Below are 112,732 nucleotides of genomic sequence, written 5' to 3'. Positions count from 1 at the left end.
AATGAAAAATTTAGTTGCTATAGTTTTAAAAGATAGTAAAGATCTTTTTGTAATGGAAAAATTTAGAGCTTTTAAATTAGTTTCGCTTTTGATAAATGTTGATAAAGAACAATATAGAATTTTATTAGCAAGCAATAATTAAAACAAGAATTATAAATTTTCTTGTTTTAAAGCCTCTGCTTGATAATAAGCGATTAATGGCTCAATGATTTCATCAAAAAGTCCACCTTCTAAAATCGCATCAAGTCTATATAAAGTAAGATTTATTCTATGATCACTAATTCTATTTTGAGGGAAATTATAAGTGCGTATGCGTTCGCTTCTATCGCCACTTCCAACTTGTGATTTTCTTGCTTGACTTTCTTTAGCTAAGCGTTCTTGTTCTTGCATTTCAAAAAGTCTTGCCTTTAAGACTTTCATGGCACTTTCTTTGTTTTTATGTTGGCTTTTACCATCTTGATTTACTACAACTATACCTGTTGGAATGTGAGTGATTCTTACAGCACTATCTGTGGTATTTACGCTTTGACCACCATGACCGCTACTACGCATTACATCGATTTTTAAATCATTTGGATTGATTTGAATTTCAACATCATCAACTTCAGGCATAATAGCCACTGTAATAGCTGAAGTATGAACTCTACCTTGAGATTCTGTTTCAGGTACTCTTTGAACCCTATGTGTGCCACCTTCGTATTTTAGCCTTGAATAAGCTCCATTTCCTTTGATAAGAATGATGATTTCTTTAAATCCACCTACGCTACCTTCACTTGAGCTGACTATTTCGTATTTATAATCACGATTTTCAGCATAGCGTATATAAGCTTTTACTAAATCCCCAACAAATAAAGAAGCTTCATCGCCACCTGTGCCTGCACGAATTTCTAAAAAGATATTCTTATCATCGTTTGGATCTTTAGGTAATAAAAGAATTTTTAATTTTTCTTCAAGTTGTGGCTTTAAAACTTCGAGATTTTTAAGTTCTTCTTTTGCAAGTTCACCTAGTTCAGGATCAGATAAAAGAAGTTTATTTTCTTCTATATCATCTAAGGTTTTGAGATATTCTTTTGCTTTTTCTACTATGGGTTCTAAATTTTTTTGCTCTTTAGATAGAGCTGTCATTTTAGAAATATCATTAGAGATATTAACATCACTAAGAAGAGTATTTAACTCATCAAAGCGTGCTAAAAAAGGTTTGAGTTTATCAGCTAACATTAATTATGCTAATTTGTTTACCAATAATGCTAATCTGCTAACACGGCGTGATGCAGTTTGTTTTTTCAAAAATCCGCGACTTACCATAGCGTGAATGCTTTTATTAGCTACTTTTAATGCATTTTGTGCAGCTTCTTTATCGTTATTTGCCGCTGCTTCACGAACCGCTTTTGTAATGTTTTTTAATCTTGTTCTATAAAATCTATTTCTTTCAGTTCTTTTGATAGTTTGTCTTGCTCTTTTTTCAGCAGATTTATGGTTTGCCATAATTTTCCTTTTTTATATAAATTAAATTGCTAATTATACAAAATTAAAATTAAATTTTAATTAATTTAAGTATTTTTAAAGTATTAATTTTAATACCTAATATCATTTATTTTTAAAAAATCGCGCAGTTTTTCATACTCGCCATTTTCCAAATAACGATATTTACCAGCTTTTAACATACCAAGATCTAATGCTCCAAATGCCACTCTTTTAAGATCCATCACTTCTAAATCAAAATGTCCAAAAAAGCGTCTTAGCTCCCTATTTTTACCTTCATTAATGATTACTTTTAGTTTCGTATAGCCTCCGCTTGAACCAAAAATTTCAAAGCCTAAAAATGGAGCAAAACTCATTGAGGTTATTTTAGTTTTGGCGTGAGCCCCTTTTTTTTCATTTTGAATTTCTAAGCCATTTTGCATAGCTTCGATGACATTTTTATCTATATTACCTTTTACTTTTAAGTAATATTCTCTTTCTAAATCACTATGCATAAGTGCATCTGCTATTACAGGTGAATCAGTTAGTAAAAGTAATCCCTCGCTTGCAAAGTCAAGTCTTCCTACGCTAAGCCAAGTGCTAAATTGTTTTGGTAAAGTATGATAGATGGTTTTTCTGCCTCTATCATCTTTTTTACTAACTATTTCGCCTTTTTGTTTGTGATAAATGATGACTGAAAATTGTGTTTTTTTATGGAGTTTTTTACCATTGATAAAAACTTTATCCTCAGCATTTACACTATCATTTAGCAAGGCTGTTTTTTTATTGATTTTTACTAAGCCTTGCTTGATTAGCTCATCAGCCTCACGGCGAGAATATTTGCTATTGTGTGAGATGAATTTATTAATTCTCATAATTTTACTTTACATCACAAAAATAGTTGGTACTATGGTTGGATATTTTTTGATTTTTCTAAAAATATGCTTTCTTAGTACTTGTCTAATTTGAGCTTCTAAAACTTTTGGATTATCTAAAATTTCATCTTTTACATTTGGGAAAAATTGACTTAAAACATCACTCATTTCTTTTGAGAATGCTCCATCTTGTTTATCAGCTACCAAGCCATAACTAAATACTCTTGGTTTATTAATTAGTGTTTTACTTGCTTTATCAAGCTGGGCGATGATGACAACTATACCGCTATCTGCTAGTTTTTGTCTATCAATTACCACATCATCTGCGATTTGTTTGTTGATTTGATTATCCACAAAGACTTTTCCTGTTTTAACTGTTTTTACACGTTTGATGTATTTTTGACAAAGCTCTACTTGATCCCCATCACTCATTAAGTAGATGTTTCTTTCAGGTATACCACATTTTAGAGCAGTTTCTTTATGTTTATTGATATGATTATACTCTCCATGCACTGGTAAGAAAAATTTAGGTTTTACTAAAGTTAGCATGAGTTTTTGTTCTTCTATACTAGCATGTCCGCTTACATGAATTTCACTAAATTCTTGATAAGCTACTTTAGCTCCTGCTTTTAAAAGAAAATCAAGTACAGCAGAAACATTTGCTTCATTACCTGGTATTGCTTTAGCTGAAATGATAACTTGATCGCTAGGTTTGATTTTGATAAATTTATGCTCATCAGTTGCCATTCTATATAAAGCACTCATGGTCTCGCCTTGACTTCCTGTAGTGACAATTAGTACTTCGTTGTCTTTGTATTTGCTTACTTCATCAGCGTCAATGAAAATTTTCCTATCAAGTTTGATATAGCCAAGTTCCATAGTAGTATAGAGATTTCTTTCCATAGAACGCCCTATAACACACACTTTTCTGCCGTATTTTAAACCATAACTAATAGCTTGATATACGCGGTGGATATTAGAGCTAAAGGTGCTCATGATTACCCTGCCTTTAGTTTTGGCAAAAATTTGATCAAAAGTAGGTCCTACAGAGCTTTCGCTTTTTGTATAGCCTTCTTTATATGAGTTTGTACTATCACTTAAAAGACAAAGCACACCTTCTTCGCCATATTGAGCTAAACGACTTAAATCCGTTGGATAACCATCAATTGGTGTTTGATCTATTTTAAAATCGCCAGTGTGTATGATGGTTCCTGCTTTAGTTTTAATAGCCAAAGCACAAGCATCGATGATAGAGTGGGTTATGTGAATCCATTCTAAATTAAATTCACCTATTTCATAAATTTGTCTTTTTGTTATAGGTCTAAACCATTTACGCTCAGCCTTTAAACCATGTTCTTCAAATTTATTTGAAATCATACCTAGTGCTAAAGGTGTTGCGTAGATAGGAAATTGAAATTCTTTGAAAAAATACGGTACAGCACCGATATGATCTTCATGAGCATGAGTGATGATGATAGCGCGAATTTTGTTTTTAATCTTTCTTACATAGTCAAAATCAGGTATGATAATATCTACTCCATGCATGGTTCCATCTGGAAAACTCATACCTATATCAACGATAATTGCATCGTTGTTGGTTTCAAAAACAGTGATATTTCCACCGATTTCCCCAAGCCCACCCAAAGGTGTAATACGAATTTTATGTTCGCTTGAGTTGTTGTGTTTTAAAGGGTGAAGTCTTAGCTCGTGCATGATTTTATTAGCTTCTATGCTTTTAGCAAGTTCTATTTGCCATTCTTCATTACCGCTTAATTTAGATGGTAAATTTCTATTTTTTTTCTTTTTCTTTTTTTCTTCGCTAGCTTCAGTTTGAGCATTTTCTACTTTTGTTTCATTTTTAATTTCACTATTTTGCTCTTGATTTTGTGAATCTTTTTTTCTTTTGTTTCTAAATTTATTAAATCTTTTAGTTTTATTTTGTTCTTGAGTTTTGTTTTCTTCGCTCATAGTCATCCTTTAAATAGTCATAAATTTTAAGGTATGAATCAACGCTAATTTCATGAGCTCTTGAGGTAGAAGAGATGTTTAGTGCTTCAAATGCTTTTAGAATTTTTTCTTTTTTATTTTTAAAATTAGATAAGAGTTGTTTTCTAGGATTTTGAAAACAAGCTCTAAGAAATTCTTTAAAAGCTTCTATATTTTCACATTTTTGCTGATAATGAGTAGTTTTTATTAACTTCATTACAGCTGAAGTAACTTTTGGTGGAGGATTAAAGCTTTGTGGTTGTATATCAAAAAGCATTTGTCTTTGGCATATTAATGCACAAAGCACCCCTAAGGCCGAAAAATTACTTTCTTTTTCATTCGCACAAAATTTCTGTGCCACTTCTTTTTGCACCATTACTATAAGCCCAAGGCAATTTTGATCTTCTAGGGCTTTTAAAATCAAATTTGTAGCAATATAATATGGTAAATTTGCTACTAAAAAGTACTCTTTATCGCTTAAACTTCCTTGATCAAAAGCATCACTTGCATTTTGATGAATAAGCTCAAAATTTCCACCTTCAATCTCATTTTGAAATTTTTTATTTAAAATAGGAATCAAATCTTTATCAATCTCATAAGCTCTAATATGAGCTTGTGGAATTTTCAAAAGTTCTTGCGTTAAATCACCTAAGCCAGGCCCAATCTCAACTATATTTTTAGTATCTTTGGGTATGGCTTGGATGATTTTATCTACCACGCTTTTATCACATAAAAAATTTTGCCCAAAATGTTTTTTTGCTTTTATCATAAATTTATTTTATCTAAAAAATATTAATTATAGCATTATTTTAAGCGCTAATTAGATAAAATTTGAATTATTTTTTATAAAGGTTAATTTTTGAAAAATCTTATAGTGTGTGCAGGAGGAAATGAGGATTTTAAATTTGCACAAAGTATAGGCATAGGTTTAGTTAATTCTGCTTTTTATCTAGGTAAAATTTTAAGTCAAGTAAAAACAGATAGAGTGATTTTTATAGGTACATGTGGAATTTACCAAGAAGGAAAAATTTTAGACATTTATGAAAGTTCTAATGCTGCAAATTTAGAATACGCAGATTTATTTGATAGTTTTTATACACCTATAGCAAATGAGATTAGATTAAATGTTTCACATGAAACTATGATTAATTCTTCAAATTATATTTGCAAAGATGAAAATATTGCCCAAGAATTTTTTAAAAAAGGCGTACATATAGAAAATATGGAAGCATACGCTGTGCTTTCTTGTGCAAAAATGCAAGGAATAGAAGGAATTTGTTATTTATGTGCTACAAATTTTTGTAATGAATTTGCACATGAAGATTTTTTTAAAAATCATCAAGAAGCAAAAGAATTATTAAAAGATTTTTTATTAGATAAGAAACTTATATAGGAAAAAAATTGAGTGAATTAAAAAATATATTAGATTTTACTAAAGAAGAATTAGAAAATTTAGTCCAGCCAAAATTTAGAGCAAAGCAAATTTTTGAATGGTTATATAAAAAATATGCAGACGATTTTTTACAAATGTCATCTTTACCAAAAGACTTTAGAGTGTATTTACAAGAAAATTTTCATTTTTCACCTTTAAAATGTGTGAAAGATGAAAAAAGCAAAGATGGTAGTATAAAATATCTTTTTGAGCTTTTAGATGGTAAAAAAATAGAAGCTGTTTTGCTACCTATGAAAGAAGAGCTTGTAGATGAAAATGGAAAAATCATCAAACATGCAAGATATACTATTTGTGTTTCCTCTCAAGTGGGGTGTAAAAGTGGGTGCAGTTTTTGTCTGACTGCTAAAGGCGGTTTGAAAAGAAATTTGACTGCAGGAGAAATAGTAGGACAAATTTTATGGATTAAAAAACATAACAACATACCTTATGAAAGAAGGGTTAATATAGTCTATATGGGTATGGGAGAGCCTTTGGATAATCTTAAAAATGTTTCTAAGGCAGTTAAAATTTTAGCTGATAATGATGCTTTAGCGATAAGCCCTAGAAGACAAACTATAAGCACAAGTGGTTTAGCAAAGCAAATTAAAGAGCTTGGAGAAATGAATTTAGGTGTGCTTTTGGCTATTTCGCTCCATGCTGTAAATGATGAGCTTAGAAGTGAATTAATGCCTATTAATAAAGCTTATAATATAGCAAGCATTATGGAAGCGGTGAGAAATTTTCCTATAGATCAGCGTAAAAGAGTAATGTTTGAATACCTTTTAATTGATGGTATAAATGATAAAATAGAACATGCAAAAGAACTAGTCAAGCTCTTAAATGGTATAAAAGCCAAAGTGAATTTAATACTTTTTAATCCACACGAAGGAAGTTTATATAAAAGACCAAGTGTTGAAAATGCGGTTAAATTTCAAGATTATTTAAGTGCAAAAGGTGTTACTTGTACGATAAGAGAAAGCAAGGGACTTGATATTTCAGCTGCATGCGGACAGCTTAAAGAAAGGCAGAGTAAACAATGACTTTTTTAGATATAGTCCAACTTATTTTTATAAGCATAGTAGTGATCATAGGACTTGGTGGGATTATTTATGTATTAAAAAATGAAGGGAAAAATAATGATAGATAAAAAACAATTGTTAGAAAATCAATTATTTCAAAATAGATATATAAAGCCAAATATTTCTTGGTATTTTTCTCATTTAAATGGTAAAAGAGGAATTGCTAGAATTTTTAAAGTTCCTTATGCTGCTTTGATGAAAAAATTTTATTTGAAAAAATACTTCGAAAAGAGGGTTTTAGAAGGTAAGGTGGATATTCCTTATTTAGAATTAGTTTTAACTACAAGATGTACTTTGCGTTGTGAATCATGTAATAATTTGATGTAGTATTTTTCACCATCAAATCAATATACCTGTACTTTAGAGGGCATTATGGAATCATTAGATCTACTTTTATCTAAAGTAGATTCTATTGCAAGAGTTAGAATTATAGGCGGAGAACCCCTGTTGTTTAAAGATTTACCACAATTGATTGATTATTTAGATGCTCAAAAGAAAATACTAACTTTTTCTTTAGTTACTAATGCAACTATTGATTTTAAAGATGAATTGATGAAAAAGTTAAAAAAATCTAATAAGGTTAGAAAAATTACAATTTCAGACTACAAAAGATCGCCAAATTTAAAAATTCCACTAAAACAAGAAAGCATTCTAAGAAAATTAAAAGAAAATAAAATTCCATTTTCTATGAACTCTAGTGGCGAAAATTCTACTTGGAGTGATCCTGAAAAAATTTATAAACGCGGTAGAAGTAAAGAAGATATAATCAAAAATTATCGTAATTGTCAAATGCCATGTGTAAGTTTGATGACATCTGAGGGCTTAGAAAATAAACAATTAGCACCTAAAGGAGCTATTTTTGTTTGTCCTATATCAAGCTCCTTGTCACGCTTAAAAGGACTTGAAGAATTTAATGGTGATTTTTTAAATTTAGAGGATTCTAAAGAAAGATTTTTTGAATTTTATTCTCAAGATTTTTATAAATCTTGTGATTATTGTAGAGATTATGGTAAACCAGCTAAGCAAATTGCAGTTGCAATCCAAACTGATAAGGTTTTAAAATTAGAAAAAGATTAAGGTAGATTTTTCAAAAATTCACCTTTTATATCTTTTTGAGATTGTATCAAAAATTTTTGATTTTTATATGTAAATTCTAAGCTAAAAGAGTGTAAAAGCAGTCTTTTAGCGCCTGTAATTTGAGCTCTTTTTATATCACTCATTTTTCCATCTAATATTTGCTCTATTTGTGTTTTTTCTAAACCATATAAAGGTTCACCTAAAATTTTATGTTTCACATGAAACAAATGTAATCTTATTTGATGTTGTCTGCCTGTTAGAGGTTTAGCTAAAACTAAACTAGCATCTAAATTTTCAAAATATTCTAAAGTATAAAATTGTGTTAAAGCTTCTTTGCCATTTTCACAAATATGCATCCTAGTTTTTACTGTATCATAGTCTTTAGCTAAATCCATGCTTTTATCTACTATAAATTCTTTTTCAGTTTTTCCTTTTGCTAGAGCAAGATAACTTTTTTGCACTAATCTTTTTTCAAACATAGTTTTTAACTCAATTTGTGCATTTTTATGTTTTGCTATGAGTAAAAGTCCGCTTGTTTCTTTATCTAGTCTATGAGCCACGCAAGCTTTTTCACCCCATAAATGCCAAATTTCATCACAAAGACTATAAGCACAATTGCGCCCATTAGGATGAGTTAGCACTCCACTTGGTTTTTCTACGATGGCAAAATCTTCATTTTCAAAAACTATTTCTAATCCTTTGGGGTTGTTTTCATATACGATTAATTCTACTAAACCATTTAAAAATTTATTTTTTTCTTCTACCAAATTTCCATCACAAAATAATCTTTTTTTATCAATGAGTTTTTGTGCTTCACGCATAGAAATTTTTAACTCTTCCATAAGTAGTCTAAATGCCTTTTTTCCATTATTTGCTAGTTTCTTTTTTATATATGCCATTTAATAACTTTCTTAGGTAATTTATAATAAAATTCAAGCTATTTTTTCATAAAAAATTATATAAAAAAAGGTCTTGAAAATGGTTGAAAGATATAGTAGAGAAATCATGGCTAAAAAATGGGACATGCAAGCAAAATATGATACATGGCTAAAAGTAGAATTAGCTGCTGTGAAAGCATGGAATAAACTTGGTCTTATTAAAGACGATGATTGTGAAAAAATTATAAAAAATGCAAAATTTGATATAGCAAGAATAGATGAAATAGAAAAAACTACCAAACATGATGTTATCGCTTTTTTAACTAGTGTAAGTGAAAGCTTAGGCGAGGAAAGTCGTTTTGTACATTATGCAATGACAAGTTCAGATTGTATTGATACCGCAGTTGCTTTGCAGATTAAAGATAGTTTAGAACTAATCTTGCAAGATTTAGATCAAGTTTTAGCAGCGATTAAAACAAGAGCATATGAGCATAAAAATACCTTAATGGTAGGAAGGAGTCATGGAATTCATGGAGAGCCTATAACTTTTGGTTTAGTTTTGGCTATTTGGTATGATTCGCTAGTTCATGCAAAAGATTTAATTATTCATGCAAAAGAAGTGATTAGCTATGGAAAAATCAGTGGTGCTATGGGAAATTTTGCTCATGCTCCACTTGAATTTGAAGAAGAAGTTTGTAAAAATTTAGATCTTAAACCAGCACCAGTTTCAAACCAAGTTATACAAAGAGATCGTTACGCACAAGTTATCTCGGCTTTAGCTATTTTAGCTTCAAGTTGTGAGCAAATTGCTGTTGCTATCCGCCATTTTCAAAGAACAGAAGTATATGAAGCTGAAGAATATTTTTCTCAAGGACAAAAAGGAAGTTCAGCTATGCCTCATAAAAGAAATCCTGTTTTGAGTGAAAATATTACTGGTCTTTGCAGGATGATAAGAGCTTATGTAACACCTGCTTTAGAAAATGTAGCATTATGGCATGAAAGAGATATATCACATTCTAGTGTAGAAAGATTTGTATTACCTGATGCTTTTATCACGACTGATTTTATGCTTTCAAGATTATGCGGTGTGGTAGAAAAGCTTTTGGTATATCCAGAAAATATGATGAAAAATTTAAATTTAACTGGAGGGCTTGTATTTTCTCAAAGAGTATTGCTTGAACTTCCATTTAAAGGTATAAGCAGAGAAGAAGCTTACAAGATTGTTCAAAGAAATGCTATGAAAGTTTGGGCTGATTTACAAAATGGTAAGCCTGCTTTAAATGAAAAAGGCGAGAGTTTGTTTTTATTAGCTTTATTAGCTGATGAGGATTTGAAAAATTCTTTAAGTGAAGCAGATATTAGAAATTGCTTTGATTATAACTACTATACTAAAAATGTAGATAAAATTTTTGAAAGAACTTTTAAATAATAAACTAGGGGTTGTGAGTGAAAGTATTAAAAAGAAATGGAAGAACTGAAGAGTTAGATGTTTCTAAGATTAAAAAATATACTACCGACGCGGTGGCAAATTTAGAAAATGTAAGTCAAAGTGAGCTTGAAGTAGATGCAAAAATTCAATTTCGTGATGGTATAACAACAGAAGAAATCCAACAAACTCTTATAAAAACAGCAGTAGATAAAATAGATATTGATAGACCTAATTGGACCTTTGTTGCCGCAAGATTATTTTTGTATGATTTATATAAAAAAGTAAGTGGTTATAATGGGTATAAGCATTTAAGAGAATACCTTGAAAAAGGCGAAAAAGAAGGTAGGATTTTAATCGGCCTAAAAGAAAAATATGATTTAGATGATCTTAATGCTTATATCAAGCCAGAGCGTGATTTGCAATTTACTTATCTTGGTATAAAAACTTTGTATGATAGGTATTTGATTAAAGATTCTAAAGGTATGCCTATAGAATTACCACAACAAATGTTTATGGCTATTGCGATGTTTTTAGCACAAAATGAATTAGATTCTCAAACTTGGGCTAAAAAATTTTATGATTTGATCTCAACTTTTGAAGTAATGCTTGCAACTCCAACCCTTTCAAATGCAAGAACTACAAGACACCAATTAAGCTCATGTTATATAGGAAGCACACCTGATAATATAGAAGGGATTTTTGATTCCTATCAAGAAATGGCACTCTTATCTAAATTTGGCGGTGGCATAGGCTGGGATTGGTCTAAGGTGCGTGCTATGGGTGGAAGTATAGATGGGCATAAAAACGCAGCAGGCGGGATCATACCATTTTTAAAAATCACTAATGACATAGCCGTTGCTGTTGATCAACTTGGTACTAGAAAAGGGGCGATTGCTGTATATATCGAACCTTGGCATATGGATATTAATGACTTTTTAGATTTGCGTAAAAATTCTGGCGAAGAAAGAAGAAGAGCGCATGAACTTTTCCCTGCTTTGTGGACTAATGATTTGTTCATGAAAAGAGTAAGGGCAAATGGTAAATGGACGCTTTTTGATCCTGCTGATACAGCAAGTTTATGCGATTTATACGGTGAAGAATTTGAAAAAAAATACGAAGAATTTGAAAAAGATGAAAGCATAGCTAAAGAAATTATAGATGCAAAAGAGCTTTGGAAAAAAATACTTTTATCTTATTTTGAAACAGGTATGCCATTTTTATGTTTTAAAGATAGTGCAAACAAAACAAATCCAAATTCCCACGCAGGAATTATAAGAAGTTCAAATTTATGTACAGAAATTTTTCAAAATACAGATCCAAACTATTATCAAATTAAAATCGTATTTGATGATAAAACAGAGCTTCATTTAGACGAGGATGAAGAGCTTACAATAGATGGAGGGTATAAAAAACTTGCTAAGAAAGTTTCTACTTTAGATAGTATCAATGGTAAAAAAGTTTACATAGTAGAAAAATATAAAAACGAAGGAAAAACAGCAGTTTGCAATCTAGCAAGTATAAACTTAAGTAAAATCAACACTAAAGAAGATATCCAAAGAATAGTACCAACAGCGATAAGAATGCTTGATAATGTGATTGATTTGAATTTTTATCCCCATGTAAAGGTTAAAAATACCAACTTAAAATCACGCGCTATAGGACTTGGTGTAATGGGTGAAGCGCAAATGTTGGCTGAAGCTCAAATTTATTGGGGTTCTAATGAGCATTTTGAAAAAATTGATCGTATTATGGAGATGATTAGCTATGAGGCTATTTTAGCTAGCTCAAATTTAGCCTTAGAAAAAGGAAGCTATCCTGACTTTGAAGGATCAAACTGGAGTAAAGGTATAGTGCCAATTGATGTAGCAAATGAAAATGCTAAAAAACTTACCGCAAGTGAAGGTTTGTTTGATCAAAGCGAGTGTGATTGGGAAAAATTAAGAGAAAAACTAAAAAGAGATGGCATAAGAAATGGTTATTTAATGGCTATAGCGCCAACTTCTTCTATCTCGATTTTAGTGGGTACTACTCAAACAATTGAGCCTGTATATAAAAGAAAATGGTTTGAGCAAAACTTAAGTGGTATGATACCAACTGTGGTGCCAAATTTAAGCGCTAATACTTGGCAGTATTATACTCCTGCTTATGAGCTTGATCAAAAAATCTTAGTAAAAGCAGCAGCGATTCGTGGTAAATGGATTGATCAAGGTCAATCATTAAATATCTTTGTTTCTTTAGATAAAGCAAGCGGTGGATATTTAAATGAAATTTATCAACTTGCTTGGGAATTAGGTGTTAAATCAACTTACTATCTAAGAAGCGAAAGTCCTGATAGTCAAAAAGTAAATGATGATGTGGTTGATAGAACTATAGAATGTGAAGGTTGTCAATAAAAATGGAGAAACAAAATGTATGCAAAAAACTCACTACCGGAGCTTACGCTTAGGGGTATAATACTAGGAAGTATTTTAACGATTATTTTTACTGCCTCAAATGTATATTTGGGGCTTAAAGTTGGTCTTACTTTTTCTACTTCTATTCCTGCTGTTGTAATTGCAATGGCTGTTTTAAAAATCTTTAAAGATTCTAATATTTTAGAAAATAATATGGTTCAAACTCAAGTTTCAGCTGCAGGTACGCTCTCGGCTGTGATTTTTGTTATACCGGGCCTTTTTATATGTGGGTATTGGTTTGAATTTCCACTTTGGCTTACCTTTATGCTCTGTCTTTGCGGAGGTGGATTAGGCGTGCTTTTTACTATACCTTTGCGTAGAGCTATGGTAGTAGAGAGTAAATTGGCTTATCCTGAAGGAAGGGCTGCTGCTGAAATTTTAAAAGTGGCTAATAAAGATCAAGCTGATAAAAAAGGAAAGGTAGGCTTAAAAGAAATCACAGTTGGTGTAGTATTAGCTTCTATTGTAAGCCTTTTTTCAAGCGGCTTTAAACTACTTTCAAGTGGAAGTAGTTTTGCATTTATTTGGCAAAAAATGACTTTTGGATTTTCTATGGGCTATTCAGTGGCACTTTTGGGTGCTGGATACTTAGTAGGTATAGCCGGAGGTGTTGCATTGCTTGTGGGTATGGTGCTTGCTTGGATGGTTTTTGTGCCATATTTTTCTGCTAAAGAAAGTTTTGATGTAAGCTTAAGTGCACTTGATATAGCTAATCAAATTTGGGCTCAAAAAGTACGCTTAATAGGTACAGGAGCTATTGCCATAGCAGCATTATGGACTTTAATAGAACTTGCAAAGCCTGTATATGATGGTATGAAAAATATGCTTAAAAAAACCTCATTAAACCTCTCACAAGATCCTAAAGATATGGATTTATCTTTAAAAGCTATACTAGGTTTATTTGTGCTTATGTGTATAGGTTTGTTTATTTCATTTTATGCTTTTGTGGCTGATTCAAATTTAGCAAGTGGCTATCAAATTCTTTTTGCTTTGGTAGGAACTTTAGTAGCTATTTTTATAGGCTTTTTTGTAGCTTCTGCTTGTGGATATATGGCAGGTTTAGTGGGTTCATCATCTTCTCCTATTTCAGGTATAGGACTAATTGGGATTATGATTTCTTCTTTGATTATTTTACTTTTGGGTTATCAAGTAGATTTATTTAGTGATCCTTTGATGTCTAAATTTGCTATTGCTTTTGCTATATTTACTACCAGTGTTATTTTGGCAACTGCTGCTATTTCTAATGATAATTTACAAGATTTAAAAACTGGTTATTTAGTAGGTGCAACTCCTTGGAAACAACAAGTTTCTTTGATTATAGGTTGTGTGTTTGGAGCTTTAGCTATAGCTCCTGTTTTAAATTTGTTATACCAAGCTTATGGTTTTGTGGGTGCAATGCCAAGAGAAGGAATGGATGAGGCAAATGCACTTGCTGCACCACAAGCAAATTTAATGAGCACTATAGCTCAAGGTATTTTTAACGCCAACATTGATTGGAGTTATATTATAGCAGGAGCTTTTGTGGGTGTTGGTATAATCATTGTAGATCGTTTATTAAGAAAGAAAAATATGTCTTTACCACCTTTAGCTGTGGGTATAGGTATATATTTACCACCTGCTGTTAATATGCCTTTGTTTGTAGGTGGATTATTGGCATATTTAATTAAAAAGCGTTTGGATCAAAGATATGCTAAAAATGCTCATAAAAAAGAACTTATTCAAGAGCATGAGCAAAAAGGAACCTTATTTGCCTCTGGTTTGATAGTGGGTGAGAGTATATTTGGAGTATTAATAGCTGGTTTAACTGTGCTTTCTATTAGTAGAGGTGGAGCTGAAGATCCGCTTGCTATTGCAACTTCATTTAAAGATGATGGGATTATAGGTTTTGTAGTATTTATAGCGATTATGCTAATTTTTGCAAGAAGAGTGCTTAAAAAATGAATTTAGATTATTATTATGCTTTGATTTTAGGAATCATTGAGGGTCTGACAGAATTTTTACCTGTTTCGTCTACTGGGCATATGATCTTGGGTGCTGAAATTTTGGGTTTAAATATAGATGATTTTTGGAGAAGTTTTTTTATTATCATTCAGCTTGGTTCTATACTAGCGGTGATTTTTATTTTTAAAGAAAAACTAACTCAAAAACTTGATATTTGGTTAAAACTTGCTGTGGGCTTTTTGCCTGCAGGTGGGGTGGGTTTTATAGCATATAAGTTTTTAAAAGAAATATTTAATGGCTATACCGTGGCTACTATGTTAATCATTGGTGGGATTGTTTTTATCATCATAGAACTTAAACATAGAAAAAAAGATTATACAATCCACTCTTTAGATGAGGTAAGTTATAAACAAGCTTTTTTGATAGGTTTAACTCAAGCTCTTGCTATTATACCAGGTACTTCAAGAAGTGGAGCAAGTATCATAGGTGGGTTATTGCTCGGACTTGATCGCAAAGTTGCTTCTGAATTTTCATTTTTGCTTGCAATTCCTACTATGATTATAGCAACAGCTTATAGCATTTATAAAGAACCACAAGTTCTAAGCAATATGAATAATTTCATTCCTTTAGCCATAGGTTTTATAACAGCTTTTGTAGTGGCTTTTATAGTAATTAAAATATTTTTAAAATTAATTAGCAAAATAAACTTCATACCTTTTGGAATTTATAGGATAATTTTAGGTTTTGTATTTTTATACCTTTTTATGAGTGGTACTTTAGATATATCAAGAACAGGTGTTTGAAATATAAAAATATCCTTTATTTAAAAAAAGTTTAAGTTTTTCATAGCTAAAATTAGTCTTATATTTTAATTTAAGCTCACAAGGTTAGTGAGTGTTAAGGGTAGAAATGACAAAAGATATAATTGCATATGCAAATAATGAAACTTTGGTAGATACTCAAAGTTTTAACAATGACACGAATTTAACTCCGATTTATTTTGATAATTCTAAAGAAAGTTTAGAAGTTATCCGCCACTCTTGTGCGCATTTAATGGCTCAAGCGATTAAAAGTCTATATCCAGAGGCTAAATTTTTCGTAGGACCTGTGATAGAAGATGGGTTTTATTATGATTTTAGAGTTGATAGTAAGATTTCAGAAGAAGACTTAAGCAAAATCGAAAAGAAAATGAAAGAACTAGCAGAGGCAAAGCTAGACATCACAAAATATGAACTCTCAAAGACTGAGGTTAAAGAAAAATTTGCTAATGATGATTTAAAACAAGAAGTTTTACTAAGAATTCCTGATGGAAAAGTAAGTATTTATAAGCAAGGCGAATTTGAAGATTTATGCCGCGGACCTCATGTACCAAATACTAGATATTTAAGATTTTTCAAGCTTACTCGTGTAGCGGGAGCGTATTTGGGTGGTGATGAAAAAAGAGAAATGCTCACAAGAATTTATGGTACTGCCTTTGCAGATAAAGAAAGTTTAAATGAATACTTAAAAATCATTGAAGAAGCTAAAAAAAGAGATCATAGAAAACTTGGTAATGAAATGAAGCTTTTTGCCTTTGATGATGAAATAGGCGGTGGGCTTCCTATATGGCTTAGCAATGGTGCAAAATTAAGAAGTAAATTAGAGCATTTATTATACAAAGCACATAGATTAAGAGGTTATGAGCCTGTGCGTGGGCCTGAGCTTTTAAAAGCTGATGCGTGGAAAATTAGTGGGCATTATGCAAACTATAAAGAAAATATGTATTTTACGCAAATTGATGAGCAAGAATACGGCATTAAGCCGATGAATTGTGTAGGACATATTAAAATTTATCAAAGTGATGTTAGAAGTTATCGCGATTTACCTTTGAAGTTTTTTGAATACGGCGTGGTGCACCGCCATGAAAAAAGTGGAGTTTTACACGGACTTTTTAGGGTAAGAGAATTTACCCAAGATGATGCGCATATTTTTTGTATGCCAAGTCAGATAAAAGAACAAGTTTTAGAAATTTTAAGCTTTGTTGATACTTTGATGAAAGCTTTTGAATTTGATTATGAGATGGAAATTTCAACGCGCCCAGCAAAAGCAATAGGTGATGATGAAATTTGGGACATAGCTACAAAGGCTTTAAAAGAAGCTTTAGATGAACAAGGTTTAAAATATGGCATTGATGAGGGCGGTGGAGCTTTCTATGGCCCAAAAATCGATATTAAAATTACTGATGCGCTAAAAAGAAAATGGCAGTGCGGAACTATACAAGTAGATTTTAACTTACCAAGCCGTTTTAAACTCGAATACACAGACGCAGATAATGAGAAAAAACAACCTGTAATGCTTCACCGTGCTATTTTGGGTTCTTTTGAAAGATTTATAGGAATTTTAGTAGAGCATTGTGCGGGTGAGTTGCCATTTTTTATAGCACCAACTCAAGTAGCTATAGTGCCTATTTCGCAAAATCATCATGAGTATGCAAAAGAAATAGCAAGAAAACTTTTAGAACTTGGCATTGATAGTGAAGTGTATAATAAAAATGAAAGCTTAAATAAAAAAATCCGCACAGCCGAAAAAGCACATGTGCCTATGATACTTGTTTTAGGCGATGAAGAAGTAGCAAACAAAAGTGTGGCTTTAAGAGATAGAAGAGCAAAAGAACAAAAAACAATGACTTTAGATGAATTTATAACCCTAACAAAGGAGAAATTAAGTGAGGTACGCTTTTGAGTAAAGAAAAAGAAGTATTGCTAAATGAAGAAATTCAAGCAGATGAGATCAGATGTATAGGTGATGATGGCAAGGTTTATGGCATTATTAGTAGTGATGAAGCACTAGATATAGCAAATAGACTAGGGCTTGATTTGGTGATGATAGCCCCTGAAGCCAAACCACCTGTATGTAAGATAATGGATTATGGAAAATTCCGTTATCAACAAGAAAAGAAACAAAAAGAAGCAAAGAAAAAACAAAAAGTTATTGATATAAAAGAAATCAAACTTTCTGTGAAAATCGCTCAAAATGACATTAATTATAAAGTCAAACATGCAAGCGAGTTTTTAGAGCAAGGCAAGCATGTGAAATTTAGAGTGTTTTTAAAAGGTCGTGAGATGGGCTCTCCTGAAGCAGGGGTAGCTTTGCTTGAAAAAATTTGGCAAATGGTTGAAGATATAGCAGATAGAGACAAAGAGCCTTTACTCGAAGGACGCTATGTAAATATGCTAGTAACTCCTAAAAAGAAAAAATAATCACAAGCCTTTTTGAGGCTTGTATTTTAAACTTATGCTAGAAGAAAATCCGCAATTTTTAAAAGAACAAATCATAACTTATCTTGGTAATAAAAGATCTTTGCTCGAGTTTTTAAATCAAGGCTTTAAATTCGCACAAAATGAGCTTAAAAAAGATAAATTTAGTTTTTGTGATGTATTTAGTGGCTCTGGGGTAGTTTCGCGTTTTGTGAAGCCTTATACGAGTTTTATCATGGCAAATGATTTGGAAGATTATTCTAAAATCATCAATGAGTGTTATTTAAGCAATCAAAACGCGAAATTTTTACAAGAATTACAAAAACATTATGCTTTTTTAACTTCTGATTTAAAACTCAAAAAAGGCTTTATAAGCAAGCTTTATGCACCAAATGATGATGAGTATATCCAAAAGAATGAAAGAGTTTTCTACACGCTTAAAAATGCGATGTATTTAGACTCTATGCGAGAAAAAATTTCAAGCTTGCCAAGTAATATACAAAAATACTTTATCGCACCGCTTATCTATGAAGCAAGTGTGCATGCAAATACAAGCGGGGTTTTTAAAGGTTTTTATAAAGATAAAAATGGAGTGGGAAAATTTGGAGGAAATGGAGCAAACGCACTTAGTCGTATAAAGGGCGATATAGCTTTAAAAATGCCTATTTTTTCAAATTTTACTTGTGAATATGAGGTTTTTCAAAAAGATGCAAATGTTTTAGCTAAAGAGCTTGATAGCTTTGATGTGGCGTATTTAGACCCACCTTATAATCAACACCCTTATGGATCAAATTATTTTATGTTAAATTTAATCGCTAATTATAAAAAGCCAAAGGAAATCTCAAAGGTTTCTGGTATACCAAAAGACTGGAACCGCAGTGCTTTTAACAAAGAAAAAAAAGCTGAAGATGCTTTGTTTGATTTGATAAATGATTTAAAAGCCAAGATTGTATTGCTTTCTTATAATTGTGAGGGTTTTGTAAAAAAAGAAAATTTCACAAAAAGACTTCAAAGTCTTGGAGAATGTTTTGTGCTTGAGCAAAAGTATAATGCCTTTAGAGCTAGTAGAAACCTTTCTAAACGCTCTATGCATATACAAGAACAACTTTATGTATTAAAAAAACGTTAATCTTGCATGTATGTATTTAACTGCTCAAAAAGTTTTTCTTTTAAAGCGATAGGCTTGTTTATTTTAATATATGGTATCCAATATCTTATTAAATTTAAAAGCTCATCATCATAGGTATAAAATGCCTTGATGTAAATAAAATTCTCATCCTCATCTATAAATTCGTATTTAGTAAGGGCATTTTTTCTTAAGAAATATTCTTTAGCTTTTTTATCAAGTTTTAAAATAGCTTCTTTGTTTTCTTTACTAATCCAGTTGCTTTGATCTTTTTGAATTTGTTTTAAAAACTCTTCTTTTGGGGTAAAAATTTCTTTTTTTTCCACTCTTAGTTGTGTGATTTTAGAAAAAGCAAAGGTTTTTAAAGTATTGTTTTCATCTGCTAAAAGATACCATATGTGATCAATATTGATGAGTTTGTATGGATTGGCTTTTCTGCATTTTTCTTTGTAGTGAAAACTAATGGGGTATTTTGCTATGATAGCTGCACTTAGTTCCTCAAAAACTTCTCTATCAAGTGTTTCATAGCTTTTGGTTTTGATTAAAAGGGCTTTATTGATTTTTTCATTAAGCAAGTCGTTTAAAAACTCTTTATCTAAACTAGGATAAAGCCTACCTATACCGCTTAAAATAGCAAAATTTTGTATATCTTTAAAGCTTAATTTTCCTAAAACATAGCCTTCTAAAAAGTATTTTCCACTTTCTTTTTTTATAGGGATAAAAGCAAGGCGCTCATGCAAGTCTCTTTGTATGGTGCGAATACTGACATTAAATTCTTGTGCAAGCTCTTCTAAGCTAAAACGCTCGCCATTGTTTAAACACTGCAGTATAGAAACTAAACGCGTAGAAAGCTTGTCTTTTTCCATATACAACCTTTTTTTGTTTATTTTAGCAAATCTTTGATGTTTTGTTTGATTGTTTTTGGATCATTTTCATAGGTAGTTAAAAGCTCTTGAATAAGCTTTAAAAAATCATTAAAATCATCAGGATTTTCTTTTTTAAATTTAAGTACTCTATCTAGGATGATAAAAGCGGCTTCTGTTTTGTCATTTTCTTTTTCATAAAGCTCTTTTAGCTCTAAAGCAAACTTAGTGTAAGTATAAGCTTGCTTTGGCTTTGAGATGATATCAAAGATGTTTGATTTATAGCTAAAAAGCAATGAAAAAAGTTGGGGTAGTTTGTTTAGCATGGTTTATTGTATATATTGCAATAAAATTGCTATTATTGCAATCCCCAAAGATGTAATAGAAACTATTTTTAATATATTATTATCTAATAGATTTTCGTGTTTTTTTATTACAGTTTTTATATTTTCCAATTCCTGCATAATATCTTTCGATAAATTTGCTATTTGGTTTTCATATTTTTGCATAAATTCATTTTGTTGCATTGATAAATTGTCGATTTTTTTTGAAGATAATAGTAAATCTTTATTAAGTGAGTTTATTTTATTTTCTTGTAACTCAATAGTTTCGGTGAAGTTTTTTTGTTGTTGTTTAATTAGATTTACTTCATCTTCATTTTTTTCTATTTTTATTTGAATTTCTTGAAAATGTTTTGTATGATCTTGCATTTGATTTATTACAATATCTGTAAGTTCATTATATATTTCTAAAATTTCATTTGTATCATAAGATAATTCTGTAATGCTAGTCCTATAATTTTCATTTGTTTTGGAAATTATTAATTGTAGATCGTTGATTGTGTCATTTATAAATTCTATGCTATAACATGTGAGTTTTATAACTTCTTGAATTAAATCATTTTGTGCTTCAATAGCCTCTATATTCATCATGTTTAATTCTATTAGAATATTTATTTTTTTAATCTCTTCACTATCAATAAAAATTCCAGCAAAAGGTATATTTTTTGCCATATTTTCCAAAAAAGTATTTTTAGTATTTTTAGCTAATTTTGCAACTTTTTTTGCCTCTATGATTTTTTTAGAAGCTTTGTGAATTTTATTATTAAGTATGTTAGCTACTTCTTGCGAATTTGCATTTTTATTAGGTGTATTTGTTTTTGTTAAACATTCATGTGAATTTATTATACTAATTTTATGTTTACTTTTACTATAACTAATCATGCAATTCCTTTAGATCAAGAATCTTTTTCTTCAGATTAGATATTTTAGTTTTTCTTTCCTCGTCCATCTTTTTATAAGTATTTAGCTCTTGAGTGAGATTGTTTTGTAGTATTAAATTCTTTTCTTTTATAGAATTTATTGCATGTGTTAAAAAAATATATGCATCATCTAGCATAAGCCATGTTTGAGCTATTTTACAATTTAAAATAACACCACTTTGAGTAACAAGCTGTAATCGTAAATTTCCTATTTTGGAGTTGTTTTTCCATTTATCCATATAAAAAACAACAATAGTGCTAACAATAGCTCCAAAAGCAGCACTTATACTTAATGAAATTGCATCACCTATAGTTTCACTCGTAAATGGTATAGGTAAAGATAATAAAACATTAAGCCCAGGTATAGTTATAAGCCATTTATTTATCGCCTCACTTCCTAGCATTGTGAGTGAGGCGATAATACCTGCTGTAAAAATTTTAGCGGCCTCAAAATATATATCTTCTTTAGGCATATCTTTTGGAGGATTTATAATAATTTTTATCGCATTATATAAAGAAGTAAAGCCAGCACGAATAACTTGAACTATTCTTTTTAAAGTTGTAAATATAGTATTTATAGCAAATACAACTAAATTAGATAAAAATGCTTGAATTCCTGCCTCTAAAGAACTTGCAAAAATATTTTTCCATTTCTTTTTGATATCATCCCAAATGTAATGGATTCTATCTTTAAATCTTTTGAATATATCACTAAAACTCTCGTTTCCAAATTCTTTAAATGTTTTTCTAATTTCTATCATTAAGCTTTTGAAAAAGTCTCTTAAAATCATTCCAAGTGCTGAATATACAATCATTTTTGTAGAGTCTTTAGCTCCGGTTATCAAAGCTTCTTTGTAAGGTTTTAGGCTTGTATAGTAAATTTTATCAATTTCACTATCAATATATTTTTTTTGATGATTATATTCTTCTATAAATTTTTCACCATCAATTTTACATTGCATATCTAATAATCTTTCTATATTTTTTTGATCTTTTAAGGATAGTTTTCCATTTTTTATTTCTTTTTCGGTTAATATTTGTATCTGTCCTTCTAATTTCTCTAAAGTTTTTGTTGCGCTATTATCTCTTTTAAAATTATTTATCTTAGCATCTGTTTTTTTTAGATTTTGAGGTGTATTAGCTAAAGATACACCATCAGCATTAGCTAAAATTCTTGCACGATCTTCATGAATTTCTTTGGCTGAAACAACATGATCTAGCTGAGTATTGTCTTTTGGCTTAATCATCTTTCCAGTTGCATAATCATATAATCTTCCCTCTTCTATTTCTTTTTTTAGTTTATTATTTATTTTATTGTATTCCCCATTATGATATTTTTTTGAACAGTATTTTTCACGTTTTTCATATTGTTGCTTATCGTTTTCGTTGGCATATATATCTTTCCTGGCATTATGTGTGGTGCTTACATTACCACCGTCTTGAGAATCTAGAACAATAGCAGCCAATCCAAAATGACTTGTTATAGCATCAAGTGCGTTTTGGGTGCATTGCTCAAAAAGTTTTTTACTTTGCTCTTTTGGTAGTTGTGTTTCTATGTTTTTTAGTTCTTGCAAGGCTTCTTCTAAGTTTTGATTTATATTAATTTTAAGTTGTTCTCTTTGTGATATCTCTTTCAAATCATTTTCTAAAAGTTCATAATCGTTTATAAGTTCTTTATTATCTATCATAGTGGTCTCTTTTATAATAGTTTTTGGTTGTTTTGTTTCATATTATAACTTTGTCGTAGATATGCTATTTGAATAACAGCTGGTATAGTTACTCTATAAGCAGGTCCTGCTATATCTATTGCAGTCCACATCCCTGTTATTGCCCATCCAATAGGACCAACAAAAATACTCATCGCTTTTGTTAAACTCACATTAACTACAGCTGACAATCCTCTGCCTAAAATTAATTTTGATATGGCATTTGCAACAATAACTATTAATTGATAGCTTTTGAAACCACCTTGTTTTATTAAAAATTGCATTGCTGCCATTGTAGATTGTTTTGTAAAAGTTGATAAATTTAAATTTAATTCTTGAGAAATTTCCTTGATTTGCTCTTTGCTCATTTGGTCTAAAGAATTTTCTAAAATTTTCATAAAAAGATTTATTTCTATTATCTCTGTATCGGAATTTTTATTATAATTAACTTTAAGTTTATCGGCTACATCGCATAAAATTTCTTTATAAAGTACACCTTTTCCCATTCTTAAGATATTTGCAAAGGTGTTTCCCCCAAAACACTGAAACTCATCTAAAATTAAATCTAAATACTGTTTGTGATCAGGATAGAATTTTTTATACAACTCATTTACTGTTATTAATTCCGTAAATCTTGTAGTATTATCTTTATCATGTGTGAGAATACTAACAAAATCATTTAATTCTTCGCTACTTAAGTTTCTCAAAAATTCCAAATCTTTGTCATATCTATATGCCATCTTTTTCCTTTCAATTTAAATTTTTATTATATCAATACCCCCCCCCCGTATTGTCAAGGTTTTTAGTATTGTTTACTTTTAATTATCCTTGCAAGTACTACTACGCCTGCTAAAATTAGCACATAAGAAACTGCTACATTTATAATTCCGTATTTTTCTATTAAAAATAAACTTGGTAATATAACGCACCACACTACAAACAAAAATAAAGCCCAAAAAGTACCACAAACTATAGCCCATATAGCAGTAGCTATCATAACTATAATACCAATTACTATTGCCATTTGACTCCTTTATTGGATTTTATAAAATTAATAAAATCATATTAAATCCTTGTGACAGGTTGTGTCATAAAAATTTAATTTTTCTAAAGCATAGTTATAGTAAAATGATAGCTTTCTTTTATGAAAAAATTTATCCAAAGGATACACATGCCAAAAATGAAAAGCGTTAAAAGTGCTGTTAAACGCTTCAAAGTAGGTAAAAATAAAATCAAAAGAGGTGCTGCTTATAGAAGCCACATTTTGACTAAAAAACCTGCTAAAAGAATGCGTGATCTTCGCACTTCTAAGTATGTTCACTCAACCAATGTTAAAGCGGTTGAAAAAATGTTAGGAATTTAAGCTCGCTTAAATTTAGTTTTTGACGAAAGTCATTCAAGCTCCCCTTATTTTAAAGGGCAAGATTCGTTTAACGAACGCCAATTTGTGAAAGGATAAATATGGCAAGAGTAAAAACAGGTGTTGTAAGACGCCGCAGACATAAAAAAGTTTTAAAACTTGCGCGTGGTTTTTATAGTGGTCGCCGCAAACACTTTAGAAAAGCTAAAGAACAATTAGAAAGAAGTTTGGTTTATGCGTATCGTGATAGACGCCGCAAAAAACGTGATTTCCGTCGTCTTTGGATAGTGCGTATCAATGCAGCTTGCAGACTAAATGATATTAGTTATTCAAGATTTATAAATGGTCTTAAAAAAGCAGGTATTGAGCTTGATAGAAAAATCTTAGCTGATTTAGCGATGAATGACGCAGCTGCTTTTGCTAAAATCGCAGATGCTGCTAAAAAAGCACTTTAATCTTACTGCAAGGCTTTTTAGCTTTGCTTTTCTCTTTACTTTCCTTTTAAATTCTCTTTTTGCAAAAGATATTTTGCTTTTTAAAGTTTATGATGAAAAAGCATTTAAAGATGTAAATTTAAGCCATTATCTCATGAGTGAAAAACTCGATGGTATAAGAGGTCTTTGGAATGGTAAGTCTATGCAAACAAGAGCAGGAAATACTATAAAACTTCCTTTATTTTTCACAAAAAACTTTCCTAAATTTGAATTAGATGGAGAACTTTGGATAAAAAGAGCTTCTTTTGAAGAAATTTCATCTTTAATACGCCAAGAAAATCCCGATGAAAAACTTTGGCAAAAAGTAAGTTATAATGTCTTTGATGTGCCAAATGCTTGTGAGGAATTTAAGCTTGATCCTTGTACCTTAGAAGCAAGATTAGAAGTTTTGAAAAAGTATTTGGCTAAAAACTCAAATGATTATATAAAAATTATTCCACAAATTTCCATTAAAGATAAAAATCATTTAGAACAATTTTATCAAGATATCATTTCGCATAAAGGTGAGGGTGTGATCATAAGATTAAACAACGCACCTTATGAAAAGAAAAGATCAAACAATGCTTACAAATTAAAACCTTTTGATGATACAGAATGTGTTGTAAAAAAGCATTTAGAAGGTAAAGGAAAATTTGAAGGTAAAATGGGATCTTTACTTTGTGAAGCAATGATTGAGGGTAAAAAAGTGAGTTTTAAAATAGGCTCAGGTTTTAAAGATAAAGATCGTATAAATCCTCCTGCTATAGGATCAATCATCACTTATAAATACAATGGTTTTACAAAAAATGGCACTCCAAGATTTGCTACTTATTTAAGAACGAGAGAAAATTTTTAAAGCATTAATTCCTAAATATATAGCAAAAGCAATACATGAGATCATAATGATACTAGCACCACTTGAGATATTAAAATAATAACTCACCATCAAACCACTTAAGCAAAAACATAAACTCAAAATACTTGAATAAATCATCATCCAACCAAGTTTTTTACTAATACCTTCTGCTATAAAGCTTGGTATGCTTAATAAAGCCATGGCTAAAATTAATCCCACAAGTCTAATACCAATAACTACGCACAAGCTTATCATAAAAATCAAAAGATAATAAAATAAATTAGTGTTAATCCCTCTAGTTTGAGCAAATTCGCTATCAAAGCTTATGATTTCAAATTGTCTATAAAAGCATAATAAAATAATGATAAAAATGATATCTGCGCCAAGCATAAGCCAAATGTCTTCATTAGAAACGGTTAATATATTGCCAAATAAATATGCCATTAAGTCGTTATTGTATTTTGGGCTTAAGTCTATAAGTATGATTCCTATAGCCATACCAAACGCCCATATGACAGCTATAATGCTATCGCTTCTGTTTGGATAGTGTTTGCTTAAATAAGCCACTATAAAAGCTAAAATCAAAGTAAATAAACTTGTGCTAAGTAAAACGGGTAAAGAAAAGTAAAATGCTACTCCAATGCCACCAAATGCCCCATGTGTAATGCCACCAGCCATAGACATAAGCCTATTTACCATTACCAAACTTCCTATACAACCACATGCAATGCTTACTAGCACACAAGAAAATAAAGCATTTTGAAAAAAGTTAAAATTTAAAATTTCAAGCATTACATTCCTTACATAGGCAAGAATTTAAACTCATTTCAACATCGCAAAAATGAGAATGGTTTTGGTATAAGTGTTTTATATAGTTGATTTTATTTGGATCTTTAATGTTTTTGTGTATAAAAATTTCTTTGTTTAAATATGCGATTTTATCACTATATGCTAAAGTTATGTTAATGTCGTGACTAATGCATATAATACCTATGCCATTTTGATGAAGTTGTTTTAAAAGCTCAAAAATTTGTATAGCATTTTTAGTATCTACACTTGCTGTAGGCTCATCTAATATAAGCAATTTACACTCTCCTACTAAAGCTCTTGCTATGAGCACCCTTTGTCTTTGGCCGCCGCTTAAAGAATGGATAGTTTTATCCCAAAAATCTTGCATAGATACTTTTTTTAGAGCATCTAGAGCTAACTCTTTGTCTTTTTTGGTGTAAAAACCAAAAGTTTTATGATTTATCCTTCCCATAAGCACGACTTCTAAGACTCTAGTTGGAAAATTGGTATTAGTTAGAGTGTTTTGTGGGACATAGCCTATTTGACTTAAATTTATATTTTTAAATTCAATTATATTTTTACTTTTTAAAAGTCCAAATATGAGTTTTATAAGGGTTGATTTTCCACCACCATTTGGTCCTATGATAGATAAAAAATCATTATTATCATAGCTTAGATTGATATTTTTTAACACAAGTTCTTCATTATAAGAAAAATTTAAATTAGATATTCGAAATAATTCCACTAAAATACACCTTCTTTGGTATTGATGAATAAAAATAATCCAAATGATATCATAAATATCAAAGCTAGATACTCTAGTAAGGTTCTTATTTTTATAGTTTTGACATTTTGGTGAATTTTATTTGCCCCTATAGCAAATAAAAATAATACAAAACACATTCCCAATGTCACAAACACAGCAGAGCTTAAAGCATAAAAAAAGTTGAATTTATACGCAAAAATAAAAAGCAATATAACACCAGGACAAGGCACCAAAGAAGCTCCTAGTATGACTACCCATTCACTTGTTTTATGTGAGTGGCAAGAGCATGAGCAAGAGTTTTTATGAAGTATTTTTTTGCTTAGCATAAAAAGAGCTATAAAAACTATAAGTAAACTTGTAAATTTTGTAAGAATAAATCCAGCCATATTGATATCTTTGAGTAATTTCTCAAGGATAATTATACCAATGCTTACAAGTAAAAATGCACTCATTATATGCACTATGCCTATTTTTAATACAAAATAAAATATTTTAGAAAATGAGCTTTTGTGTGTTAAAAAATACGAACTTGTAAGCATTTTAGAATGACCTGGTGCACTAGCATGAAAAACGCCATATCCAAAAGATATGATTAATAATATTAAAAATGTTTGTATATTAAATTCTTGTTGAAGAAGTTGCTTGATATACAATAAAATATTTTCGTTAAAAATTTGCAATTTATTTAAAAGATCATCTATAAAATTTGGACTTTGCTTGATTTGAATTTCTGCAAAGGTTGTATTTGGTGTTTTGCCTTTTTGTGCTTGTAAAAATATGAGATTTAAATTGGGATTTGCACTTAGATAATAGTTTGAATTCAAAGTGATAAAATCTTGCGGTATAAATTTAAAACTAAAAAATCCTTCCTTATCTTCAAATCTTATGCTAAATGTGTTATTTTCTTTTATAGGGATGTTAAGATTTACTTCAAAAGTGAAAAATAGTTTCGTTTTATCTAAGATTAATTTGGCATTTAAAAATTTTTCTATGTAAATTTTTTCATCTAAATTGTAAAATTGAAATTGCATTAAAAATTGTCTTGGCTCTATATAATCTAAAAGAGTATATTTAATATCAGTAAGTTCGTCTTTGTCTAAAGTATTATTATAATTTATATCATAGTTTTGAAGTAGTATTTTTATAAAATCTTGCGAAAATTCCCAAGTTACATAAATTTTATTGATGTTATCATCACTTGCGTTAAAGTCTAATTTTACATTTGCCGTTGGAGTATAAGCTGCACACAAAGCACAGCTTAATACTTTTTGAAAGCATATAAAAGCTAGTATTAAAATGATTTTCATTCTAAAGCCATTTTTAATGCTTGTATGGTTTTTAAAAGTTCTTTATCCCAATCTTTAGCCAAATGATCGATAAAAACAATTTTTGCGTTTAATTCTTTAGATAATACTTTAGCCGAATTTTCACTAAAACCAGGTTGGACAAAAATAACCTTTATGTTTTTTTCTTTGGCTATTTTTATTAGTTTTTGCAAATCTTGAATTTTTGGCTCTTTTCCATCAATTTCCACAGGAATTTGGATGAGGTTGTATCTTTTTGCAAGATAATTCCAACTAGGATGATAGACTATAAATTCTCGGTGTTTGATGTCTTGTAAATTTGTTTTGATTACTGAATTTAAGTCATCCAATTCTTTAAGAAAATTTTCTAAATTTTTTGCATAAAAGTCTTTATTTTGTGGAAAAGTTTGACTTAAAGCTTTATAGATATTTTGTGCTTGTATTTTTACTAAAATAGGATCTAGCCAAGTATGAGGATCGTTTTTACCATGCTCATGTTCATCGTGGTCATGTTCATCAGTCTCATCATTTTCCAGTAATGATATGCCATCATTAATATTAACAATTTTGACATTTTTGAGTGTGTTTTTAAATTTGTTTTCTAGGATTTTTTCAAGTTCTAAATCGGCAAGAAAATAAATTTTGCTTTTTTCAAGATTTTTAATCATCATAGGTTTAAATTCTACATTATGTTCATTAGAATTAGGTGAAATCAAGATATTAATTTCAACACTATCTTTAGCAATCTTTTCTACAAAAAATGCTTGAGGTGGTATGCTAACACTCACAATAGGTTTTGAAAAAGCAAGTGCGCATGATAATAACAATAACAATATTTTTAACATTAATTCCTCCTGATTATCTAAAATTTATGTAATTATATATAATGCAACTTAGTTGCAACTTAAAAATTAAGTTGCATTTATAAAACTTTTTTTGTGGTAAAATACATTTATTTTCTAAGGTAGAATTATGGAAGCTATTGATTTATTAAAAAAACATGATATTTCTATGACAACTTTACGAGTGGAAATCTTGCAAATTTTATCTCTTGCTAAAACCCCATTAAGTTATGATCAATTTAATCTCAAAGCAAATAAAACTAGCTTTTATAGAAATATGGAGCTTTTTGAAAAAAAGGGTATTGTTAATAAAAGTCAACTTGATCGCAAAAGTTTTTATGAATTAGCAGATCATGCTAAAGCACATTTTATATGCGATGTATGTCATGAGATTAGTGATGTAAAAATGCCTGAAATTAAAGGGATTATAAAAAGTGTTGTGATTAAAGGAATTTGCCAAAAATGTGAGAATGAATAATGAATTTATGGAATAAAAAAGCAAAAAGCTATGCAAGATATAGTTCTAGCTTAAACGAAATTCAAAAAGCCACTTTTGCAAAACTTAGATCTTTACAAGGCAAAATCGTGGTGGATATAGGCTGTGGGAGCGGTGTTTGGACTTTGCATTTAGCACAAAAAGCAAAAAGTGTTTTAGGCATAGACAGCTCTAGTGCTATGCTTGAAATTTTACAAGAAGATGCAAAAACTCATGCTATATCAAATATAAAAACTTTAAATTTAGACTTTGAAAACTTTTATAAAAACAATAACACAAATTTTGATTTAGCCTTTTTGAGCATGTCTCCTGCTTTGCAAAATGAAAAAGACTATAAAGCTTTTTTAAGCTTAGCTTCTAAAAAAGTATATTTAGGCTGGGCGAGTAGGCGCAAAAGTAGCTTTTTAGATCCTATATTTGAGCATTTTAACACGCATTTTAAAGGTTTTTATGAAGAGGATTTGCAAAGTTTTTTAAATGCGCAAAATATTTCTTATGAGAGTGAAATTTTTAATGAAATTAGAGTAGTAAAAAGAGATAAAGATAGTGCGATAGAAAATGCTTTGTGGCATTTGAGTATGAATGGCATTAATGCAAACAAACAAGAGTTAGAAAGCTTTGTAAAAGATGAGGTAGAAGAGATTATAGAAGCTAAGATAAAACTTTTGATTATTGATTAAATTTCAAGGCTAAATAACCTTGAAATTTAAAGTTTTTCCTGCCATAAATGGCACCACATCACCGTATTTTTGCGCTACTTGCCATTCTTGTTTTTCTAAAGTGATGATTTTATCTTTTTCAAATTTAAGATTATGGATTTTACAAGCATTATCTGAAATAAATTTTTGTAAATTTGCTTCATTTGAGTGCTTTTCAAAAAGTTCAGCTAATACAGGTAAAATCACCGGTGCGCTAAATACGCCAGCTGCACAACCACAGCATTCTTTAGTGTGCAATGGATGAGGTGCGCTATCACTTCCAAGCATAGTCTTTTCATAGCCACTAAAAGCAAGCTCACATAAAGCGTCTTTGTCTTCATAGCGTTTTGCAATAGGTTTGCAAAACAAATGCGGATCCATCTTAGCACCTACTACATCATCAAGTGTTATCATTAAATGATGTAAAGTGATAGTTGCGTATAAATTTTCATAATCTTTTAATAAATCACACAAAACCTTAGTGGTAATATGTTCCATTACAATTTTTAATTTTGGAAAATTTTTAGTTAATTTTTCATAGATTTTAGCAAAATTTGCCTCTCTATCCATTACAAAATCATTTGTTTCTCCATGTACAAGTAAAGGCAGGCCAAGCTCACTCATAGCATTTAGTGTAGGTTTTAACTTTTCTATATCAAAGCTTGAAATTCCATTATCTGAATTTGTAGTTATGCCTGCAGGATAAAGTTTGATAGCAAAAATTTCATCTTTAGCTTTTTCTAAAAATTGCTCATCATAGTCTTTAAAAAATAAAGTCATCAAAGGCGTAAAATCTTCATTTTTACATGCTTTTAAAATGCGTTCTTTATAAGCTTTTAGTGTATTTATTTCAGTAAGCGGAGTGATTAAATTTGGCATGATAACTCCCGCTTTAAAGTCTTTTGCGCTAAATGGAGCTACAAGTTCAAGCATGCTTTCATCGCGTAAATGTAAATGCATATCCAAAGGGTTTTTAAGCGTCATTTTATCTCCTATTTGAGTTTATATAAGCCGTTTTTGAGCTTTTCAAGCAAAGCCTTCTCTTCTAAAAATTTAAAAGTAGAAATGATGGTTGGTTTACTGATGTTTAACTTTTTAGAAAGTTCTTCGATATTTGCAAAGACAAAGCCATCTTCATTAGCATGAAGGGCTAAAAATTCTAAAATTTCAAAGCGTTTTTTACCAAAGATTTTTATGCATAGTGTTTTTACTTTATCATCCATTCTCTAGCCATATTAAAAAGAATAAAACTCCAAGTAATTATAGCCAAAACAACGCTAAAAAACACCCCAGCGCTCGCACAATCTTTTGCTTTTTTAGCTAAGATGTGAAATTCGCTCGTACAAAGATCCACGCAAGCTTCTATGGCAGAATTTAATGCCTCTATAATTAAAATCAAAACTAATACTAAAATAAGCACAAAATGTTCTAAAAAACTCGCAGGTAAAAATAAGCTTACAAAAATTAAAGGTAAGATAATGGCAAATTCTATTCTAAAAGCCATTTCATCTTTAAGCAAGAATTTAATGCCACTAAAGGCATAACTTGCATTTTTAAATAAAGAATACTTTGGCTTCATTAAGGATTTTCCTTTAAATTTTTACTATATAAGTCATAGTTTTCTTCATATTCTTTAGTTTGGACATTAAAATATCCTAATAAACTTGAAAAAATATTATCTTGAGATAATTTATAATCTTTCTTTTTTTGTAATTCTTGGATTAAATTATTATCTTTGCTCCAAAGAATCATAGGAACATGAGTTTGTTCTTTTGGTGCTATGAAATAGGGCATTCCATGAAGGTAAATTCCATTTTCTCCTAAACTTTCTCCATGGTCTGATACATACAACAATGAGGCATTTTGTGCAGGACTTTGCTTTAATAAGTCAATAAGACTTTTGATGATAAAATCTGTATAAAGTAAAGTATTGTCATAGGTATTAGTTAATTCTTCTTGCGAGCATTGTTGTAATTCATTTGTATCGCAAGTTGGCGTAAATTTTTTAAACTCATTTGGATAGCGCTTAAAATAAGCTGGTCCATGAGAACCTTGCAAATGAACGACTATGATTTTACTTGAAGATGGATTTTGTAATTGTTCTTTTACAAGCTCAAGTAAACTCTCATCATAATCTTTTGAAATCAATTTATGTGCTATACGATCGCAGTTTCCTTTGCAACCTCCAGAATTATTTCCAAGCCAAACACTTTGAACTCCAACTCTTTGCAAAATATCTAAAGCATTTTCTTCATAAAGACTATTGTCAAAAGTAGCTCTTTTGTGTCTTGAAAATATACAAGGTAAACTTCTAGCAGTTGCTGTCCCGCAAGAGCTTACATTGTCAAAATATATTAAATTAGGTTCGTTTTTGGTGTAAAAATTAGTATCATTTTTGGTATAACCACCCAAAGAATAGTTATTTGCTCTAGCGGTTTCCCCTATGACTAAAATCATAGTTTTGTTTAAGTCTTTTTCCATTTTCGCATCTAAAGCTATCTTTTGAAGTTCTTTTTCTGGAATAACTTCTAATTTTATATATTTAATTGCTGAATAAATTTGATAAAAAGGAGTGTTATAAACTCTTACTTCATTATAAGTTCTTAAAAATGGTACAATACTTTTTGAAAAAATTCCAAGCAATCCAAAAGCAACAAATAAAGCAACAAATAAAGTACTAAATTTGATGATTAAATGTTTTTTGATATTGTGATATTCTATTTTGGTTTTTATAACTAAAAATGCTGGAATCACAAAAGTAAAAAATATATAAACAAAAATATTAAAATTAATCAGATCATGTACTTCTTTTTGATCAGTTTGCATAGCATTTCTAATCATATCATGATCTATAATAACACCATAATTGATCATAAAATAACTACTAATTGAACTCACACCTATTAAAAAAATCATTAAAATCTTGCTAAGATAAGGCAAAAATAATAAAGCGAAAATTCCAACTAATAGTGCAAAATATATAATTATATATAAAATAATGGAAATATCATTATTATGAGGATGTAAATTTTCGTGAATATAAGAAAACAATTTCAGATTGATACTAGTTATATAAAAAGCACTCAAAATAATAAATTTAAGCCACGATATATTAAAAAATTTCATGAAATCCTTTCAAAATTAAAGATTTAATTATAAATAAAAATGGTTAACTTAATATCTTTATGGTATGATTTTGCTTTTTGTAAGTTTAAGGATTAAATTATGAAATTATTATCATGGAATGTAAATGGCCTAAGGGCAATTTGTGATAAAAATGCACTTGATTGGATTGAAAAAGAAGAAATTGATTTTATAGGTTTTCAAGAAATCAAAGCACACGAGGATAAATTTCCAAAAAGAATTTATGAGTATCCTTTTAAACATATGTATTCAAATAGTGCTAAAAGAGCAGGGTATTCAGGCGTAATGAGCTTGTGTAATTTTGATTGTGAGGTAAAAAAATGTGAGTTTTTTGATGATGATGAAGGTAGAGTTTTAGAGCATAGCTTTAAAAATGTAGTTTTGTTTAATATTTACTTTCCAAATGGTCAAAAAGATGAAGAGCGTTTGAATTTTAAAATGAAATTTTATAATAATTTTTTAGTGTATTTAGATAAACTTTTAAAAGAAGGTAAAGAAATTATCATCTGTGGAGATGTTAATACCGCACATCGTGAGATAGACTTAACCCACCCAAAAGCTAATGAAAAAACTTCAGGTTTTCTACCGATTGAGCGTGCTTGGATAGATGATTTATTAAAATTAGGTTTTATAGATACTTTTAGGCATATAAATGGCGATGTTAAAGAAAAGTATTCGTGGTGGAGTTATAGAATGAAAGCAAGAGAAAGAAATGTAGGCTGGAGGATTGATTATTTTTTCATTTCTAATGGCTTAAAAGATAAACTTAAAAATGCTTTTATAAGAGATGATATTTTTGGCTCAGATCATGCTCCTGTAGGGATAGAAATCGATATTTAAGGTATTTTTTAATGCCTTAAATAATTATTAAGTAAAAATTGTTATAATTTCATCTTAAAACTGCAAAATGGCCCATTCGTCTAGCGGTTAGGACATCGCCCTTTCACGGCGGTAACACGAGTTCGAGTCTCGTATGGGTCACCACTTACTATTTTATATCCGCTTTTTTTGATAATCATTGTCATATTTTACAAAAAGTTACATTGTTTAATTTAAATATTTTTTATTTGTTTTCTCTTATTTAAATTAAGTTTATTTTAAAATACTTATTATTAATATGTTGAAAGTTATTGTTAATAATTTGTAAATTTTTTACATTGACTTCACACTTGTTTTTTAAAATATACAAAAAGGAGGACAAAATGTATAGACCTAAAAGCAAAAATGAGTTAATGAATTTGGTGCATAATGAAAGAATTTCTCTAAGGGATATTGATGTATCTTTGATTGATGATTTTTCTTATGTATTTTATTATTCTAAAAGATTGGATTTTTTAGGTATTGAACATTGGGATGTATCAAATGCTAAAGATATGTCTTATATGTTTTATTGTTGCGAAAGTTTTAATGCAAATTTGTCACGCTGGAATGTTTCTAAAGTTGAAAATATGGCAAGTATGTTTTTTAACTGCAAAAATTTTAATCAAGATTTATCAAAATGGGATACTCAAAATTTAAAAGATATGTCTTATATGTTTTTTAATTGTACTAAATTTAACCACTCTTTGTTGCATTGGAAGACTTCAAATGCTACTAGAATGGCTCATTGTTTTGAAAACTGCCATGCATATGAGCATAGCGTTGCAAATTGGGATGTGCAAAATGTAATTACTATGGCATATCTTTTTCACAATTGCAAAAATTTCCATCATGAATTAGATGAGTGGAATATCCAAAAGGATTGTAATACTGAAAAAATGTTTGGAAATCGTGGTATTGATAAACTTTATGCAGTAAAAGGTATAGAGTTAGAATAAACAAAATTCACACAATTTTTGTGTGAATTTTTCTTTTATCTTTTTAAGTTTTTCATCAAGTTTTTGTACTAAACTTATCTTCATAAAGCGTTATTTTTTAGCTTCTAGAGATTATTTTTTAGGAAAATTTACATGAAAATAAAATTTATTACAAAAAGAGATAAAAGTCAAGTTGCATTTGATATTTTTAAAATTAAAAATGCTATTTTTAGAGCCAATATAAACTCTACTGATAAAAAATTAGAAAATGATGAATTAGGTAGGCTTTGTGATGAGGTTGTAGCTTTGCTTGATGAAAATCATGCACAAGTAGAACAAATTCAAGATAAAGTTGAAGAGGTTTTAATAAAAAATGCTTTAATCAATACTGCAAAATCTTATATATTATACCGCCAAAAAAGAACACAAATCCGCAATGGTAGCTATGATTTGCTAAATTTGTATGATGATTTAACTTTCAAAGATTCTAAAGAAGCTGATTTAAAAAGAGAAAATGCTAATATCAACTCAGATAGTGCTATGGGTATGATGTTAAAATATGGTTCAGAAGGAGCAAAATACTATGTAGATGAGTGTATTTTACCAAAACATATCGCAAATGCACATAAAAATGGCGATATACATATACACGATAAAGACTTTTATATGCTAACACAAACTTGTTGTCAAATAGACTTGTTAAAGCTTTTTGAAAATGGTTTTAGCACTGGACATGGAAGTTTGCGTGAGCCAAATGATATCAGATCTTATGCTTCTTTAGCTTGCATTGCTTTACAGGCTAATCAAAATGAAATGCATGGAGGTCAATCTATACCAAATTTTGATTTTGCTATGGCAAAGGGTGTGGCAAAGACTTTTCAAAAAGAGTATAAAAAGGCTATAAATGCTTTTTTTGAAATAAAATTAGAACAAAACCTAGACGAGCAATGCTTTAAAAATGCTAATTTTCAAGTTTCAAGCGAAAAAGAATGCTTTAAAGAGCTTTTAAAGCTTGATTTAAATAGTGATGAGAATTTTTTAAAACAAGCAAATGCTTATGCTTACAAAAGAGCATTAAAGCAAACCCAAGATGCGACTTTTCAAGCTATGGAAGCTTTGGTGCATAATCTTAATACTATGAACTCAAGAGCAGGAGCTCAAGTGCCTTTTAGCACGCTAAACTATGGTACTGATACTTCTTTTGAAGGGCAAATGGTAATAGAAAATTTACTCAAAGCCACGATGAAAGGCTTAGGAAATGGTGAAACACCAATTTTCCCTGTGCAAATTTTTAAAGTAAAAGAAGGTATTAATTATAATGAAAAAGATCCGAACTATAAGCTTTTTAAACTTGCCATAGAATGTGCTTCTAAAAGACTTTTTCCAAATTTTAGCTTTTTAGATGCAAGTTTTAACGCAAAATACTATAAAAAGGGTGATTATAATAGCGAAGTAGCTTATATGGGTTGTAGAACTAGGGTTATGGCAAATGTTTATGATGAGAGTAAAGAAATCACAAGTGGCAGGGGAAATTTAAGCTTTACAAGTATAAACCTTGTGCGTTTAGCCATAGAAGCCAAAGGAAATTTAGAGCTTTTTTACTCACTTTTAAAAGAAAAATTGGAGCTTGTGTATGAGCAATTACTTCATAGATATAAAATTCAAAGTCTAAAAAAGGTTAAAAATTTCCCATTTTTAATGGGCGAGGGAATTTGGATAGATTCAGACACTTTAAAAGAAAATGATAGCGTAGAAAAAATCATAGCACACGGGACTTTAGCTATAGGTTATATAGGACTTTGTGAGAGTTTAATAGCTTTAGTAGGTTCTCATCATGGACAAAGTCAAGAAGCAAGGGATTTAGGTTTGCAAATCGTGCGTTTTATGCGTGAATTTGTCGATGAAAAAGCACTCAAAGATAAGCTTAATTTTTCACTCATAGCTACCCCAGCTGAGGGTTTAAGTGGAAGGTTTTTAAAGCTAGATCAAAAAAAATACGGCATTTTAAAAGGCATAACTGATAAAGATTTTTATACTAATTCTTTTCATATTCCTGTGGATTTTCCTATTAGTATATATGAAAAAATTCAAATAGAAGCCCCATATCATGAGCTAAATAATGGTGGGCATATTACTTATGTAGAATTAAACGGCGATGTGAGTAAGAATTTAGAAAGTTTTGAACGCATTATAAAATGTATGAAAGAAAGCAATATAGGCTATGGCTCGATTAATTTCCCACTAGATAGAGATCCGGTATGTGGTTATAGTGGTGTGATAGATGAGTTTTGTCCAAAGTGTCATAGAAAAGAAGATGATATTAAATTTGAACGCATAAGAAGAATCACAGGCTATTTAGTAGGAACGCTTGATCGTTTTAATGACGCTAAAAAAGCTGAAGTTCATGCAAGAATTAAACACGATTTTTCTTAGATTAGCCGGTGTCATAAAAGAATCCATAGTCGATGGCTATGGTTTGCGTTATGTGATTTTTACTCAAGGCTGCCCTCATCATTGCAAAGGTTGTCATAATCCACAAACACATGATTTTAACAAAGGATATTTGCAAGATTTAGCAAGTTTGTATGATGATATTTGTAAAAATCCTTTGCTCCAAGGTGTTACTTTTAGTGGCGGGGAGCCTTTTATGCAAGCAAAAAATTTAAGTATTCTAGCAAAACACATTAAGGCTTTAGGGCTTGATCTTACTATATATACAGGTTTTACTTATGAAGAGCTATTACAAGAGCAAGCTATGAAAGAATTGCTTATCTTAGCTGATGTTTTGATAGATGGGAAGTTTATTTTAGAGCAAAAAGACCTATCTTTAAAATTTAAAGGTAGTAAAAACCAACGCATTATTGATGTAGCAAAAAGCTTAGAGCAAGGCAAAGTAATACTTTTTGAAAAATAAAGACTCATTTAGTCTTTTTTAACTTAACTATGTTAGAATGTTATAAAATTTAAAAAAAGGAGAACAATATGTTTGAATTAAGAAAACTACCTTATGAAGCAGACGCTTTTGGAGACTTTTTGAGTGCAGAAACTTTTGCATTTCATCATGGCAAACACCACCAAACTTATGTAAATAACCTAAACAATCTTATCAAAGATACTGAATTTGCAGGAAAAGATTTAGTTTATATCATACAAAACTCAAATGGCGGAATTTTTAACAACGCTGCTCAAGTGTATAATCATGACTTTTATTTTGACTGCATTAAGCCAAAAACATGCTGTGGTTGTGGCTGTTCTTTAAGTGATGAGTTTAAAGCAGCGGTTGAAAAAGACTTTGGTTCTATGGAAAATTTAAAAGAAGAATTCATCAAAGGAGCTACAGGAGTATTTGGTTCTGGTTGGTTTTGGCTAGTTTATAACACTCAAAATCAAAAATTAGAATTAGTAGCTACAAGCAATGCTGCTACACCTATCACTGAAGGTAAAGTTCCACTTTTAGTAGTTGATGTGTGGGAGCATGCTTACTATGTAGATCACCGTAATGCACGCCCTGCGTATTTAGAAAAATTCTACGCACACATTAACTGGGAATTTGTAGTAAAAGCTTATGAATGGGCTATCAAAGAAGGTATGAATTCAGTAAGCTTTTATGCAAATGAACTTCATCCTATAAAATAAGAAAAAAGTCTCTTATTTTTAAGAGGCTTTTTTTAATCAAAGCTAAATTATCTTAAGAGTAACAACAATAAAAATATCCTAATTTACACAAATAATTAACAAAAGCACTATCATATTTAAAAAATATTAATAATTATTTTTTATCATTACAAAAAATTTTAATAAATCAAGGAGTTTTAATGTCTTATTTTATGGGGGGGGGTATGTGAAAATAATCCCACTTTAAAATCATCTTATTCAAACAATAATCTTTCTTTTGTTAAAAAAACTTTCTTATCTTTAGCGACTATATCTTTTTTGGCAACCTGTACCAATGCTAGTATAGTAACTATAAATGATCAAAATTCTAATAGTAGTGTTAAAAACACTAAAACCAAACAAGTAAAAAATTCAAAAAATATTAGTGGTGGTAATTGTAGTGGTACAGAGTGTACTATTAATGATAGCAAGACAGGAATAGTAACTATAGGTAATGGCGGTGGTACTTTAACTATCACAGATAAAGGTAGTGTTACAAACTCAAGTAATCATGCCGTAGAAATTATGAGTGGTGCTACTAATGTAACCATTAGTAATGCTGGTACAATAAAAAGTACAGCTTGGGGAAAACATGGTGTAGAAATATGGGGAAAATCTACTGTAGATAAAATCACCAATACAGGTTTAATTGAAGGCTCTAAGTCTGGTGTTAGTGTAACATCTGATAGTACTACTTTAAAAAATTTAGAAAACAGCGGGATTATAAAAGGTGGTTCTAATGGTATAAAAGTTGATAAAGGAGGTAAATTAGAAACGCTTAATAATACAGGTACCATAATTGGAAATAGTGTTAATAGTGGTTGGTATGATTCTGGCATACATGTTGATAAGGGATCTTCAATTAATACGATTAACAATTCTGGATCTATACAAGGAACAACTGGTATATATGCTTATGGAAATATAGGTACAATCATAAATAATGGATATATTAAATCTACTGGATCAGGAGATTTATCAGGTGGCGTTAAAATAGAACAAGGTGCTACTATTGAATCTATAGTTAATACTGGTATAATTGAAGCTGCCAGTTATGGACTTAATGTATCTTATGGAAAATATGGAACAGTAGAAATAAAAAATGGTGGAAAAATAATAGCCAAAAAAAGTGGTATATATATAGGTCGATGGCAAACATTAGGAGATTTATATGTTGATAATGGTAGCATTTATGGAGGAGAAAGTGGTATTTTCTTAAGTGAAGGTTCTACTACAAGCGATATATCTATAAAAAATGGCGGAAAGATATATGGTGGTGATTATGGGATGTATTTTGATCACGCATATTTAAATAAAAACACAACTATAGCTGGAGAAAATTCTGCAATACATGGTGGAATTGCTGGAATTTATTTAAGCAGAGGATCTGCTTTAAAAGGAACTATAGAGGTTAAAGAGAAAGGTATGATCTCAGGTGGTGAGAATGGATTTGGTATTATAAATGCTGATAGTGCTAATATAGGCGGATCTATTTTAATCAGTAGTGGCGGTGTGGTTACTGGTATTTTAAATAAAGATAATGCTAAGATTACCGGAACTATAAAAGTGGATGGAGAAGGCTCTTCTATAGTAGGTGGTATAATAAATCAAGATAATGGTAAAATAGAGGGTTCTATAGAGGTTAATAATAAAGGACAGATAGATAGCATCATCAATGCTGGAAGTGGAGAGATTAGTGGTAGTGTAAAAGTAGACAATCACTCTAAAGTTGAGAATATTATCAATGGTGCTTTGGCAAGTTCTTTTTATGATAATGGAGTTTCTACTGGTAAAATTTCAGGAGATGTTAGCGTTGATAATGGAAGTATAGTTGGAAGCATCATCAATGCTGGGCAAGGAGAGATTACTGGTGGTATTAAAGTTGATAATAGTAGCGAAGTTACTAATATTTCTAATTCTGGTAATGGGCTTATTAGCAGTGATGTTAGCGTTGATAATGGATCGAAAGTAGGCAATATCATTAATGATGATTATGGAAAAATAACAGGGGATGTATCTATAGGTGAAAAATCTTCTGTAGATAAGATTATCAATAGCGGTCATGGTAGTATAGGTGGAAATATTATAAACAATGGTAATTTAGGCTCAATTAATAATAGTGGTTCTATAAGCGGTTCTATTGAGAATAACAACGGTGATTTAGAAATCAAAAACGATGGAGATTTAGGTGGCTCTATCACTGTAGGTAATGGCGGTGGTAATACTTCTATTTCAAATGGTTCCAATGGTAATATCGGCGGTGGTATAGTTAATAATGGTAATAATGATGTTAATATAGATAACCAAGGTACAGTTAAACCTGATAAAGATGGTAATCACATTACTAATAATGGTAATGGTAATGTAAATGTAGGAGATTGGATAGTAAAACCAAATGAAGATGGTAGCTTTGATGGAGCTATTAATGTAGGTGGAAATGGAAGTGGTTCTACAAATATAGATAATATCACAGTAGATACTTCAGATCCAAATTTTGATGCAAGCAAACCTATCAATCCTGACAATATAGTTAATAATACTGGTAGTGGTGGTAACATAGGAGTAGGTAATGTTGGCTCAAACAATGATTTATTAAATCTAGTATATGATCCAATTTCAGGAACTTATAAAACCTTAGCAGATGTAAGTGCTGGTGTGGGTTCTGTTATGGCTCAAACAATAATTAACACTTATATGATGAGATCATTCTTCCTTGATACTGTTTTAGATGATGCATCAAGAATGGCTTACAAACATGCAAGAATACACAATAATCATAAAACAAATAAAGACTTAGTAGGCTTTGATGCAGATGAGCATTATCACGGCTTTGTATTGCCTTATTTTTCATCTAATAGCATTAAGCTTTTAGGAACAAATGATTATTCTAAAGGAAATACTAAAGGTGTAGTAGCAGGTTTTCATACCTTAAAAGATATAGGTATGCTAGGAGCTTATGTAGGAACTGAAGAAGCTAATATGGATACTAAAGATTACTTTTCTTTAAAAATGCAAACAGTGTATGCTGGTTTGAAGTATTCTAATATTTTATTAGAAGATGAGATAAAAGAAGCCTTTTTTAAATTCCATACCAAAGCGGCATATACCAAAAATGATGTGCAAAAATTTGTTGATAAAGGAAAAAGAGAGGCTAATGGTAATACAGATACCTATGGTTATGGAGCAAGTATTGGAACTGGTATGAATTTTTATTTAGATGGGGTAGATAATATAATTACTCCTGAGGTGTCTTTAAACTATGAAGGTGGTTTCACAAAAGCTTTCAGCATGCATGGAGATGGAGCATTAAATCATGAAAGATATTATAAGAGTGAATTAAATCTCTTTTCAAGTACGGCATCTCTTAAATGGCTTAATAAATGGCATCCGCAAATTAGCACTTCATTTGAAGCAGGTGCAAGAATTAATTTTAATCCTGAAGTAGAATCAAGAGTAAATTTTGCAAACTTAAAAGCAAGCGAAACCTTAGATTTGCCAAGAACTTATCAATATGCAAGTGCGTCTTTGATTTTTTCTTTGGCAGAAGATTTAGAAATGTCATTTAATTATAATGGAACTTTTGCAAATAATTCTCATTCGCATACGGGATTTTTACAGTTTGACTTTATATTTTAATAATGATTAACTAAGCCTTTTAAGGCTTAGTTTTTAATTAATTGCCCAGAGTTTGCTTAAAACAGATTATAAAATGACAAAATAAAAATTTAAAAAAGCACAATTGGTACAATAAAGTTAAGAATGTGCCAATGTTGAATATAAAAACTATAAAAGTTTTTAGTATTATAAATAATTTAAAAACAATAAACTCCTTATTAAATACACTCTATCACATTAAGCTTATTTTTAAGCTCAATGTGATTTATTAGCAAACTCTAGGGAGTTAATTACTCTAAAACAACCCCTTCATTTAGCACAACTTCGCCTATTACATAAGCATCTGAATTCTCTAAAACTTTTCCTACATTAGATGGATCTACCACCATAACTAAGCCCACACCCATGTTAAAGCTTCTATACATTTCAGCTTCTTCTACGCTTTGGCCTATTTGATAAAAAATTTCAGGAGTTTTTAGATGATGTTTTCTAATAATAGCACCTATTCCTCTTGGAAAAACTCTAGGTAAATTTTCTACTAAACCACCACCTGTTATATGAGCTAGTGCATTGATGAAAGGTTTTAATTTTAAAAAGTCTTTTACATAAATTCTTGTAGGTTCAAGTAAAATATCGATTAAATTTTTACTATCTATTTTATCATCAAATTTAAGCTTTTGTGCTTCAAATAATACTTTTCTAGCTAAAGAATATCCATTAGAATGAAGCCCACTACTAGGCAAAGCTAGTAAAATATCTCCATTTTTTACAAAATTTCTTCTATCTATTTCATCTTTTTCAGCCATGCCCACTGAAAAACCTGCTAAGTCAAAGTCATTGTTATGATACATTCCAGGCATTTCAGCAGTTTCTCCGCCTATTAAGGCACAATTTGCTTTTTTACAACCATTAGCAATCCCTGCTACAACCTTTTTAGCTACTTCTACATCTAACTTTGCACTTGCATAATAGTCTAGAAAAAACAAAGGCGTAGCAAAATTGCAAATTAAATCATTCACGCACATTGCTACTAAATCTTCGCCTATTGTGTCAAATTTTTGACTATCAATAGCAAGACGCAACTTTGTGCCTACCCCATCTGTTGCTGCTAGCATAACAGGATTTTTAAAACCACTTGGCATGGCAAAAGCACCCGAAAAAGAACCTATGCCTCCTAAAACATTTTCATTAAAAGTTTCTTTTACTAAAGGCTTGATTGCTTCTACAAAAGTATTGCCATTATCTATACTTACGCCCGCATCTTCATAACTTATATTCATTTATCTTCCTTTAAGAATTTAAAAGGTATTTTAACTAAAAATATTTTAAGGTTAAATTATGCAAAATGCTTATTTTGTGACTTCAAGTATAGCAGGTGGAAAGTCAAGCTTTATAAAAATAGTTCAAAATTTGGGTTTTGATACTTTAAGTGCAGATGTGATAGCTCATGAGCTTTTAAATGAAAATGCTAATTCTATAGCTAAGCTTTTTGATAATGATGATTTACTTATAGCAGGAAAAATAGATAGAAAAAAGCTTGGTGCTATTGTATTTAATGATTTAAACGCCAAAAAAAAGTTAGAAGGTTTTTTACATCCTAAAATCAAAGAAGAAATTTTACAAAAAGCACTAATTTTAGATAAAAAAAACAAGGCTTTTTTTATAGAATTGCCTTTATTTTTTGAAAATAATCATTATCAAGATCTAGGAAAAAGTATATTGATTTATGCTCCAAAAGAAATTTTATTAAAAAGATTAATGCAAAGAGATAATTTAGATGAAAATGAAGCCTTAAAAAGAATTAATTTGCAACTTGATGTAGAAGAAAAACTAAAAAAAGCAGATTTTGTGATAAAAAATATTTCAAGTTATGAAAAATTTGAAGAAAATGTGCTAAATTTTTTAAAACATACTTTAAAGGTTAAAAATGAAATTTTATAAATATTGTGCAAGCGGAAATGATTTTGTAGTATTTGCAGATGGTGAAAAAAAAGATCGTAGCGAGTTAGCTAGAATTCTTTGTAATCGTTATGAGGGCATAGGTGCTGATGGACTTATAGTAGTTGTGCCTCATGATAGATATGATTTTGAATGGGAATTTTATAATTGCGATGGTAGTAAAGCAAATATGTGTGGTAATGGATCGCGTGCAGCAGCTCATTTTGCTCATCATTATCTAAAAAAATCACAATATTTAAATTTTTTAACTGGAGCAGGACTTATAAAATCATTTGTTGATGATGACATGGTAGAGATTAAATTAAGTGGAGTGAAGGATATTAAAGAAGCTTTTAAACATAAAGATAGAATTTGGCAAGGATGTAATACAGGTGTGCCACATATGGTGACTTTTGTTGATGATTTAAATGAATTTGATGTAAATTTATGTAAAGAAGTGCGTAAAAAATATAATGCAAATGTTAATTTTGCTAAAATAGAAAATGAAGAATTTATAAGAGTTAGAACCTATGAACGCGGGGTAGAAGATGAGACTTTAGCTTGTGGTACAGGTATGGGAGCTTGTTTTTATCTTGCTTATTTAAATCAAAAAGTTAAAGATGATATTTTAGTAAAGCCAAAAAGCAAAGAAAATTTATATTTTAGATTAGAGGATGATCAAATATTTTTCAGAGGAAAGGTAAAGTGCTGTTTTGAAGCTGATTATAATTTTACTTAGTAGTTTTTTATTTTTAAAAGCTGAATTTATAGCAGGTTTTGATAAACATTATTATGCTTTAAGTATAAAAGAAAAGCGTGAAGTTTTTATCAAAAAAATCAATGCTTTGTTAGATGTTTCTTTCAAAGAAATTGAAAATGAAAAAGAATTTATAGATATTTTTTTTGAGGAAGCTTTAAAGAGTAATTTTAGAAAACTAAATTCTAATGCTGTGCAAAAACTATGGTTTTTAAAAGAAAAATATCGCGTTAAAAATTTATACGATCACAAGGAATACCAACTGCGTATCCAAAAAGTTCCAAAATCTTTAGCCATAGCCCAAGCAATTATTGAAAGCGCAACTGGTACAAGTCGTTTTGCTAAAGAAGCAAATAATTTATTTGGAGAATGGACTTGGGGCGAGAAAGGTTTGATTCCAAAAGAAAGAAGTGAAGGTAAAACTCATAAAATTCGTATATTTGATAGCTTACAAGAAAGTGTGGATTCATACTTGCTAAATTTAAATCGTCATGATGCTTATAAGGAATTTAGAGCTTGGCGGTGGGATGCTATAAATCAAAATGAAAAACTTGATGGTAAAGAAGCGGCAAGTCATTTGGAAAAATATTCAGAGATTAAAAGTAATTATACCAAGCTTATTATTTCTATCATAAATCAACATAAGCTTGATGAGTTAGATTAATTTCCTAAAGCCCACTCATCAAAAGGTAAAATCATCACACGCACCCCTTCTATGAAAAACTCATCTCTTTGTGAAAGCGTGATGATATAAATAGTTGAAAGTGCGAGTTGGTTTTTACTAAGTATTTTTTTGACTTTTAAACTAAGTAAATCTTTATCTTTAAAGGGCGAGCATAAAAATGCATTTTTAAGACTTGGTAAGTAAAAATCAAAATGCTTAGTATAAAAAATTTCTTGTTTAAATTTAAATAACTCGCTTAAAATCAAATTTTCAAACAAAGCACTAAAGTCTTTTTGTATACTTAGAGAATTTTTTAGTGAAAAGTCCCAAAAATATACTTTTTTTAAATTTTTTTCAAGATTTTTTACAAAATACAAAGTGTAGTTTGATTCTAGTTTTTCTATGCTTTTATATAAGGTATCTTTGGAAATTTTTATACTATTTTTTAGAGTTTTTAATAGTTCATTAACGCTAAATTCATTCCCAAGTTCTAAGGCGATTTGTTTGAGTATGGTAAGCTCTAATGGAGTGTAAAAACTTCTTAAGTATGATGAGTTTGTGTTAAAGTTGTGATTTAAAATCACATTGCGTCCTGTATGTAAAAAATAACTTACCATGGTTTTAGTGTCAGCGTATTTTTTGTTTAAGCTTAAAAATTCTTCAAAGTCTAAATAATCTAAATGAAGTTCTTCAAAATAATCTAAATGAAAATTGCTATCACAAACGCTTATTATGATTTGCAAATTAAGGTGTTTTAAACTGGCAAAGTCAAAATTATGAGCAAAGTTGCAAAGTGCTAAAAATTTAATCTGTGGATTATAGGTTAAAAACGAATTTAAATTTACCAAAGCACTTGCTTGAAATTTCAAATCATCACAATCGATAAAAAGTATATTTTCACTTTTGTACAAAGATAAAAAATTTAAAATTAAATTTTTCTTACCACTTGCAAAACCACCTTTTATAATGATGTTTTTATGGGTTTGAATTTGAATTTTTCTTTCATCAAATTTTTGAAATTTTGGGTAATTATCGTAAAAAAATTGTAGTGATTTCATAAATTTCTTTGTAATTAATGGTGGAGCATAGCGGGTTCGAACCGCTGACCCCAACGCTGCCAGCGTTGTGCTCTCCCAGCTGAGCTAATGCCCCTTTAGATTTTGAAATCATACTATATTTTTTCTTAGATTTTCTTAATGTATAAAAAATCTTGTAAATTTTATAAAATTTAATTTTTATCCTTTTTAAAAGGAAAATAATTAAAAAAAAATGTATAAATTTCTTGACATAGCAAAGGCTCTTTTTATATAATCTCAACATCATTTTATATGGTGGTTAGATTCTTATGGGTCTAACGAGTTCTTTACAAAGGAAAAAATATGGAAAGAATCAGGCTTAAGCTAAAAGCTTATGACCACAGAGTTCTAGATCGCACAGTTGCAGCAATTGTAGAAGCTGTTAAAAGAACAGGTGCTGACATCAGAGGTCCAGTGCCAATGCCTACAAAAATCAAAAGATACACAGTTTTGAAATCTCCACACATCAATAAAGATTCACGCGAACAATTTGAGATGAGAATTCATGCTCGTATGCTTGATATTGTAGCAGCTACTCCAGATACAGTAGATTCACTCACTAAGCTTGACTTGGCTCCAGAGGTCAATGTTGAAGTAAGAGCTATGGGTAAATAAGGATAGAATATGGAATACATTGTAGAAAAAATTGGTATGAGTAGAACAATCAGCACACCAAGCATTCCTGTAACCTTACTTAAACTTGTTCAAACTAAAGTATGTGAAGTAGAAAATGGAAAAGCTTTGGTTGCTTATGTAAAAGGCAAAGCAAATAATAAATGCATTGCGGGTCAGCAAAAAAAATACAATCTTTCAGCTGAATATAATAGATTTGCTTCTTTAGAAGTAGCAAACACAGAAGCAGGTGATATTGATCTTAATCCTTTAAAAGAAGCTTCTATCTTAAAAGTAAGCTTTAATTCTAAAGGTAGAGGTTATAGTGGGGTTGTTAAAAGACACGGATTTGCCGGAGGTCCTGCAAGTCACGGTTCAAGATTCCACAGACGCCACGGATCAATCGGTAACCGCGAATGGCCAGGTCGTGTTCAACCAGGTATGAAAATGGCAGGTCATTATGGTAATGTAAAAGTTACTGTTAAAAATGAAGTAGTTTCATTTGATGAAGAAAATGGCATCTTAGTAGTAAAAGGTGCGGTACCAGGATTTAATGGTGCTATGGGTAAAATAAGGATTGCAAAATGAGTAAAGTAACTGTTTTAAATGATAAATTTGAAAAAGCTAGTGAACTCGATCTTCCAGCAAAATATGCAGAAGTTAATCCTCACAACCTTTATTTATATGTAAAATCTTATCTTGCTAGCCTTAGAGCAAACACAGCTCATACTAAAGGTAGAAGCGATGTAAGCGGTGGTGGTAAAAAACCATGGAGACAAAAAGGTCGTGGTGGTGCAAGAGCAGGTTCAACAAGAACGAATGTTTGGGTTGGTGGTGCTGTAGCATTTGGCCCTACAAACAATCGTAATTATTTCCAAAAAGTTAATAAAAAACAAAAACGCTTAGCGCTTGAAAGAGCATTGGCTGATAAAGCACAAAACAATGCATTATTCTCAGTAGATAGTTTAAGCATTGAAAGCGGTAAAACAAAAGATGCAAATGCAGTTATTAAAAAGCTTGGTTTAAAAGATGCTTTAATTGTAAAAGATTTACTAGATGAAAAAACACTTCTTGCTTTTAGAAACTTAGCAAATTGCTATGTAGTTGATATTAGCGAAGTAAATGCTTATTTAGTATCTGTATTTAATGCTGTTATCATTGAAAAAGCAGCGCTTGAATCTATCGTAAAAGAGGGTTAAAATGGCAGATATTACTGATATAAAAACAATACTTTACACTGAAAAAAGCTTAAACCTTCAAGAGCAAGGTGTTGTAGTTATTCAAACTTCTCCAAAAATGACTAAAAATGGTTTAAAAGAAGTTTTAAGAGAATATTTTGGTGTAACTCCAGTAAGAATTAATTCTTTAAAAATGGATGGAAAAGTAAAGCGTTTTAGAGGTCGTGAAGGTCAAAGAAATAGCTTTAAAAAATTCTATGTTAAGCTACCAGAAGGTGTGAGCTTAGAAAGTTCGGAGGCATAAGATGGCAATTAAAACTTATAAACCATATACTCCAAGTAGAAGATACATCACAGGTGTAAGCTCTGATGATATCACAGCAAAAGCTAGTGTGCGTTCATTACTTGTAAAACTTCCAGCTCATGCAGGTCGTAACAATAATGGTAGAATCACAAGCCGTCATAAAGAAGCAGGTGCTAAAAAACTTTACAGAATTATAGATTTTAAAAGAAGAAAATTTGGTATTGAAGGTAAAGTTGAAGCAATCGAGTATGATCCATACAGAAATTGTCGTATTGCATTAATCTCTTATAGAGATGGTGAAAAAAGATACATCTTACAACCAAAAGGTTTAAGCGTTGGTGATGTTATTTGTGCTGCTGAAAGCGGACTTGACATTAAGCCAGGTAATGCAATGAAATTAAGAAACATCCCAGTGGGTACTATCGTACATAATATCGAGTTAAAACCGGGCAAAGGTGGACAAATGATCCGTTCAGCGGGTGCTTATGCTCAATTAATGGGTAAAGAAGAAAAATATGTTATCTTAAGACTTGCAAGTGGTGAAATGAGACAAGTTTTAGCTGAATGTATGGCAAGTATCGGTGAAGTTGGTAATGAAGAATGGTCAAATGTGACTATCGGTAAAGCAGGAAGAAACCGCCATAGAGGTATTCGTCCTCAAACAAGAGGTTCTGCGATGAACCCAGTTGATCACCCGCACGGTGGGGGTGAAGGTAAGAAAAATTCAGGCCGTCATCCAGTTACTCCATGGGGTAAACCAACTAAAGGTGCTAAAACTCGCCGTAAAAAAGCTAGCGATAAGCTAATAATTTCAAGAAGAAAAGGAAAGTAAGATGGCTAGGTCACTAAAAAAAGGTCCTTTTGTTGATGACCATGTAATGAAAAAAGTCATCGCTGCTAAAAAAGCTAACGATGGTAAGCCAATTAAAACTTGGTCAAGACGCAGCACTATTATACCTGATATGATAGGTTTAACTTTTAATGTTCATAATGGAAAAAGCTTTATCCCAGTATATATTACTGAAAATCATATCGGTTACAAATTAGGTGAATTTGCACCTACTAGAACATTTAAGGGTCATAAAGGCTCTGTTCAGAAAAAAATAGGTAAGTAAGGGAGATTTATGAGTAGAGCGTTAATTAAATTCATAAGATTATCTCCAACTAAAGCGAGATTGATTGCTAGAGAAGTTCAAGGTATGAATGCAGAGCTTGCATTAGCTAGTTTGAAATTTATGCCAAATAAAGGTGCTAAATTTATAGCAAATGCTATTTCAAGTGCTGTAGCAAATGGCGGATTTGAAGCAAATGAAGTTGTTGTTTCAAGTTGTCGTGTTGATGCTGGTGCGGTTTTAAAAAGATTTAGACCAAGAGCTAGAGGAAGTGCTAGTCGTATTAGAAAGCCAACTTCACACATTTTGGTAGAAGTTAGTAAAGTAGAAGCAAGTGCTGAAAAAACTACAAAAGCTAAAAAAGCATCAGTGAAAAAGGAAAGCTAATATGGGACAAAAAGTAAATCCGATTGGTTTAAGACTAGGAATTAATAGAAATTGGGAATCAAGATGGTTTCCTACAAAAGCTAATTTAGCAGAAAATATTGGTGAAGATTATAAAATCAGAACTTTCTTAAAAAGAAAACTTTATTATGCAGGAATTAGCCAAATTCTTGTAGAAAGAACAGCGAAAAAATTAAGAGTAACTGTTGTAGCTGCAAGACCAGGGATTATTATTGGTAAAAAAGGTAGTGATGTTGATATTTTAAGAAAAGAACTTCAAGATTTAATCAAAAAAGAAGTTAATATCAATATCAAAGAAGAAAGAAAAGCAGGTGCTTCAGCTCAGCTTGCAGCTGAAAGTGTTGCTACTCAACTTGAAAAAAGAATTGCTTTTAGAAGAGCAATGAAAAAAGTAATTCAAGGAGCGCAAAAAGCAGGTGCTAAAGGGATTAAAGTTTCAGTTTCAGGCCGTTTAGGTGGTGCTGAAATGGCAAGAACTGAATGGTACCTAGAAGGTCGTGTTCCACTTCACACTTTAAGAGCAAAAATCGATTATGGTTTTGCAGAAGCACATACTACTTATGGAAATATAGGTATTAAAGTGTGGATCTTCAAAGGTGAAGTTTTACAAAAGGGTGTTCAACCTGAAAAAACCGAAGAAAACGCTCCAGCTAAAAAAACTAGAAGAGCAAGAAGAGGTAAATAATCATGTTAATGCCAAAAAGAACAAAATATCGTAAAATGATGAAAGGGCGTAACAGAGGTTATGCCAACAGAGGGACTGAATTTACTTTTGGTGATTTTGCCCTAAAAGCAACTGAAGCTGGCCGTATCAATTCACGCCAAATCGAAGCAGCTCGTATTGCTTTAACTCGTTTTGTAAAAAGACAAGGTAAAACTTGGATTAGAGTTTTCCCAGATAAACCTCTAACTAAAAAACCTTTAGAAACTCGTATGGGTAAAGGTAAAGGTGCAGTTGAGGAATGGGTAATGAACATTAAACCAGGTCGTATTATTTATGAAATGGCAGGGGTTAATGAAGAAATGGCAAGACAAGCTTTAACTTTAGCGATGCATAAATTGCCATTTAAAACTAAGTTTGTTACAAGAGAGAGCCAAAATGAAATATACTGAGATTAAAGATAAAACAGCAGGTGAGCTTGCAACAATGCTAAAAGAAAAAAAGGTGCTTTTATTTACTTTAAGACAAAAGCTAAAAACAATGCAGCTAACTAATCCTAAAGAGATTAGCGAAGTTAAAAAAGACATCGCTAGAATCAATACTGCAATTAGCGCTTTAAAATAAGGATAGAAAATGGCATTTAAAAGAGAAATTCAAGGCGTTGTTGTTCAAATTGCTGGAGATAAAACAGCAACAATTTTGGTTGAAAGAAAAGTGGTTCACCCAAAATACAGAAAAATCGTAAAACGCTTTAAAAAATATTTAATTCATGATGAAAGAAATGAACTTAAAGTGGGAAATACTGTAGTTGCTATTGAATGTAGACCACTTTCTAAGAGAAAATCATTTCGCTTAAAAACTATAGTATCAGCAGGAGTTGAGTAATGATTCAAAGTTTTACTAGGCTTGCAGTTGCTGATAATAGCGGTGCAAAAGAATTAATGTGTATTAAGGTTTTAGGTGGTAGCAAAAGAAGATACGCTACTGTTGGTGATGTAATCGTTGCATCTGTAAAAAAAGCTCTACCAAATGGTAAAGTTAAAAAAGGTCAAGTAGTAAAAGCAGTTATCGTTAGAACTAAAAAAGAAATTCATAGAGACAATGGTTCTTTAATTCGTTTTGATGAAAATGCGGCAGTTATTCTTGATGCTAAAAGAGAGCCTATCGGAACGCGTATTTTTGGACCAGTAGGTCGTGAAGTAAGATATGGTGGCTTTATGAAAATTGTTTCACTAGCACCGGAGGTGTTGTAATGAAATTAAAAATTAAAAAGAATGATATGGTAAAAGTTATCGCAGGCGATGACAAAGGCAAAACAGGTAAAGTTTTAGCAGTATTTCCTAAAACAAATAAAGTAATTGTTGAGGGTTGTAAAATCGCTAAAAAAGCTGTTAAGCCAAGTGATAAAAATCCAAACGGTGGTTTTGTCAATAAAGAAATGCCAATGGATATTTCAAATGTAGCAAAGGCAGGAGAATAAGATGATGAGATTGAAAGAAAAATATACTCAAAATATCAAACCTGCTTTAGTTAAAGAATTTGATATTAAAAATCCTATGCTTGTTCCTTTTATTGAAAAAGTTGTAATCAGTGTAGGTGCTGGGGAATTAGCAAAAGATCAAAAAGTATTACAAAATGTTGCAGATACTATTTCATTGATCGCTGGGCAAAAAGCAGTTATCACAAAAGCTAAAAAATCAGTTGCTGGTTTTAAAGTAAGAGAAGGCTTCCCAGTAGGTGTAATGGTAACATTAAGAAAAGACAATATGTATGCTTTCTTAGATAAGCTTATTACTATAGCTCTTCCTCGTGTTAAAGACTTTAGAGGTCTTCCAAGAGATGGTTTTGATGGAAGAGGAAACTATAACTTTGGTTTAGATGAGCAGTTAATGTTCCCAGAAGTTGAATATGATAAAATCTTAAGAACTCATGGTATGAACATTTCTATCGTTACAACAGCAAAATCAGATAAAGAGGCACAAAAATTATTAGAATTATTTGGCGTGCCATTTGCAAAAGGAAAGTAATATGGCTAAAAAATCAATGATTGCAAAAGCTGCCCGCAAACCTAAATTTAGCGTTAGAGGGTATACTAGATGCCAAATTTGTGGAAGACCACATTCAGTTTATAGAGATTTTGGAATTTGCAGAGTTTGCTTAAGAAAAATGGCAAATGAAGGTTTAATTCCTGGTCTTAAAAAAGCAAGTTGGTAAGAGGAAAGAACCATGATAAATGATTTAATTTCAGATTCACTAACAAGAATTAGAAATGCAGGGATGAGAAGATTAGAGACTACTCAACTTTTGCATTCTAAAGTTATCGAAGCTTTACTTGGAATTTTCCAAGCTAAAGGCTATATTGAAAGCTTTAATGTTATTGAAGAGGATAAAAAGAAATTCATCAATGTAGTTTTAAAATATGATGAAAAAGGTAAAAGCGTAATTAACGAAGTTAAGCGTATTTCTAAACCTGGTCGTCGTGTTTATAAAGGCAAAGATGAGATTAAAAGATTTAAAAACGGTTATGGTACTATCGTAGTAAGCACTTCAAAAGGTGTTTTAGCTAACGACGAAGCTTATAAAGCAGGCGTTGGCGGCGAAGTTTTATGTACTATTTGGTAAGAGTTTCTACTTTTTATGGTATTCGGTATCCATTCTTATAAAGTAGTCATATCGTAGACAAGTAAAAAGGAAAAATGAATGTCTCGTATAGGTAAACAACCAGTTGCTATTCCAAGTGGAGTAGAAGTAAAATTAGAAGGTAACTTGCTAAAATTCAAAAAAGGAAATTTAGCAAAAGAGCTTGATACAAAAGCAAATGTTAATGTTGAGATTAAAGAAGGACAAATTCTTTTCTCTCCTAAAGGTGAAGATAGACAAAGTAGAGCTTATTGGGGAACTTATAGAGCTTTAGCTCAAAACATCATTATCGGTTTAACTGATGGCTTTAGCAAAACTTTAGAAATCAACGGTGTTGGTTATAAAGCTGCGTTAAAAGGTAAAGTTCTTGAACTTGCTTTAGGTTTTTCTCATCCTATCAACTATGCTATTCCAGAAGGCATAGAAATTACCGTTGATAAAAACAATGTTATTATTAAAGGTAGCGATAAACAAGTGGTAGGTCAAGTTGCTGCTCAAATTCGTGAATTTAGACCACCTGAGCCTTACAAAGGAAAAGGTGTTAAATATTCAGATGAGCGTATTATCCGCAAAGCTGGTAAGACATCTAAGAAGTAAGGATAGAATATGAGAGCAAATGTATTAAAAAGAAAAATATCTTTAAGAATTAAAAGAAAAAAAAGAATTAGAGCAAAAATTTCAGGAACACAAGCTCTTCCAAGAGTTTCTGTTTTTAAATCAAACAGAACTTTATATATCCAAGCTATCGATGATGCTAAAGCAGTAACTTTAGCAGCAGTAGATGGAAGAAAAATTGGTGTTAAAGCAAATAAAGAAGGTGCTAAAAAAATAGCAGCTGAATTTGCAAAAGTTTTAAAAGCTAAAAACATAGAAGAAGCAGTGTTTGATAGAAATGGTTATTTATACCATGGTGTTATTGCAGCATTAGCTGAAGCACTAAGAGAAAACGGAATCAAACTATAACCCAAAAGGAAGATCGATGGAAAAATATAATAGAGAAGAATTTGAAGAAGTAATCGTCGATATCGGCAGGGTTACTAAGGTTGTTAAAGGTGGTAGAAGATTTAGATTTACTGCTTTAGTTATCGTTGGAAATAGAAAAGGTTTAGTTGGTGTGGGCTATGGAAAAGCTAAAGAAGTTCCAGATGCTATCAGAAAAGCAGTTGATGATGCTTTTAAAAACATTGTTGAAGTTAAAACAAAAGGTTCAACTATCCCTCATGATGTAGAAGTAAAATACAACGCAAGTAGAATCTTACTTAAACCAGCAAGTGAAGGTACAGGGGTTATTGCAGGTGGTTCAACACGTCCTATCGTGGAACTTGCAGGTATTAAAGACATTTTAACTAAGTCTTTAGGTTCAAATAATTCAGCAAATGTTGTGCGTGCTACTATCAAAGCACTTACAATGCTTAAAGGATAATCAATGAATTTAACAAAAGCACCAGGTTCAACACATAAAACCAAAAGAATAGGCCGTGGTCAAGGTAGTGGTATGGGAAAAACTTCTACTAAAGGTGGAAAAGGCCAAACTGCTAGAAAAGGTTATAACGAAAAAAGAGGTTTTGAAGGGGGTCAACAACCACTTCAAAGACGCTTACCAAAAGTAGGTTTTACTTCTAAATTTGAAAAACCTTATGTGATTAATGTTGAAAAAATCACAGCAATCAAAGAGCTTAGCGAAATTACATTTGAAACAATCAATAGCATTCATAAGCTTTCAAAAAATGTAAATAAAGTTAAGCTTATTGGAGCAAGTGCTAAAGATCTTGCTAGTAAAATTAAAGACGAGAAGATCACTTTTAGCGGACAAAAATAATGAATAAAGCATTGACAAATAAAATTCTCATAACATTAGCTTTTTTATTTGCTTATAGAATATTAGCTTATGTTCCAGTTCCGGGGGTTAATGTCAGTGTTATCAAGGAATTTTTTGATTCTAATGCATCTAATGCATTAGGCTTGTTTAATATGTTTAGTGGGGGTGCTGCTGAAAGACTTAGCATCATCTCTCTAGGCATTATGCCTTATATTACTGCTTCGATTATTATGGAGCTTTTAGCGGCAACTTTTCCTAACATAGGAAAGATGAAAAAAGAGCGCGATGGTATGCAAAAATATATGCAAATTATCCGTTATGCTACTATAGTTATCACTTTGGTGCAAAGTATAGGTGTTTCTATAGGCTTGCAAAGTCTTCATGGAAAAGCAGGTCAATCAGCTATTATGATTGATATGAATACTTTTATTGCACTTTCTGCTATTTCTATGCTTGCAGGTACCATGCTTTTAATGTGGATAGGTGAGCAAATCACTCAACGCGGTATAGGAAATGGTATTTCTTTGATCATCTTTGGCGGTATTGTTTCTACAATTCCAGGTGCAATTAGTGGAACAGTAAATTTGGTAAATACAGGTGAGATGAATTTCTTGACTATCATTGCTATTTTAGTTGTAATTTTACTTACTATTTGGGCTATTATAGTAGTAGAGCTTGGAGAAAGAAGAATTCCTATTTCTTACTCAAGAAAAGTAATCATGCAAAATCAAAACAAACGCATTATGAATTACATACCTATTAAAATAAATTTAAGTGGAGTAATTCCTCCTATTTTTGCAAGTGCGATTTTGATGTTTCCAAGCACTATTTTGCAAACAAGTACAAATGAGTATGTGTTAAAAATTTATGACTTTTTAAATCCAAATGGATTTTTCTTTCATTTTTTAACATTCTTACTTGTTATTTTCTTTGCGTATTTTTATGCATCAATTGTATTTAATGCAAAAGATATAGCTGAAAATCTTAAAAGACAAGGCGGTTTCATACCAGGTATTAGACCAGGTGAAGGAACTGCAAATTATCTTAATGAAGTAGCATCAAGACTTACCTTGTCAGGTTCTATTTATTTAGGGCTTGTAGCTACATTACCATGGCTTATTGTGAAGTTGTTTGGTGTGCCTTTTTATTTTGGTGGAACTTCTGTTTTGATCGTAGTTCAAGTAGCGCTTGATACAATGAGAAAAATCGAAGCTCAAATTTATATGAATAAATACCAAACCTTAAGTGCAGTAGGCTTATAAGAAAGTAGATTTTCTACTTTCTTCTCTTTTTAAGGATTTTGATGAGACTAGGCGTTTTTGATAGCGGTGTAGGTGGGCTTAGTGTTTTAAAATCTTTACTTCAAGCAAAACTTTTTAAAGAATATATTTACTATGGAGATACCGCAAGGGTACCTTATGGGGTTAAAGATAAAAAAACTATCATTAAATTTTCCCTAGAAGCTTTAGAGTTTTTCAAAGAAAAAAAAGTCGATATGCTTATTATTGCGTGTAATACAGTTAGCGCGCATGCTTTAGAAATTCTAAAAGCAAATGCACCATTTCCGGTTCTTGGAGTTATAGAAGCAGGGGTTTTAGCGGTTAAAAACTCTTTAGAAGATAAAAACTCTAATATATTAGTTATTGCAACACAAGCTACCGTGGATTCTCACGCTTATAAGCAAGCTTTAATCAAAGAAGGTTTTTTAAAAGTGGAAGAAAAAGCAACTGGGCTTTTTGTACCTATGGTTGAAGAAGGGATTTTTCAAGGAGATTTTTTAAAAGCTGCTTTTGAGTATTATTTTAATAAGCTTAAATTTCATCCTAATGCTCTAATCTTAGCATGCACGCATTTTCCTTTAATTGCCCATTCTTTGGAAGAGTATTTTGGCAAAAATACAAAACTTATTCATTCAGGCGAGGCTATAGCTTTGCAATTGCAACAAGAATTTAACTTAACATCAATCCAAGAAGAAGCCAACATTCAATTTTATGCTTCAAGCGATGTGGAAAAACTAAAAAAAATTGCAAATTTATGGCTTTAATTAATGAATATTTACTAAAGTATTTTTTATATTAATAATTTATTTTTATTTAAACATAGTTGCATTATAATTTTTATCATTTCTAATGAAAGGACTAACATGAAAAAAATGTTAATGTGCGCAGCTATGGCACTAAGTTTAGGAGCAGGAATTTTGGAAGCAAAACCAAAAGTTGCAATTTTAGCTACAGGTGGAACTATTGCAGGCTCGATTGATAGTTCGGTAGCTACAACAGGTTATACAGCGGGTGTTTTAGGGGTTGATGCTTTGATTAAAGCAGTGCCTCAAATTCAAGATTTAGCAGTAATTAGCGGGGATCAAATTGCAAATATTGATAGTAAAGATATGACAAATGAAATTTGGCTAAAACTTGCTAAAGAAGTCAATAGGCTTTTAAAATCTGATGTAGATGGAGTTGTGATTACTCATGGTACTGATACCATGGAAGAAACTGCATATTTCCTAAATTTAACCGTAAAAAGTGATAAACCTGTTGTTTTAGTTGGTGCAATGCGCCCATCAACTGCAATTAGTGCAGATGGTCCTAAAAATCTTTACAATGCTGTAGCGTTAGCAGCAGATCCACAAGCAAAAAATAAAGGTGTAATGGTGGCTATGAATGATAGAATTCAAAGCGCTAGAGGCGTTATGAAAACTCATAGTTTAAATGTAAATGCATTTAGTTCACCGGATATGGGTGATATGGGTTATATAGTAGATGGAAAAGCATTCTTCTACAATACTAATACAAAATTACACACTAAAAAATCTCCATTTGATGTTAGCAAGCTAAAAGAATTACCAAAAGTAGATATTCTTTATAGTTATGCAAATGATGGTAGCGGTGTTGCAGCAAAAGCTTTGTTTGAAAATGGAACTAAAGGTATAGTTGTAGCTGGAACAGGTGCTGGCAGTATTCATGATTATCAAAAAGATGTATTAAAAGAATTGCTTAAAAAAGGTCTTAATGTAGCGGTAAGCTCACGCGTAGTAGCTGGTAGAGTTGCAGTAAGTGATGCTGATGCAAAACTTGGTTTTATTGATACAGGTGATATGAGTCCTCAAAAAGCTAGAGTATTATTAATGCTTGCTTTAACTAAAACAAATGATCCTAAGAAAATTCAAGAATATTTCTTAAAATACTAAAATCTTTTAGCACCCAAATGCTACAATAACATTTGGGTGAGTTTTTCAATCAAAATCTTACTTAAATTAATCACAAGGATATTAAATGAGACAATATGAAAGCTATAAATGCCAAAAATGCGGCAATGAAGTAGAAGTGCAAAATGTAGGTGGTGGAAAGCTTAGTTGCTGTGGTCAAGAAATGGAGTGCATTACTAAAGATTTAACAGCCATAAATTTAATGAAAGCTTTCGCAGGTGAATCTATGGCAAGAAACAAATATGATTTATTTGCAGATATTGCTCAAGAAGAAGGTTGGCATGCTATTGCAAAGCATTTTAGAGAAGCTGCAGAAAATGAAAAATGGCATGCAAGAGCTGAATTTAAAGCATACCATGAATTAGTAGATGGTAAAGCTTTGGAAGAAACTGCTAAAAATTTAATCTGTGCAGCAGAGGGTGAAAATTACGAGCATACTACCATGTATCCAAATTTTGCACAAATTGCAGAAGATGAAGGCAAGAAAAACATAGCAAGATTATTTACTGCTATTGGTAAAGTAGAAATTGAGCATGAAAGAGAATATTTAGCACTTAAAAAAATGCTTGAAGAAGAAGATTTCTTTAATTCAGAGGTAGAAGAATTATGGGTTTGTGAAGTTTGTGGGCATATACACCGTGGTAAAAAAGCACCAAATGCCTGTCCTTTGTGTAAAGCTCCAAAAGAATACTTCAAACGAGAATTTTTAGGATAATTTTAAAAATCTTGATAAAAATGATAAAATATTTTATTTTTATCAAGGCCTAATATGCAAATTCTAACTCATCCTTTTGAACCTTTTTTTGATGAAAACTCAGAAGTTTTGATACTAGGTTCTTTTCCATCTATTAAATCAAGAGAAGAAAATTTTTATTATCAACATAGTAAAAATCGTTTTTGGCGTATTTTTGAAATATTATTTGAGTGTGAGTTAAAAACAGTACAAGAGCAAAAGGCTTTTTTAAAAGCAAATCATATAGCACTTTGGGATGTTATAGCAAGTTGTAAGATAAAAAATTCAGATGATAAAACTATTTCTTATGCCAAAGCAAATGATATAAGTATTATTTTAGATAAGGCAAATATAGAAAAAATTTGTGTATTAGGTAAAGTTGCAAGTAAATATTTTGCTAAATTTTATCCTGAACAAGAATTTTTTGAACTTCCTTCAAGCTCACCTGCCAATATAAATTATTCTTTAGAAAATTTAGTAGAAAAATACACTATTATAAAGGAAAAATAATGGCTTTAGTTGGAGTAGATGAGGCTGGGCGCGGGGCTTTAGCTGGAGATATGCACTTGGCAGCTTGTAAGCTTTTAAAAAATATTGATGGTTTAGCTGATTCTAAAAAATTAAGTGCAAAAAAAAGAGAAGAATTATATGAGCAAATTCTTTCTAATTCAAATTTTTTAATCCTTGCTTTTTCACCTTTGCAAATTGATATTTTAGGACTTAGTCAGTGTTTAAATTTGGGCTTAAAGATAATAAAAAAACATTTTAACCAAGATGAGATTTTATATGATGGAAATTTAAATTATGGTGTTTTGGGCATTAATACTATGATTAAAGCTGATATGAAGGTACAAGAGGTTTCAGCGGCTAGTATATTAGCTAAGGTAAGTCGTGATCAGAAAATGTGTTATTTTTCTAAATTATATAATCATTATGATTTTGATAAACACAAAGGTTATGGTACAAAAGCTCATATAGAAAAGATTAAAGTATTTGGTTATTCACCTTTGCATCGCAAAAGTTTTATGTTAAAGTGTTTTGAGAAAAGCTTATTTGATTAGATTGTGTTTTGTAGTTTTAATAATGAAAAAATATAATTAAAAACTATTTTTTTAATAATAATCTATTAAAAATTATAATATTGGTCTAAAATACTCTATGTTTTAAGAAAAATTAATTTTTTTCTATTATAGTAATATAAAAATATTTTAAGGGGTATTATGTCTTTACTTTTAAGTGAGCTAAAGATTGGAAATTTTTATGTAAAAAATCGCATCGTAATGCCTCCTATGGATATGTATGAAACACAAGTTTTAGATGGTAAGATTAATCAATTTCACTTGATACATTATGGAGCTAGAGCTTTGGGTGGTGTTGGGCTTATCATAGTCCAAGCTTGTGCGATTAATGAAAATGCAAAAATTGCTGATAATGATATAGGCCTTTGGGGAGATTTTCAAATTCGAGGACATAAGGAGCTTGTCGATCTTTGTCATCATTTTGGTGCTAAAGTTGCTATCCAACTAAATCATAGTGGTCGTAAAAATTCATGCAAACAAGCTATATCAAAAGCCCCAAGTAATATCGCTTTTAGTGAAAAATTTTCTAAACTTCATGTTTTAAGTAAAGATGAAATTTTACAAATTGAACAAGAATTTATCCAAAGTGCTAAAAGAGCTAAAGAAGCAGGTTATGATGCGATAGAGCTTCATAGTGCTCATGGGTATTTGCTTAGTTCATTTTTATCTCCTTTATCAAATCAAAGAGATGATGAATATGGTGGTAGTTTTGAAAATAGAGCGCGTCTTTTGTGTGATATCATTAAGCGTATAAAAAAAGAAGTTGATATTACTTTATTTGTAAGAATTTCAGCTACAGAGTGGCAAGAGGGTGGTTGGAATTTGGAAGATAGTAAAAAACTTGCCTTGATTTTAGAAAATTTAGGCGTTGATATGTTAGATATTTCAGCAGGAGGAAATATCAACAAACCTTCTTTAGTGCCAAATATAGCACCACTTTATCAAGCTCCTTATGCTAAGGCTTTAAAAGAAGTTGTTAAAATTCCTATATCTTGTGTGGGTCTTATAAATAGTGCTAGCGAAGGTGAGGCTTTGCTTTTGGGTGAGGTGTGTGATTTAGTTTGTTATGGTAGAAAATTATTAAGAAATCCAAATTTTACAAATGAAGCCGCAGTTGCTTTAAATGAAAGGGAAAAAATCACGCCAAACTACTCAAGAGCATATTTGTAAAATAATACAAAAAGTTTTTAGGTAAAAGCTTTTTTTATTATTTTTTACAAGGAGAAAATGTGGATAATCTTAAGTGGAATTCTTTTGATACGCGTTGGATGCTTTCTCTTTTTGGGACTGCAGTTGGTGCGGGGATTTTATTTTTACCTATTAAAGCAGGTGTTGGTGGTTTTTGGCCAGTTGTTGTAATGGCTTTGATTATTTTTCCAATGGTGTATTTAAGCCATAGAGCCTTAAGTCGTTTTGTATGTCAAGCAAATGGTAATGATAAAGATATTACTCATGCGGCTGAAGAGTATTTTGGTAGAAAAGTAAGTATTTTTATTTCTGTGCTTTATTTCTTTGCAATTTTCCCAATTTGTTTAGCATATTGTGTAGGTATAACTAATACTTTTGAGAGTTTTATTTATAATCAATTCTTACCACTTTTAGATCCAAATGGTTCTTTCGCAAACGCAATTAGTGCTATGTATCAAACAAGTGTAAATGAGCAAGGAAAAACTATAGCTAATTTACTTCCTTTTTATAGAGCGCTTTTTGCTTTTGTTTTGGTAAGTATTTTTATGCTTATTATGCTTTTTAGTGAAGAATTAATTACCAAAGTATGTGAGTGGCTTGTATATCCTTTATGTGCTATTTTATTTTTATTTTCTTTATATCTTATCCCGCAATGGTCGTTTGAAAGTTTTAGTGCTATTCCTGGAACAAAAGAATTTATTACTATAGTATGGCTAACTTTACCGGTTTTAGTGTTTTCATTTAATCACTCACCAGCGATTTCTACTTTTTCTTTAAGTGTAAAAAGACAATATCCTGAAAATTCAGTACAAAAAGCAAATCAAGTGTTATTTAGAACTTCTGTAATGTTACTTGCTTTTGTAATGTTTTTTGTGGTATCTTGTGTGCTTTCTTTAACTCCTGCAGAACTTGCTGAAGCTAGAGCACAAAACATACCTGTACTTTCTTATTTTGCTAATAAACTTGATAATCCATTTATTTCTTATGGTGGTCCACTAATCGCATTTTTAGCAATTTCTAGTTCATTCTTTGGGCATTATTTTGGTGCTAGGGAAGGTGCTTATGGTATAGTTAGAAAATGTTGTAAATTAGCAGGTAATGATAATCCGGATTTGAAAAAAATCGCAGTTTATTCAACTTTGGTAATGTATATTGTTATGTTAATTACTGCTTATGTAAATCCAAGTATTTTAGGTTTTATTGAAAGCTTAGGTGGTCCAATCATTGCCGCAATCTTATTTTTAATGCCTATGATTGCAATTTACACTGTATCTAAAATGAAAAAATTCCAAAACAAAGCTTTAGATGCATTTGTATTTATCACAGGTATTTTGACAATCATTACTGTAATTTATACTTTTTAAGGTGTTGATGAATGAGTAGTAATTTAAGTATATTTAAAGTTGGTGTCGGTCCTTCATCTTCTCATACTTTAGGACCAATGCTAGCAGGGAATATGTTTTGTGAAAAAATTAAAGATAAAATCACACAAATTACAAAAATTCAAATCAAACTTTATGGCTCTTTATCGCTTACTGGTAAAGGCCATTTAAGTGATAAAGCTATTATATGGGGGTTGAGTGGCTTAAGAGCAAAAGAATTAAATGTTGCTTTGCAAGATCGTGTGTTTAATAAAATTTTGCAAGATAAAATTTTGGTTTTAGATGCTCAAAAAGAATTAAATTTTGATTATGATAAAGATTTGGTTTTTGAAAAAGACTTTTTACCTTTGCATGAAAATGGATTGAAAATAAGTGCTTATAATGAAAATGGAGAAATCATTGCTGAAGAAATTTATTATTCAGTAGGTGGTGGTTTTGTTATGAGTGAAGCTGAACTTCAAAAACACAAAGACGGAGCTTGTGAGCAAAAACATACCAAATTAGAACTTGATATTAATAACGCAAGCGATGCTTTAAGAATTTGCGAAGAAAATTCATGGGATCTAGCAAAACTCTCTTATGAATATGAGCTTCAATTTCACACTAAAGAAGAAATTAGAGCTTATTGTTTAGAAATTTGGGAAGTAATGCAAGAAGTTTATTATAATGGTATTCATCCAAGCTCAGATTTTCTTCCAGGGAATTTACATTTAAAACGCCGTGCCAAAGGACTTAATGAGCGTTTGGCTATGACAAGTGATCCTTTAGGAATTATTGATTTTATTTCTTTATATGCTATTGCTATTGCAGAGGAAAATGCAAGTGGAGCTAGAGTGGTAACTGCACCAACTAATGGTGCATGTGCTGTTGTGCCTGCTGTAATGCTTTATCTTAAAAATCATACTATTGGTTTTAACGATGAAAAAGCCATTAATTTTTTACTTACTGCTATGTTAATAGGCTCTTTTTATAAGAAAAATGCAAGTATAAGTGGTGCTGAAGCTGGCTGTCAAGCTGAAATTGGTAGTGCAAGTTCTATGGCAGCAGGAGCTATGGCTACTGTAATGGGTTTTGATGCAAAGATAGCTTGTAATGCTGCTGAAATTGCAATGGAGCATCATTTAGGTTTAACTTGTGATCCAGTAAGTGGTTTAGTGCAAATTCCTTGTATAGAAAGAAATGCCTTTGGAGCGATTAAAGCAATTTCAGCTGCTAGAATGGCAATGAGTAGAAAATCAACTCCAAAAGTAAGTCTTGATGAGGTTATAAAAACTATGTATGAAACCGGCAAAGACATGAACTCAAAATACAAAGAAACTTCTTTAGGTGGTCTAGCTACTAATCTTACAAGTGTATGTTAAAACCTTAAGTTTTAAAACTTAAGGTTTTTTCCTTAAAGCTTTTAAAAGCGCATAAATGCTAAATTTTTAAAAATTTTAAGGAAAATATAAATGATAGAAATCAAAAAACCAGCAGAAATAGAAAAACTACGCAAGGCAAATGAACTTGTAGCTAGAACGCTTGACTATCTAGAGGGCATTATAGTTCCGGGTATGAGTTTAAAAGAAATTGACATTAAGGCAGAAGAATTTATACTTGATCATGGTGCAAAACCATCTTTTAAAGGCTTATATGGTTTTCCAGGCAGTATTTGTATCTCGCTTAATCAAGCTTGCATTCATGGTGTAGGGGATGAGCGTATTTTAAAAGAAGGCGATATTTTAGGGCTTGATGTGGGTACTTGCATAGATGGATATTATGGAGATGCAGCAAAGACTATACCTATAGGTCAAATTTCAGTCACTGATGAGGCTTTGATTGCTTGTGCTAAAGATGCTTTGTATTATGCTATAGATATTATCAAAGAAGGTATGCGTTTTAAAGAGCTTTCATATGAGCTTGGCGAGTTTATCACTAAAAGAGGATTTGTACCTTTGAAAGGTTATTGTGGTCATGGTATAGGTAAAAAGCCGCACGGTGAGCCTGAAATTCCAAATTATTTAGAACCAGGTGCTAGTGCAAAAAGTGGACCTAAAATCAAAAATGGCATGGTATTTTGCATAGAGCCTATGGTATGTCAAAAAGATGGCACACCGGTACATTTAAAAGGTAATTGGGAAGCAGGAAGCAAAGATGGATTAAATGCTGCTCATTATGAGCATTGTGTTGCAATTATAAATGGCAAAGCAGATATTTTATCTAAGTAAGAAAGTTTAAACTTTCTTACTCAAATGTTTTTAGTTTTTCTGAAAGTTTAGAGGCATTTTCTAAAACATCTTGTGAAATTTGTGTTAGCTCGAGTGAATAGTTTTTAACACAATTTGCAAGTTCAGTCACTTTTTCTACATTTTGTTCTAACTCATTCATTTTAGCTTTTGACTCATCGCTTTTTTCTTCCATAATTTTAGTAGAATGGATACTTGTTTTTAATTTTTCTATAGAAGCACCGACTTCACCTTGTAAGATATTAGCTTTGTTAGAAGTATCACTCATGGATTGATGAATTCCATCCATCAAGCTTTTGTTGTCATTAATTTGTTGTACTATAGTTCTTACAGTAGTTTCTATAGCGACTAAAGATTTTGTAGTTTTATCAGCTAAGTTTCTAACTTCATCAGCAACAACAGCAAAGCCTCTACCATGTTCTCCTGCGCGAGCTGCTTCAATAGCTGCATTTAAAGCTAGCAAGTTAGTTTGATCGGCTATATCTTTAATGGCTGCTGTAACTTCTACAATACTATCAGCACTTTGTACCAGTATATCCATAGCACTTAAAACACTTTGTTCTTTTTCTCCACTTAGTAATATAAGCTCTACTAGCTCTTTAAGCGTTTTTTCAACTTCTCCCATAACTTCTTGCATATCATGCATATCTTTTATAGTATTTTTAGCTAGATTTTGAGTTAAGTCTATATGACTTTCTAAAACAGAACTTATTTCATGGACATTAGAAATTTGCTCATGTTGTAAAAGTGAACTTTGCTGTAAAATTTCAGCATTTTGGGAAAGTTTTTGTGAGCTTTTGTGGCTTGAATTTGCAGTTTGTATGGCTTCTAAAACTGAATTTTGCACTATCTGTATGAAAGAATTAATATAGTTAGCACTTGTAGCTAATTCACTTTTTTTATCAATGTCTAATCTTGCACTTAAATTCGCATGTTCTCCTGCTAGATTTGCACTTAGTTTTTCAAGTAAAGATATAGGTATGATTACTTTTTTTAATGTTAAAAGTATGAAAAAAATCAATACAACTAAGGTAAATAGGAAAATTCCTATAGCTGTATAAAGATTATATTTATTTTGTAGATTGATATTTTTAGCAATTAAATTTTGGTGTGCTAGAATTTGTTTTTGCAGTTCTTGATCAAGAAAACTTTGAGAATTATCTTTTAATATTTTAATTTGACTTAATATCATCTTACAATGTGTATTAAAAAGCTCAAATAACTCTTGTGGTAATTGAGAATCTTTTGCGTTTAAATTTGTGACAAGATTTTGTAATCTATTTTGTGCTAAAGGTTCTAATATATCCATAGTTCCTATAATGCTTAAAATATTTCCTATATATTCTATTTGTTTAGCCTCTTGAGTAGTGAGTGCTAATTGATTTGTTTGTTTGATGATTTCTTGTTGAATTTCGTAAAGATAAAGCTTTGAATTTATAGCAATAGAATTGGCTGATTTAAAATGTTGTAGTTGTGTATTTTTTTTCTGAAAAATTGCTTCTAGCTTTTTAGTATCTATTTCATTAGCTTTTAAAATAGCTAAAGTATTTTCAAAATCTTTTACTAGTTTGACGCTGATGTCATAGTTTTGTAGATTTAGTTTATTTTTAAAAATTTCATCTATTTTAGTATCTAGAATTTCTAATTTTTGAAAAGAATCCATAATAAGTGAATTTCTTTTGGTGGTATTGTAAGTATTAAAAATAAATAAAGTCAAAGTTAAAAGCAATACCAAAACCACTATGGATAAAGTGATGAATTGTTTTAAAAAAGAGAAAGTTTTTTTATTTGAGTGGATCATGGTATTCTCCTGTTAAAGAATTTAAAAATGCAACTATATCATCAACTACATCTTGCTCTAAAAATTTACCAAGCTGATAATACGCCATAAATTGTACGCAAGCATCAAGTGTTGGCATAGAACCATCATGAAAATAAGGAGCAGTTTTGGCTATGTTTCTAAGACTTGGCACTTTTACTACAAATTGATCGTGAGGATCTTGAGTGATCTCATAGCGTCCTTTCCAATTTGTTCCATTATCATAAGGAACAAATACCCCCATTTTTTGATACATATTTCCACCTATATTTTGTCCTTGATGGCACGCTATACAACCATTTGATAAAAAGGCATTATAGCCTCTTTTTGCTTGTTCGCTTATAGCATTTTTATCTCCCTTTAAGTAGCGGTCAAATGGGGAATTTGGCGTAAGTAAGGTTTTTTGAAATTCAGCTAAAGCATCTGCTATATTATCAAAGGTAACTTCTCCGTAAAGTCTTTTAAATTCTTTTTCATAAATTGCGTTAGTTTTTACTATTTGCACCACTTCATCTGCATCTTTTAACCCCATTTCTTTAGGGTTTAACAAAGGATGTTTGGCTTGTTCTTGTAAATCTTTTGCATTGCCTCTCCAAAATTGTGCTAGGCTAAAAACGGCATTAAAATTTGTAGGAGTATGGAATGGCTCATCTATTATGCCATTAATACCTGTTGAAAAAGTTTTATTATCTACTCCAAAATTTGCAATATCATGACAACTATTGCAAGATACTTTTTTATCTTTTGATAAACTTGTATCCATATAGAGTTTTTTTCCTAAAATAGCTTTTTCTTTATTATAAGGAATGCTTTCTGGTATAGGTGTAATCATTTCAAATGCTAAAAGTGGCAACAAAGAAAGTATTAAAACAATAAAAATTTTCATAATCATTTTCCTTTAATTTTATAAATTTTTAATTAATAATTTTTTTTAATTATAACATTAAAATCTTAACCTCTTATAAGTAAATATGGTAGTTATCAGTGTTATCAGGGATAAAAACAAAATATAAATAAAAATTCCATACACGAAAGGATTTTCAGGTTTTATAGCCAAAGAATGTAATGCAAATACAAGTTGAGGAGTGAAACCACCCGCTATTGCATAAGCTATATTATAAGAAAAAGAAATTCCACTAAAACGAATACTTGGCTTAAAAATTTTACACATTAAAATAGGTGCTAAAGCATTAATACCACCAAAAAAACACGCTATAAAATAAAAATATATACTCAAATGCAAAATTTGAGCATAGAAAAAATAAAAATAAAAAAAGCACGATAAACTAAATCCTATGGTAAAAATTAAAGCGGTAGCTAAAAAACCAAATTTATCAACCCAAATTCCAGCAAGTAAAGTTCCACAAGATAAAATTACTATTGCAAACATTTGGATTAAAATCGCATCTGTTTTATCAAGAATTAAAACTTCTGATATAAAATTAGGCATAAGTAAAATAAGTATTATCACGCAAGCTGTGAGCATCCAAGTTAAAAGCATAGAAGCAATGATGTCTAAATAAATATTTTTTTCTTTAAAAAGTGTTTTTAAAGGAAATTTTTCTAAATCATTTTCTTGTCGCATTTTTTGAAAAACAGGTGTTTCTTCTAAAAATTTTCTAAGATATATAGAAATGATACCAAAAAATCCACCTATAGCAAATGGAATACGCCAAGCATATTCATAAATTGCTTCTTGATCAAAGTAATGATTAATCGCTAAGGCAACAATACAACCTAAAAGAATTCCAAAAGCCATAGAAGCATTAATAGCGCTAATATAAAAACTATCTCTTCCATCGGGTGCATGTTCTTTTACAAATACCCAAGCACCAGGGAGTTCTCCGCCTATAGCTATACCTTGAGCTATTCTAACAAGTAGTAAAAAAATAGGAGCAAAATATCCTATAGTTTCAAAAGTAGGTATAAAAGCTAGAGAGAAAGTTGGAAGCACCATGAGTAATATACTAAGCATAAACATCTTTTTGCGACCCATTTTATCTCCAAAATGTGCCATAATTATACCACCGATTGGTCTAGCTAAATATCCTGCCGCGAAAGCCCCATAAGTGTTTAAAAGTTTCCAAAAATCACTTAAATCACTAGGAAAAAAATTTCTTGAAATATAATTAGCAAAAAATACAAAAATAACAAAATCATAAAATTCTAAAGCTCCACCCAAAGAAGATAAGGAAAGAGTTTTAAAATCACCTCTTTTTAAAGTTTTTGACATCTATAAATACTTTCTTTTTGTAGTAATTTTGTAATTATAGTAAAAATATTATAGTTTGTAAAAAAATATTAAAAATTTAAAAAGAAAAATTGTGATAAAATAATAGCTTTGTATTTTATAGAAAGGAGAGAAATATTGGCAAAAGATGATATTATCGAAATCGATGGTAATGTAATCGAAGCTTTACCTAATGCAACTTTTAAAGTTGAATTAGATAATAAACATGTGATACTTTGTCATATTGCAGGTAAAATGCGTATGCATTATATTAGAATTATGCCTGGCGATAGAGTTAAAGTAGAGCTAACGCCTTATAGTCTTGATAAGGGTCGTATTACATTTAGATACAAATAAGTCTAAGTTGTTTAAAAGCAAAAGTAAAGTATAATTAGCACTTTTGCAGAAATTGCAATAAAACTGTATGAAGAAGTATTTTCAAAATCACCACTTATTTTGAAAATAGTTGGTTGCTCTAAAAACCTGGTGCAGTTGTAAAAAAGTGGAATTTACAATAACAGGAGTAAAGCATGAAAGTTAGACCATCTGTTAAAAAGATGTGTGACAAATGCAAAGTAGTTCGTCGTAAAGGCGTAGTTCGCATTATTTGCGAAAATCCAAAACACAAACAAAGACAAGGATAATTTATGGCTCGTATTGCAGGTGTAGATTTACCAAAGAAAAAAAGAATTGAATATGGTTTGACTTATATTTATGGTATAGGTTTGCATACTTCAAGAAAAATCTTAGATAAAACCGGAATTTCTTATGATAAAAGAGTTCATGAGTTAAGTGAGGACGAAGCAGCGGCTATCCGTAAAGAAATTCAAGAAAACTATATGGTTGAGGGTGATCTTAGAAAACAAGTTGCTATGGATATCAAAGCATTAATGGATCTAGGAAGCTTTAGAGGCTTAAGACATAGAAAAGGCTTACCGGTTCGTGGTCAAAAAACAAAAACAAATGCCAGAACTAGAAAAGGTAAGAGAAAAACCGTTGGTGCAAAATCATAAGGATAGAAAATGGCAAAAAGAAAAGTTGTTAAGAAAAAAATAGTTAAAAAAAATATAGCTAAAGGTATAGTTTATATCAGTGCAACATTTAATAATACTATGGTTACTGTAACTGATGAAATGGGAAATGCTATTGCATGGAGTAGTGCAGGTGGTTTAGGATTTAAAGGTTCTAAAAAATCAACTCCTTATGCGGCACAACAAGCAGTAGAAGATGCTTTAAATAAAGCAAAAGAACATGGTATTAAAGAAGTAGGCATTAAAGTACAAGGGCCAGGAAGTGGTCGTGAAACAGCAGTTAAAAGTGTAGGTGCTATGGAAGGTATCAAAGTAACTTTCTTAAAAGATATTACCCCATTAGCTCATAATGGTTGTAGACCACCAAAACGTCGTCGTGTCTAAGAATAAGATATAAGATTTAGGAGAATTATAATGGCAAGATATAGAGGACCAGTAGAAAAATTAGAAAGACGACTTGGCGTAAGCTTGGCAATGAAAGGCGAAAGAAGATTAGCAGGTAAAAGTGCTTTAGATAAACGCCCTTACGCACCAGGTCAGCATGGACAAAGAAAAGCTAAAATTAGTGAATATGGACTTCAATTAAGAGAAAAACAAAAAGCTAAATTTATGTATGGTGTTAGTGAAAAACAATTTAGAAGATTATTTAGTGAAGCTGCTAGAAAAGATGGCAATACCGGTGCGCTTTTGATCCAGCTTTTAGAACAAAGACTTGATAATGTTGTTTATAGAATGGGTTTTGCTACAACACGCCGTTTTGCTAGACAACTTGTAACTCATGGACACATTTTAGTAAATGGTAAAAGAGTAGATATTCCTAGTTATAGAGTAGAAGCAGGCCAAAAAGTTGAAGTGATTGAAAAAAGCAAAAACAATCCTCAAATTTCAAGAGCGATCGAACTTACTGCTCAAACTGGTATAGTTGCTTGGGTTGATGTAGAAAAAGATAAAAGATTTGGAATTTTTACAAGAAAACCTGAAAGAGAAGAAGTTATCATTCCAGTTGAGGAAAGATATATCGTTGAGTTGTACTCTAAATAATAAAGGTTTTTGATATGAGACATATTACAACTTCTGCTTATACACCAACAGAGTTTAGTATTGAAAATATCAGTGATACAGTAGCAAAAGTAAGTGCATGGCCTTTTGAAATCGGTTATGCTATTACTTTGGCGCATCCTTTGCGTCGTTTGCTTTATTCAAGCACAGTAGGTTTTGCTCCAACAGGAGTTAAAATCAAAGGCGTAGCGCATGAATTTGATAGTATGCGTGGTATGCTTGAAGATGTAGCATTGTTTATTATCAATCTAAAAAAATTAAGATTTAAACTAAAAACAGATTCTGAAAAAGAAATCGTAACTTTTAGTTTTAAAGGACCAAAAGAAATTTGCGGAAAAGACTTAGACAATGAAGTTGTTGAAGTTGTGAATGCAGATAGCTATCTTGCAACGATTAATGAAGATGCAGATTTAGAATTTACTTTAATCATTGAAAAAGGTATAGGTTATGTGCCTTCTGAAGAAATTCAAAATTTCTTAGATCCTGAATTTATAGCACTTGATGCGTTCTTTACTCCGGTAAAACATGCGGTTTATGATATAGAAAAAGTGCTTTTTGAAGATAATCCAGATTATGAAAAAGTTGTTTTTACAATCACAACTGATGGTCAAATTTCACCAAGTGACGCTTTTAAAAATGCTTTAGAAGCAATGTATAAACAATTATCAGTGTTTGATAAAATCACTAATGCACAAAGCGTTGTAAGAAGTCAAACACCAAATAATGAAGTAGAACATGTAAAATTACTTCAAAATATAACTGAGTTAAATTTAAGTGCAAGAAGTTTTAACTGCTTAGAAAAAGCAAATGTAGTTTATATTGGTGAACTTGCCTTAATGAGTGTTAGCGAACTTGCAGATTTAAAAAATCTTGGTAAAAAATCTTTAGATGAGATTAAAAGTGTAATGGAATCTATAGGTTTCCCTATAGGAAATTCAAAACTCAGTGATAGTGCAAAAGAAACGCTAAAGAAAAAAATTACAGAATTAAAAGCACAAAATGAAGGATAATCAATGAGACATAGACATGGATATAGAAAGTTAGGTCGCACTTCTACTCATCGTGCAGCCTTATTAAAAAACCTTACCATTGCTATTATTAAAGCAGGTAAAATAGAAACAACATTACCTAAAGCAAAAGAATTAAGAGGTTATGTTGAAAGATTGATCACTCGTGCAAGAAAAGGTGATTTCAATGCTCACAGAGCAGTTTTTGCTAGCTTGCAAGATAAAGAAGCTACAAATAAACTTGTAACAGAAATTGCACCTAAATTCGCAGATAGAAATGGCGGTTATACAAGAATTATCAAAACAAGAATCCGCCGTGGCGATGCTGCAGAAATGGCTTTCATCGAATTCGTAGCTTAATTTTTAGCCTTTTAAAGGCTAAAAACTTCTTATTTTTATTTATTTACTTACTATTTTTTGTATTTTTATCCATTTTTTGCTACTATTAATCTTTTTAACTACAAAAAAGGAAAAAAATGCAAGAAAATTCAAGATTACGCATAGCTATACAAAAATCAGGTCGTTTAAGTAAAGATTCTATTGCCTTGCTTGAGTCCATAGGCGTAAAACTTCGCATACACGATCAAAGTTTAATTGCTTTTTCTACAAATTTACCTATTGATTTACTTAGAGTAAGAGATGATGATATACCAGGGTTAATTTTTGATGGAGTAGTAGATCTTGGCATAGTTGGGGAAAATGTTTTAGAAGAAAATGAGTTAGAAAGAAAATCAAAAAACGAAAATGCAGATTTTATAATGCTTAAAAAGCTTGATTTTGGTGGGTGTCGTCTGTCTTTAGCATTGCCAGAAAATAGTGAGTATAAAGGTATAGAAAGTTTTAAAAATTTACGCATAGCAACTTCTTATCCACAGCTTTTAAAGCGTTTTATGGAAGAAAATAGCATTCCTTATAAAACTTGTATGCTAACAGGCTCAGTTGAAGTAGCACCAAGTGCAAATTTAGCTGATGGAGTTTGTGATTTAGTTTCAAGTGGAGCTACTTTAAAAGCAAACGGACTTAAAGAAGTTATGGTGATTTATAAGTCAAAAGCTTGCATTATCCAAAGAAAAGAAAGTTTAGCTTCACACAAACAAGAATTAATCGATAAATTACTCATTAGAATTCATGGAGTTATGCAAGCAAGAGAGTCAAAATACATCATGTTGCATGCTCCTATTGAAAAGCTAGAAAAAATCACAGCCTTGTTACCAGGTGTTGAAAAACCTACAATTTTACCTTTAGAAAATGATAAAGCTAGAGTGGCATTACATATGGTAAGTCAAGAAAATTTATTTTGGGAAACTATGGAAGCTTTGAAAAAAGAAGGTGCAAGTGCGATTTTAGTTTTACCTATTGAAAAAATGCTCTCTTAAAGGATAAAAATGCAAATACTTGATTTTGAAAAATTAAACCAAAACGAACAAGAATTAGCACTCAAGCGTCCTGCTATGAGTGCTAATGCGCAGGTTAAAACCATAGTAGAACAAATCATTGAAGATGTCAAAACAAATGGCGATGAAGCTTTAAAACAAATGGCTATAAAATTTGATAAAGTAGAGTTAAATTCCATCAAACTAAGCGATGAAGAGCTTAGTAATTTAGCAGAGCAAATTGATGATGAGTTAAAACAAGCTATTAAAATAGCTTATGAAAATATCTATAAATTCCACAAAGCTCAAGAAAGTCAAACCATAGAGGTTCAAACCTTTGAAGGGGTAACTTGCAAGGTACTAACAAGAGCCATTGAAAAAGTAGGGCTTTATATACCAGGAGGCTTAGCACCACTTTTTTCAACCGCACTTATGCTAGCTATCCCTGCTAAAATTGCAAAATGTAAATTCATAGCCTTAGCTTCCCCAGCGCCATTACATCCTGCCATTGCTTTTGTGGCAAAACTTTGCGAAGTTGATGCAGTGTATCAAATAGGTGGAGCAGGAGCCATAGCAGCGCTTGCTTATGGAACGCAAAGTGTGCAAAAAGTGGATAAAATTTTTGGCCCAGGAAATGCCTTTGTAACTGAAGCCAAAAAGCAAGTTAATAATCATGGAGTAGCTATTGATATGCAAGCAGGGCCTTCTGAAGTGTTAGTTTTAGCAGATGAGTTTGCTAATGCTAAATTTATAGCCTCAGATTTACTCTCGCAAGCTGAACATGGAGCAGATTCTCAAGCGATTTTAGTTTGCACAAGTGAAAAATTAGCCAAAGAAGTAGATAGTGAAGTTGCTTTACAGCTTGAAAAACTCTCGCGTAAAGAAATTGCTTCCAAATCTTTAGCACACTCTAAAATCATTCTTGCAAAAGATATAAAACATGCCATAAGTATTTCAAATGACTATGCACCTGAGCATTTGATCATTCATACACAAAATCCATCTAGCTTACTTGATGATATTATGCATGCAGGTTCAATATTTTTAGGTGAGTATTCTCCAGAATCCATGGGAGATTATGCAAGTGGGACAAATCATGTATTGCCAACTTATGGTTTTACTAAGTCTTATTCTTCATTAGGGCTTGCTGATTTTATGAAAAGAATGACTGTACAAGAACTTAGCAAAGAAGGCTTTAAAAAGCTTGGTCCTGTGGTGGAAATTTTAGCAGCAGCTGAAGGGCTTGATGGGCATAAAAATGCCGTGAGTTTAAGATTAGAAAGTCTAAAATGAGTGCAAAAATTTTATTTATCGATAGAGATGGCACGCTCATTGATGAGCCAAAAGATGATTTTCAAATCGATTCTTTGGAAAAACTTGAGTTTGAAAAAGGTGCTATCAATGCGCTTTTAAAGTTAAAAAATTTTGGTTTTAAATTTGTTATGGTAAGTAATCAAGATGGTCTAGGCACAAATTCTTTTCCTAGGGAAAATTTTGACAAGGCTCATGAAAAAATGCTAAGTGTTTTTCAAAGTTGTGGCATAGAATTTGAAGATATTTTTATATGTCCGCATTTTGAGCATGAAAATTGCGCCTGCAGGAAGCCAAAAACTGCCATGCTTGAAAACTATATCAAAAATAAACTTTATGACAAAAATAAAAGTTTTGTTATCGGCGATAGAGACAGCGATATGCTTTTGGCGCAAAATCTTGAAATTCAAGGTTTAAAATATGATAAAAATGATTTTAATTGGGAGCAAATCGCTGATTTTATTTTACAAAATTACCGCAGTGCCTGTATAGAGCGTAATACCAAAGAAACCCAAATTCAAGTTAAAATAGCTTTTAATGAAAAAGCAAAAGCTAATATAAAAACAAATATCGCATTTTTTGATCATATGTTAGAGCAAATTGCTACGCATGCAAATATATCTTTAGAGATAAAATGCAAAGGAGATTTAGAAGTTGATGAACATCACAGCGTAGAAGATGTCGCACTTGCTTTGGGCGAGGCTATTAAAAATGCACTAGATCAAAAAATAGGTATTGCAAGATATGGCTTTGTTTTACCTATGGATGAGTGCTTGGCAAGTTGCGCGATTGACTTTTGTAATAGACCGCATTTAGTTTATAAGGCTAAGTTTAAAAAAGAAAAGCTTGGAGAATTAAGCACAGAAATGATAGAGCATTTTTTCTACTCACTAAGCTATGCTATGGGTGCGAGTTTGCATTTAAAAGTTAAAGGCAAAAACGATCATCACAAAGCCGAAGGACTTTTTAAAGCCTTTGCAAGAGCTTTAAAAATGGCTATAAAAATAGAAAATGAAAACCTAGCAAGCTCTAAAGGAGTGATATGAAACTAGCTATTATAGATACAGGTTGTGCGAATTTAGCTTCACTTGCTTTTGCACTCGAGCGTTTAGGACAAAAAAGTATTATCACGCATGATTTAAAAGAACTCTCACAAGCAGATAAGCTTTTACTTCCTGGTGTTGGCACAGCAGCTAAAGCAATGGCTAATCTACAAGCACTTAATTTAGAAAATTTTATCCAAACTACCACAAAACCACTTTTAGGCATTTGTCTTGGTATGCAAATTTTGGGTAAATTTTCAGAAGAATTACACCAAAAAACACTTGGTATTATGTCTTTTGAAACACAAAAATTCCAAGAAAAAACAAATTTTACTTTCCCGCATATGGGGTGGAATCAAGTCTTTAGCTCACATGAGCTTTTTAAAGATTTAGATGGAGCTTATTTTTATTTTGTGCATAGTTATTGTGTGAGTTTAAATGAATACACCATCGCAGAGTGTGAGTATTCTACCAAATTTAGTGCAAGTTTAAACAAAGACAATTTTTATGGTGTGCAGTTTCACCCTGAAAGAAGCGGCAAAGCGGGTGAAGTATTATTAAAAAATTTCATAAATATGTAGGTAAAAATGCAAACTCAAATCATTCCGGCATTAGACTTAATAGATGGCAAAGTGGTAAGGCTTTATAAAGGAGATTATACTAAAAAGCAAGAATACAGCTTTGATCCTTTGGCTAAATTTCAAGAGTATGAGGCTCAAGGCATTGCTTGGCTTCATTTGGTGGATTTAAGTGGTGCAAAAGATCCTAGTAAAAGACAACTAAAACTCATAGAAAACCTAGCTTCAAAAATCAAAGTAAATCTTCAAGTAGGTGGAGGAATTCGCACTAAAGATGAAGTTAAAGCTTTGTTTGATAGCGGTGTTAAACGCGTAGTTATAGGCTCTTTAGCGGTTAAAAATAAGCCCCTTGCACAAGAGCTTTTAAATGAATTTGGCGTAGAAAGTATAGTCTTAGCGCTTGATAGTATTTGCGTTAAAGATGAGTTTTTTGTGGCTGTTGATGCATGGAGTAAAACAAGCGATGAGAGTTTGTTTGGGCTTTTAAATTTTTATAAAGATGTAAAACATATCTTATGCACAGATATTTCTAAAGATGGCACGATGAGTGGAGCAAACATCACTTTATACAAAGCTTTGCATAAGAAATTCCCACATTTGCAAACCCAAGCAAGTGGAGGTGTGGCGAGCTTAGAAGATTTTAAAAAGCTAAATGGCATAGTAAGTGGTATCATCGTAGGTAAAGCCTTGCTTGATAAAGAATTTAGCATAAAGGAGGCTCAAGAATGCTTACAAAACGCATAATCGCATGTTTAGATGTAAAAGATGGTAGAGTAGTTAAAGGGGTGCAGTTTAAAAATCATGAAGATATGGGAGATGTTATAGAACTTGCTAAATTTTACTCACAAAATGGCATTGATGAGCTTGTATTTTATGATATTACAGCTTCAGCCAAGAATGAGCGTATCAATAGAGCTTGGGTAAGCAAAGTAGCACAAAATATCTCTATACCATTTTGCGTCGCAGGGGGTATAAAAAGCGAAGATGATGCAAAAGAACTTTTAGCAAATGGTGCTGATAAAATTTCTATTAATTCCCCTGCTTTAAATGATCCTGATTTAATCTCACGCCTTGCAAAAAGCTTTGGAGTTCAATGTGTAGTCGTAGGTATAGACACTTTTAAAGATGAAAACAACGAGCTTTTAGTATATAAATATACTGGAGATGAGAGCAAATCTCATCATAGTGGTAAAAAAACACTAGAGTGGGTAAAGCAAGTATGCGAGCTAGGGGCTGGCGAAATCGTGCTAAATATGATGAATCAAGATGGCATGAGAAAGGGATATGATCTCGATCAACTTGCTAAAGTTAGAAAAATTTGCCCTGTGCCTTTAGTGGCAAGCGGTGGTGCAGGAGCTAAAGAGCATTTTTTGGACGCTTTTAAACTTGGTGTTGATGGAGCTTTAGCAGCTTCAGTGTTTCATAAAAAACTTATAGATATTAAAGAATTAAAACTATTTTTAAAAGATCAAGGCATACAAATTCGTATTTAAAAGGAAAAACTATGGGTATAAATGAAGAAGAATTTATAAAAAGCATAAATTGGCAAAAGGTAAATAACCTTATCCCTGTGATAATCCAAGATTATCATTCTTGTGAAGTTTTAATGCAAGGTTTTATGAATGAACAAGCTCTAAGAGAGAGTTTTAAGCATCAAAAGGTTGTATTTTACTCACGCACTAAAGAGCGTTTGTGGATGAAAGGTGAGCAAAGTGGGAATTTCTTGCATATCATAGATATGGGACTTGATTGTGATAGAGATTGTATTTTAATCCTTGTAAAAGCTCAAGGCGCTACTTGTCATACAGGCGATACTTCTTGTTTTGAAACGCTTTCTAAAAAAGCTGATTTTGTATTTTTATCGCGTCTTGAAAGACTTATCAACTCACGCAAAAACACTTGTGCAAGCTCTTCTTACACGGCTGAACTTTTTTCAAAAGGTACTAAACGCATAGCACAAAAAGTAGGTGAAGAAGGCGTTGAAACCGCTTTGGCTGCTACTATTAAAGATAAAGATGAGTTGATAAATGAAGCTGCTGATTTACTTTATCATTTAGAAGTGTTATTAGCTGATGCGGATTTGAGTTTAAATGATGTGATTGCTAAATTAAAAGAAAGAAATAAAAGTTAAGCGTGATTTCTCACGCTTAATTAAGCAATATTTTTGAAAAGATTCACTAACTATATCGAGTAATTTTAAAAAAACTTTACACATTAAAACCTAATTTTTGATTTATTTTCTACTTTTTAATTTCATTTTATTTGTATTTTTGGAACACTTATTGCTTTGTCTTGGCTAAGCAATAGTAGATTGTGAAGTAATCACAAAGCAATATTTTTTAAAGGATTTAATTATGATGAGATCTCTTTGGGCTGGGGTTTCAGGACTCCAAGCACACCAATACGCAATGGATGTAGAAGGTAATAACATAGCCAATGTTAATACATTTGGTTTTAAATATTCTCGTGCGGATTTCTCAACGCTTATGAGTCAAACTTCTAAGATAGCTACAGCTCCAGATGGCAACCTAGGTGGTAAAAACCCTATGCAAGTTGGACTTGGTGCAGGTGTAAATTCTACTACTAGAATTCACTCTCAAGGTAATATCCAAACTACAGACAAAAACACCGATATGGCTATCAATGGTGATGGATTTTTCATCGTTTCAAATGATGGTGGCACTACGCAGTTTTTTACCCGTGCAGGGGACTTTAAAACAGACGCAGTAGGAAATTTCGTAGATAATAACGGCTACACCGTTCAAGGTTGGAATTATAATCAAGAAACAGGGCAAATTGACTCTTCAACTTCAGTGCAAGATATAGTTATCCCACCTGGTATGAGCATGCCTGCTAGGCCAAGTACTTCAGTAAGTCTTACAGCAAATTTAGATAGTGGTAATACTTTAGGTATGAATGCTTCTGCTAAGCGTCCTATCTATGCTTTAGATTCTACTCATGGTAGAAGAGAAGATACTGGAACAGCTGTAGATGAAAATGATACTGGCCATACTGAGTTTTATACTACTTCAAAAAGTGGAGCCCAAGTAACGGAAAAAGGCGTAGATATGGGCGTGGTGTTTAACGCTCAAGGTGAGGGTTTAAACCTAAGAGATGGTCAAGGAATTTGGATAAGCTATGCTGATGCTAAACACACATCTAATATGACAATGAATCAAGCTTTACCTACAAATAGAGCCGAATTTAAACCTGAAACAAATTATACTTTTTGGGGTTTTAAAGATGGAGAGCAATCTTATCCTGCTAGATTAGATATAACTATAAATGGAGTTAATATTGTAGCTGAAGGTATTGGTCAAGAAACTTTTATCAACGCTATCAATGCTAAGACAGCTGAAACTGGTGTAGTGGCTTCAGTGGTAGATGGTAAAATTACTTTTACTAATGATAATAGCACAGGAACCACAGCTAAATCAAAAAATTTAAATATTCAAATTAATGCACAGAATACTACAGCAGGATCTCAAGTAAGAACTAGACGAGATAATGTTGAAACAGGTGGAGATATTAATGGAATTTTAACAGCTGAGCAAACAGCAGATAGAGCTTGGCTTGGAACTGAAAATGGACAAGCAAATGGACAAGCAAAAACAAGCGTTCAGGTGGTAACTGCTCATGAGTATATTTATAGTAAAAATAATGTAGATATAGGGGCAGATCCTAATCCTAATGCAGCAAATGCTAACGAAGCTAATATGCCTGATATGAATAGTAAAAGATTTTTCCATACTACTGAGGATTTAAGAGAGCTTTTACAAAGAGATGCAAGATGGGGCGTGGATTATGATGGCGATGGAACATTAGAAAACTGGGGACAAGGTAATAATAATCCAAATGGTTCTCCTGGACAAGCAGATGCTAATGCTGGTGTTAAAGTAGTAGTAGAAAGTGATGGTAGATTTAAAATAACAAACCCAGCTGGTGAAAACGCTAAAAATATGACTTTTAAAGTTACAGGTTTTTCAGATGAGGTAAATAAAATCGCTACTAATGATAAATTCACAGCTATGTTTAGCGCCTTAGATGGAAATTTCAACGCAGGTAATAATGAAAAATATTCTCAAGACATGTATTTATCAGCTCATACTGCTAGTATAGAAATCTTTGACTCATTAGGAACTAGACATGAGCTAACCGTGCAATTTACCAAACAAACTAAAACAGCAGATGGTGGGGCTGAATGGTCTATCATCATTTCAGTGCCTGAACCTGCAGAGATTAATTTTAGTGGTGATGGTGCTCCGGGAAATATAGTAGTAGGAAATTTAAGATTTGGTAATGATGGCTCACTTCAAAGCTATACACCAAATGTATTAAATTTCACCGGAAATAACGGCTCAAAACCTGATCAAGTAATCAAACTTGACTTTGGTACAACAGGTGGTTTTGATGGTTTAACAAGCTATGATAAAGACTCATCTACTACTAAACAAGAAACAGATGGTTACACAGGGGGTAATCTAAAGCCAGACGCATTAAGAACTGATGAGAATGGTTATATCTATGGAGAATTTACAAATGGTAAAACTCTAGCTCTAGCTAAGGTTGCTCTAGCTACTTTCCCAAATAATATGGGTCTTGAAGAAATGGGTAATAACCTTTATAAAGCGACAGCAAACTCAGGAACAGCTACCATAGGTCATGCAGGCGAAGGCGGTAGAGGGGGCTTAAAAGGTTCAGCCATAGAAATGTCGAATGTGGATTTAAGTCGTGCATTAACAGAGCTTATCGTAATCCAAAGGGGTTATCAAGCAAACTCAAAAACGATTACCACAAGCGATCAGCTTTTAAATACTTTGCTTCAATTAAAACAATAATCTTAACCCAAGGTTTTAAAACCTTGGGATCAAGCTTTACAAGGTTATCGAGGTAGCCTTGTAATACTTGATAGCCTTGAAGCCTTCAATCTATTGCTAACTCACTTCTTTCTTGCCTTAAGGAGTGAGTAGCATGATTTGCATATCGACAAGTTAAAATAAAAATTTATAAACTTGGATTTTTAAAATTTATCATTAATGGTTCTAGCCATTTGGTAGTTTCAAATACTTCTAGCTTGTTGTTTTTAAATTCTAAGAGTTTTTTATAATTTTGAGTATTGTCAAAAATAGTAATGTGGTTACAGAATTTAGCAACGGTGTTAAAATTTTGTAAAGACTCGTAGTATCTTTTTTCTATAAGCTCTTCTTTTATATCATGCCCGCCTTTAGCTACGCGAATTTTAACTCTTTGTTTTGCCGTGTTTGGAGAGTCTAGTCCGATGTAGTAAAGATTTATAGTGTAAGAATTTTTTTGTAGCTTTTTGAATAAAGATAAAATGCTAGTGCCACAAAGTGTGGTTTCTTGGTTAAAATCATAAGCTTTTTTAATATAGTTTTCACGCATTTTAATGGCTATCCTTGAAGCTCTAAATTGATCTTCTTGATTTTTCCAATCACCAAAGCTACTTACGATTTCATCGATGTTGATTCTAAGTCCAAAGTCTTTGTTTTTTTCAAGTTCATTATAATATAAGGTAGTTTTTCCACATCCATTAACACCTGCAAAAATAGTAGCTATTTTTTTCATTAATAAAGCCTTTATTTTATTGATTGATGAGAAATTTTAACATAAATTGTTTATAAGTGTTTTGAAAATAAATATAAAGTTTTTTGAAAAAGGTTCGATATAGTTAGTGAATCTTTTCAAAAATATTGCTTAATTAAGCGTGAGAAATCACGCTTAACTTCTTTTTGATTTTATTTAACTTTCTTTTATTAATCAAACTCAGATAAGAAATCAAAGATAAAAATGTGCAAGTTCCTAAAATAAGTGATAAAAATATAGGTGTATTGGCATTTAAAAGACTTACTAAAAATGCCATTACTCCCGCCATAGCAAATTGTGCTGCACCTAAGAGTGCTGAAGCACTGCCTGCATTTTGTTTTGATCTTGCCATGGCTAAGGTTGTGGTATTTGGCAGGATAAAACCCAAACTTGCTATGATAAAACACAAAGGAATTTCAAAAGCCCAAAAACCTAGCTCAAAAGTTGCACCCAAAATGAGTAAAAAAGTTAAAAAAGTAATTACCATAAGCGCTCTAGGGAGTATATAATAAGGAGAAAATCTAAGGACTAATCTTGCATTGATATTTGCACATATAACAAAGCTTAGAGCATGAGCTCCAAAAAGGGCTGCGTATTGTTGCTCGCTTAATCCAAAAACGCGTGTAAAAACAAAAGATGAGCCGGTTAAATAAGCAAAAAAACCTGCAAATATTAAATTTCCACAAAGCAAATATACTACAAAACGGCGATCTTTTAAAACTTTTTTGTAACTTTTTGTAACCTCTTTGTGATTGAATTTTTTTCCTTTGGTGTTGTGATTGCTTTCTTTTAGAACAAAAATAACAAGTAAAAATAAAATAAAGCCTAAGATAAACAATGTTAAAAATATACTACGCCAAGAAAAAAATTCAAGTAAAATTCCACCAAAAGTAGGAGAAAGCATAGGCGCTAAAGAAGTAAAAACCATCATTAAAGCATAAACTCCTGCTGCTTCTTTAAGCTCAAAAACATCATTTACTATAGCTCTTGCTACGACTACACCCACGCAACCCCCTAAAGCTTCAAAAAAACGCAAAGCTATAAAAGCATGAATGGAATCAACTAAAACACAAGCAATACTTGAAGAAATAAAAATAAAAAGTCCTATGTATAAAGGTTTTTTTCTTCCATACACATCACTTAATGGTCCATATAAAAGCTGACCTAAAGAAAAGGCGATGAAAAAACTTGCAAGAGAAAGTTGAGTGTAAAAAGAATTTGTTTGAAAGCTTTTTTCTACTTCATTTAAAGCAGGTAAATACATATCAGTTGAAAGTGGTGCTATGGCAGATAAAAAGCCTAGTATGATAATGAGTTTGAGTTTTTCAAAACCTTTTATTTGGGTGTGTTTTTGCATAAAATTTCCTAAAGTCTTTTTACCATTGTATAGCAAAAAGTCTAAAATAAACAATAATTTACATTTTTTAAAGGCAAATAAGATAAAATTAAACTAAAAATAATCAAGGAAAAATTATGAATATGCCTTTTAGTGATGAGGAATTAATCGAACCTGTAAAAGCCAGTCTAGCTAAAACTATGCATATTTTAGAAAATGATGGCGGAGGGCTTGATTTTTTGGGTGTGAAAAATGGTGTAGTTTATGTGAAACTAACCGGAGCTTGTCATGGCTGCCCAGCTAGTGGGACGACTTTGAAATATGGCTTGGAAAAACAACTTAAAATCGATATACATCCAGATATTACTATAGTAAATTTAGCAGGTGGGGAAAGCGAATTTGCAAAATTATAAAAAAATAGCCATAGAATGTTTTTACAAAAAAGATTTTAAAAATGCTAAGATGTATTTTTCTCTTGCTTATGAAAAGCGTAAAAATAAGAGACTTTTAACTTTTATTAATATTTGTGATTTGGCTTTAAGAAGCCCTGAAGAAGCTTTTGTTTTTTTTGAATTTTTTATGCAAAATTATAAAAATACTAAAGTAGATAAAGATTTAGAAAAACTCATTAATCTTAGCCAAAGTGTGCAGTTTGAAGAAGATAGCGAAGATTTTGAGGGCTTGAGTTATCAAGATTTTTTACTTAGCGAAGCAAAAGTTGGGTTTAAACAAGCTTTAGAAAATGTTATAATATCTAATAAACTTATTATTAACGATAAAGAAGATTTTGTGGATTTTTTAGAAAAGCTTTTAGAACATGGTTATAAAGATATGCTCGTAGCTTATATGGAAGATGTTTCAGCGCATTTTTATTCTAATTATAGATTTATTAAGCTTAGTGAGAAAATCAAGGAATTAAATTATGATAGTAAAGATTGAAAATACTTTCATTTGTGATAATTCTAATGAATGCGAAAAAGATTGTTTTTTCTTAAAAACTACTCAAAATGAAAAATTTCTTCATCAAGCTTTAGAAAAACAAGCAAAAGTTATTGGCATTGGCGAATGCAAGAAGCTTTTAAATATAGATGAAAGTATTAAAATCATAGGCATTACAGGCACAAATGGCAAGACAACTACTGCGGGGGCTATTTACTCTATCTTGCTTGATTTAGGTTATAAATGTGCCTTAATGGGAACTAGGGGTAGTTTTATAAATGATAAAAATATCACTCCAAAAGGCTTAACTACTACTCCTATTTTACAAACCTTAGAGCTTTTATCTTTAGCAAGTAAGGAAAAATGTGAATTTTTGATTATGGAAGTAAGCTCGCATGCTTTGGTGCAAAATCGCATTGAAGGGCTTGAGTTTAAGGCTAAAATTTTTACTAATATCACTCAAGATCATTTAGATTTTCATGGGGATTTTCAAAACTACCAAGCGGCAAAAGAAAGTTTTTTTACCGATGAGTGTATGAAATTTATCAACAAAGATGCAAAAGCTATAAATTTTAATGTCAAAGGTGCTTTTACTTATGGAGTGGAAAATCCAAGTTATTATCACATTAAAGCTTATGCTTTAAAAAATGGCATTGAAGCTGTGGTAAATTTTGGTAAAGAAACTTTTATGATTGATTCTTCTTTGGTGGGGCTTTTTAATCTTTATAATCTTTTGGCTGCAAGCGCTTGTGTAAATGAACTTGTTAAGCCAAATTTAAAAGAGCTTGAAAAGGCTATTAGTAATTTTGGTGGCATTGAGGGTAGAATGCAAGTGGTTGCAAAAGATGTGATTGTAGATTTTGCTCATACGCCCGATGGCATAGAAAAAGTTTTAGATGCTTTAAAATATCGTGATTTGATTGTGGTTTTTGGAGCAGGGGGAGATAGAGATAAAACTAAGCGTCCGTTAATGGCTAAAGTTGCCAAACACTATGCTAAAAAACTCATCATCACAAGTGATAATCCGCGTTCAGAAGAGCCTATGGATATCATTAATGATATTTTAAATGGTATAGAAAAAGATGAGAGTGTTTTTATAGAATGTGATAGAAAAGAAGCGATCAAAAAAGCATTAGAGCTTAAAACAAAAGATGATTTTGTAGTGATTTTGGGTAAGGGCGATGAGACTTATCAAGAAATCAAGGGTGTAAAATATCCTTTTAATGATAAAGAAGTAGTATTAGAGATATTAAAAGAAGGAAAATAAATGTTTGAAAATATGGATTTTTCTAAAATGGGCGAGCTTTTAACTAAGGCTCAAGAAAAAGCAAATGAATTAGAGCAAGAAGCTTTAAAAAAAGAATTTAGTGCAAAAAGTGGTGGTGGTTTAGTAAAAGTTAGTGCTAACGGAAAAGGTGAAATCATCGATATAAACATTGATGATTCTTTGTTAGAAGATAAAGAGTCTATGCAAATTTTACTAATAGCAGCGATTAATGATGTGATGAAAATGGTAGAACAAAATAAAAAATCAATGGCTAGTAATTTATTTAGCGGAATGGGAATGCTATGAGAATTTTACTTTGTATTTTGGGTGTAGTTTGCACACTTTTTGCTGTGCCAAGACCGACTTTTAATGATTTTTTGGGTTGTTATGAAAAAAATAAAGCTAGTATGTTGATTTATGAGGGCTTACCTGCCTTTGCTTTAAATGAAAATACTTTAGCAGTAGTTAAAACTAAAAACGCGAAATTAAACAGCTATACTAAATATGATCCCTTTTTAAATTTGTATTTAGTAAAAACAGATTTTAGTTTAATTCCTGCACCTATGGGAAATGAAGAAGATTTAACACGCAATAGTTGGGTGGGAATTTTAGATAGCAATAAAAGCTATATAGGACATTTGAAGTATTTTGGGCAAAGTTTGACAGAGCGTGATCAACTTGACTTTGCTTCTAAAATCGGAGAGCTTAACTCGCCGTGTTGTAAAATGCTTGGTATAAGTTTAGAAGATGGCAAACTTATAGGTAATCGTTATTTAAAACACTTTGCAAAATATCCTGATGCTTATTGGGGTGATATAGGTGTGGATTTTGATATGCGTGATGGCAAAATTTATGTTAAAAATGTGCGTAAAAATGGACAATTTTTACTTAATGATGAGCTTGTGAGTGTTGATGGACAAGCTTATGATGATTTAAGAAAACTAAATGAAAAAATTTTATTTGCTGATCGCGGTGCAACTTTATACTTTAATGTATTAAGAGATAATAAAGATGTTAATATCTCCACTATGGTTTTTGATAAAGACTTGGGTGCATTTGCTAAGCCTAAAAAAGTGGTTCAAGCTAAGCCAAGTTCTTTTTATAGTAATCTAGGATTGCGCGTAGATATGAAAATGAATGTTACAGAAGTTACTCCAAATTCTAAAGCACAAATGGCTGGATTTTTAAAAGGGGATAAGATTTTAAGAATTAATAATCAAAAAATCAACAATTTTAATGAACTTCAAGCTGTTTTAGCTCAAGCTAATACTTTTGATATTCTAGTCTCAAGACAAGCAAGCAATATCCCTTCAGCGAAAAATAATGACTTTGAGCATTTTAATAAAGGATACTTTGACTTTTTTATAAGGCTAAATAAGTGATTTTAGAAAAATTCAAACAGCATTTAGAGCAAAATTTTCCTAAAACTCAAAGTTTTCATCCATTTTTTAATGAAGCATTAAAATGGATGTTAGAAGCTGGTGGGAAGCATTTTAGAGCCCAACTGCTTTTGGGTATAGTTAATGCTAAAAATCCTGCTTTGTTTGAAAAGGCTTTAAATGCAGCTTTGGCTTTGGAATTTATCCACACTTACTCTTTAATACATGATGATTTACCCGCTATGGATGATGCTTCTTTGCGTAGAGGAAAGCAAACTTTACACAAAAAATATGATGAAACTACGGCTATTTTAGTGGGCGATGCTTTAAATACTCAAGCTTTTTTACTTCTTTCTAAGCTTGATTTAAAAGAAAATGTTAGATTAAAACTCATAGAAATTCTAGCCTTTAATGCAGGGCTTGGCGGTATGATTATCGGGCAAGCTATTGATTGTTATTTTGAAGATATGCCTTTAAATTTAGAGCAAGTTGAGTTTTTGCACATTCATAAAACTGCAAGATTGATTGCAGCGGCTTTAAAAATGGGTTGTGAAATTTGTGAGTTAGATGAAAAAGAATGCGAGCAAATTTATGAAATAGGGCTTTTGATAGGATTAGTTTTTCAAATCAAAGATGACATTATCGATGCGACTTTAGATACTCAAGAAGCAGGAAAGCCAACTCATAATGATTTGCATAAAAATTCTTTTGTTAAACTTTTAGGTTTAGAAGGTGCTAAAAAGGCAAAAGATGATAAAATTGCTTTATGTGAAGAAAAAATGAAAAATTTAGACTCTAAGCTTGCTAATGAGCTTCAAATTTTGATTGATAAATATTTAAAAGGTTAAACAATGTTACAAAAACAAGCCAACACTATAAGATTTTTATGTGCGGATATGGTGCAAAAAGCAAATTCAGGCCACCCAGGTGCTCCAATGGGTTTAGCAGATATTATAAGTGTTTTAAGTACTCATTTAGTGCATAATCCAAAAGATCCTACATGGTTAAACCGCGATAGATTAGTCTTTTCAGGTGGTCATGCTAGTGCTTTGCTTTATAGCTTTTTACATTTGAGCGGTTATGATGTAAGTTTAGAAGATTTAAAAAATTTCCGTCAATTACACTCTAAAACCCCAGGTCATCCTGAAATTTTCACTCCAGGTGTTGAAATCGCTACAGGACCTTTAGGACAAGGCATTGCAAATGCGGTTGGTTTTGCTATGGCAGCTAAAAAAGCAAGTTTGCTTTTGGGTGAGGATATTATCAATCATAAAGTATATTGTTTATGCGGTGATGGAGATTTACAAGAAGGAATTTCTTATGAGGCTTGTTCTTTAGCAGGTGTGCATAATCTTGATAATTTAATCATCATTTATGATAGCAATAATATTTCAATTGAAGGTGATGTGGCTATTGCTTTTAATGAAAATGTAAAAGAGCGTTTTAGAGCGCAAAATTTTGAAGTACTTGAGATAGATGGGCATGATTTTGAGCAAATTGATTTAGCATTAAAAACTGCTAAAGAAAGCAAAAAACCTTGTTTAATTATCGCTCATACTACCATAGCTAAAGGAGCTTTAGATCTTGAGGGAAGTCATCATTCTCACGGAGCACCTTTGGGCGAAGAGCTTATAAAAAAGGCAAAAGAGGCTTTAGGTTTTGATCCACAAAAAACTTTTGAAATCCCAGAAGAAGTTAAAATTCGCTTTAGTGGGGCAATAGAACTTGGGGATTTAGCACAAGCTAAATGGAATCAAAAAGTACAAAATTTAAATGCAGAGAAGCAAGCATTGCTAAAAGAGCTTTTAGAGCCTGATTTTTCAAAAATACAATTTCCTGATTTTAAAGGAAAAGATTTAGCTACTAGAGATAGTAATGGTGTGATTTTAAATGCTATTGCTAAAGCCTTACCGGGATTTTTAGGTGGTAGTGCAGATTTAGGTCCATCAAATAAAACTGAACTCAAAGATATGGGCGATTTTCCAAATGGAAAAAATATCCACTATGGTATAAGAGAGCATGCAATGGCTGCTATATCAAATGCTTTTGCTAGATATGGTTTGTTTTTGCCTTATTGTGCTACCTTTTTTATATTTAGTGAGTATTTAAAACCTGCTGCAAGAATAGCAGCTTTGATGAGGGCTAAACACTTTTTCATCTTTACTCACGATAGTATAGGTGTGGGTGAAGATGGACCAACACACCAACCTATAGAGCAGCTTAGCACTTTTAGAGCTATGCCAAATTCATTGACATTTAGAGCAGCTGATGGGGTTGAAAATGTAAAAGCATGGCAGATTGCACTTAAAACTAATATGCCAAGTGTTTTTGTTTTATCGCGTCAAAAGTTAAGTGCTTTAAGCGAGCCTGTTTTTGGAGATGTTGAAAATGGGGCTTATTTGTTAGAAGAAAACGCAAATGCACAATTTACACTTTTAGCAAGTGGTAGTGAAGTGTCATTATGTGTAAAAACAGCTAAGATTTTAAAAGAAAAAGGTGTGATTGCTAATGTGGTTTCTATGCCTTGTTATGAGTTATTCATTGCTCAAGAAAAATCTTATAAAGAAAGAATTTTACAAGGTAAGGTTGTAGGCGTGGAAGCTGCAAATTCAAACGAGCTTTATAGAATTTGTGATGAGCTTTATGGTATAGAAAGTTTTGGTGAGAGTGGTAAAGATAAAGATGTATTTGAGCATTTTGGATTTAGTGAGGAGAAATTAAGCTCATATATTTTAAGTCTATGTAATGAAAAATAAAATAATCAAAGATGTTAAAAATCAAGAATGCATTTTTAGCGTCTTTGGTATATGGGATAAAACAAGTGTAGGAAAATTGGAAAAATTAGATTTTCCTACTCAAAAAAATATTATTTTTGATTTTGCAAATTTAGATTTTATAGATACTGCTGGGATTAGGTATTTTCTAGCTTTAGAAAATGAATTTAAGCAAAAAGGTTTTGAGCTTAGTAGGATAAATCTTAAAAGCGAGCATGCTAAGCTTTTTGAACTTTGTCAAAAACACTACAAAAGCTTTTGTGATTCTTATGAAGATAAAAAAACGATCAAAGATTTTTTTGAAAATTTAGGAAAGAAAGTTGCAAATTCTTTTACAATTTTAGTGCAGTTTTTAAATTTCATAGGACTTATTATTTATACTTGTTTTAAAACACTTTTAAACCCTAAAAAACTTCGCTTTAAGGCATTTTTATATCATGTAGAAAATAGCGCTATTAATGCTTTACCTATTATTATGCTAACTTCATTGCTTGTGGGTGTGGTGCTTGCTTATCAAGCTGCGTATCAACTTGCACAATTTGGAGCTAATATTTATATTGTTGATTTAATGGGAATTTCTGCCACTAGAGAGCTTGCACCATTAATTAGTGCTATTGTTATTGCAGGCAGGAGTGCAAGTTCTTATACAGCTCAAATTGGAGTAATGAAACTTACTGATGAAATTGATGCGATGAAAACTATGGGTTTTAAAGAAAGTGAATTTATCATTTTACCTAGAGTTTTAGCTTTAGCACTTGCTATGCCTTTGGTAGTAATAGTAGCTGATATTTTAAGTATTATAGGTGGAATTGTAGTTGCTTGGTTTAGTTTAGAAATTAGTGCGAGTGAGTTTATGAGTCGTTTTAAAGAAGCAGTGGAGCTAAAACATATCATCATAGGGCTTATAAAGGCACCTATTTTTGGATTTTTGATTGCTTCTATTGCTTGTTTTAGAGGATTTTTTGTACAAAAAACTACCGAAAGCATAGGTGTTTATACGACAAAAAGTGTGGTAAATGCTATTTTTTGGGTGATAGCTTTTGATGCGATTTTCTCTGTATTTTTGACAAAGGCTGGATTTTGATTATAAAGGCTAAAAATATCAGCACTTATTTTGGAAGTAAATGTGTACATGAAGATATTAGCTTTGAAGTGCAAGATAATGAAATTTTTGGTATTTTAGGTGGTAGTGGTAGCGGCAAATCTGTGCTTTTAAGACAAATGTTAATGCTTGAGCATTTTGATAAGGGAGAGTATGAAATTTTAGGTAAGAGATTAAAAAATATAAGCGATGAAGATGCTTTGTTTTTGCAAAAACAATGGGGTGTTGTTTTTCAATATGGAGCATTATTTAGCTTTTTTAATATACTTGAAAACATTAGCATACCTTTGGTTGAATACACAAAACTTAGCAAAAACGACATTAAAGAAATAGCTATGATGAAGCTTAAGATGGTAGGGCTTGATGAGAGCGTGGCAAAGCTTTATCCTAGTGAGTTAAGTGGGGGTATGAAAAAAAGAGTGGCCATAGCTAGAGCTTTGGCACTTGATTCTAAATTACTTTTTTTAGATGAGCCAACTTCTGGGCTTGATCCTTATAGCTCAAGAGAATTTGATGAGTTGCTTTTGAGTTTAAAACAAAGCTTTAAATTATGTGTAGTCTTAATTACTCATGATAAAGAGAGTATGAAAAATGTTTTAAACCGCTTTTTGATTATAGAAGAAAAAAAAGTTGGTTTTTTAGGAAATGTCGAGGCTTTGCAAGAGCAAAATCCAAGACTTTATGAGAGGTTTATGCAATAATGGAAAACAAAGCAAATTATATTTTGATTGGAATTTTTGTTTGTGTGTTATTTTTTATCAGTTTGTTTTTTATAGTGTGGTATGGAAATTTAAAAGATGAAAAATCATTCAAATATTATGAAATTTATATGGAAGAATCAGTTGCAGGACTTAGTGTAAAAGCTCCAGTTAAATTTTTAGGAGTAGATGTTGGAAGTGTTGAAAATATCAGTATAGATAGCTCAAGTAAGCAACTAAGAGTAAAAATTTTAGTTAAGCTTGATTCTAGTTTGGTTGTTAAAACAGATACTTATGCAAGTTTGCAAATTCAAGGCATAACAGGATTTAAATTTATTCAGCTTGCAGGAGGTAGTGAGGAAGCTAGTGTTTTGAGAGCAGGCGATGATGTTTATCCTATTATAAAATCAAAAGAAAGTTTTTTTGCAAGCATAGATAAGCAAACTTCAAATTTATTAGAACTAATCACAAGTTCAAAAATAAAATTAGAAAAACTCTTAAGTGATAAAAATTTAAAAAACATAGAGCAAATTTTGCAAAATTCATCAGAATTTTCTGCACATTTAAATGCTAATGTACCAGCATTCTTAGCAAATTTAAATAAAACAAGCTCTAAACTTGGCAAAAGTGCAGATGAATTTTCAAATTTTTTAAACAATGCTAATGGCCAACTTAATGAGCTTAATAAAAGTAGAATGCTTTTAAATGAAAATTTGGATATTTTAAGAGTTTTGTTTTTAGATTTTACGCAATTACTAAATATTTTAAAGCAAAATCCTTCAGATATAATTTATAAAGATAAGGCTACTCAATATGCTCCAGGAGAATAAAATGAGATATTTATATATTAGTTTAATAGCTATTTTTTTTAGTGCTTGCTCTTTGATTAATCCAAGTCAAACTTTGCCTGCAAATAAATATTTTAGTATTAATTTAGAAAAGCTAGAGCAAAGTCAAAATAAAAAAAATGCAACTATTATAGTTTCCTTACCTAAAGGTTTAGCTTATACTAATGAAATTTTTTATAAAAAAGATTATACTATCAATACCTATGCCTATCATTTTTGGAAAGAAAATCCTACTTTAATGATAAAATCTTTTTTGGAATTTCATTTGCAAGATTTGGGGGTATTTAAAGCAGTTTTAAATCAAGATAGTCTAGCTAGTGCTGATTATGTTTTAGAAAGTAAAGTGGATATTTTAGAGCAAGATTTTAGTGATGAGTTGCATTCTAAAATAAAGTTTGGTATTAATTTAAATTTAGTGCAAATAAACACTAAAAAACTTATAGCGAGTAAGTACTTTTACTATGAAAAAGAATTAAATGATAATAATCCTCAAATTTTAATCCAAAACTATGATGAGGTTTTTTTGCTTTTTGCTAAAGATTTTAGAGTTTGGGTAGATCAAAATTTGGAATAAAAAATGCTTTTCTTGTTATAGCAATAACAAGGAAGGTGTATTATGAGAGATGAATTAGAAATCTTACAAAAACATTTAGGACAAGTAGGTTCAAGTATAGATGGTGCAAATTTAAAACATCAAACGCAAAAATTTAGTGAAGATATTACTGATGCTAATGACTTTATAGGTGCTTTGCAAATTTTAGATTCCTCATTGAAAAAAATTTCAAAACTTCTAGAAGATAAAAACTATGAAGATGTGCAAGATAAAGTTTTAATTGCTAGTGAAAGTTTGAAAATAGTAGATAATTGCTCATTTTTAGGTAATGCTTTATTTGATAATAATTATAATGTAAATGTTGGTTCAAAGGCATTTGCTTTTGAAATTTATAATCCTTTAAAAATTTTAGAAACTAGTGATTATGAAGGTATGAAAGCTTATATAGTTGATAAAAGAGAAGAAATAGCTTCTATGCTTAGTGAGCTTGCAGTGGCTATTGCTACTTATAGTCCTAGTCAAAGTTTTGGCGGATCAAGCCATGATTTTATGGGTGATTTTGATTTTACTAAGCTTTTTAAATAACACTAAAGGCTAAAAAGCCTTTAGATTTTTATTTTATAACACCACATGCCATTCTAGCACCGCCACCGCCAAGTGCTGCAGGATGATCGCTGTGATTGTCTCCTCCAAAATGTATCATTAGAGCATGATTTTTAAGCTCATCAAGAGTTTTGATTTTTGGTGCTAATACAGGGTTAGTTGCTTTACCATCTTTTTCTACATAAAGTGGTGGTAAATCCCCTTTGTGACCTTTATCATCCCATGGGCTTGAGTGAGCATCTGTTTTTTCAGGATCCCAGTGTCCACCTGCTTTCATACCTAAACCTTTATCAGTTGCTCCACAATCAGCATTTGCATGAACATGAAAGCCATGAATTCCACTTTCTAAACCTTTAAGATTTGGATAAAATGCTACCCCATAAGGAGTTTGTACTGCTACAACTTCGCCTGCATCTTTATTAGCTTTTTTATCAAGAATTTCCATTTTGATAACTAAATGATCTTTTTGTGCTTTTGGATTAAAATTTTCTAAATTTGCTCCAAATAAAAAGCTTGATGCTAGTAAAGAACCTAGAATGATTTTTTTCATTTTTTCTCCTTTTTTAATTGAAATTAATTATATTGTAACATAAATTCTTAATAAAAAATATTTTTTATTGTATTATATAAATAATCAAAAAACTTATAAAAAGGTATATATGTTAATTTTTCCAAAAGATCTTGAAAAAATCAGTCAAAATGTTTTGAAAAATACTTTTTTTTCTTTATGTTGGTATCAAAAAGATTTTTCAAATGATAAAAATCAAGAAGTTGTATTTAAAGATTATGCTTTAGTATTTATTTTAAAAGGTTCTAAAAGTATTTATACTATGGATAATCAGTTTAATGTAAAAAAAGATGAGCTTGTGTTTTTTACAAAAAATTCTTTTTCTATTAGAGATTATTTAAATGATGAAAATATATATGAATCTATTATTTTGTGTTTTAAGGAAAGTATTTTAATAGAACTTATTTTTAAATATCAAGAATTAATTTGTAAATTAGATTCTCCAAAATATGCTAAAAGTTTATTTAGTTTAAAAACTAATCTGATAACTAAAGGTATTTTCGAGTCTTTCTTACCTTGTATAAATGAATTTAATGAGAAAAATGAATATCTGCTTAGATTAAAATTTGAAGAATTATTTTTGTCTTTATTATATAGTGAAGATAATGCAGAGTTTTTAGCTTTTTTAAAAGCCATTTTAAGTGGTTTTAAATTAGAGCTTTATAAGATGTTTGCATATTGTCAAAATGACTTTGAAAGTGTAGCTTCTATGGCCAAATTTAGTAAAATGGATATAGCAAGTTTTAGTCGTAATTTTAAACAAAGTTTTGGTATTACTCCTAAAGAATGGCTTGATAACAAGCGTTTTGAAAGAGCTAAATTTTTACTTGAATTTTCTACAAAAAATATCACTCAAATTTGTTATGAACTTGGATTTAATTCTCCTGCTTGGTTTATAGCAAGATATAAAAAAAGATATGGCATTACCCCAAAACAAGAACAAAAGTCAAAAAACTTATATTTTTTATCTTAAAAATGATAGATTTTATTTTGGTTTTTTATTAGAATTTGTTAATAAAATTTAAGAAAGGTAACAATTATGAAAAAAAGTATTTTAACTTTGGCCTTATTTGCATTTTGCAGCGTAAATGCTTTAGAGGTTCAAGAATTTAAAGGTTTTGCACATCCTGAAAGTGTATATGTAGATAAAAATGCAGTTTATGTATCTAATGTAGGAAAAGAGCTAACTCCGTTAAATAAAGATAATGATGGTTTTATTTCAAAATTAGATAAAGATGGAAAAATTTTGGAATTAGAATTTATAAAAGGTCTTAATGCTCCAAAAGGTATGTCTAAAATAGGTGATGTTTTATATGTGGTTGATATTGATATTTTATATGGCTTTGATATAAAAAATAAAAAAGAAATTTTCAAACTTCCTATAAAAAATGCGGTATTTTTAAATGATATTGCTGTGTTAAATAATGACACATTATTAGTTAGTGACACAGGTACAGGATACATCCACAAAGTATTTTTAAAGGATAAAAAATATGAAAACTTTATCCATTTAGATTCAAAATATGGTGGCCCAAATGGATTGTTAATAGATAAAAATACTTTATTTGTAGCAGGTTATGATCCAAGTGATAAAGCAGGCGGGAAAATCATTAGTATTGATTTAAATTCAAAGAAAATTCAAGAATTAAACAAAAAAATAGAACAATTTGATGGCATTGTGTATGATAAAAATAAAAATCTTTTAGTGTCAAGTTGGGGTAAAAATCTTCAAGGATATATTTATACTCTAAAAGACAATAAAGAAATAAAACTTGATTTGGCTTCTATAAAAGGTCCTGCAGATATGTTTTTTGATGGTGAGTATTTATGGGTGCCAAAAATGGCAGAAAATGCTTTAATTAAAGTAAAAATATAAAAACTTTTAAGCCTTTGGGCTTAAAAGTCAAATAATTCCCCAAGCCAACTTTCTTTTTTCTTGTATTTATAGCCGTTATTATGATGGTAGTTTGCTTGTTGGTTATAATTTTGTTGTTGAGGTTGTTGCGTACTTTGAGAAGAATTTCTTTCTATGATTTTATCAAGCTCACCACGATCAAGCCAAACACCACGGCATTTTGGACAATAATCAATTTCAACTCCATTTCTTTCGCTCATCAATAAGTCAGTATTTACACAAACTGGACAAGTCATTGTATTCCTTTTTTTGAAAATTTTTGAAAGTATATAAGTTTTAAGTAAATTAAGGGTTTAAATTCCAATCAATAAGACTTTTACCAAGTTTTGATAAAATTTCATTACTTTTTGAAAAATGCTTGCAACCTAAAAAAGCATTTCTCGCTAAAGGCGAAGGATGTGCTGCTTCTAGGATAAAGTGTTTTTGAGGGTTGATTAAATTTTTTTTATTTTTAGCATAATTTCCCCAAAGTAAAAATATCAATCCTTCTTTTTCATTGCTAAGTTTTGATATAACCGCATCGGTAAATTTTTGCCAACCAAAATGTGCATGTGAAGCAGGTTTATTTGCTTCTACACTTAAAATAGAATTTAAAAGTAAAATTCCTTGTTTAGCCCATTTACTTAAATCACCATGTTTTGCTATAGGGATGTTTAAATCATCTTGCAATTCTTTATAGATATTAAGCAAAGATGGGGGAATTTTAACACCTATTGGCACGCTAAAGCTCAAACCCATGGCTTGATGAGGGTTGTGGTAAGGATCTTGTCCTAAAAGTATGATTTTTAAATTTTGTAAAGGGGTTAGATTAAAAGCATTAAAGATTAAATTCGCGGGTGGATATATAGTTTTTCTTTCATTTAAAGCATTGATATAATGAGTTTTTATTTCTAAAAAATAAGGCTTTAAAAACTCTTCTTTTAAAAATTCTTTCCAAGCGTTATCTATTTTAATTTTTTCTAAGCAAATTTCCATTTTTATCCCTACCAAGAAAGTATAAATTCACTTCCTTTATCTTTTTTACTCAAAACTTTTATGTTGATATTGTTTTTATCGGCTATTTGTTTGACTAAATTTAAGCCTATGCCAAAACCACCTTGGTCTTGATTAAAGCGTTTGTAGCGTGTAAAAATTTGAGTAATTTCTTTAGCGCTCATACCTTGACCTTCATCTTTAATACTAAGTGTTTTTTCTTTTAAACAAATAAAGATTTTTTTATTAGTATTGGTGTATTTTATGGCATTGCTTAAAAGATTGTCAAGTAAAATTTGCATTTCTTCTTTATTTGCATAGAAATTTTGCTCTAAAAGCTCTTTTTCAATGATGAGATTTTTTTGAGAGATTAAAGTGTCAAAATATTCTAATCTTTGCTCTAAAAGTTCTTTTAAATTTATATCTTCTTTTGTATTTTCTTTTTGTAAGAAAAAATTTAAGGCTATGAGGTTTTGATAGATATGATTTAAATTTTTACTTGCTAGTTTGATATGAATTAGTTTTTTAGTGTTATTTGGATTTAAATTTGTATCATCAAATTTTTTAATACTAGCTAAAATCACGCTCAAAGGTGTGTTAATTTCATGCGTGGTATCTTTAATAAAATCATTGAGTGTTTTAAATTGTTCTTTGATGTTTTTAAAAACAAGCAAGATGAGTATATAAGCAATTATAGCAAGTAGTAAAATACATATAAGTGTATAAAAAATAGTTTTTAATTTTAGTTTCCAAAGTTCATTAGCATAATCGTTAATATCTAAATTATTGTAGTTATCTTTGCGGTATTGTTCTTTTTTAAAGCCAAGATCTTCTGTTTCTATAATGATATGGATATTTTTATGTCTCAAAAAATGAGAATGGTGTTTTGGCTTTCTTAAATTACTCGTATCTATATAAGTATTAAGATTTCTAATCCTTGAAAAATCTATGAATAATCTTTTGTTTTCGTTGTAAATAAAGTTGTTTTCTTTAAGCTGTGTTAATATTTTTAAAGCATCAAAAGTTAAATTACTAAAAATGATTTGATTGTTTGCAACAATAGCAAATTGAATATTTATTTTTTTAGAAATATAAGAAAAATCATCTTTGTTTAATAAATTTTTATCGTGTCTTGCTTCAATGATATTTTGTAAAATATAATTATAGTGAGTGTATGAGTGTGTGATTTGATTTAATCGTATATAATTTGCTTCTTTTTGATAAAAAGTAATAAAAAAAATCGTTAAAAATATGCCACTTGTGATGATATAAAGAGCTAGGATTTTAAAAATGGTATTATTAAAGTTTTCACTTTTCATTTTCTAGCCTAATGGCATAGCCTATATTTCTTTGATTGATGATAAGGTCTTTACCAAGAATTTTTCTTAAATTTTTGATATACACTCTAAGGCTCATAATCACAGGCTCTTCATCTAAACTCCAAATTTCGTCAAAAATAGTTTCTATATTTACAAAATGAGGGCGTTTTTTTAAAAGTAAAGCTAGGAGTTCTTTTTCTTTATTAGTTAGGTTGATAATTTCTTCATTTTGATAAAGGGTTTTATTGATAGGATCAAAAGAAATATTTTTTGAAGAGCTAAGTAAGATTAAGTCTTCTTTTTGATGACTAAAATTTCTTTTAATGATATTTTTTACACGGATAATTAACTCATCAACATCAAAAGGCTTTTTAATATAATCATCACAACCTGATAAAAATCCTTGTTTTACATCATCAAGCATGGATAAAGAAGTTAAAAATATAGCAGGAGTGTTTTTAGCACTTTCTCTTAATTCCTTTAATACTTCAAAACCATTGCCTTTTGGAACTTTAACATCAAAAATCCAAAGATCAAAATTTTCTTCATAAGCTTTTTCTAGTGCCTCTTGTGCATCATATACACAAGAGACTTTAAAACCTTCATCGCTTAAGGCTTCATTGATGATTTCATTTAAGCTTAAATCATCTTCTAAGAGTAGAATTTTTGCTGCCATTTTATCTCATTGAGCAATTTCCATGATTTGCACCATGCCCTTGATGATTCATTTTATGGGTTTTGTGTTCATTTTTGTTATAATGATGTAAATTTAAATCTCGTATTTCTTTGCCACTCATTTCATCGGTTAGTTTTTGCATATCTTCTTGAACGATAGCCTTTCTTTGACTTCTTTCTTGAGGAGAAAGTTTAGAGATGTTTTCGCGTAAGTTACTTTTAAATTGTTGATGAAAAACTTTTGCGTCTTTGTATTTCATCTCATTCATTCTCTTTTTCATTTCTATAATTAAGTCAGCTTGATCTTGTGCTTTTACGCTTTTTGCAAGATTTAAAATTTCATCATTGCTTTTTTTGGAAAAATCAGCACTAAATGCCAAAGAGGCTGCTAAAGAACCCATAATAAATAAACCTATAATTTTTTTCATTTTTTCTCCTTTAAATTAATGATGAGAAATTATAAAAACCCAAGATAAAGCCAAAATAAAATTTATTGACAAACAAAAAGCACATTAGCTTTTAAGCTTTGCTTTTCATTTTTAATAACAGGAAGCACTACACTATCTGCACTAGCTGCTAAACTTGGAGAATTGTATTTGATATTACAACTATCAAAATGAACATTTTTTACTATGCAAGTTTTTGTTAAAGTTTTAGAATAATATTGAGCTTTTTCAAAAGCTTTTTTAAGCGCAAGATCGTATAAATCTTCTTTGTTTGCTTCTAAGGTTGCTTCGTCAAATCCTGCTTGCAAGGCTTTAGTATTAAAAGAAATTAAAGTATTAGTATTGCTGATATTTTCTATATCTTTTATAAGATTTTCATAGTCTTTATTTTTATTTTGTGGGATTTGACAAGTGAAATTAGAATACAATCTATACCCATTAAGTGTTTTTACTCCTTGATAATAATTATAACTTGGCTCTAAAGTATAACTTCCACCTTTACAATAGTCTTCTTTGGCAATACGATCTGAAATTTCTTTGAAAGTTTTAGCAATATGATTTTTTTCATCACTAGAGATGATAGTTTTTTTACTAAGTTCTTCGCTCGCGCTAAAATTTAAAACAGCATTAAAAACATTTGGCATGATTTCATTTGATACTTCTATATTTCTTGAAAATTCTACATTTTGTTTATTATGATTTTTTAAACCTAAAAATTCAGTATTAAAAACTACTCCTAGTACAAACAATACTAAACAAAGTAATCCTAATCCTAAACCTTTTAAAAAACTTTTCATTTTTACTCCTTTTTAAAAATATTTTTTTAATTTTAACATAAAGCTTTTAAGAATAGATTGTATAATTTTTAAAAACAAAGAAAGTTTTAATGCGAAAAATTCATGAAAGTATTTTAAAATGGTATAACGAGAATGGTAGAAAAAACCTTCCTTGGCGTATTTTGCATAAAGAATATAGAAAATATGGTAGCGAGGATGATTTAAAAAAGCTAAAAAATATTGACAATGCTTATGCTGTTTATATTAGCGAGATTATGTTACAACAAACTCAAGTAAAGAGTGTTTTGCAAAATTATTATTTTCAGTTTTTAGCTAAATTTCCTTCTTTAAAAGCGCTTTCTATGGCAAGCGAAGATGAGGTTTTAAAAGCTTGGCAAGGACTTGGGTATTATACTAGAGCTAGGAATATACATAAATGTGCAAAAATTTGTGTGCAAGAATTTAATGCAAAATTACCATTTGACATAAAAGAGCTTCAAAAACTTCCTGGTATTGGAGAATATACAGCTGGTGCTATAGCTTGTTTTGGTTTTTTACAAGCTAAAGCTTTTGTGGATGCAAATATTAAAAGAGTTTTGAGTAGATTTTATAGTTTGCAAAATCCAAACTCTAAACTTTTAACGCAAAAAGCAAAAGAGTTTTTAAACTATGATAATGCATTTGATCATAATCAAGCTTTGTTGGATATAGGGGCTTTGATTTGTTTACCTAAAAATGCAAAATGCAAGCTTTGCCCCATAGAGAGTTTTTGTAGTGGAAAAAATGAATATGAAAAATTTCATGTATCTAAAAAAACTCAATATGAAAATATTATTTTAAATATACTCATAGTGCAAAAAAATGAGCAGTTTTTGCTTATCAAAAGTAAAGAAAAGCTATATTTTAATATGTATAATTTTTTAGAATACAATAAAGAAAAAAATGCAAAATTTATAGGTGAATTTAAACACTCTTACACCAAATATAAAATTAATGCCAAGGTGTATTTTTTAAAAGATGATGATTTTGAAGATTTCAAAGCAAAAGCATTTTCTTATAAAGAATTAGAACATCTTGCACTTTCAAAACTTGCCTTAAAAGCGTTTGAGCTTTTTAAAAAGAGTGATTATGCATTTTGAGAAAATTTATATAGAATTAAGTGATATTTGTGGATTAAAATGTGATTTTTGTCCTAGTCAAAAAGCGCAAAGAAAACAAATGAGCCTTGAAAATTTTGAAAAAATTTGCAAAAGTGTGCATAGTCATGCCAAGCTTTTTACTTTTCATGTGCTTGGAGATCCTTTAAGGGTTTTAAATTTAAAAGAGTATCTAAAAATAGCTTTTAAATTTAATATGCAAATAGAACTTACTACAAGTGGGTTTTATTTTGATGATGAGAAAATAAAACTTGTTTTAGATTCTAAAAACATACGACAAATCAATATTTCTTTGGGTGCTTTTTTATCTCAAAGTAGAATGAGTTTAAAAGAATACTTTGAGCCTGTTTTAAAACTTATTTTTTTGCACTTGGAAAATAAAAACAATTCTTTTATCAATTTAAGACTTTGGAATTTAGATAAAAATTTCAACCCACCTTTAGAAAATGAGAAAATTTATGATTTTTTAGAGCAAAATTTTAAAGTAAAAATTCAAAAGCAAAAAGTTAAAAATCGCCTAGAAAGGCATGTTATATTACACCAAGCTAAGCTTTTTAAATGGCCTTCTTTGAAAGATGAGGTTATTAGGGAGAATGGGTATTGTCATGCTTTAAATGGACAAATTGCTATTTTAAGCGATGGAACTTTAGTGCCTTGTTGTTTGGATACTAAAGGGGATATAAAACTTGGAAATTGTTTTGAAAAAGATTTTAGCGAGCTTTTAAATTCGTCTTTATATATAGAATTAAAAGAAGGCTTTAAGCAAGGAATTTTAAAAGCTGATCTTTGCAAAAGATGTGAGTTTTTGCAATTTAAAAACTGATTTTCCTTGCTCGGACAATTATGATTTCAGGAAATTCTTCATCTAAAAAAGGTTCTTCAAAAAATCCATCTATGATAAAACCATTTTTAAAACAAGTGTTGAAAATTTCTTCCAAAGAACGGTGGTAGTAGTGATGTTTTACAGGTTGTTTTTCAAATGCATACCCAAGATAATTATGCGGACTAAGATATTTTTTAGTTAATGTTACAAAACAAGGATGTTGAGTAGCAAAAACAAAAATTCCATTTTCTTTTAGTAGAAAATAAAGACTTTTAAATAAGGGCTGGATATTTTCCATATCCATGATAGCCATATTTGAAACAGCTTTGCTAAAGGTGTGTTTTTTAGCTAAATTTTGCAAAGTCAATTCATCGTTAGCGTCTATGGTTTGAAAATGAATTTTGTGTAAAAAATTTTTCCATCTTTGTTTTGCTAATTTTATCATTTGATCACTATAATCAAATGCATAAACATTTATATTATATTTTTTACACATATAAGCGGAAAAATTTCCATTTCCACAAGCAATATCTAGAATATAATCATCATCTTGTATGTTTAACAATTCTTCAACTTTAGGACGCACAACTTTTTTATGAAATTCATTAGAATCATCTCCCATTTGTATATCCCAAAATTTTGCATTAATATCCCATGCTTTTTGCATTTTAAAAACCTAAATTAACTCCACCTTCATTGTTGATTTGATAGTTTGCGTCTAAACCATGTTCTATTTCTTCTTCTTTGTCATTGTCTTTAGAATGTTTAAAAATATCTTCGGTAATTTTTGTAGCTATACCTCTAAGGGCTTTTTGTTTGCTTGATTTACTTGTAGAACTCATTTTAAATTCTAGGGTATTGGAAGCTTTGATTTGAGTTGTAGCAAATTCTATCAAACGATAATCAATGTTAATATTATAAGTTTGAGTGTTAATTTCATTTTGTGTTTGTGTTATTTTAGGATTTAAAATAAGTAAAAAATCAGCCCCTAAAACATTATAAAGCTTAACAAGTTCATCATCGCTTGCATTTTTTATAAGTAAAGATTTTTCTTGATTATAAAGATCAAGATTTGCTCTATCTAAAATTCTAAATTTTTTACTTTGGAGCAAAACGCTTAAAAGCTCTTGTTCAAATTTAGCCGAAAGTTCATCTTTAACTTTATTGATGATAATTAGCGAACTTTTATCTTCAAGATTTTTTTCACTATAAAGTTTTTTGTAAATCACAACTTTTGCATGGAATTCATTTTGATTTGTTTGAGTTAAAGATTTAATATCATAGCTATTAAAAACTCCATTGCTAACTAAGTCTATTTCTTCATCATAGCCTATATTGAAATTTCCATTAAAGCTAAATTCGAATTTTTTAAGCTTAACTTGTTTTAAGCCCTCCATTTTCCCAAGAGCTTCATTGATAGCATTTTTTATTGCTTCACTTCTTGTATTTCCAAAACCCTCACCATAACTTTCTTTGTTTAAAGCGCTTTGTGCTTGACAAAAACAAACAAGAGCAAAAAAAAGAATTAGTAGTTTTTTTACCATGTTACACTCTTGCTTTTACCTGTTTTATCAATAGTTTTTTCATCTTCCCAAAAAGCTAAACCGCTAGTTAAATCTGTAAGAATTAAATGGAAAAAATATTCAGTTTGGATTTTGCCATTATAAAGTTTAACGGTATCTTGTCTGATTTTACCAGAAAGTGAGAAATTTGGGGCCAAAAGTGTGCCTTTTTTGGCTATGGAATTTTGATTAAATTCTTCATTGTCTCTTAAATCTCTTACATCATGAGATAAACTATCTTTTGCTCCACCTGCTGCTACAGCGGTTGTTAGTATAAATTTACCAGATTTTCTTAATGCTATGGTAATTTTCGAAGTGAGTTTATCTGTGTCTATTCTTTGCGGGGTGTCATTGATGATTTTTCCTATGGCAATAACTTTTCTATTAGAGCTATTTAAATTTGCAAAAGCAGGATCACTAAGCAAGCTTTGTATCATACCTTCAGCAGTTTTTTCAAAATCTTCTCTATCAAGTCCTAAAGTAAGTGCGTTTCCTTGAACTTTTTGCGAAGCTTTACCATCAGTATATTTTGGTTGTGAAGAACAAGCGCTGAAAATCAAAAGCGCAAAAACCATAAAAAATAAACTTTTTTTCATTTTATCTCCTTATTTTTCTTTAATTTTGTAAATAATATTTGAATTTGGCACAAAAGATCTTATAAGCACAATATAATTTTTATCTTTTTCCAGCTCATCTTCAAAGATTATTTTTTCTTTATCATTATAAATTTTAACTAAACCTTCATTTTTTAGCATTAAAATACTAGCACTTTTTGGTAAAGCTTGCCACATTCTAAGATCTGCTTTATTGATTAAAGCAGTGCTAACAGTGCTAATAAATGATAAAAAGCCACTAGAATCATTATTAGCTATGGCTAAATTAATTGAAGTTTTAAGAGCGCTTGAGGCTAGGGTTTTCATCACCATAGAGGGTAAAAGAGTTTTAAATTCACTTGCTATAATATCATCAAAATAAATTAGATTTTGTGTTTTTTCATCTTGACTTTGCAAGAATTTATAAGAAGCATTTCTTGATTTTAAATAAGCAAAAGCTACACTAATATTTGCAAGATTATCATTAAAAACAAATGGCAGGGTAAGATCAAATTCTTCTTTTGTAGCACTAAAACCATCTTCATAAATGATAAAAATATATTTTTGTTGAGGGAAGGATGTTTTTAAATGAGTGAATTTTTCAAATACTTGAAATTGTTTTTGAAGTTGTTTGTTTTTTACATCGCTTAATGCTACTTCTTTTAAAAGATCATAAGCTTTAATATAATCTTTATCAAAAAAGAAAAATAAAGCACTAAGATAACTAGCATAGATATTAGTATAATTTTTATTTGCGTTAAATGTGCTAAGAAGATTATCATATTGTTTATAGATAGGGCTTAAATTTTGCTGAAAACTCGCATATGTTTTTTTATCTTTTTGAAGTTCTTTTTGGTATTCTTCTTGAACTTTTTGTATATAATCATAAAAATATTCTTTCATTCTATCTTGTCTGTATAAAGCTCTGTTAAACTCTACTCTTGCATTTTTAAAATCTCCCAAGCTCATATAATTTAAACCTTTGTAGGTATTTAGCATAATCCTTTCATAAAAATAACCTTGATAATCATTGATGGTGTCATTAAGTAAAATTTCGCTAAAATTTCTTGCGGCTTTTTGAAGCCCGTTTTGTAAATCTACATCATATTTGTAAGCCTCTTCTGCTTTATCAAAAAAAGCATTACTTTTTTCATAATCTTTACAAACTCTTGCTAAAGAGGCTAAATTTAACCCTGTGTATATAGTGTCTTTGTCTGCATTTTTTAAAGTTAAAGTATTTTCATCACATTGTTTGTTTATAAAGGCTTTTTCATAAGATAAATTAACATTAGCATGATTTGAACAAGCACTTAAAAAAAGTAAAATAAAAAGATAAAAACAAGAGTAATAAAGCTTCATAATATCCCTTTTTTAGTATAAATTTAAAAAAATAAGTTATAATTTTCATTTTTAGAGAGGTGTCCGAGTGGTCGAAGGAGCACGCCTGGAACGCGTGTGTGGGGCAACTCACCGAGGGTTCGAATCCCTTCCTCTCTGCCACTATGCACTTTTGTTATACTGACTTCCTATGTAATCTTGTGATGAATTTTGTGTGTATGATTTTATGGCTTTAGAATTTGGATTTGCTTTTTTATCGTCTTCGTCTTTATTTTTATCGTTTTGAGCTTTTGATTCTTCTGCTTTTATTTTAGCTTGCTCGGTGCGCGCATCATTTTGCATTTGCATAGCATTAGCTGCTACTTTATAATCTTGGGGACTAGGATCAGCTGGTGCCATAGCTGCAGCAATTACTTGCATAGCATTGGCTATAGTTTCTTCAGGAGTATTGCCTTTTTGCATTCTTATAGGCACTTCTCCTTCAACTGCATACATTTTATTATCAGGACCTCTTGTATAGCCAAAACTTGCAGCTCCTGCTAAGGCTCCACCTGCTGCTTGGTGGGCTGCTTCATGAGCCCTTACTTCTCTGTCGATTTTTTCAAGCTCTCGTACCTGTTTTACTTCTTCACTACTTAAGTCTTTACCATTAACTTTTTGAGTTTTTTCATCTTTTTCTTGATCGTTTTTATTTTCTTTTGTTTGCTGTGGGTTTTCTTTTTCAGAGATATTTTCTTTTGTTTGTTCTTTGTCTTTGTTTTGATAAGGATTTTGCGTATAAAAGGCACCGCCATAACTTGAGCTAATTTGCATTAAAATCCTTTTTAAATATAATTTCATATTTTTAGCACAAAAAAGTTAAAAAATATATAAAATTTATAAAATAAGTATTTTATAAAATGTTAAGCAAAATAAAGTATAATTTTAACTTCTTTTTATGTCAGGGTAGCTCAGCTGGCTAGAGCGCTGGTCTCATAAGCCGGAGGTCGGGAGTTCAAGTCTCCCCCTTGACACCACTTAAAATATCTCTTTAATGTTATATTTATTTTTTATATTTTGTAAATTAGCTTTCAAGAATGCTTATAAGTATAGTTTTTTGATTATATTTAATTTATTGTAATGTCCTTATTTTACAAGGACATTAAAAATTTAGTGACCTAGAATATGGATCGGGTCTGTGTAGCCGTGCGTTAGAATTTCTTTTCTAGATTTATCATATTGATAGTGCAAAGTAAAAGTAGCATTTAAAATCTTCAATAATCATATTGATTAAGTTCTTCTTGAGTGCCAAGTAGCATTAATATATCGTTTAAATAAGCGGTATTTTCTAGATTTGGCATAATGCTCCAAGTATCATGTTGTTTGTGTGCAATGACTTTTAAATTTTGTCCAATGGATTGCAAAGTTTTCCCCGCTAAATTCTCATCGATTAAAAGTTTTGCTACCTTTATGGTGTTGGCTGAAAGATCTATGATTTCAAAATTTGGATTAGTGATAAGAATTTTAGCCAAACGCTTTGCAGATTCTTTTTCAGGATAGATGACTTTATTAACTCCAAGTTTTGAAAGAATTTGTCCATGTGTAGAAGAATTTGCTTTAGCTATGATATTTTTTACCCCTATTTCTTTTAAGGCCATGAAGGTAAGTATGCTTGATTCTAGATTTTCACCTATACTAAGTATGACAACATCAGCATTTGAATAGCCCGCTTCTTTCAAAGCTATAGTGTGAGTAGAATCTAAGATATAAGCAAAATCTGCATGATCTTGCAACTCTTTAACAGCTTCTTCATCAATATCTGAAACAATAACTCTTTTGCCTTGGTCAATAAGTTCTTTTGCTAAAACAGAGCCAAATCTTCCAAGTCCTATAATACCATAAGTTTCTTTTTTCATAGTATGATTTTTCCTTTTGGGTAATTTAAATATTTTTCTTTTTCTTTAAAAAATATACTAAATAAAAACGCAAGCACACCCACTCTACCGCTAAGCATTAGTAAAATAACAATAAGTTTGCTTTCGGAGCTAAAAAGCGCACTAAGTGATAAGGTCCCACCATCGCCAACTGAAACACCTACTGTGGCAAATGCTGAACTTGTTTCAAAAAGCAAAGGTAAAAAACTTTTATCATCTTCAATCAAAGATAAAAGTAACACGCAGGTAATAATATAAACAATTGAACTTACTGCTATAATGAAAGCTTTATTAATAGTTTCGCTTGGAATTTCAAAGTTAAAAATTCTTGTATTACTATCTTTGATACTCCAATATGCATAAATTAATAGTACTGCAATAGTAGTTACTTTAATGCCCCCTGCAGTTCCACCTGGTGCACCACCTACAATCATAAACAAAGATCCAAAAAATAAGCTTGCATCCTTAAAGGTGCTAAGATCAAGAGTATTAAATCCTGCAGTTCGGTAATTTACCGCTGTAAAATATGCACTCATAATTTTATCAAAAAGAGAAAATTCTCCTATGCTTTTTGGGTTATGATATTCAAATAAAAACACAATCAAACTTGCAAAAATGATTAGTATAATAGTGGAAATTAAAACAAGCTTTGTATGCAGACTTAGACTAGCAAAGCGTTTTTTTGAAAAAAAGTATAATTCTAGCAATACAAAATAGCCCAAACCGCCAATAATAATCAAAGAGGTAATGATAAAGTTAATCCAAAAATCATCCCTATAAGGCATTAAGCCACTTTCAAATATGCTAAAACCTGCATTATTAAAAGCAGAAATGGAGTGAAAAATACTAGCCCATAGAGCATCAGTTAAATTCATATCTAATTTAAATCTTAAAAATAATAAAACAGCACCAACAATTTCAATAGCAAATACAAAAAATAAAACCTTTTTCAAAAATCCTACAAGCCCATCAGCACCAGGATAAATTAAGGATTCTCTTAAAAGATTTTTTTCCCCAAAACTCATCTTTTTCCGTACTAAAATATATAAAGCCATGGCTATACTCATATAACCTAAACCACCTATTTGGATAAGTAGTAAAATAACAAGCTGTCCATAAAAACTAAAATCTAATGAAGTATTTAGCACAATGAGTCCTGTCATACTTACAGCTGAAGCACTAGTAAAAAATGCATCTAAAAAAGATATTGGTTTAGTGTGCATAATGGGTAGCATAAGGATGAAAGTGCCAAAAAGAGCTATAAGTATATAACCTATAAATAAGATTCTTATATTATTTCTATCTAAAGATAATTTTGCCATTTTATTTCTTTAAAAATTAAAAAAATATTCTACTTAAAATTAGTTAATAAGTAAAAGAAGAAAACTTTCCGCTAAAAGCGGAAAGTAAGAGCATTAAAGCATTCCTACTGCTAAAAATCCTAATGAAACAGCAATAGCAATAGCTAATACACCCGGAATAAAGAATGCGTGATTAAATATGAATTTTCCAATTCTTGTTGTACCTGTATCATCCATTTGAACTGCACCTAATAAAGTAGGATAGGTTGGAAGTACAAAAAGTGCTGAAACAGCAGCAAAACAAGCAACTAGCATATAAGAATCTGCAGGATTTGTAGCTGAAATTCCTAATGCAGCAACGATAACTGGGACAATAGCTTTTGCAGTAGCTGCTTGAGAGTATAAAAGCATACTAGCAAAGAAGAAAGCAACTGCAAGCATAGCAGGAGTTTGTTTAACCCATTCACCCGCTACTTCTTTAATACCTGCTTCATGGCCTGCAACGAAAGTATTTCCAAGCCAAGCAACACCAAATACACATACACAAGCTGTCATACCTGATTTAAATACACTTGTATCTAAAATTTTTGCAGGTTCAACTTTACATAAGAATGTAATTAAAGTTGCAGCAGTTAATAAAAAGCTCATAATTGCAGCATCTCTTGGGATAACTACAGGATCAATCCATTTAATATTATTAGAAATTGCAGTAGCATAAAGAACAACTGCTAATACCGTAAATAAAAATATAGCAACTGAAAGTTTTGCACCCGGTTTATCTTCACTATGTAAAACATCTGAAGCACTTTTTACAAGACCAGCTTTTAAGCGTTCTTGATATACAGGGTCTTTGCTAAGATCCATTGGAGTAATTAAACTTACAATAAAAGCTGTAATCATACAAGCAGCAAAAGTAGTTACAATCCAAATTCCAATTAATGCAGGATAGTTCCAGCCAAGTGGCTCTAATACACCAGTCATATAAACAACAGCAGCACTAACTGGAGAAGCTGTAATACCAATTTGTGAAGCAACAACCATTAATGAAAGTGGAGCTGATGGCTTAATATTTTGAGATTTTGCAACATCAATAACAACAGGCATTAATGAAAATACTGCATTACCGGTACCTGCTAAAATAGTAAGTAACCAACCGCAAGCTGGTGCAAGATAATTAATGAATTTTGGGTGTTTACGCAAAATTCTTTCAGTAACTTTTACCATGTAGTCTAAGCCACCTGCTTGTTGCATTGCAGAAATCGCAGCAATAGCAGCAGCGATGATTAAAATAACATCCCAAGGAATATTACCTGGCTTCATGCCTAAAACAAGACCTAAAATAACAACACCCAAACCTCCGGCATAGCCTATTGCTATGCCTCCAAGGCGGATACCTATGAATATTGCCCCAAGGAAGACAACAAGTTGTAAAATAATCATAATATCCATGATTAAACTCCTAAGTTATTAAGCTTTTCTTTTTTCTGTCATATGAGGATTTAACATATTTTCTGGTGTTAAAATCTCATCAATTTTTTCTTTTGGTAAATAGCCTCTTTCAAGACAAATATCACCTACTGCTTTTCCAGTTTCTAGAGCTTCTTTTGCAATACTTGCAGATTTTTCATAACCTAAAACAGGATTAAATGCAGTCACGATTCCGATTGAATTTAATACAAGTTTTTTGCAGTTTTCAGGATTTGCTTTTAATCCTTTAATAGCTTTTTCAGCTAAAGTTTTCATTGCATTTTCAAGCAATACGATCGAGTTAAATAACCCATAAGCAATGCCTGGCTCAAAAGCATTAAGTTCAAATTCACCTCTTTCAGAGCAAAGCATAATAGTAACATCATTACCTATAACTTCATAGCAAGCTTCGCCAACTGCTTCACAAATTACAGGGTTTACTTTACCTGGCATAATAGAACTACCTGGTTGCATAGCAGGTAAACTAATTTCAGCTAGACCGCATCTTGGACCTGAATTCATCAACCTTAAATCATTTGCGATTTTAGATAATCTTACAGCTGCAGTTTTTAATGCGCCACTTACATGTACAAAATCAGCTGTATCTTGAGTAGCTGCAATGAAGTCTTCAGCAGGTTTAAAATCAACACCAGTGATTTCTTTTAATTTTTTCTCAACCACAAATTTATAATCAGGGTGGCAGTTAATTCCTGTTCCAATAGCTGTAGCACCTAAATTTAAATAGCTCATTGACTCACGAGCTGCTGTGATCTTTTCAATATCACTTTTAATATAGCTAGCAAAAGCATTGAAAGTGTTTCCTAAGGTTGTAGGAACCGCATCTTCAAGTTCTGTTCTACCCATTTTGATGATATCTTTGTATTCTTTAGCTTTAGCTTCTAATTCAGCTTTTAAGCCTTCCATAGCTTTTAAAAGATCACTAAGTTTTGCATAGGTTGCTACTTTGATTGAGCTTGGATAGGTATCGTTTGTAGATTGACCTAAATTTGTATGATCATTTGGGTGAAGGTATTGATATTCTCCTTTTTTATGACCCATACTTTCAAGAGCAATATTTGTGATAACTTCGTTAGTGTTCATATTTGTGCTAGTACCAGCACCACCTTGGATCATATCCACAACAAATTGATCTAAAAATTCACCAGCAATCAATCTATCGCAAGCTTTAGCAATAGCATCAGCTTTATCTGCATCAAGAACTCCAACTTCTTTGTTAGCTAGAGCAGCTGCTTTTTTAACTTGAGCAAAAGCTTTTACAAAATAAGGATAATCTTGCAGTCTTCTACCACTCATATTGAAGTTTTCTAGTGCTCTAAAAGTTTGCACTCCATAATAAACTTCATCAGAAATTTCTAACTCACCAATAAAGTCGTGTTCTTTTCTTGTTCCCATGATGTACTCCTTGTGGGTTTTATTTAAGTTTCGTTTATGAACTTAATAGGTATTATATAACAATTTTTTATAAAAGTTTCATAAAATTTTCCAATTTTTTCTAATTTTAATAAAAATATATAAAATAATATAAAGTATTGATATTCATTTTCTAAATAGTGGATATTTTATGGATAATTTTATTTATAATGATATTAATTATATTTATTTTTTGTATATTTTTTTGAAGTATTTGTTGAAGTTATGATTGTAATGGGTATGATTTTTCAGATAATTTGATTATAAGCTATCATCTTAACACTTAAAACCTTATATCACCCAAACTAAACCCATTAAGGGTTTAGTTTAATTATTTAAAACTTC

At 30.8% G+C, this 112,732-nt stretch carries 131 protein-coding genes, 4 tRNA genes and 1 pseudogene (1 of these 136 cut by a window edge); 91 read left to right on the top strand and 45 right to left on the bottom strand.

The genetic code is table 11. The annotated features are described in order from the left end of the window. Positions 1-142, top strand: partial view of a lytic transglycosylase domain-containing protein gene (locus tag L8X97_RS04335; RefSeq protein ID WP_220566962.1) — the 3' end only. It extends 437 nt beyond the left edge of the window; 142 of the gene's 579 nt are visible here — the last part of the coding sequence; the start codon falls outside the window, past its left edge; it ends in the stop codon at positions 140-142. An 8-nt stretch (positions 143-150) separates the two neighbouring features. Here the strand turns inward: L8X97_RS04335 and prfA are convergent, their stop codons facing one another. The 5 genes from prfA to rsmA all read right to left on the bottom strand — a co-directional run bounded on the left by prfA (position 151) and on the right by rsmA (position 5,091). Next, entirely contained in the window at positions 151-1,218 is a 1,068-nt protein-coding gene (gene prfA, locus L8X97_RS04330) for a peptide chain release factor 1 (RefSeq protein WP_133319093.1), read from the bottom strand. Between the two features lie 3 nt (positions 1,219-1,221). Continuing rightward, entirely contained in the window at positions 1,222-1,485 is a 264-nt protein-coding gene (rpsT, locus tag L8X97_RS04325) for a 30S ribosomal protein S20 (RefSeq protein WP_039617063.1), read from the bottom strand. An 89-nt stretch (positions 1,486-1,574) separates the two neighbouring features. Then, positions 1,575-2,336, bottom strand: coding sequence for a pseudouridine synthase (locus L8X97_RS04320; protein ID WP_263659218.1), 762 nt, complete (start codon positions 2,334-2,336; stop codon positions 1,575-1,577). Positions 2,337-2,345: 9 nt separating this feature from the next. After that, positions 2,346-4,304, bottom strand: coding sequence for a ribonuclease J (locus tag L8X97_RS04315; protein ID WP_263728425.1), 1,959 nt, complete (start codon positions 4,302-4,304; stop codon positions 2,346-2,348). After that, on the bottom strand, positions 4,270-5,091 hold the full coding sequence (gene rsmA, locus L8X97_RS04310; RefSeq protein WP_263661399.1) for a 16S rRNA (adenine(1518)-N(6)/adenine(1519)-N(6))-dimethyltransferase RsmA: 822 nt from the start codon (positions 5,089-5,091) through the stop codon (positions 4,270-4,272). The genes L8X97_RS04315 and rsmA overlap by 35 nt, the downstream gene beginning before the upstream one ends. A gap of 90 nt (positions 5,092-5,181) precedes the next feature. On the opposite strand from rsmA, the gene L8X97_RS04305 reads away from it, so the two are divergent. The 5 genes from L8X97_RS04305 to L8X97_RS04285 are packed head-to-tail and all read left to right on the top strand — an operon-like array spanning position 5,182 to position 7,910. Beyond that, entirely contained in the window at positions 5,182-5,715 is a 534-nt protein-coding gene (locus L8X97_RS04305) for a purine-nucleoside phosphorylase (RefSeq protein ID WP_263662720.1), read from the top strand. Positions 5,716-5,723: 8 nt separating this feature from the next. After that, the gene (gene rlmN, locus L8X97_RS04300; RefSeq protein WP_263661401.1) at positions 5,724-6,794 is read left to right on the top strand and encodes a 23S rRNA (adenine(2503)-C(2))-methyltransferase RlmN; all 1,071 of its coding nucleotides are present in this window, start codon (positions 5,724-5,726) and stop codon (positions 6,792-6,794) included. After that, positions 6,791-6,901: a hypothetical protein gene (locus tag L8X97_RS04295; RefSeq protein WP_263659213.1), complete on the top strand. Its 111-nt coding sequence runs from the start codon at positions 6,791-6,793 to the stop codon at positions 6,899-6,901. Before rlmN ends, L8X97_RS04295 begins: the two co-directional genes overlap by 4 nt. After that, the gene (locus L8X97_RS04290; protein WP_263659212.1) at positions 6,891-7,160 is read left to right on the top strand and encodes a hypothetical protein; all 270 of its coding nucleotides are present in this window, start codon (positions 6,891-6,893) and stop codon (positions 7,158-7,160) included. The genes L8X97_RS04295 and L8X97_RS04290 overlap by 11 nt, the downstream gene beginning before the upstream one ends. Positions 7,161-7,205: 45 nt before the next feature. Further along, on the top strand, positions 7,206-7,910 hold the full coding sequence (locus tag L8X97_RS04285) for a hypothetical protein (protein WP_263662719.1): 705 nt from the start codon (positions 7,206-7,208) through the stop codon (positions 7,908-7,910). On the opposite strand, the gene L8X97_RS04280 is transcribed toward L8X97_RS04285, so the two are convergent. Beyond that, complete coding sequence (locus L8X97_RS04280) at positions 7,907-8,809, bottom strand: RluA family pseudouridine synthase (RefSeq protein WP_263662718.1); 903 nt, start codon at positions 8,807-8,809, stop codon at positions 7,907-7,909. The two genes, L8X97_RS04285 and L8X97_RS04280, sit on opposite strands and share 4 nt — an antisense overlap. Positions 8,810-8,888: 79 nt before the next feature. Between L8X97_RS04280 and purB the strand changes: the two genes are divergently transcribed. The 7 genes from purB (at position 8,889) to L8X97_RS04245 (ending at position 18,976) form a co-directional block, all read left to right on the top strand. After that, positions 8,889-10,217, top strand: coding sequence for an adenylosuccinate lyase (gene purB, locus L8X97_RS04275; protein WP_263662717.1), 1,329 nt, complete (start codon positions 8,889-8,891; stop codon positions 10,215-10,217). A 17-nt stretch (positions 10,218-10,234) separates the two neighbouring features. Next, on the top strand, positions 10,235-12,610 hold the full coding sequence (locus L8X97_RS04270; RefSeq protein ID WP_263662715.1) for a ribonucleoside-diphosphate reductase subunit alpha: 2,376 nt from the start codon (positions 10,235-10,237) through the stop codon (positions 12,608-12,610). Positions 12,611-12,625: 15 nt separating this feature from the next. Then, on the top strand, positions 12,626-14,611 hold the full coding sequence (locus L8X97_RS04265; protein ID WP_263662714.1) for an OPT family oligopeptide transporter: 1,986 nt from the start codon (positions 12,626-12,628) through the stop codon (positions 14,609-14,611). After that, positions 14,608-15,414: an undecaprenyl-diphosphate phosphatase gene (locus L8X97_RS04260; protein WP_263659205.1), complete on the top strand. Its 807-nt coding sequence runs from the start codon at positions 14,608-14,610 to the stop codon at positions 15,412-15,414. The genes L8X97_RS04265 and L8X97_RS04260 overlap by 4 nt, the downstream gene beginning before the upstream one ends. Before the next feature lie 106 nt (positions 15,415-15,520). After that, positions 15,521-17,332 (top strand): threonine--tRNA ligase, encoded by a 1,812-nt coding sequence (gene thrS, locus L8X97_RS04255; RefSeq protein WP_214126685.1) that lies wholly within the window; start codon positions 15,521-15,523, stop codon positions 17,330-17,332. Then, positions 17,329-17,850, top strand: coding sequence for a translation initiation factor IF-3 (gene infC, locus L8X97_RS04250; RefSeq protein WP_039617082.1), 522 nt, complete (start codon positions 17,329-17,331; stop codon positions 17,848-17,850). The genes thrS and infC overlap by 4 nt, the downstream gene beginning before the upstream one ends. Before the next feature lie 34 nt (positions 17,851-17,884). Further along, positions 17,885-18,976, top strand: coding sequence for a DNA adenine methylase (locus L8X97_RS04245; RefSeq protein WP_263662713.1), 1,092 nt, complete (start codon positions 17,885-17,887; stop codon positions 18,974-18,976). Here the strand turns inward: L8X97_RS04245 and L8X97_RS04240 are convergent. The 6 genes from L8X97_RS04240 to L8X97_RS04215 form a co-directional block, all read right to left on the bottom strand. Further along, positions 18,973-19,839 carry a helix-turn-helix transcriptional regulator gene (locus L8X97_RS04240; protein ID WP_263662712.1) on the bottom strand — a complete coding sequence of 289 codons (867 nt, stop codon included), beginning with the start codon at positions 19,837-19,839 and terminating at the stop codon, positions 18,973-18,975. The genes L8X97_RS04245 and L8X97_RS04240 overlap by 4 nt on opposite strands. A gap of 17 nt (positions 19,840-19,856) precedes the next feature. Continuing rightward, on the bottom strand, positions 19,857-20,162 hold the full coding sequence (locus tag L8X97_RS04235; RefSeq protein ID WP_220566978.1) for a hypothetical protein: 306 nt from the start codon (positions 20,160-20,162) through the stop codon (positions 19,857-19,859). 3 nt (positions 20,163-20,165) lie between these two features. Then, a complete protein-coding gene (locus L8X97_RS04230; RefSeq protein WP_263659201.1) occupies positions 20,166-21,059 on the bottom strand; it encodes a hypothetical protein in 894 nt (297 codons plus the stop codon). Beyond that, on the bottom strand, positions 21,052-22,785 hold the full coding sequence (locus L8X97_RS04225; protein WP_263659200.1) for a hypothetical protein: 1,734 nt from the start codon (positions 22,783-22,785) through the stop codon (positions 21,052-21,054). The genes L8X97_RS04230 and L8X97_RS04225 overlap by 8 nt, the downstream gene beginning before the upstream one ends. An 11-nt stretch (positions 22,786-22,796) precedes the next feature. Next, positions 22,797-23,543 carry a DUF3944 domain-containing protein gene (locus L8X97_RS04220; RefSeq protein ID WP_263659199.1) on the bottom strand — a complete coding sequence of 249 codons (747 nt, stop codon included), beginning with the start codon at positions 23,541-23,543 and terminating at the stop codon, positions 22,797-22,799. Between the two features lie 62 nt (positions 23,544-23,605). Further along, positions 23,606-23,827, bottom strand: a complete 222-nt coding sequence (locus L8X97_RS04215; RefSeq protein WP_263659198.1) for a hypothetical protein — start codon at positions 23,825-23,827, stop codon at positions 23,606-23,608. A 147-nt stretch (positions 23,828-23,974) separates the two neighbouring features. Between L8X97_RS04215 and rpmI the strand changes: the two genes are divergently transcribed. The 3 genes from rpmI to L8X97_RS04200 all read left to right on the top strand — a co-directional run bounded on the left by rpmI (position 23,975) and on the right by L8X97_RS04200 (position 25,492). Continuing rightward, on the top strand, positions 23,975-24,166 hold the full coding sequence (rpmI, locus tag L8X97_RS04210) for a 50S ribosomal protein L35 (protein WP_039617094.1): 192 nt from the start codon (positions 23,975-23,977) through the stop codon (positions 24,164-24,166). Positions 24,167-24,264: 98 nt separating this feature from the next. Further along, positions 24,265-24,618 carry a 50S ribosomal protein L20 gene (gene rplT, locus L8X97_RS04205; protein ID WP_039617097.1) on the top strand — a complete coding sequence of 118 codons (354 nt, stop codon included), beginning with the start codon at positions 24,265-24,267 and terminating at the stop codon, positions 24,616-24,618. Then, a complete protein-coding gene (locus L8X97_RS04200; protein ID WP_263662710.1) occupies positions 24,596-25,492 on the top strand; it encodes a DNA ligase in 897 nt (298 codons plus the stop codon). The genes rplT and L8X97_RS04200 overlap by 23 nt, the downstream gene beginning before the upstream one ends. Here L8X97_RS04200 and L8X97_RS04195 read toward each other — a convergent pair. The 4 genes from L8X97_RS04195 to L8X97_RS04180 are packed head-to-tail and all read right to left on the bottom strand — an operon-like array spanning position 25,469 to position 29,196. Continuing rightward, positions 25,469-26,284, bottom strand: a complete 816-nt coding sequence (locus L8X97_RS04195; protein WP_263662708.1) for a metal ABC transporter permease — start codon at positions 26,282-26,284, stop codon at positions 25,469-25,471. The two genes, L8X97_RS04200 and L8X97_RS04195, sit on opposite strands and share 24 nt — an antisense overlap. Then, the gene (locus L8X97_RS04190) at positions 26,277-27,026 is read right to left on the bottom strand and encodes a metal ABC transporter ATP-binding protein (RefSeq protein WP_263660398.1); all 750 of its coding nucleotides are present in this window, start codon (positions 27,024-27,026) and stop codon (positions 26,277-26,279) included. Before L8X97_RS04190 ends, L8X97_RS04195 begins: the two co-directional genes overlap by 8 nt. Further along, on the bottom strand, positions 27,026-28,354 hold the full coding sequence (locus L8X97_RS04185) for a DUF1007 family protein (RefSeq protein ID WP_263660397.1): 1,329 nt from the start codon (positions 28,352-28,354) through the stop codon (positions 27,026-27,028). The genes L8X97_RS04190 and L8X97_RS04185 overlap by 1 nt, the downstream gene beginning before the upstream one ends. Further along, positions 28,351-29,196: a metal ABC transporter solute-binding protein, Zn/Mn family gene (locus tag L8X97_RS04180; protein WP_263659193.1), complete on the bottom strand. Its 846-nt coding sequence runs from the start codon at positions 29,194-29,196 to the stop codon at positions 28,351-28,353. The genes L8X97_RS04185 and L8X97_RS04180 overlap by 4 nt, the downstream gene beginning before the upstream one ends. Positions 29,197-29,323: 127 nt before the next feature. On the opposite strand from L8X97_RS04180, the gene L8X97_RS04175 reads away from it, so the two are divergent. Then, positions 29,324-29,671, top strand: coding sequence for a Fur family transcriptional regulator (locus tag L8X97_RS04175; protein ID WP_220566989.1), 348 nt, complete (start codon positions 29,324-29,326; stop codon positions 29,669-29,671). Beyond that, positions 29,671-30,369: a class I SAM-dependent methyltransferase gene (locus L8X97_RS04170; protein ID WP_263662707.1), complete on the top strand. Its 699-nt coding sequence runs from the start codon at positions 29,671-29,673 to the stop codon at positions 30,367-30,369. The genes L8X97_RS04175 and L8X97_RS04170 overlap by 1 nt, the downstream gene beginning before the upstream one ends. A gap of 9 nt (positions 30,370-30,378) precedes the next feature. Here the strand turns inward: L8X97_RS04170 and pyrC are convergent, their stop codons facing one another. Genes pyrC through L8X97_RS04150 form a run of 4 tightly spaced genes read right to left on the bottom strand, consistent with a single transcriptional unit; the run spans position 30,379 to position 33,513 of the window. Beyond that, positions 30,379-31,371, bottom strand: coding sequence for a dihydroorotase (gene pyrC, locus L8X97_RS04165; RefSeq protein ID WP_263662706.1), 993 nt, complete (start codon positions 31,369-31,371; stop codon positions 30,379-30,381). Between the two features lie 8 nt (positions 31,372-31,379). Then, positions 31,380-31,610, bottom strand: coding sequence for a helix-turn-helix domain-containing protein (locus L8X97_RS04160; RefSeq protein WP_012660796.1), 231 nt, complete (start codon positions 31,608-31,610; stop codon positions 31,380-31,382). Continuing rightward, positions 31,595-31,966: a diacylglycerol kinase gene (locus L8X97_RS04155; RefSeq protein WP_263662705.1), complete on the bottom strand. Its 372-nt coding sequence runs from the start codon at positions 31,964-31,966 to the stop codon at positions 31,595-31,597. Before L8X97_RS04155 ends, L8X97_RS04160 begins: the two co-directional genes overlap by 16 nt. Further along, a complete protein-coding gene (locus L8X97_RS04150; RefSeq protein ID WP_263662704.1) occupies positions 31,966-33,513 on the bottom strand; it encodes a phosphoethanolamine transferase in 1,548 nt (515 codons plus the stop codon). Before L8X97_RS04150 ends, L8X97_RS04155 begins: the two co-directional genes overlap by 1 nt. A gap of 99 nt (positions 33,514-33,612) precedes the next feature. Here L8X97_RS04150 and L8X97_RS04145 point away from each other — a divergent pair, with 99 nt between their 5' ends. The 7 genes from L8X97_RS04145 to L8X97_RS04115 all read left to right on the top strand — a co-directional run bounded on the left by L8X97_RS04145 (position 33,613) and on the right by L8X97_RS04115 (position 42,617). Further along, complete coding sequence (locus L8X97_RS04145; protein ID WP_263659189.1) at positions 33,613-34,371, top strand: exodeoxyribonuclease III; 759 nt, start codon at positions 33,613-33,615, stop codon at positions 34,369-34,371. A gap of 69 nt (positions 34,372-34,440) precedes the next feature. Then, a tRNA-Glu gene (locus tag L8X97_RS04140) sits at positions 34,441-34,515 on the top strand. A 218-nt stretch (positions 34,516-34,733) separates the two neighbouring features. Beyond that, on the top strand, positions 34,734-35,348 hold the full coding sequence (locus tag L8X97_RS04135) for a BspA family leucine-rich repeat surface protein (protein WP_263662703.1): 615 nt from the start codon (positions 34,734-34,736) through the stop codon (positions 35,346-35,348). Between the two features lie 132 nt (positions 35,349-35,480). Next, positions 35,481-37,760, top strand: a complete 2,280-nt coding sequence (locus L8X97_RS04130) for an anaerobic ribonucleoside triphosphate reductase (protein ID WP_263662702.1) — start codon at positions 35,481-35,483, stop codon at positions 37,758-37,760. Next, the gene (gene nrdG / locus L8X97_RS04125) at positions 37,732-38,241 is read left to right on the top strand and encodes an anaerobic ribonucleoside-triphosphate reductase activating protein (RefSeq protein ID WP_165955263.1); all 510 of its coding nucleotides are present in this window, start codon (positions 37,732-37,734) and stop codon (positions 38,239-38,241) included. The genes L8X97_RS04130 and nrdG overlap by 29 nt, the downstream gene beginning before the upstream one ends. Positions 38,242-38,309: 68 nt before the next feature. Further along, a complete protein-coding gene (gene sodB, locus L8X97_RS04120) occupies positions 38,310-38,963 on the top strand; it encodes a superoxide dismutase [Fe] (protein ID WP_263662701.1) in 654 nt (217 codons plus the stop codon). Positions 38,964-39,260: 297 nt separating this feature from the next. Beyond that, positions 39,261-42,617: an autotransporter outer membrane beta-barrel domain-containing protein gene (locus L8X97_RS04115; protein WP_263662700.1), complete on the top strand. Its 3,357-nt coding sequence runs from the start codon at positions 39,261-39,263 to the stop codon at positions 42,615-42,617. Between the two features lie 269 nt (positions 42,618-42,886). Here L8X97_RS04115 and purM read toward each other — a convergent pair whose 3' ends face one another. Next, positions 42,887-43,876: a phosphoribosylformylglycinamidine cyclo-ligase gene (purM, locus tag L8X97_RS04110; protein ID WP_263662699.1), complete on the bottom strand. Its 990-nt coding sequence runs from the start codon at positions 43,874-43,876 to the stop codon at positions 42,887-42,889. A gap of 58 nt (positions 43,877-43,934) precedes the next feature. Between purM and coaE the strand changes: the two genes are divergently transcribed. Genes coaE through L8X97_RS04095 form a run of 3 tightly spaced genes read left to right on the top strand, consistent with a single transcriptional unit; the run spans position 43,935 to position 45,955 of the window. Then, positions 43,935-44,537, top strand: a complete 603-nt coding sequence (coaE, locus tag L8X97_RS04105) for a dephospho-CoA kinase (RefSeq protein ID WP_263662698.1) — start codon at positions 43,935-43,937, stop codon at positions 44,535-44,537. Further along, positions 44,524-45,273 carry a diaminopimelate epimerase gene (dapF, locus tag L8X97_RS04100; RefSeq protein ID WP_133319131.1) on the top strand — a complete coding sequence of 250 codons (750 nt, stop codon included), beginning with the start codon at positions 44,524-44,526 and terminating at the stop codon, positions 45,271-45,273. The genes coaE and dapF overlap by 14 nt, the downstream gene beginning before the upstream one ends. Continuing rightward, positions 45,248-45,955: a glucosaminidase domain-containing protein gene (locus tag L8X97_RS04095; protein ID WP_263662697.1), complete on the top strand. Its 708-nt coding sequence runs from the start codon at positions 45,248-45,250 to the stop codon at positions 45,953-45,955. The genes dapF and L8X97_RS04095 overlap by 26 nt, the downstream gene beginning before the upstream one ends. On the opposite strand, the gene L8X97_RS04090 is transcribed toward L8X97_RS04095, so the two are convergent. Continuing rightward, the gene (locus L8X97_RS04090) at positions 45,952-47,013 is read right to left on the bottom strand and encodes an ATP-binding protein (protein WP_263662696.1); all 1,062 of its coding nucleotides are present in this window, start codon (positions 47,011-47,013) and stop codon (positions 45,952-45,954) included. The two genes, L8X97_RS04095 and L8X97_RS04090, sit on opposite strands and share 4 nt — an antisense overlap. A gap of 18 nt (positions 47,014-47,031) precedes the next feature. Then, positions 47,032-47,107: transfer RNA gene (locus L8X97_RS04085), tRNA-Ala, on the bottom strand. 227 nt (positions 47,108-47,334) lie between these two features. Here L8X97_RS04085 and rpsJ point away from each other — a divergent pair. The 30 genes from rpsJ to map all read left to right on the top strand — a co-directional run bounded on the left by rpsJ (position 47,335) and on the right by map (position 65,559). Further along, positions 47,335-47,646, top strand: a complete 312-nt coding sequence (gene rpsJ / locus L8X97_RS04080; RefSeq protein WP_012660810.1) for a 30S ribosomal protein S10 — start codon at positions 47,335-47,337, stop codon at positions 47,644-47,646. 9 nt (positions 47,647-47,655) lie between these two features. Then, positions 47,656-48,231, top strand: coding sequence for a 50S ribosomal protein L3 (gene rplC, locus L8X97_RS04075; RefSeq protein WP_012660811.1), 576 nt, complete (start codon positions 47,656-47,658; stop codon positions 48,229-48,231). Further along, on the top strand, positions 48,228-48,842 hold the full coding sequence (gene rplD, locus L8X97_RS04070) for a 50S ribosomal protein L4 (RefSeq protein ID WP_039617137.1): 615 nt from the start codon (positions 48,228-48,230) through the stop codon (positions 48,840-48,842). Before rplC ends, rplD begins: the two co-directional genes overlap by 4 nt. A 1-nt stretch (position 48,843) precedes the next feature. Beyond that, complete coding sequence (locus tag L8X97_RS04065) at positions 48,844-49,125, top strand: 50S ribosomal protein L23 (RefSeq protein ID WP_039617139.1); 282 nt, start codon at positions 48,844-48,846, stop codon at positions 49,123-49,125. A 1-nt stretch (position 49,126) separates the two neighbouring features. Further along, positions 49,127-49,957, top strand: coding sequence for a 50S ribosomal protein L2 (gene rplB / locus L8X97_RS04060; protein ID WP_039625087.1), 831 nt, complete (start codon positions 49,127-49,129; stop codon positions 49,955-49,957). Position 49,958: 1 nt separating this feature from the next. After that, positions 49,959-50,240, top strand: coding sequence for a 30S ribosomal protein S19 (rpsS, locus tag L8X97_RS04055; protein WP_039664929.1), 282 nt, complete (start codon positions 49,959-49,961; stop codon positions 50,238-50,240). A 9-nt stretch (positions 50,241-50,249) separates the two neighbouring features. Then, positions 50,250-50,624, top strand: a complete 375-nt coding sequence (gene rplV, locus L8X97_RS04050; RefSeq protein ID WP_039617143.1) for a 50S ribosomal protein L22 — start codon at positions 50,250-50,252, stop codon at positions 50,622-50,624. A 1-nt stretch (position 50,625) separates the two neighbouring features. Further along, positions 50,626-51,327 (top strand): 30S ribosomal protein S3, encoded by a 702-nt coding sequence (rpsC, locus tag L8X97_RS04045; protein WP_039617145.1) that lies wholly within the window; start codon positions 50,626-50,628, stop codon positions 51,325-51,327. Positions 51,328-51,329: 2 nt separating this feature from the next. After that, the gene (gene rplP / locus L8X97_RS04040; RefSeq protein ID WP_012660818.1) at positions 51,330-51,755 is read left to right on the top strand and encodes a 50S ribosomal protein L16; all 426 of its coding nucleotides are present in this window, start codon (positions 51,330-51,332) and stop codon (positions 51,753-51,755) included. Then, complete coding sequence (gene rpmC, locus L8X97_RS04035) at positions 51,742-51,927, top strand: 50S ribosomal protein L29 (RefSeq protein ID WP_012660819.1); 186 nt, start codon at positions 51,742-51,744, stop codon at positions 51,925-51,927. The genes rplP and rpmC overlap by 14 nt, the downstream gene beginning before the upstream one ends. Before the next feature lie 9 nt (positions 51,928-51,936). Beyond that, positions 51,937-52,188 carry a 30S ribosomal protein S17 gene (gene rpsQ / locus L8X97_RS04030; protein WP_039617148.1) on the top strand — a complete coding sequence of 84 codons (252 nt, stop codon included), beginning with the start codon at positions 51,937-51,939 and terminating at the stop codon, positions 52,186-52,188. Next, entirely contained in the window at positions 52,188-52,556 is a 369-nt protein-coding gene (gene rplN / locus L8X97_RS04025) for a 50S ribosomal protein L14 (protein WP_012660821.1), read from the top strand. The genes rpsQ and rplN overlap by 1 nt, the downstream gene beginning before the upstream one ends. Beyond that, on the top strand, positions 52,556-52,783 hold the full coding sequence (gene rplX / locus L8X97_RS04020; RefSeq protein ID WP_039664935.1) for a 50S ribosomal protein L24: 228 nt from the start codon (positions 52,556-52,558) through the stop codon (positions 52,781-52,783). Before rplN ends, rplX begins: the two co-directional genes overlap by 1 nt. Position 52,784: 1 nt before the next feature. Further along, positions 52,785-53,330, top strand: a complete 546-nt coding sequence (rplE, locus tag L8X97_RS04015; protein WP_133319134.1) for a 50S ribosomal protein L5 — start codon at positions 52,785-52,787, stop codon at positions 53,328-53,330. Position 53,331: 1 nt separating this feature from the next. Beyond that, positions 53,332-53,517 carry a type Z 30S ribosomal protein S14 gene (locus L8X97_RS04010; protein ID WP_012660824.1) on the top strand — a complete coding sequence of 62 codons (186 nt, stop codon included), beginning with the start codon at positions 53,332-53,334 and terminating at the stop codon, positions 53,515-53,517. A gap of 12 nt (positions 53,518-53,529) precedes the next feature. Beyond that, a complete protein-coding gene (gene rpsH / locus L8X97_RS04005) occupies positions 53,530-53,925 on the top strand; it encodes a 30S ribosomal protein S8 (RefSeq protein WP_039617152.1) in 396 nt (131 codons plus the stop codon). A 78-nt stretch (positions 53,926-54,003) separates the two neighbouring features. Continuing rightward, complete coding sequence (gene rplF, locus L8X97_RS04000; RefSeq protein ID WP_039617154.1) at positions 54,004-54,540, top strand: 50S ribosomal protein L6; 537 nt, start codon at positions 54,004-54,006, stop codon at positions 54,538-54,540. A 9-nt stretch (positions 54,541-54,549) separates the two neighbouring features. Next, positions 54,550-54,906: a 50S ribosomal protein L18 gene (rplR, locus tag L8X97_RS03995; RefSeq protein WP_263662695.1), complete on the top strand. Its 357-nt coding sequence runs from the start codon at positions 54,550-54,552 to the stop codon at positions 54,904-54,906. A gap of 16 nt (positions 54,907-54,922) precedes the next feature. Continuing rightward, positions 54,923-55,366 (top strand): 30S ribosomal protein S5, encoded by a 444-nt coding sequence (gene rpsE / locus L8X97_RS03990; RefSeq protein ID WP_039617161.1) that lies wholly within the window; start codon positions 54,923-54,925, stop codon positions 55,364-55,366. A 3-nt stretch (positions 55,367-55,369) separates the two neighbouring features. Next, positions 55,370-55,762: a 50S ribosomal protein L15 gene (gene rplO, locus L8X97_RS03985; RefSeq protein ID WP_039617163.1), complete on the top strand. Its 393-nt coding sequence runs from the start codon at positions 55,370-55,372 to the stop codon at positions 55,760-55,762. Further along, positions 55,762-57,024 carry a preprotein translocase subunit SecY gene (gene secY, locus L8X97_RS03980; RefSeq protein ID WP_263662694.1) on the top strand — a complete coding sequence of 421 codons (1,263 nt, stop codon included), beginning with the start codon at positions 55,762-55,764 and terminating at the stop codon, positions 57,022-57,024. Before rplO ends, secY begins: the two co-directional genes overlap by 1 nt. Before the next feature lie 41 nt (positions 57,025-57,065). Then, positions 57,066-57,806: a glutamate racemase gene (gene murI, locus L8X97_RS03975; RefSeq protein WP_133319136.1), complete on the top strand. Its 741-nt coding sequence runs from the start codon at positions 57,066-57,068 to the stop codon at positions 57,804-57,806. Between the two features lie 114 nt (positions 57,807-57,920). Next, positions 57,921-58,952, top strand: a complete 1,032-nt coding sequence (locus L8X97_RS03970) for a type II asparaginase (protein WP_263662734.1) — start codon at positions 57,921-57,923, stop codon at positions 58,950-58,952. 85 nt (positions 58,953-59,037) lie between these two features. Beyond that, positions 59,038-59,685 carry a ferritin family protein gene (locus L8X97_RS03965; protein WP_220567003.1) on the top strand — a complete coding sequence of 216 codons (648 nt, stop codon included), beginning with the start codon at positions 59,038-59,040 and terminating at the stop codon, positions 59,683-59,685. Between the two features lie 54 nt (positions 59,686-59,739). Further along, complete coding sequence (locus L8X97_RS03960) at positions 59,740-60,213, top strand: DNA-deoxyinosine glycosylase (protein ID WP_263662693.1); 474 nt, start codon at positions 59,740-59,742, stop codon at positions 60,211-60,213. After that, the gene (locus L8X97_RS03955) at positions 60,213-60,764 is read left to right on the top strand and encodes a ribonuclease HII (RefSeq protein WP_263662692.1); all 552 of its coding nucleotides are present in this window, start codon (positions 60,213-60,215) and stop codon (positions 60,762-60,764) included. Before L8X97_RS03960 ends, L8X97_RS03955 begins: the two co-directional genes overlap by 1 nt. A 159-nt stretch (positions 60,765-60,923) precedes the next feature. Beyond that, positions 60,924-61,952 carry a tRNA-dihydrouridine synthase gene (locus L8X97_RS03950; RefSeq protein ID WP_263662691.1) on the top strand — a complete coding sequence of 343 codons (1,029 nt, stop codon included), beginning with the start codon at positions 60,924-60,926 and terminating at the stop codon, positions 61,950-61,952. Positions 61,953-62,050: 98 nt separating this feature from the next. Next, entirely contained in the window at positions 62,051-63,334 is a 1,284-nt protein-coding gene (locus L8X97_RS03945) for an aromatic amino acid transport family protein (protein WP_133319191.1), read from the top strand. An 11-nt stretch (positions 63,335-63,345) separates the two neighbouring features. Then, positions 63,346-64,713: an L-serine ammonia-lyase gene (locus tag L8X97_RS03940; RefSeq protein WP_263662690.1), complete on the top strand. Its 1,368-nt coding sequence runs from the start codon at positions 63,346-63,348 to the stop codon at positions 64,711-64,713. A 90-nt stretch (positions 64,714-64,803) separates the two neighbouring features. Then, positions 64,804-65,559 (top strand): type I methionyl aminopeptidase, encoded by a 756-nt coding sequence (map, locus tag L8X97_RS03935; RefSeq protein WP_263662689.1) that lies wholly within the window; start codon positions 64,804-64,806, stop codon positions 65,557-65,559. A 16-nt stretch (positions 65,560-65,575) separates the two neighbouring features. Here the strand turns inward: map and L8X97_RS08395 are convergent, their stop codons facing one another. The 4 genes and pseudogenes from L8X97_RS08395 to L8X97_RS03920 all read right to left on the bottom strand — a co-directional run bounded on the left by L8X97_RS08395 (position 65,576) and on the right by L8X97_RS03920 (position 69,629). After that, on the bottom strand, positions 65,576-66,202 hold the full coding sequence (locus tag L8X97_RS08395) for a methyl-accepting chemotaxis protein (RefSeq protein WP_263665375.1): 627 nt from the start codon (positions 66,200-66,202) through the stop codon (positions 65,576-65,578). A 501-nt stretch (positions 66,203-66,703) separates the two neighbouring features. Next, positions 66,704-67,378, bottom strand: a pseudogene (locus tag L8X97_RS08390) (DAHL domain-containing protein); the annotation flags it as partial. Further along, entirely contained in the window at positions 67,362-68,285 is a 924-nt protein-coding gene (locus L8X97_RS03925) for a cytochrome-c peroxidase (protein ID WP_243705637.1), read from the bottom strand. The pseudogene L8X97_RS08390 and the gene L8X97_RS03925, both read right to left, overlap by 17 nt. A gap of 54 nt (positions 68,286-68,339) precedes the next feature. After that, positions 68,340-69,629 (bottom strand): MFS transporter, encoded by a 1,290-nt coding sequence (locus tag L8X97_RS03920; protein ID WP_133319144.1) that lies wholly within the window; start codon positions 69,627-69,629, stop codon positions 68,340-68,342. Positions 69,630-69,764: 135 nt separating this feature from the next. Here L8X97_RS03920 and infA point away from each other — a divergent pair, with 135 nt between their 5' ends. The 15 genes from infA (at position 69,765) to flgE (ending at position 81,866) form a co-directional block, all read left to right on the top strand. After that, a complete protein-coding gene (gene infA / locus L8X97_RS03915) occupies positions 69,765-69,983 on the top strand; it encodes a translation initiation factor IF-1 (RefSeq protein WP_012660842.1) in 219 nt (72 codons plus the stop codon). A gap of 173 nt (positions 69,984-70,156) precedes the next feature. After that, positions 70,157-70,270 carry a 50S ribosomal protein L36 gene (gene rpmJ / locus L8X97_RS03910; protein WP_002781429.1) on the top strand — a complete coding sequence of 38 codons (114 nt, stop codon included), beginning with the start codon at positions 70,157-70,159 and terminating at the stop codon, positions 70,268-70,270. Positions 70,271-70,273: 3 nt separating this feature from the next. Beyond that, complete coding sequence (gene rpsM / locus L8X97_RS03905; RefSeq protein ID WP_012660843.1) at positions 70,274-70,639, top strand: 30S ribosomal protein S13; 366 nt, start codon at positions 70,274-70,276, stop codon at positions 70,637-70,639. A 9-nt stretch (positions 70,640-70,648) separates the two neighbouring features. Next, positions 70,649-71,041, top strand: coding sequence for a 30S ribosomal protein S11 (rpsK, locus tag L8X97_RS03900; protein WP_133319145.1), 393 nt, complete (start codon positions 70,649-70,651; stop codon positions 71,039-71,041). A 30-nt stretch (positions 71,042-71,071) separates the two neighbouring features. Further along, the gene (gene rpsD / locus L8X97_RS03895; protein ID WP_263659172.1) at positions 71,072-71,698 is read left to right on the top strand and encodes a 30S ribosomal protein S4; all 627 of its coding nucleotides are present in this window, start codon (positions 71,072-71,074) and stop codon (positions 71,696-71,698) included. A gap of 14 nt (positions 71,699-71,712) precedes the next feature. Continuing rightward, positions 71,713-72,726: a DNA-directed RNA polymerase subunit alpha gene (locus L8X97_RS03890; protein WP_039627711.1), complete on the top strand. Its 1,014-nt coding sequence runs from the start codon at positions 71,713-71,715 to the stop codon at positions 72,724-72,726. A gap of 3 nt (positions 72,727-72,729) precedes the next feature. Beyond that, complete coding sequence (gene rplQ, locus L8X97_RS03885; RefSeq protein ID WP_012660847.1) at positions 72,730-73,083, top strand: 50S ribosomal protein L17; 354 nt, start codon at positions 72,730-72,732, stop codon at positions 73,081-73,083. A gap of 116 nt (positions 73,084-73,199) precedes the next feature. Further along, positions 73,200-74,099 carry an ATP phosphoribosyltransferase gene (gene hisG / locus L8X97_RS03880; RefSeq protein WP_263662687.1) on the top strand — a complete coding sequence of 300 codons (900 nt, stop codon included), beginning with the start codon at positions 73,200-73,202 and terminating at the stop codon, positions 74,097-74,099. 9 nt (positions 74,100-74,108) lie between these two features. Further along, complete coding sequence (gene hisD / locus L8X97_RS03875; RefSeq protein WP_263662685.1) at positions 74,109-75,389, top strand: histidinol dehydrogenase; 1,281 nt, start codon at positions 74,109-74,111, stop codon at positions 75,387-75,389. Continuing rightward, positions 75,386-76,453: a bifunctional histidinol-phosphatase/imidazoleglycerol-phosphate dehydratase HisB gene (gene hisB / locus L8X97_RS03870; protein WP_263662684.1), complete on the top strand. Its 1,068-nt coding sequence runs from the start codon at positions 75,386-75,388 to the stop codon at positions 76,451-76,453. The genes hisD and hisB overlap by 4 nt, the downstream gene beginning before the upstream one ends. Beyond that, a complete protein-coding gene (gene hisH / locus L8X97_RS03865) occupies positions 76,450-77,031 on the top strand; it encodes an imidazole glycerol phosphate synthase subunit HisH (protein ID WP_263662683.1) in 582 nt (193 codons plus the stop codon). The genes hisB and hisH overlap by 4 nt, the downstream gene beginning before the upstream one ends. A gap of 6 nt (positions 77,032-77,037) precedes the next feature. After that, positions 77,038-77,772 (top strand): 1-(5-phosphoribosyl)-5-[(5-phosphoribosylamino)methylideneamino]imidazole-4-carboxamide isomerase, encoded by a 735-nt coding sequence (gene hisA, locus L8X97_RS03860; protein ID WP_263662682.1) that lies wholly within the window; start codon positions 77,038-77,040, stop codon positions 77,770-77,772. Further along, the gene (gene hisF / locus L8X97_RS03855) at positions 77,754-78,521 is read left to right on the top strand and encodes an imidazole glycerol phosphate synthase subunit HisF (RefSeq protein WP_263662681.1); all 768 of its coding nucleotides are present in this window, start codon (positions 77,754-77,756) and stop codon (positions 78,519-78,521) included. The genes hisA and hisF overlap by 19 nt, the downstream gene beginning before the upstream one ends. An 11-nt stretch (positions 78,522-78,532) precedes the next feature. Beyond that, complete coding sequence (hisIE, locus tag L8X97_RS03850) at positions 78,533-79,159, top strand: bifunctional phosphoribosyl-AMP cyclohydrolase/phosphoribosyl-ATP diphosphatase HisIE (protein WP_133319155.1); 627 nt, start codon at positions 78,533-78,535, stop codon at positions 79,157-79,159. 223 nt (positions 79,160-79,382) lie between these two features. Then, on the top strand, positions 79,383-81,866 hold the full coding sequence (gene flgE, locus L8X97_RS03845; RefSeq protein ID WP_263662679.1) for a flagellar hook protein FlgE: 2,484 nt from the start codon (positions 79,383-79,385) through the stop codon (positions 81,864-81,866). Between the two features lie 166 nt (positions 81,867-82,032). Here the strand turns inward: flgE and L8X97_RS03840 are convergent, their stop codons facing one another. Both L8X97_RS03840 and L8X97_RS03835 read right to left on the bottom strand, forming a co-directional pair. Beyond that, positions 82,033-82,614 carry a zeta toxin family protein gene (locus tag L8X97_RS03840; protein WP_263662677.1) on the bottom strand — a complete coding sequence of 194 codons (582 nt, stop codon included), beginning with the start codon at positions 82,612-82,614 and terminating at the stop codon, positions 82,033-82,035. A gap of 133 nt (positions 82,615-82,747) precedes the next feature. Next, positions 82,748-83,989 carry a multidrug effflux MFS transporter gene (locus tag L8X97_RS03835; RefSeq protein ID WP_220567024.1) on the bottom strand — a complete coding sequence of 414 codons (1,242 nt, stop codon included), beginning with the start codon at positions 83,987-83,989 and terminating at the stop codon, positions 82,748-82,750. A gap of 122 nt (positions 83,990-84,111) precedes the next feature. On the opposite strand from L8X97_RS03835, the gene L8X97_RS03830 reads away from it, so the two are divergent. Genes L8X97_RS03830 through L8X97_RS03775 form a run of 12 tightly spaced genes read left to right on the top strand, consistent with a single transcriptional unit; the run spans position 84,112 to position 94,113 of the window. After that, positions 84,112-84,381 carry an iron-sulfur cluster biogenesis protein NfuA gene (locus L8X97_RS03830; RefSeq protein ID WP_039619526.1) on the top strand — a complete coding sequence of 90 codons (270 nt, stop codon included), beginning with the start codon at positions 84,112-84,114 and terminating at the stop codon, positions 84,379-84,381. Continuing rightward, positions 84,368-84,907, top strand: coding sequence for a histidine kinase (locus tag L8X97_RS03825; protein WP_263662675.1), 540 nt, complete (start codon positions 84,368-84,370; stop codon positions 84,905-84,907). Before L8X97_RS03830 ends, L8X97_RS03825 begins: the two co-directional genes overlap by 14 nt. Beyond that, positions 84,891-86,174: a UDP-N-acetylmuramoyl-L-alanyl-D-glutamate--2,6-diaminopimelate ligase gene (locus tag L8X97_RS03820; RefSeq protein WP_263662674.1), complete on the top strand. Its 1,284-nt coding sequence runs from the start codon at positions 84,891-84,893 to the stop codon at positions 86,172-86,174. The genes L8X97_RS03825 and L8X97_RS03820 overlap by 17 nt, the downstream gene beginning before the upstream one ends. Continuing rightward, positions 86,175-86,480, top strand: coding sequence for a YbaB/EbfC family nucleoid-associated protein (locus tag L8X97_RS03815; RefSeq protein ID WP_039667857.1), 306 nt, complete (start codon positions 86,175-86,177; stop codon positions 86,478-86,480). It begins immediately after the preceding gene. Next, positions 86,477-87,556: a PDZ domain-containing protein gene (locus tag L8X97_RS03810; protein WP_263662673.1), complete on the top strand. Its 1,080-nt coding sequence runs from the start codon at positions 86,477-86,479 to the stop codon at positions 87,554-87,556. Before L8X97_RS03815 ends, L8X97_RS03810 begins: the two co-directional genes overlap by 4 nt. Beyond that, positions 87,556-88,401: a polyprenyl synthetase family protein gene (locus L8X97_RS03805; RefSeq protein ID WP_263659247.1), complete on the top strand. Its 846-nt coding sequence runs from the start codon at positions 87,556-87,558 to the stop codon at positions 88,399-88,401. The genes L8X97_RS03810 and L8X97_RS03805 overlap by 1 nt, the downstream gene beginning before the upstream one ends. Positions 88,402-88,404: 3 nt before the next feature. Next, positions 88,405-90,309 (top strand): transketolase, encoded by a 1,905-nt coding sequence (gene tkt, locus L8X97_RS03800; RefSeq protein WP_263662670.1) that lies wholly within the window; start codon positions 88,405-88,407, stop codon positions 90,307-90,309. A gap of 1 nt (position 90,310) precedes the next feature. After that, on the top strand, positions 90,311-91,411 hold the full coding sequence (locus tag L8X97_RS03795; protein WP_393921358.1) for an MlaE family lipid ABC transporter permease subunit: 1,101 nt from the start codon (positions 90,311-90,313) through the stop codon (positions 91,409-91,411). Further along, the gene (locus tag L8X97_RS03790; RefSeq protein ID WP_220567028.1) at positions 91,408-92,130 is read left to right on the top strand and encodes an ABC transporter ATP-binding protein; all 723 of its coding nucleotides are present in this window, start codon (positions 91,408-91,410) and stop codon (positions 92,128-92,130) included. Before L8X97_RS03795 ends, L8X97_RS03790 begins: the two co-directional genes overlap by 4 nt. Beyond that, on the top strand, positions 92,130-92,957 hold the full coding sequence (locus tag L8X97_RS03785; RefSeq protein ID WP_133319166.1) for an MlaD family protein: 828 nt from the start codon (positions 92,130-92,132) through the stop codon (positions 92,955-92,957). The genes L8X97_RS03790 and L8X97_RS03785 overlap by 1 nt, the downstream gene beginning before the upstream one ends. Position 92,958: 1 nt before the next feature. After that, positions 92,959-93,549: a hypothetical protein gene (locus L8X97_RS03780; RefSeq protein WP_263662669.1), complete on the top strand. Its 591-nt coding sequence runs from the start codon at positions 92,959-92,961 to the stop codon at positions 93,547-93,549. A 42-nt stretch (positions 93,550-93,591) separates the two neighbouring features. After that, the gene (locus L8X97_RS03775; RefSeq protein WP_133319168.1) at positions 93,592-94,113 is read left to right on the top strand and encodes a flagellar FLiS export co-chaperone; all 522 of its coding nucleotides are present in this window, start codon (positions 93,592-93,594) and stop codon (positions 94,111-94,113) included. Between the two features lie 28 nt (positions 94,114-94,141). Here the strand turns inward: L8X97_RS03775 and L8X97_RS03770 are convergent, their stop codons facing one another. Then, positions 94,142-94,681, bottom strand: a complete 540-nt coding sequence (locus tag L8X97_RS03770) for a superoxide dismutase family protein (protein WP_133319169.1) — start codon at positions 94,679-94,681, stop codon at positions 94,142-94,144. Between the two features lie 109 nt (positions 94,682-94,790). On the opposite strand from L8X97_RS03770, the gene L8X97_RS03765 reads away from it, so the two are divergent. Beyond that, positions 94,791-95,672: a helix-turn-helix domain-containing protein gene (locus L8X97_RS03765; protein WP_133319170.1), complete on the top strand. Its 882-nt coding sequence runs from the start codon at positions 94,791-94,793 to the stop codon at positions 95,670-95,672. Positions 95,673-95,738: 66 nt separating this feature from the next. After that, a complete protein-coding gene (locus L8X97_RS03760; protein ID WP_263662668.1) occupies positions 95,739-96,575 on the top strand; it encodes an ATP-binding protein in 837 nt (278 codons plus the stop codon). A gap of 20 nt (positions 96,576-96,595) precedes the next feature. On the opposite strand, the gene L8X97_RS03755 is transcribed toward L8X97_RS03760, so the two are convergent. The 6 genes from L8X97_RS03755 to L8X97_RS03730 form a co-directional block, all read right to left on the bottom strand. Next, positions 96,596-96,850, bottom strand: coding sequence for a zf-TFIIB domain-containing protein (locus L8X97_RS03755; RefSeq protein ID WP_133319172.1), 255 nt, complete (start codon positions 96,848-96,850; stop codon positions 96,596-96,598). 49 nt (positions 96,851-96,899) lie between these two features. Further along, complete coding sequence (gene ung, locus L8X97_RS03750) at positions 96,900-97,589, bottom strand: uracil-DNA glycosylase (protein ID WP_263662667.1); 690 nt, start codon at positions 97,587-97,589, stop codon at positions 96,900-96,902. A gap of 8 nt (positions 97,590-97,597) precedes the next feature. Then, the gene (locus tag L8X97_RS03745; RefSeq protein WP_263662666.1) at positions 97,598-98,905 is read right to left on the bottom strand and encodes a sensor histidine kinase; all 1,308 of its coding nucleotides are present in this window, start codon (positions 98,903-98,905) and stop codon (positions 97,598-97,600) included. After that, complete coding sequence (locus L8X97_RS03740; protein WP_263661454.1) at positions 98,895-99,581, bottom strand: response regulator transcription factor; 687 nt, start codon at positions 99,579-99,581, stop codon at positions 98,895-98,897. The genes L8X97_RS03745 and L8X97_RS03740 overlap by 11 nt, the downstream gene beginning before the upstream one ends. A 1-nt stretch (position 99,582) precedes the next feature. Further along, on the bottom strand, positions 99,583-100,008 hold the full coding sequence (locus L8X97_RS03735) for a DUF1104 domain-containing protein (protein WP_133319176.1): 426 nt from the start codon (positions 100,006-100,008) through the stop codon (positions 99,583-99,585). Between the two features lie 62 nt (positions 100,009-100,070). Next, positions 100,071-100,823 carry an SIMPL domain-containing protein gene (locus L8X97_RS03730; RefSeq protein WP_263660360.1) on the bottom strand — a complete coding sequence of 251 codons (753 nt, stop codon included), beginning with the start codon at positions 100,821-100,823 and terminating at the stop codon, positions 100,071-100,073. A gap of 89 nt (positions 100,824-100,912) precedes the next feature. Here L8X97_RS03730 and mutY point away from each other — a divergent pair, with 89 nt between their 5' ends. Together mutY and L8X97_RS03720 are read left to right on the top strand one after the other, a co-directional pair. Further along, the gene (mutY, locus tag L8X97_RS03725; RefSeq protein ID WP_263661456.1) at positions 100,913-101,941 is read left to right on the top strand and encodes an A/G-specific adenine glycosylase; all 1,029 of its coding nucleotides are present in this window, start codon (positions 100,913-100,915) and stop codon (positions 101,939-101,941) included. Beyond that, positions 101,931-102,782: a radical SAM/SPASM domain-containing protein gene (locus tag L8X97_RS03720; RefSeq protein WP_263662665.1), complete on the top strand. Its 852-nt coding sequence runs from the start codon at positions 101,931-101,933 to the stop codon at positions 102,780-102,782. The genes mutY and L8X97_RS03720 overlap by 11 nt, the downstream gene beginning before the upstream one ends. Here the strand turns inward: L8X97_RS03720 and L8X97_RS03715 are convergent. The 4 genes from L8X97_RS03715 to L8X97_RS03700 are packed head-to-tail and all read right to left on the bottom strand — an operon-like array spanning position 102,772 to position 106,296. Beyond that, on the bottom strand, positions 102,772-103,449 hold the full coding sequence (locus tag L8X97_RS03715; protein WP_263662664.1) for a class I SAM-dependent methyltransferase: 678 nt from the start codon (positions 103,447-103,449) through the stop codon (positions 102,772-102,774). The genes L8X97_RS03720 and L8X97_RS03715 overlap by 11 nt on opposite strands. 1 nt (position 103,450) lies before the next feature. Next, positions 103,451-104,326 carry a CsgG/HfaB family protein gene (locus L8X97_RS03710; RefSeq protein ID WP_259443361.1) on the bottom strand — a complete coding sequence of 292 codons (876 nt, stop codon included), beginning with the start codon at positions 104,324-104,326 and terminating at the stop codon, positions 103,451-103,453. Then, positions 104,320-104,940, bottom strand: coding sequence for a penicillin-binding protein activator LpoB (lpoB, locus tag L8X97_RS03705; protein WP_263661460.1), 621 nt, complete (start codon positions 104,938-104,940; stop codon positions 104,320-104,322). Before lpoB ends, L8X97_RS03710 begins: the two co-directional genes overlap by 7 nt. 9 nt (positions 104,941-104,949) lie before the next feature. Further along, complete coding sequence (locus tag L8X97_RS03700) at positions 104,950-106,296, bottom strand: hypothetical protein (protein ID WP_263662663.1); 1,347 nt, start codon at positions 106,294-106,296, stop codon at positions 104,950-104,952. Between the two features lie 53 nt (positions 106,297-106,349). Here L8X97_RS03700 and L8X97_RS03695 point away from each other — a divergent pair. Next, a tRNA-Ser gene (locus L8X97_RS03695) sits at positions 106,350-106,437 on the top strand. Here L8X97_RS03695 and L8X97_RS03690 read toward each other — a convergent pair. After that, entirely contained in the window at positions 106,438-107,088 is a 651-nt protein-coding gene (locus L8X97_RS03690; protein ID WP_220567041.1) for a putative metalloprotease CJM1_0395 family protein, read from the bottom strand. Between the two features lie 126 nt (positions 107,089-107,214). Between L8X97_RS03690 and L8X97_RS03685 the strand changes: the two genes are divergently transcribed. Further along, positions 107,215-107,291, top strand: a tRNA-Met gene (locus L8X97_RS03685). A 237-nt stretch (positions 107,292-107,528) separates the two neighbouring features. On the opposite strand, the gene L8X97_RS03680 is transcribed toward L8X97_RS03685, so the two are convergent. From L8X97_RS03680 to L8X97_RS03665, 4 genes are all read right to left on the bottom strand, one after another. Next, positions 107,529-108,170, bottom strand: coding sequence for a potassium channel family protein (locus L8X97_RS03680; RefSeq protein ID WP_133319183.1), 642 nt, complete (start codon positions 108,168-108,170; stop codon positions 107,529-107,531). Then, positions 108,167-109,510, bottom strand: a complete 1,344-nt coding sequence (locus L8X97_RS03675) for a TrkH family potassium uptake protein (RefSeq protein ID WP_263660354.1) — start codon at positions 109,508-109,510, stop codon at positions 108,167-108,169. Before L8X97_RS03675 ends, L8X97_RS03680 begins: the two co-directional genes overlap by 4 nt. A gap of 93 nt (positions 109,511-109,603) precedes the next feature. Beyond that, on the bottom strand, positions 109,604-110,938 hold the full coding sequence (locus tag L8X97_RS03670) for an anaerobic C4-dicarboxylate transporter (protein WP_133319185.1): 1,335 nt from the start codon (positions 110,936-110,938) through the stop codon (positions 109,604-109,606). An 18-nt stretch (positions 110,939-110,956) separates the two neighbouring features. Next, entirely contained in the window at positions 110,957-112,369 is a 1,413-nt protein-coding gene (locus tag L8X97_RS03665) for an aspartate ammonia-lyase (RefSeq protein ID WP_263661463.1), read from the bottom strand. Positions 112,370-112,732 lie beyond the last annotated feature (363 nt).

The organism is Campylobacter sp. CNRCH_2013_0671h (assembly GCF_025773055.1).
In the GTDB taxonomy this organism is placed as follows: Bacteria; Campylobacterota; Campylobacteria; order Campylobacterales; family Campylobacteraceae; genus Campylobacter_D; species Campylobacter_D lari_D.
Note: the sequence above shows the minus strand (reverse complement) of the source record. Positions and strands in the feature narration are given on the sequence as shown.

Coding starts and splice junctions, on each gene's coding strand:
- rpsQ (WP_039617148.1), top strand. CDS start 51,937: ATGGCATTTAAAAGAGAAATTCAAGGCGTTGTTGTTCAAATTGCTGGA.
- rpsH (WP_039617152.1), top strand. CDS start 53,530: ATGATAAATGATTTAATTTCAGATTCACTAACAAGAATTAGAAATGCA.
- rpsT (WP_039617063.1), bottom strand. CDS start 1,485: ATGGCAAACCATAAATCTGCTGAAAAAAGAGCAAGACAAACTATCAAA.
- tkt (WP_263662670.1), top strand. CDS start 88,405: ATGTTACAAAAACAAGCCAACACTATAAGATTTTTATGTGCGGATATG.
- murI (WP_133319136.1), top strand. CDS start 57,066: ATGAGACTAGGCGTTTTTGATAGCGGTGTAGGTGGGCTTAGTGTTTTA.
- hisG (WP_263662687.1), top strand. CDS start 73,200: ATGCAAGAAAATTCAAGATTACGCATAGCTATACAAAAATCAGGTCGT.
- L8X97_RS03775 (WP_133319168.1), top strand. CDS start 93,592: ATGAGAGATGAATTAGAAATCTTACAAAAACATTTAGGACAAGTAGGT.
- rplV (WP_039617143.1), top strand. CDS start 50,250: ATGAGTAGAGCGTTAATTAAATTCATAAGATTATCTCCAACTAAAGCG.
- rpsM (WP_012660843.1), top strand. CDS start 70,274: ATGGCTCGTATTGCAGGTGTAGATTTACCAAAGAAAAAAAGAATTGAA.
- L8X97_RS04150 (WP_263662704.1), bottom strand. CDS start 33,513: ATGAAATTTTTTAATATATCGTGGCTTAAATTTATTATTTTGAGTGCT.
- L8X97_RS04155 (WP_263662705.1), bottom strand. CDS start 31,966: ATGAAGCCAAAGTATTCTTTATTTAAAAATGCAAGTTATGCCTTTAGT.
- prfA (WP_133319093.1), bottom strand. CDS start 1,218: ATGTTAGCTGATAAACTCAAACCTTTTTTAGCACGCTTTGATGAGTTA.
- dapF (WP_133319131.1), top strand. CDS start 44,524: ATGAAATTTTATAAATATTGTGCAAGCGGAAATGATTTTGTAGTATTT.
- hisH (WP_263662683.1), top strand. CDS start 76,450: ATGAAACTAGCTATTATAGATACAGGTTGTGCGAATTTAGCTTCACTT.
- L8X97_RS03670 (WP_133319185.1), bottom strand. CDS start 110,938: ATGGATATTATGATTATTTTACAACTTGTTGTCTTCCTTGGGGCAATA.
- map (WP_263662689.1), top strand. CDS start 64,804: ATGATAGAAATCAAAAAACCAGCAGAAATAGAAAAACTACGCAAGGCA.
- L8X97_RS04195 (WP_263662708.1), bottom strand. CDS start 26,284: ATGCTTGAAATTTTAAATTTTAACTTTTTTCAAAATGCTTTATTTTCT.
- L8X97_RS03815 (WP_039667857.1), top strand. CDS start 86,175: ATGTTTGAAAATATGGATTTTTCTAAAATGGGCGAGCTTTTAACTAAG.
- L8X97_RS04240 (WP_263662712.1), bottom strand. CDS start 19,839: ATGGAAAAAGACAAGCTTTCTACGCGTTTAGTTTCTATACTGCAGTGT.
- L8X97_RS04265 (WP_263662714.1), top strand. CDS start 12,626: ATGTATGCAAAAAACTCACTACCGGAGCTTACGCTTAGGGGTATAATA.
- L8X97_RS03940 (WP_263662690.1), top strand. CDS start 63,346: ATGAGTAGTAATTTAAGTATATTTAAAGTTGGTGTCGGTCCTTCATCT.
- rplC (WP_012660811.1), top strand. CDS start 47,656: ATGGAATACATTGTAGAAAAAATTGGTATGAGTAGAACAATCAGCACA.
- L8X97_RS03675 (WP_263660354.1), bottom strand. CDS start 109,510: ATGGCAAAATTATCTTTAGATAGAAATAATATAAGAATCTTATTTATA.
- L8X97_RS03715 (WP_263662664.1), bottom strand. CDS start 103,449: ATGCAAAAAGCATGGGATATTAATGCAAAATTTTGGGATATACAAATG.
- flgE (WP_263662679.1), top strand. CDS start 79,383: ATGATGAGATCTCTTTGGGCTGGGGTTTCAGGACTCCAAGCACACCAA.
- L8X97_RS04090 (WP_263662696.1), bottom strand. CDS start 47,013: ATGAAATCACTACAATTTTTTTACGATAATTACCCAAAATTTCAAAAA.
- L8X97_RS04220 (WP_263659199.1), bottom strand. CDS start 23,543: ATGGCATATAGATATGACAAAGATTTGGAATTTTTGAGAAACTTAAGT.
- rsmA (WP_263661399.1), bottom strand. CDS start 5,091: ATGATAAAAGCAAAAAAACATTTTGGGCAAAATTTTTTATGTGATAAA.
- rplX (WP_039664935.1), top strand. CDS start 52,556: ATGAAATTAAAAATTAAAAAGAATGATATGGTAAAAGTTATCGCAGGC.
- rplF (WP_039617154.1), top strand. CDS start 54,004: ATGTCTCGTATAGGTAAACAACCAGTTGCTATTCCAAGTGGAGTAGAA.
- L8X97_RS03760 (WP_263662668.1), top strand. CDS start 95,739: ATGAAAAAAAGTATTTTAACTTTGGCCTTATTTGCATTTTGCAGCGTA.
- L8X97_RS04215 (WP_263659198.1), bottom strand. CDS start 23,827: ATGGCAATAGTAATTGGTATTATAGTTATGATAGCTACTGCTATATGG.
- rpsJ (WP_012660810.1), top strand. CDS start 47,335: ATGGAAAGAATCAGGCTTAAGCTAAAAGCTTATGACCACAGAGTTCTA.
- hisIE (WP_133319155.1), top strand. CDS start 78,533: ATGGGTATAAATGAAGAAGAATTTATAAAAAGCATAAATTGGCAAAAG.
- L8X97_RS03770 (WP_133319169.1), bottom strand. CDS start 94,681: ATGAAAAAAATCATTCTAGGTTCTTTACTAGCATCAAGCTTTTTATTT.
- pyrC (WP_263662706.1), bottom strand. CDS start 31,371: ATGACGCTTAAAAACCCTTTGGATATGCATTTACATTTACGCGATGAA.
- L8X97_RS03740 (WP_263661454.1), bottom strand. CDS start 99,581: ATGGCAGCAAAAATTCTACTCTTAGAAGATGATTTAAGCTTAAATGAA.
- rplQ (WP_012660847.1), top strand. CDS start 72,730: ATGAGACATAGACATGGATATAGAAAGTTAGGTCGCACTTCTACTCAT.
- secY (WP_263662694.1), top strand. CDS start 55,762: ATGAATAAAGCATTGACAAATAAAATTCTCATAACATTAGCTTTTTTA.
- L8X97_RS03840 (WP_263662677.1), bottom strand. CDS start 82,614: ATGAAAAAAATAGCTACTATTTTTGCAGGTGTTAATGGATGTGGAAAA.
- L8X97_RS03720 (WP_263662665.1), top strand. CDS start 101,931: ATGCATTTTGAGAAAATTTATATAGAATTAAGTGATATTTGTGGATTA.
- L8X97_RS03665 (WP_263661463.1), bottom strand. CDS start 112,369: ATGGGAACAAGAAAAGAACACGACTTTATTGGTGAGTTAGAAATTTCT.
- hisD (WP_263662685.1), top strand. CDS start 74,109: ATGCAAATACTTGATTTTGAAAAATTAAACCAAAACGAACAAGAATTA.
- L8X97_RS03810 (WP_263662673.1), top strand. CDS start 86,477: ATGAGAATTTTACTTTGTATTTTGGGTGTAGTTTGCACACTTTTTGCT.
- purB (WP_263662717.1), top strand. CDS start 8,889: ATGGTTGAAAGATATAGTAGAGAAATCATGGCTAAAAAATGGGACATG.
- L8X97_RS03820 (WP_263662674.1), top strand. CDS start 84,891: ATGATAGTAAAGATTGAAAATACTTTCATTTGTGATAATTCTAATGAA.
- L8X97_RS04185 (WP_263660397.1), bottom strand. CDS start 28,354: ATGAAAATCATTTTAATACTAGCTTTTATATGCTTTCAAAAAGTATTA.
- L8X97_RS04160 (WP_012660796.1), bottom strand. CDS start 31,610: ATGGATGATAAAGTAAAAACACTATGCATAAAAATCTTTGGTAAAAAA.
- hisB (WP_263662684.1), top strand. CDS start 75,386: ATGAGTGCAAAAATTTTATTTATCGATAGAGATGGCACGCTCATTGAT.
- L8X97_RS04315 (WP_263728425.1), bottom strand. CDS start 4,304: ATGAGCGAAGAAAACAAAACTCAAGAACAAAATAAAACTAAAAGATTT.
- hisA (WP_263662682.1), top strand. CDS start 77,038: ATGCAAACTCAAATCATTCCGGCATTAGACTTAATAGATGGCAAAGTG.
- L8X97_RS04065 (WP_039617139.1), top strand. CDS start 48,844: ATGGCAGATATTACTGATATAAAAACAATACTTTACACTGAAAAAAGC.
- rpsC (WP_039617145.1), top strand. CDS start 50,626: ATGGGACAAAAAGTAAATCCGATTGGTTTAAGACTAGGAATTAATAGA.
- L8X97_RS03835 (WP_220567024.1), bottom strand. CDS start 83,989: ATGCAAAAACACACCCAAATAAAAGGTTTTGAAAAACTCAAACTCATT.
- L8X97_RS03735 (WP_133319176.1), bottom strand. CDS start 100,008: ATGAAAAAAATTATAGGTTTATTTATTATGGGTTCTTTAGCAGCCTCT.
- L8X97_RS04290 (WP_263659212.1), top strand. CDS start 6,891: ATGATAGATAAAAAACAATTGTTAGAAAATCAATTATTTCAAAATAGA.
- rpmI (WP_039617094.1), top strand. CDS start 23,975: ATGCCAAAAATGAAAAGCGTTAAAAGTGCTGTTAAACGCTTCAAAGTA.
- L8X97_RS03830 (WP_039619526.1), top strand. CDS start 84,112: ATGCCTTTTAGTGATGAGGAATTAATCGAACCTGTAAAAGCCAGTCTA.
- L8X97_RS03970 (WP_263662734.1), top strand. CDS start 57,921: ATGTGCGCAGCTATGGCACTAAGTTTAGGAGCAGGAATTTTGGAAGCA.
- rplR (WP_263662695.1), top strand. CDS start 54,550: ATGAGAGCAAATGTATTAAAAAGAAAAATATCTTTAAGAATTAAAAGA.
- mutY (WP_263661456.1), top strand. CDS start 100,913: ATGCGAAAAATTCATGAAAGTATTTTAAAATGGTATAACGAGAATGGT.
- L8X97_RS03960 (WP_263662693.1), top strand. CDS start 59,740: ATGCAAATTCTAACTCATCCTTTTGAACCTTTTTTTGATGAAAACTCA.
- L8X97_RS03710 (WP_259443361.1), bottom strand. CDS start 104,326: ATGGTAAAAAAACTACTAATTCTTTTTTTTGCTCTTGTTTGTTTTTGT.
- L8X97_RS04010 (WP_012660824.1), top strand. CDS start 53,332: ATGGCTAAAAAATCAATGATTGCAAAAGCTGCCCGCAAACCTAAATTT.
- L8X97_RS03730 (WP_263660360.1), bottom strand. CDS start 100,823: ATGAAAAGTTTTTTAAAAGGTTTAGGATTAGGATTACTTTGTTTAGTA.
- lpoB (WP_263661460.1), bottom strand. CDS start 104,940: ATGAAAAAAAGTTTATTTTTTATGGTTTTTGCGCTTTTGATTTTCAGC.
- L8X97_RS04175 (WP_220566989.1), top strand. CDS start 29,324: ATGGAAGCTATTGATTTATTAAAAAAACATGATATTTCTATGACAACT.
- rplB (WP_039625087.1), top strand. CDS start 49,127: ATGGCAATTAAAACTTATAAACCATATACTCCAAGTAGAAGATACATC.
- ung (WP_263662667.1), bottom strand. CDS start 97,589: ATGGAAATTTGCTTAGAAAAAATTAAAATAGATAACGCTTGGAAAGAA.
- L8X97_RS03785 (WP_133319166.1), top strand. CDS start 92,130: ATGGAAAACAAAGCAAATTATATTTTGATTGGAATTTTTGTTTGTGTG.
- rpsK (WP_133319145.1), top strand. CDS start 70,649: ATGGCAAAAAGAAAAGTTGTTAAGAAAAAAATAGTTAAAAAAAATATA.
- thrS (WP_214126685.1), top strand. CDS start 15,521: ATGACAAAAGATATAATTGCATATGCAAATAATGAAACTTTGGTAGAT.
- rpsE (WP_039617161.1), top strand. CDS start 54,923: ATGGAAAAATATAATAGAGAAGAATTTGAAGAAGTAATCGTCGATATC.
- rplD (WP_039617137.1), top strand. CDS start 48,228: ATGAGTAAAGTAACTGTTTTAAATGATAAATTTGAAAAAGCTAGTGAA.
- L8X97_RS03755 (WP_133319172.1), bottom strand. CDS start 96,850: ATGACTTGTCCAGTTTGTGTAAATACTGACTTATTGATGAGCGAAAGA.
- hisF (WP_263662681.1), top strand. CDS start 77,754: ATGCTTACAAAACGCATAATCGCATGTTTAGATGTAAAAGATGGTAGA.
- L8X97_RS03945 (WP_133319191.1), top strand. CDS start 62,051: ATGCTTTCTCTTTTTGGGACTGCAGTTGGTGCGGGGATTTTATTTTTA.
- L8X97_RS03745 (WP_263662666.1), bottom strand. CDS start 98,905: ATGAAAAGTGAAAACTTTAATAATACCATTTTTAAAATCCTAGCTCTT.
- L8X97_RS04225 (WP_263659200.1), bottom strand. CDS start 22,785: ATGATAGATAATAAAGAACTTATAAACGATTATGAACTTTTAGAAAAT.
- L8X97_RS03700 (WP_263662663.1), bottom strand. CDS start 106,296: ATGAAGCTTTATTACTCTTGTTTTTATCTTTTTATTTTACTTTTTTTA.
- rpsS (WP_039664929.1), top strand. CDS start 49,959: ATGGCTAGGTCACTAAAAAAAGGTCCTTTTGTTGATGACCATGTAATG.
- L8X97_RS04280 (WP_263662718.1), bottom strand. CDS start 8,809: ATGGCATATATAAAAAAGAAACTAGCAAATAATGGAAAAAAGGCATTT.
- L8X97_RS03780 (WP_263662669.1), top strand. CDS start 92,959: ATGAGATATTTATATATTAGTTTAATAGCTATTTTTTTTAGTGCTTGC.
- rplP (WP_012660818.1), top strand. CDS start 51,330: ATGTTAATGCCAAAAAGAACAAAATATCGTAAAATGATGAAAGGGCGT.
- L8X97_RS03955 (WP_263662692.1), top strand. CDS start 60,213: ATGGCTTTAGTTGGAGTAGATGAGGCTGGGCGCGGGGCTTTAGCTGGA.
- L8X97_RS03965 (WP_220567003.1), top strand. CDS start 59,038: ATGAGACAATATGAAAGCTATAAATGCCAAAAATGCGGCAATGAAGTA.
- L8X97_RS04180 (WP_263659193.1), bottom strand. CDS start 29,196: ATGTTAAAAATATTGTTATTGTTATTATCATGCGCACTTGCTTTTTCA.
- L8X97_RS04135 (WP_263662703.1), top strand. CDS start 34,734: ATGTATAGACCTAAAAGCAAAAATGAGTTAATGAATTTGGTGCATAAT.
- L8X97_RS04295 (WP_263659213.1), top strand. CDS start 6,791: ATGACTTTTTTAGATATAGTCCAACTTATTTTTATAAGCATAGTAGTG.
- purM (WP_263662699.1), bottom strand. CDS start 43,876: ATGAATATAAGTTATGAAGATGCGGGCGTAAGTATAGATAATGGCAAT.
- L8X97_RS04145 (WP_263659189.1), top strand. CDS start 33,613: ATGAAATTATTATCATGGAATGTAAATGGCCTAAGGGCAATTTGTGAT.
- L8X97_RS04200 (WP_263662710.1), top strand. CDS start 24,596: ATGCTGCTAAAAAAGCACTTTAATCTTACTGCAAGGCTTTTTAGCTTT.
- rplT (WP_039617097.1), top strand. CDS start 24,265: ATGGCAAGAGTAAAAACAGGTGTTGTAAGACGCCGCAGACATAAAAAA.
- L8X97_RS03680 (WP_133319183.1), bottom strand. CDS start 108,170: ATGAAAAAAGAAACTTATGGTATTATAGGACTTGGAAGATTTGGCTCT.
- coaE (WP_263662698.1), top strand. CDS start 43,935: ATGCAAAATGCTTATTTTGTGACTTCAAGTATAGCAGGTGGAAAGTCA.
- L8X97_RS04235 (WP_220566978.1), bottom strand. CDS start 20,162: ATGCTAAACAAACTACCCCAACTTTTTTCATTGCTTTTTAGCTATAAA.
- rplE (WP_133319134.1), top strand. CDS start 52,785: ATGATGAGATTGAAAGAAAAATATACTCAAAATATCAAACCTGCTTTA.
- L8X97_RS04230 (WP_263659201.1), bottom strand. CDS start 21,059: ATGATTAGTTATAGTAAAAGTAAACATAAAATTAGTATAATAAATTCA.
- nrdG (WP_165955263.1), top strand. CDS start 37,732: ATGCAAGAATTAAACACGATTTTTCTTAGATTAGCCGGTGTCATAAAA.
- sodB (WP_263662701.1), top strand. CDS start 38,310: ATGTTTGAATTAAGAAAACTACCTTATGAAGCAGACGCTTTTGGAGAC.
- L8X97_RS04285 (WP_263662719.1), top strand. CDS start 7,206: ATGGAATCATTAGATCTACTTTTATCTAAAGTAGATTCTATTGCAAGA.
- rpmJ (WP_002781429.1), top strand. CDS start 70,157: ATGAAAGTTAGACCATCTGTTAAAAAGATGTGTGACAAATGCAAAGTA.
- rpmC (WP_012660819.1), top strand. CDS start 51,742: ATGAAATATACTGAGATTAAAGATAAAACAGCAGGTGAGCTTGCAACA.
- L8X97_RS04170 (WP_263662707.1), top strand. CDS start 29,671: ATGAATTTATGGAATAAAAAAGCAAAAAGCTATGCAAGATATAGTTCT.
- rplO (WP_039617163.1), top strand. CDS start 55,370: ATGAATTTAACAAAAGCACCAGGTTCAACACATAAAACCAAAAGAATA.
- rplN (WP_012660821.1), top strand. CDS start 52,188: ATGATTCAAAGTTTTACTAGGCTTGCAGTTGCTGATAATAGCGGTGCA.
- L8X97_RS04320 (WP_263659218.1), bottom strand. CDS start 2,336: ATGAGAATTAATAAATTCATCTCACACAATAGCAAATATTCTCGCCGT.
- L8X97_RS04260 (WP_263659205.1), top strand. CDS start 14,608: ATGAATTTAGATTATTATTATGCTTTGATTTTAGGAATCATTGAGGGT.
- L8X97_RS03765 (WP_133319170.1), top strand. CDS start 94,791: ATGTTAATTTTTCCAAAAGATCTTGAAAAAATCAGTCAAAATGTTTTG.
- L8X97_RS08395 (WP_263665375.1), bottom strand. CDS start 66,202: ATGGGAGAAGTTGAAAAAACGCTTAAAGAGCTAGTAGAGCTTATATTA.
- L8X97_RS04130 (WP_263662702.1), top strand. CDS start 35,481: ATGAAAATAAAATTTATTACAAAAAGAGATAAAAGTCAAGTTGCATTT.
- rpsD (WP_263659172.1), top strand. CDS start 71,072: ATGGCAAGATATAGAGGACCAGTAGAAAAATTAGAAAGACGACTTGGC.
- L8X97_RS04245 (WP_263662713.1), top strand. CDS start 17,885: ATGCTAGAAGAAAATCCGCAATTTTTAAAAGAACAAATCATAACTTAT.
- L8X97_RS03690 (WP_220567041.1), bottom strand. CDS start 107,088: ATGCAAATTAGCTCAAGTTATGGCGGTGCCTTTTATACGCAAAATCCT.
- L8X97_RS03920 (WP_133319144.1), bottom strand. CDS start 69,629: ATGTCAAAAACTTTAAAAAGAGGTGATTTTAAAACTCTTTCCTTATCT.
- L8X97_RS03890 (WP_039627711.1), top strand. CDS start 71,713: ATGAGACATATTACAACTTCTGCTTATACACCAACAGAGTTTAGTATT.
- L8X97_RS03950 (WP_263662691.1), top strand. CDS start 60,924: ATGTCTTTACTTTTAAGTGAGCTAAAGATTGGAAATTTTTATGTAAAA.